The sequence below is a fragment of the Corynebacterium halotolerans YIM 70093 = DSM 44683 genome, assembly GCF_000341345.1.
Lineage (GTDB): Bacteria > Actinomycetota > Actinomycetes > Mycobacteriales > Mycobacteriaceae > Corynebacterium > Corynebacterium halotolerans.
In genome coordinates this window covers 399,349-511,657 of the sequence record NC_020302.1, presented here as the reverse complement: position 1 = coordinate 511,657, position 112,309 = coordinate 399,349, and the positions used below count along the sequence as shown (strand labels likewise).

The window sequence follows — 112,309 nt, the reverse complement described above, 5'->3', positions numbered from 1 at the left end:
ATCATCGTGATGCTCGGCCGACTGACCTTCTACCCCACCATGCTCATCTGCGACCGCCTCATCGGCACCGCCCACGTCCGGACGGAAGAGGAGGAGTGGCCACCGGCCGAGGAACCCTCCCCGTTCCCGGCCACGGAGGAGGAGATCTACTGACCGGTCAGCCGGCGAAATCCACCTCGAACTCGGCGGTCACCGCCGCCGTCAGCTCGATCCGCTCCGGCTCCAGGTCCAGCTCCAGGGTCCGTTCGGGCAGATTTCCCGCCGCCCCGTCCGGGAGGAGGCCGGCCGCCGCCGTCTGTTCGATGCGCCAGTCCCCCGCATCATCCCGGTCGGTCACGTAGAGCAGACGGCCGACGGTACCGCCGAGAGCGTCGGCAAGCACCTCCGCCTCGGCGCGGGCGGTGCGCGCGGCGTCGGCCAGCAGTTCCCGCCGCACCTGCGCCCGCAACGCCGGGGAGAGCTGCCAGTCGGGTCCGTCGACGCCGATGTCCTCCACGGCGGCCAGGCGGGCGATGACCTCTCGCAGTTCCCCGCGGTCCCCGGCGGCACCCGTCACGGTCACGCCCCAGGAGGCGACGGTGGCCCCCTCGCGGTGGGAGGTGGATTCGTCGAGGCGTTCGCCCTCCACGCGGAGGCTGCCGAGGGTGCCGAGCACCTGCCGGACGACGTCGACGCCCTCCTTCCGGAGCCGGTAGGCGCGATCGGCGAGCCGGTGCTCGCTGCGCACCCGCAGCCGGATGGAGCACATGTCGGCGGGCACGTACCGCCCGGCTTCGCCGCGGACCTCGACGATCGGTTGCTGCGGGCCGGGAAGCGAGCGGGGCATGATGCCTCCTTCGGTGGGGCGGGACCTGCCAGCCCCATCATGCCGCAATCCCCGGTCCGGCGGCAGGTCGTGCCCGACCCGCGGTCAGGCGGTGCGCACGTCCTTCAGTGCGGCCCGTGCCGCCCAGGCTCCGGGCATGCCGTGCACGCCGGCGCCGGGCGGGGTCGCCCCGGAGCACAGGTACAGCCCGCTGTCGCGCAGCCGGTAGGGGTCGGTGGTCAGTCCGGGGCGCAGCAGTGACTGCAGGCCGGTCATCCCTCCCCCGGCGACGTCGCCGCCGATGAGGTTCGGGTTCCAGGCCTCCAGGTCGTCCGGGCTGTGCTGCTCGCGGTGGACGATGCGGTCGCGGAAGCCCGGGGCGAAGCGCTCGATCTGGGACTCGATGCGCTCGGCGATGAAACCGGGGCGCGGCTCCCGGTAGCCGTGGGGGACGTGCGCGTAGGTCCACAGCACCTGCCCGCCCTCGGCCGGGCCGGTGGCCCGCGAGGGGTCGGCGGCCTGCTGCTGGCAGACCATGACGAAGGGGCGGTCGGGCAGACGACCGCGGGCGGCCTCGGCCTCGGCGTGCTGGATCTCGGCGACCTCGCCGGCGACGTGGACGGTGGTGGACTCCTGCACGCGCTCATCGGTCCAGGGCACCGGCCCGTCGAGCAGGTAGTCGACCTTGAACACGCCCGAGCCGTAGGTCCAGCCGGCCAGCCGGCGGCGCACCCGGGAGGGCATGTCGACGTGCTTGAGCCGCAACACCTGCGCCGGGGTGAGGTTGAGGATCGTGGCGTCGGTCTCCGGCAGGGCCCGCAGGTCCGTGACCTCCGCGCCGGTGTGGATGCGCCCGCCGTGGCTGGTGACGGCGGAGACCAGGGCCTCGATGACCGCCTGGGATCCGCCCCGGGCCACCGGCCAGCCGCGCGTCATCCCCAGGGAGCCGAAGAGCATCCCGAAGGCGGCGGTGAAGGGGCGGGCCGGTGGGGTGATCGCGTGCACCGCCGAGCCGGCGAACAGCGCCCGGGTGGACTCCTGCTCGAAGAACGTCCTGGCCACCAGGGCGGCCGGCAGGCCCGCGAGGGCACCGAAGCGGGCCATGCGCACCGGGTGCTTCGGCCAGCGCAGCATGGGGCCCAGCAGGTTCTCCAGGTGCTCATCGATGTGGTCGACGACGTAACCGTGCACCCGTCGCCACGCGGCGCCGTCCTCCCCGAGCTCCGTGGCGGTCGCCTCCAGGCTGCGGTGCAGCAGCGCGGCCGGCCGGCCCTCCAGCGGATGGGCCGTCGGGTAACGCGAGTGCAGCCACTCCAGGCCGTGCTTCTCCAGCTCGAGCTCGCGGAAGGCCGGGCTGGCGGCGCCGAAGGGGTGGGCGGCGGCCCCCAGGTCGACGATCGTCCCCTCGCCGAGGACCGCGGCGGAGGCGGCCGCCCCGCCAGGGTGGTCATTGCGCTCGTACACGTCGACCTCCCAGCCCGCGCGGGCCAGGTAGGCGGCCGCGGTCAGGCCGTTGGGCCCCGAGCCGACGATGACGGCGCGGGGCGGGCGGGAGCCGGCGGGCGGGGTGGGGGTCATGGCGGCACACTCCTTCGGGCGGGGCGGGGAACAGAAACGGGCTCACCCACCATGATGCGCATTCCCCCGCGTTTGCGCAGAAAGCCCGGCCCCGACCCGGAAATGCGGAACACCCCGCCTTCCGGAAAGGAAGGCGGGGCGTCGTCAAGCAGCTGTCAAGCGGCGTGGGAGGTCTACTCCTCGCCGGCGTAGTTCTTCTGCACCGACGGGTCGACCGGGATGCCCGGGCCGGTGGTGGAGGAGATGGTGATCTTCTTCAGGTAGATGCCCTTGGAGGAGGACGGCTTGATGCGGTTCAGCTCGTCGATGAGGGCGCCGTAGTTCTCGGCGAGGGCCTTCGGCTCGAAGGACGCCTTGCCGATGTTGGCGTGGAGGTTGGAGGCCTTGTCCACGCGGAAGGAGATCTTGCCGCCCTTGACCTCGGTGATGGCCTTGGCGACGTCGGTGGTGACGGTGCCGGTCTTCGGGTTCGGCATCAGGCCACGGGGGCCCAGGACACGCGCGACGCGGCCGACCTTGGCCATCTGGTCCGGGGTGGCGATGGCGACGTCGAAGTTGATGTTGCCGGCGGTGATCTGCTCGATCAGCTCGTCGGTGCCCACGATGTCGGCGCCGGCCTGCTCGGCCTCGGTGGCCTTCTCGCCGGCGGCGAAGACGGCGACGCGGACGGTCTTGCCGGTGCCGTTCGGCAGGTTGACGGTGCCGCGGACCAGCTGGTCGGCCTTGCGCGGGTCGACGCCGAGGCGGATGGCGACATCCACGGTGGCGTCGTAGTTCTTGGAGGAGGTGTCCTTGACCAGGGACGTGGCCTCGATCGGGGAGTACAGGCGGTTCTGGTCGACCAGCTCAGCGGCTGCCCGGAAAGCCTTGGACTTCTTGCTCATGATGTGAATCCTTCACTGGGGATTGTGTGGTGAACGGGCCGAGCCGGCCCTCCCACGGTGTGTACGGTGCCTTGCGGCGGGGAAGACTAGTCCTCGACGGTGATGCCCATGGAGCGGGCGGTGCCGGCGATGACCTTCACGGCGGCGTCGATGTCGCGCGCGTTGAGGTCTTCCTTCTTGGTCTCGGCGATCTCCCGGAGCTGGTCGAGGGAGACCTTGCCCACCTTGTCGGTGTGCGGGACGCCGGAGCCCTTCTGCAGGCCGGCGGCCTTGAGCAGGAGCTTCGCGGCCGGCGGGGTCTTCAGCTTGAAGTCGAAGCTGCGGTCCTCGTAGACGGTGATCTCGACCGGGATGACATTGCCGCGCTGGGACTCGGTGGCGGCGTTGTAGGCCTTGCAGAACTCCATGATGTTGACACCATGGGCACCCAGGGCCGGGCCGACCGGGGGAGCCGGGTTGGCGGCGCCCGCCTCGATCTGCAGCTTGATGAAGCCGGTGACCTTCTTCTTCGGAGCCATCGAATTACCTCGTTCCTTGGTACCGGGGCACCCGTCACGATGATGACGGCCCCGTCCGGATGCCGGGCCCCGCTGCCAACGCAGATGCTGATCACGCTGGGTCTGCACGTATCCCGGCCACCGGGGATGAATAAGTTGTCTCGCGCGCGACCGGGCCCTGAACGGCATGCCGGACACGCGGGGGTCAATCCTACGGCACAGCCCGCCACCAGCCCAAATCGCGTCTCGCGCGCTCGGGCCGGGGCGGGCTGCCTCGACAGGATGCGGGGTTTCCCGCTGATCGTGCTAGCTGATCTTCTCGACCTGGTCGGCGGTGAGCTCGACCGGGGTCTCACGACCGAAGATGGAGACCAGGGCCTGGATCTTGCCGGTCTCGTGGTCGATCTCGGAGATCGTGGCGGAGACGGAGGCCAGGGCGCCGGTGAGGATGGTGACGGCCTCGCCGACCTCGAAGTCGACGGAGACCTTCGGCTTGTCCTGCTCCTCCGGCATGGCGATGACCTGCTCGCCCTCGGCGGTGGTCTTCGCGGCCTCGCCCTCGGCCGGGGCCTCCTTCGGCAGCAGGAACTTGGCGACCTCGCGGTGCTTGACCGGGGTGGCGTTGCCCTCGTTGCCGACGAAGCTGGTGACACCCGGGGTGTCGCGCACGACGGACCAGGCCTTGTCGTTGATGTCCATGCGCACCAGGACGTAGCCCGGCAGCAGCTTGCGCTTGACCGGCTTGCGCTTGCCGTCCTTGATCTCGATGGCCTGCTCGATCGGGACCACGACGTCGTAGATGGCGTCCTCGACCTCGAGGGTCTGGATGCGCATGTCCAGGTTGGTCTTCACCTTGTTCTCGTAGCCCGAGTAGCACTGGATGATGTACCACTGGCCCGGCTGCTTCTTCAGCTCGCGGGTGTAGTCGCGCAGACGCTTGCGGTAGGCGGCCTCGGAGTCCTCCTCCTGGGTGTCGCCCAGGGCCGCGGCAGCGGCGGCGAAGGGGTCCTGCTCGGTGGCGGGGGCGTCGTCGGCCGGGGCGTCCCCATCGGCCTCGGCGGGGTTCGCGACACCCGTGTCAACGTCCTCCAGGGCGGCGTCGGCGGTGGGATCCTCGAAGGCGTCGGTGACGGCGTCCGGGGTCTCGGCGGCGGTGGGGCTGGCCGCGCCGGCGGCGTCCTCGGCGACACCTCCCTGGATGTCCTGGTCGAAGGTGTTCTCGTCGTTCATGGTGTGCTCCAAAACGTGATCGTCGGTCATGCTTCCCTCCCGACCACGGGAAGGCGTCGGCCTGCTGTCCGGGTCAATCCTACCTGCGGGGAAGGCAATAAATTATCCCGCCGGCCCTGCGGGCCCGACGGGATGAAATCTGATGGTGGTGATTCTAGCTAAGGCGTGAGGACCTTCTCAACTCCGAGGCCCACGACGAAGTCCACGCCGGAAACGAGGGCGGTGACGATGATGAGGAAGGCGAAGACCACCACGGTGTAGGTGACCATCTGGCGCGCGGTGGGCCAGATGACCTTGCGCATCTCGGAGACGACCTCCGGAACGAAGGCCACCGGTCCGCCGCCGGGCTTCTCGTCCCCGGGCGTGGGCCTGGTGACCTTCTTGGCCTCGTAGGAGGCGGTGGAGGTGGTGCTGACTCCGGCCAGCTGACGCTTACCGGTCGGGCGAGCTCCGCCGGACTGGTTCGGCTGATCTTCGCTCACAGCACTCCTCGCGATAGAAAACTTTGCAGGGGCGACAGGACTCGAACCTGCAACCTACGGTTTTGGAGACCGTTGCTCTACCAATTGAACTACGCCCCTTGGTGTGCAGTCGTGATGACAGCACGCACTACCTTATCAGAACGTCGCCTCCCGTGGGGAACCGACTTCCTGCGGAGTTCGGGAACAGGCACCGCGTGCGGTGCCCTCACCCGGTAGCGATGGCGGGAATTGAACCCGCGACACAGCGATTATGAGTCGCTTGCTCTACCACTGAGCTACACCGCCTGATGGCCGTTCACCCCCACGGTCACCCCAGTGACTGCGGGAGAAAAACAACAGAGCCCCCTGTCAGAATCGAACTGACGACCTTTTCCTTACCATGGAAACGCTCTGCCGACTGAGCTAAGGGGGCACAGCCTCTTGGACGGGGCCTGATCTCTCTGACCCGCTCCGTTGAAGCCTCACAAAGATTAACCCGATGCTCCCAAAGAACACAAATCAGCAGTTCAGTACATCTTTTCCCACCTCTGCGAGAGGTCGATTCCCGAGGGTGCGCACCAAGGCGCGCGAAAGGAGCCGACGGACTGCCGGCGGACCACCTGCGGGCGGCCGGGGGCAGTGGCCGCGCAGCGACCGGTCCGGTGGGTGGGGACGGCCGCCGCTACCCCACACGGGAGTTCGTCGGTGCCAGTCCCGTGAGGTCGGGGCGCCCACCCAGACGCTGGACGGCGGAGTCCCGGCATGCCGCCGCGAGTTCCCCGGCCTCCCCCGGCGCACAGCCCGCCCGCAGCCCGACCACCAGCCCGGCGAGGAAGGCGTCCCCGCCTCCCGTCACGTCGGCCTTCCCCTGCCCGAAGGGGAAGAACCGGTGTCCGCCGTCCCAGGCCACGATGTCCCCGACCCCCTCGACACCGAAGGCGACGACCTCGACGCCCCCGTCGATGAGGCTCCGGGCCGTATTCACGGCGGCCCCGGAGTCCCTCATGGCGACGCCCGTGAGCAGCTGCGCCTCGTGCGCGTCCGCCCGGACGACCGAGGCGGCGGACAACAGCCCCTGTTTCTCCGGATCGGTCACCGCGCCGTCGAGGACGACCCGCGCGCCGGCGTCCACGGCGAGGCGGGCCGCCTCGAGCAGAGTGGCGGCTGGCTGCTGCAGCTGCAGGCAGACGGTGTCGGCCGCGCGGAAGGCCTCCTCCGCACCGCGCACGTCGTCGACGCCCAGCAGCGACTCATCCGGCACGTGCTCGAGCAGTCGGCGCTCCCCGTCGGCGTCGACCACATCGAGGAGAAGTGCGCTGACGCCGCGGCGGACCACCCACTCCGCGCCGATGCCGTCGTCTCGGAGGGACCGGAGGAGCCCCTCGCCCGCCGGGTCCGCGCCCGTGACCCCCAGGAGTGTCACCGGGGCCCCCAGCTGCACCATGCCGACCGCCTGATTGACACCCTTGCCACCCAGGATCTCGTGGCGCGTGCCGACGTCCACGCTGCCGCCCGCGCCCGGGAACTGTTCGACGGTGAGGATGAGATCGCGACCGATCTGCCCCATGACGAGGATAGTGCTGTCGACCATGACCCCGGTCTATCACAGCTTTCGGGCGACGGCCCGTCGTCCCGGAACCGAAAAACCCACCTGCGGGATTTCTCCCGCAGGTGGGTCTCAGATGGTGCCAGGTAGAAGATTCGAACTTCTGAAGGCAATGCCGGCGGATTTACAGTCCGCTCCCTTTGGCCGCTCGGGCAACCTGGCGTGCACCGTTGCGGTGCGTTGAACACTCTACTACGCACTCCCCGATCAACTGCAAACTAGCTGGTCAAAGCCCCCGAAAAAGCTATCCGACGCGTCGGACGGTGTAGCCGGCGAGCTGACCCAGGGCACGGGTGACCTCGTTGTCGGGCAACCGGCTGACCTGTTCCTCGGCCTCGGCGAGGTAACGGTGGACGTCGGCGAGCGCCTTCTCCCGCCCCGTGGAACGTGCCAGCAGCTCGAGGGCGCGTTCGACGGACGCGTCGTCGGTGAGCGGGCCGGTGAGCAGGCCGCGCAGCTCCTCGCCCACCTCGGTGTCCTCCTGCAGCGCGTGGAGGACCGGCAGGGTGAACACACCCTCCCGCAGGTCGGTGCCCGGCGTCTTCCCGGATTCATCGGGGTCGGAGTAGATGTCGATGATGTCGTCGACGATCTGGAAGACGATGCCGATGGCCTCACCCAGGCGCTTCAGCGCGTCGATGTGCTCGTCGCTGGCACCGCCGTGCAGCGCTCCGAGATAGCCGGCGGAGGCGATGAGCACGCCGGTCTTCTCCCGGATGACCTTGGTGTAGTGCTCGATCGGATCCGAGTCGCCGGGTCCGACGGTTTCGCGCATCTGGCCCGTGACCAGGTCACCGAAGGTCTCGGCGAAGTGGAAGACGGTCTCCCTGCCCAGCCCACTCATCAGCCGCGAGGCGTGGGCCAGCAGGATGTCGCCGGCGAGGATGGCGACGGAGTTGTCCCAGCGCGAATTCGCGGATTCAACCCCCCGGCGCAGCTCGGCCTCGTCCATGACGTCGTCGTGGTAGAGGGTGGCGAGGTGGGTGATCTCGACGACCGCGGCGGCCCTGATGACCTCATCCGACCCGGCCTTCGGTCCGTATTCGGAGGCCAGCAGCGCCATCATCGGGCGGAATCGTTTCCCGCCGGCCCGGATGAGGTGAAGGACCTTGTCGACGAGGAAGTCCTCGCCCTTGGACAGCTCGTCGTGCAGCAGCTTCTCGACGGCCGCGAGACCGTCGGCGATGCGCGCATTGAGATCGGCGTCCCCCAGATCCACGTACCCGGCGGAACGGGGCGGTTGGGTCGGGCCGTGGGTCATGGTGGGAAGTCCTTGCAACAATCAGTCCCCCACGCCAGGCGAGGGAAATTTGGGTCGAAAGCTCGCACTTAACCGTAGTCCAAACCCGCCTCCCGCCACACCCCGGGGTATGCGGTGCCGGCCCGCTCTGCCACAATGGGCGACGTGAGCGAGAAGTTGGAGCATGTCGACGTCCTCGTGGTCGGGGCGGGCCCCGCGGGCAGCGCCGCAGCGGTCCACTCCGCGGAGGCGGGGCACTCCGTGCTGCTCGTCGACGCCGCCTCCTTCCCCCGCGACAAGACCTGCGGCGACGGCCTGACCCCGCGGGCCATCCACCAGCTGCGCCGGCTCGGCGTGGCGGAGAAGGTCACCGACGGCTACGTCAACCGCGGCCTCAAGTTGCACGGCTTCGGCGGCTCCGTCACCGCCCCCTGGCCCGACGGCCACTTCGGTACCGTCGGCTCCGCCATGCCGCGTATGCGTTTCGACGCCCTCCTGGCCGAGACCGCCGTCGAGCGCGGGGCCGTTCTCTGGGAGGACGCCCCGGCCGTCGGGGCCGAATTCGACGGTTCCCGCCTGTCGCGGGTGACGGTGCGTCACGCGGGCGTCGACAGGCAGGTCGCCCCGAAGTGGGTCATCGTGGCCGACGGCGTGCGCTCCCCCTTCGGCAAGCTGCTGGGACGCACCTGGCACCGCGGCGAGGTCTACGGCATCGCGGCACGGTCCTACTGTGATTCCCCATTCGCGGACGAGCCGTGGATCCATTCTCACGTGGAGCTCAAGGACAGCGACGGGGTGGTCCAGCCCGGCTACGGCTGGATCTTCCCGCTCGGCGACGGCACCGTGAACCTCGGCTGCGGTGCGCTGTCCACCGACGCGCGGCCGGCGAAGGTCAACACCAAGAAGCTCCTCGACTTCTACGCCTCGCAGCAGCGTGAAGAATGGGGTCTCGGGGTACCGCGGGACGTGGCCTCGGCGATGCTGCCGATGGGCGGGGCGGTGTCCAATGTCGCCGGCCGCAACTGGATGCTCATCGGCGACGCCGCCGCCTGCGTGAACCCGCTGAACGGCGAGGGCATCGACTACGGGCTGGAGACCGCCGAGATGGCCGTCGAACTGCTCGGCGCGGAGGGCAGGGATCTGACCCTGGTGTGGCCGCACGTGCTGCGCGGACACTACGGCGAGGCCTTCCTCCTGGCCCGCACCGCCGCCCGCCTGCTGACCTACCCGCAGTTCCTGCCCGTGGTCGGGCCGCTGGGCCTGCGCGGGCCGGTCGGCGCGGTGCTCATGCCCGCCGCCGCCCGGCTGATGGGCAACCTCGTGGTTGATGAGGACCGGGACCTGCTGGCCCGGGTGTGGCGCACGGCGGGGCGCGGGGTGTCGATGGCCCGGTCCGGTTCCCCGCTGTGGTCCACGGAGGCCGCGTAGAGGCACTGCTCTCCTCCCGGAGACTGCGGGCGAGATGCGCTGTCACCAGCGTGTGGTGGAAGGAACGCATCTTCCGACCTGTGCACGTTTCTCCACACGGTGGACGGACCGGACGCCCCCGCCGCCTCCGAGCGTGCGGTGGAAGGAGCACGTCTGCGGCCAGGGCCCTTTCCTCCACACAGTCGGCGGGTCTGATGCATGCACTGCCACCAGCGTGTGATGGAAGGAACGCATCTGCCGACCTATGCACGTTTCTCCACACGGTGGACGGACCGGACGCCCCCGCCGCCTCCGAGCGTGTGGGGGAAGGAGCACCCCGCCCCTCAGCGCACGTTCCTCCACACGCCCCAGGACCCCAGCGCCCTCAGCGACCCCAGGCGTGTGGAGAAACAGCCCACCGTGGAAATGAGCGGAGGGAGTGCGTGCCCACGCACTCCCCGACCAGAGCCCCCCCCGAAGTCCTCTACCCCGGCTTGACCGCCGAGTGCATCGCCACGATGCCGAAGGTGAGGTTCTGCCAGCCGCACCCGGTCCACCCGTTGGCGTTGATCACGCTGGCCAGTCCCTCCTGGTCCGGCCAGGCGCGGATGGACTCTGCCAGGTACTCGTAGGCCGCCGGGTTCGAGGACACGAGGCGCGCGATCGCCGGCAGCAGGCGCATGAGGTACTCCTTGTACACCGTGCCGAAGACCGGGACGACCGGGGTGGAGAACTCGTTGACAGTCAGGCGTCCGCCGGGCCGGGTCACGCGCGCCATCTCACGCAGGGCGGCCTCGTGGTCGTGGATGTTGCGCAGCCCGTAGGAGATGGTCACGGCGTCGAAGGTGTCGTCCGCGAACGGCAGGTGCATGCCGTCGCCGACCACCTTGGGCACGTCGCGGTCGCGGCCGGCCGCCAGCATGCCCTGGGAGAAGTCGCAGGCCACGGACCAGGCGCCGGATTTGGCCAGCTCGACGGTGGACACCGCGGTTCCGGCGGCCAGATCGAGGACCTTCTCGCCGGGCTGCAGGTTGAGTCGCTCCCGGGTCCGCCTGCGCCAGTACCGGTCCTGCCCGAAGGACAGGATGGTGTTGGTCAGGTCGTATTTCTCTCCCACGTCGTCGAACATCGTCGCGACGTCGAAGGGTTTCTTCTCCAGGGATGCCTTAGCCACACCCCGAGTCTAGGTGATGGTGCCCCGTGCTCAGGCCACGCGGGCGCCGAGGGCCTTCGCGGCCCATAACGGCAGCTGCGGGCGCGGACCGAAGAAGGTCAGCGGTACACGGCGGGACTCCTCGAGCACCTCCGTGTAGTAGTCCATGAGCTGCCCGCAGAGGGCCTCCCAGGTCTTGTCCTGTACCGAGGCGCGGGCGTTGTGGCGCAGCAGTTCGTGACGCTCGTCGTCGAGCAGCCACTCGGCGGCGCCGGGCAGGTCGTCGGCGAACGTGTCGACGTCGAGGAGCAGGCCGTTGCAGCGCTCCTCGATGAGGTCGACGGGGCCGCCGGCGCGGGGGCCGATGGTCGGCACGCCGGAGGCTTGGGCCTCCTGAATCGCCTGGCAGAAGGTCTCGAACTCACCGGCGTGGACGAACAGGTCGAGCGAGGCGTAGGCCCGTGCCAGTTCATCGCCGTCGAGGGCGCCGGTGAACACCGCGTCGGGCATCCGCGCCTCGAGTTCCGCGCGGGAGGGGCCGTCGCCGACGATGACCAGCTGGATGTCGCGGCGGCCGTGCAGGGAGACCAGGCGGTGCACGCCCTTCTCCGCGGCGAGCCGGCCGACGAAGCCGACGATCTTCTTCCGCCCCGTCGGATCCCAGCTGCGGCGCAGGGCCGTCGATCGCTTCTCCGGGGTGAAGCGGACCGTGTCGACGCCGCGGCCCCAGTGGCGGACGTTGTGGATGCCGCGGGACTCGAGCTCGGAGATGGTCAGCGAGGACGGGGCCAGCGTCAGCTGGCACATGTTGTGGATGGTGCGGGTCCACTCCCACGCGGCGGTCGCCAGCGGGGTGAGGTGGTACTTCGTGGCGAAACCGGCGACGTCGGTCTGGTAGAGGGCGACGGCCGGGATGCGCAGCTGGCGGGCGGCGAAGGCGCCGGCGGCCCCGAGGACGAAGGGGCTGGCGAGGTGGATGAGGTCGGGCCGGAACCCGCGCAGTTCCTCGGCGACGGTGCGGTTGGGCACGCCGACCGGCAGGGAGTCGATCAGCGGGACGCGAACCGTGGGAACCCGGACGATGCCGTAGCCCAGGTACTCGGGGATCTCCTCCTGGAAGTCGCGGGCGCCCGGCGCGATCACCCGGGCCTCGTGTCCCTCACGGTGCAGGTGCTCCAGAATGCGGAGCACCGAATTGGTCACCCCGTTGACATTCGGAAGAAAGGATTCTGCAACGATCGCTACTCGCATGCGTGACATCATCTCCTAGAAAGACTAAGCGACCCTGAGCACCGGATTTACGCCCGGCGAACTGTCGGTTAACTTCCCTCGTCCCGCCTTTCCGCTCGTCGGGTGAAGAAGCTGACTAACCACCAGGATAGTCCCCCGACCACGGCGACCGCGGCGGCCACGCTGAGCGCGGGGATGATCGACAGGGTCCAGGCGCGGTTCTCCACCTTGACCAGGTCCGGGTCCTCCTTGGCGTAGGTGACCCACACGCGCTGGCCCTCCCCCACCCCGGTGGGATAGAGCAGGCCGGTCGGCGGGGAGTGGTAGATGCCCTCCTCGTCCTGGTAGACCACGGTCGTGCGGAACGTGTCGACGGCCGTGACGGTGGCCAGGGTGCGGCCGGGATCGGCGGCGATGGTGCGGTCGTTGATCATGGGGCCGGCCACCATGGCCACGCAGCCGAGGAGGCCGGCGGCGGCCAGCGCCATGATCAGCTGGTGCAGCCGCCGACGCAGGATCGCCGCCGTGTAGTTCGGCACCATGGCGCGTTCGGTCACAGGACGACCCTGCCCCGCAGCTGTTCGTGCAGGGCCCGGCGGGTGACGCGGGTGGTGCGGGCCTCGATGACGGTCAGCCCGGCGGGTACCTCGGTGGTGTCGAGCAGGGCGTCGAGCAGTTCGCGCAGGGTGGTCGCCTCGCGGTGGTTGACGCCGTAGCCGGCGCACAGGGAGGCGATGTCGGCCTCGTGGGGGGTGGCGAAGACGCGCTCGAAGGACGGGCGCAGGCCCTCGGCGCCGATCTCGAGGGTCTCGAAGATGCCGCCGCCGTCGTCGTTGGCCACGACGATGGTGAGGTTCTCCGGGTGGGGCTCGTCCGGGCCGATGAGCAGGCCGCCGATGTCGTGGAGGAAGGTGACGTCGCCGATGAGCGCGACGGTGCGCGGGGCGCGCGGCTCGGCGGCGTGGGCGGCCTGGGTGGCCAGGGCGACACCGATGGCCTGGGAGACCGTGCCGTCGATGCCGGCGGCCCCGCGCGGGGAGTACGTGGCGACGCCGTCGTAGGGCAGGCCGATCAGCGAGGCGTCGCGCACCGGGTTGGAGGCGCCGAGGAACAGGGTGTCACCGGTGCCGAGGGTGTCGGCGACGGCCGCGGCGGCGTGCAGTCCGGTGAAACCGTGGGCGTCGTCGCCCAGGGTCTCGCGCACGGCCTCGGCGGCCAGCTCGGAGGCGGCGTCGCAGATCTTGAGCCATTCGCGGGTCGGCTCGCCGGTGGTCTTCACCCGGCTGGCGCGGACGGTGTCGCGGGCCAGGTCGGTGAAGTCGTCGGTGCGGGACAGGGTGATGACCTTAAGATCCGGGTCCACCAGCAGCGCGAGGACGTCGCGGTGCAGGGTCGGGTGGCCGACGACCACGACCTGCTCGGGGCGGGTGTTGACCACGTAGTCGTTGGCGCTGACCTGCTCGCGACGGAAGATGCCGGCGGCCAGGGGGTGCACCGGGCGGTAGGCGGCCGGGGCGGAGGGTTCGGCGATCGTCGGCACGTCCTCCAGCCCGTCGACGGCCCAGGCCTCGTCGCCGGCGATGACGATGGTGTTCTTCCCCAGGTCGAGGGCGACCTCGCCGTGGTCGGCTGCCCGGGGTCCCGGCGCGGGTGCCCGGTGGGTGGTGGTCGACTGCGGCGGTTCGGGCAGCCGGTCGCCGACGAGCGGGGCGTCGAGGGCGACGTTGACGTGCACCTGGCGCCGGGAGGTGAACTCCTCACCGAGGGCGGCGACGTCATCCAGCGTCTCGATCTGCAGGGTGCGGGCGTAGGTGCCGAAGATGCCCTGCTGGTGGATGGTCTGGCTGGCACCGGTGCCGATCAGCCGGGTCGGCCGGTCGGCGGAGATCACGGCCAGCGGGGTGTGCGAGTGACAGGCCTCGACCATGGCCGGCAGGCAGTTGGCCACCGCGGAACCGGAGGTCATCACCACGCCGACGTGGCGGCGCTGCACACGGGCGAGACCGAGGGCGAGGAAGGCGGCGGAGCGCTCGTCGAGGCGGACGTGGACGCGGATGTCGCCGCGGGCGAGCAGGGCCAGGGACAGCGGGGAGTTCCGGGAACCGGGGCAGATCACGACGTCGCTGAGGTGACGGGAGAGTTGTTCGGCGACGGCGGCGGCCAGGTTCATGGACTCGGGGTACGACATGTCCACCAAGTCTACGGGCGTGCGCCCACCGCGCCTATTGTGCCTACTGGGCCGGTGCGGGCTCCCCGGCCGGGGCCTCGCCGCCGCGGAACTGGTCGAGGAAGCCGTCGATGTCGAACTCCGGCAGTTCCGAGGGAAGTTCCGAGGGCAGCTCGGTCGGCAGGTTGTCCAGCGGGCCGGACTCCTCGGTCACCGTCCCCGTGGCGGTCTGCGTGACCGTCTGGGTCGCGGTCTGCGTCTCGGTGACCGGCGGCGGCGGTTCCTGTTCGGCCTCGCCCGCGGCGGACCGCCACAGCAGGAAGAACACGACCGCGGCGATCGCCGCCAGGCCCAGGAGGATGCCCAGCAGCATGGGTGCGCGGCCGCCCTTCCCGGGTTCCGGTTCCGGTTCGGCGTAGGCGGCCGGGTCGTAGCCGGGCGGCCGGTGCTGCGGCGCCTCGTACCGCGGTTCCTGGTACGGCTGCTGGTCGCGGGTCTCGTAACTCGGGCCGTTCTCGCCCGGGAAGTACTGCCGTGGCCGCTGCGGTTCCTCCTGCCGGCCGATGAAACGGGTCTCGTCGTTGTCGTCGTTGCGTGGGTTCATCGGTGGGGTCCTCCTCATTGAACCGGGATGACTCTAGACGGCGGAGCTGTGGAGAACCCGGCAATCAGATGGCACGTGCCTTCAACGCCCGCCCGGTCGCCGATCCCTCGGTCTCCGCCACCTCGGCCGGGGTTCCGTCGGCGATGATACGCCCGCCGTCGGCGCCCGCCCCCGGCCCGAGGTCGATGACGCGGTCGGCGCGCGCGACCATCGCGAGGTCGTGTTCGACGACGACCACCGTGTCGCCGCCGTCGACGAGGCGCTCCAGCTCCGTCAGCAGCTTATCGACGTCCGCGGGGTGCAGGCCCGTGGTCGGCTCGTCGAGCAGGTGGACGGTGTGGCCGCGCCGGGTGCGCTGCAGCTCGGTGGCCAGTTTGATGCGCTGGGCCTCCCCGCCCGAGAGCTCCGGGGCGCCCTGGCCCAGCCGCAGGTAGCCCAGGCCGACGGCCCGCAGGGCGCGGATGGCGCGGGCGATGGCCGACACGTCGTCGAATACCTCGGCGGCCTCGTCGACGGTCAGGCCCAGCACGTCAGCGACCGTCAGGCCGTGCCAGGTCACCTCGAGGGTCTCGGCGTTGTAGCGGGCGCCGTGGCAGTCGGGGCAGGTGGTGTAGGAACCGGGCAGGAACACCAGCTCCACCTCGATCTGGCCCTCGCCGTTGCAGGTGGGGCACTGGCCCTGTTTGACGTTGTAGGAGAAGCGCGAGACGGTCCACTTCCGCTTTCTCGCCTCGTCGGTCTCGGCGAAGAGCTTGCGGACCTTGTCGAACAGGCCGGTGTAGGTGGCCAGGCAGGACCTCGGCGTACGTCCGATGGGTTTCTGGGTGATCTGCACCAGGCGGGTGATCTGCTCCGCACCCGTGACCTCCCCGACGCGCCAGGAACCCCCGGTGTGGTCGTGGTCGTCGGACCCGTCACCGGCGTCCCCGGCGGTCGTCGTCACGCGCTCGCGCAGCGTCTCGGCGAGCACGTGGCTGATCAGCGTGGACTTGCCGGAGCCGGAGACGCCCGTGACGGCGGTCAGCTGCCCCAGGCCCAGGTCGAGGTCGAGGCCGTCGAGGGTGCGGGCGTGGATGCCGTGCAGGGACAGCGTGCCGGAGGCGACACGGGCGTCGTCACGCGTTGTGGGGGTGAGTGGGCCGACGTTGAGCGCACGGGCGGTGGGCGAATCCTCATCGGCCAGGCCGTCGACGGGGCCCGAGTAGAGGACCTCTCCCCCGCCCTCGCCGGCGGCCGGGCCGACGTCGACTATCCAGTCGGCCCCGGCGACCAGCGACATGTCGTGTTCCACGAGCAGGACGGAGTTGCCGGCGTCGAGAAAGCGGCGCATCAGCCCGGAGACGGCGCGGCGTTCCTCGGGGTGCAGGCCGGCGGACGGCTCATCGAGGACGTAGGCCACCCCGAACAGTCCCGAGCGCAGCTGTGAGGCGAGGCGCAGGCGCTGCAGCTCGCCGGCCGACAGCGTGCGGGCGCCCCGGCCCAGCGAGAGGTGGCCGAGGCCGAGCTCGGTGGTGGACTCCAGAATCGGTGCGACCTGTTCGAGCAGCAGGACCTCGGCGTCGGTGCCGGATCCGAGCTCGTGCAGCCGGGTGGTGAACATCTCGTGGACGCGGGCCAACGGGAGGGCGTTGAGCTCGTCGATGGGCAGCCCGAGGTAGGTCACGGCCAGGGCCTCGGGCATGAGACGACGCCCGCCGCAGGTCGGGCAGGGGGTGGACTCCATGAACGACAACGTGCGCCGGCGGAGGGTGTCCGACTGCGTCTCGGCGAGGGTCTTGCGCAGGTAGGAGGCCACGGAGCGCCACGTGCCCTCGTAAGTCTTCTGCACCTGCTCCGCGCTGCGCACGGGATGGATCGTGACCACGGGGCGTTCCTCGGTGAACAGGATCCAGTCCCGGTCCCGACGCGGAATGTCCCGCCAGGGCGTGTCCATCGGGTAACCGAGTGACTCCAGGATGTCGTGGAAGTTCTTGCCCGCCCACGCGCCCGGCCAGGCGGCGATGGCGCCCCCGTTGATGGTCAGCGCCGGATCCGGGACCATGCTGGCCTCGGTGGGGAGATGCCTGACACCGGTGCCGTGGCAGTCCGGGCACATGCCGGCGGTGGTGTTCGGGGAGAAGGCGTCCGAGTCGAGGCGGTCCGGGAAATTGGGCGGGTAGGTGCCCGAGCGCGAGTACAGCAGGCGCACCGTGTTCGAGATGGTGGAGACGGTGCCCACCGACGAACGCGCCCCGCCCGCCGAGCGGTTCTGCTCCAGGGCGACCGTCGGCGGCAGCCCCTCGACCGATTCGACCTGCGGATCCGTGGCGCTGCCGATGAGCCTCCGGGCGAAGGGGGCGATCGACTCGAGGTAGCGCCGCTGGGCCTCCCCGTGCAGAGTGCCGAAGGCCAGCGAGGACTTCCCCGACCCCGAGACACCGGTGAAGGCGACGAGTCTGTTGCGCGGCAGCTCGACGTCCACGTGCTTCAGGTTGTGCAGGTGCGCTCCGTGGACCCGGATCATTCCGTCATCGGTGAAAGTCATATGGGTCGAGTGTAGGAGCCGGACGGCGGGTTGCAGTGGCGGGGCTTCGGCCCGGTGAAGGAGATGCCGGGCCGGACCGCGGGGTTCCTGACGACCTCGGTGGCACAGTTCCGTCCGGTCCGTGCTCCCTGTGACGAACCCATACCGCCTGCAGCGAAACCATCGACAAAATCCCCCGGGCCGGTAGGTGTTCACCACCATTCCGGGGTGACGAACCCACCGAGGTGACAAACCCATACCGCCTGCAGCGAAACCATCGACAAAATCCCCCACCCCGGTAGATGTTCATCACCATTCCAGGGATCTGATGGCACCCGATGGCAGTCCAATCCAGGTGACCGCACCAGGAAACCGGAAGGCCGCCATGACCAAGCGATGGACGACAAAAGAACTCCACGAACAGGGACTGACGTGGCGCGACATCAACGCGCAACTCGATGAGGGCAAGCTCTACCGCCTCAGCCGCGGGATCTACACCACCGAGAAACCAGACCCGGAGGAAGCGCTGCGCGCACTGCAGCACCGCCATCCGGGAGTTGTCTTCTCCAGCGTCACCGCCGCGGGTGTTTACGGGCTCACCGAGATCACCGCCCCTGCGCTCGGGCTGCTGCCTCACGGCTCCCAGCCGATCACCAACGCCGCCCTGCGCGCCCGTTCCTCCCGTCGACGACGCAGGAGGAGGCTGCGCGGGATCAACGTGGACACGCCGGTGGCCACCGTGGCCGCCTGCCGTGAGCAGCTCGGCTTCTGGAAGGCCGTCCGCTTCCTGGAGACCAGCTACAGCGGCTTACGCGCCTCCGGGGAGTTCGACCGGGACGTCGGCGAACTCGGCCGGGCCGACAGGAAGAGACTCGTTCCGGTCCTCCGGCACACAGTCATCGGGGCATCCTCCCGAATGGAGCGGCTGTTCATCAATGACCTGCACCGGTACGGGCTTGAGCCGATCCCGAACTTCCGGCTCGGCCCCTACCACTGGGACGTGGGGCTGCGGCGCGGGACGACGGTCGTGGATCTCGACAGCCGGAAGTTCCACGCCCCCGATGACGCCGGGCGTCGATACCGGGAGTTCATCGTCGACCGGTGGAAGACCAACCACGCCATCCAGTCGGGGTGGGCGGGACTGCGCTACACCGACGACTGTCTGCGTCTGGTCCGTGACCAGGCCATCGAGCAGATACGGCGCACCGTCGAACACCGCAGCCGACGACCTGGGTTGCGCCGCTCCCCTGCCCCGGTGCCGGGGATGCACGAGAGCGGGATCTGGAGGTTTCATCCGGAGCTCTTCGACTGATCCGCCCCGGGAAATGCGGAACGGGCGTGGCCCCGATTGGAGGCCACGCCCGTCAGATAGAAGCGCTAGAGCGTCTCGACGACCTCATCGAAGGAGAGGCGGGGCAGGCGGTCGTAGAAGGCGCCCTCCGCGGCGGGCTTGCCCATGTTGATGGCGACCAGCACACGGTGACGACCGTCCGGGAAGAACTCCTTGGACAGACCCTCGGCGTCGAGACCGGTCATGGGTCCGGCGGCGAGACCGGCGGCGCGGATGCCGATGATCGCGTAGCCGACCTGCAGGCCGGCGTTGAGCTCGGCCATGCCGACGCGGGAGGCCTCGTCGGCGGCGAACATCTCGCGCATGCCGGCGACGTGCGGGAAGACCTTCGGCAGCTCGTCGTGGAAGTCGATGTCGGCGGCGAGCAGGACGGTGGCCGGCGCGGCGGCGGTCTTCTCCCGGTTGCCCTCGGCCATGTGCGGCAGCAGGCGGGCCTTGGCCTCCTCGGAGCGGATGACCACGACGCGCAGGGGCTGGGCGTTCATGGCGGTCGGGGCCCACTTGACCAGGTCGAAGATCGCGTTGATCTGCTCGTCGGTCACGGGCTCGTCGGTGAAGGCGTTGGCGGTGCGGGCCTCCCGGAACAGGAGGTTCTGGGCCTGCCCGTCGAGGAGCAGCGGGTTCTGGTTCTCAGCGTTGCTAGTCATAATTACTACAACCTTAAACTAAGTCGACCCGTTCCCCAAGCTCCCGTGAGCCCGATCACCCCAGGTAACCGTACGCCTCGCGCACGCGCTCGAACCACCAGTCGCGGCGGTCGGCGGGCGCCGCGAGCGTCGACAGGCGCGCCGGGCCCGGGACCACGGGGGAAACAGACATGCGCCCGTCGACGATCTCGCGGGGTTCGGCGACATCCTCCAGGAACAGGCGCTGCGTGGCCAGTCCGGCGGCGGCCGGGGGCACGTCCATCTCGTCGTCGTCATTCAGTTTCGGCAGCGCCGCGACGGCCGCGAGTCCGGCGTTCATGCCGACGGCCGTGTCGAGCGCGCTGGCCACCGTGACGTCCATGTGCCGCTGCCGCAGGTGCCGCGCGATCTCCAGCAGTCGGCGCACCCCGCCCAGCGGGGCGACCTTGACCACGGCGACGTCGGCGGCCCGCTTCTCGGCGACCAGGTAGGGGTCGTCGGAACGGCGGATGGACTCGTCGGCGGCCACGCGCACGAACAGCCCGGCGCGCATCAGCCGCGTGCGCACCTCGGCGAGTTCGTCGACGGAGTGGCAGGGCTGCTCCAGATAGTCCAGCGGACCGAGGGAGCGGGCGGCCTCCAGCGCCTGGTCGACCGTCCAGCCGCGGTTGGCGTCGACGCGGATCACCGCGCCGGGCCGGGCCTCGCGCACGGCCTGCACCCGCGCGATGTCGTCGGAAAGCGTCTGGCCGGCCTCGGCGACCTTGACCTTGACGGTGCGGCAGCCGGGGTAGCGGGCGAGCACCTCGGGCACCTGCGCGGCGTCGACGGCCGGGATGGTGGCGTTGACCTCCACGGTCTCGCGCAGCGGCTCCGGGAAACCGGTCCACGCGGCCTCGACGCCGGCGGCGAGCCAGGCGGCGGATTCCTGCGCGTCGTACTCGAGGAAGGGGGCGAACTCGCCCCAGCCGGCGGGGCCGTCGATGAGCAGGGCCTCACGCGTGTCGACGCCGCGGAAGCGCACCGCCATCGGCAGGGAGACCACGTGGGCGCGGTCGAGGATGTCGTCCAGGGAAGGGATCATGCCCCAACCCTAGATAAGGCGGGTCCCGGACCCGTCGACGAGCAGGGCCTGGCCGTCACGCAGGAGGAGCAGCGGGAAGTTCTCCCCGTAGCGTTTCACGGTCTCGGCGTAGACGTCGATGGGGAATTCCGGGGCGGTGCCGGAGGCGTGCGGGAGAATCACATGTTCCGTGAGGCGCAGGCCGGTGTAGTCGGTCAGCCCCGGGGCGACGGTGGGCGAATCCAGCAGGGAGACCGGTTCGATGCTGGGGCCGGCGATCACGGATCCGGCGCTGGTGCCGATATAGGGCAGCCCGGCGCGCACGTGCCGGGTGAGGATCTCGTCGGCGCCGGTGGAACGGAGAACATGCAGCAGATCGAAGGTCTCCCCGCCGGCGACGTAGACCCCGTCGACCTCACCGAGGATCCGGTCGATCTCCTCGGGTGGGGTGGAATTCACTGGCAGTTCGACCAGGTTCAGGCCCTGGTCGCGGAGCATGACACGTTCCGTGTCGGCCCAGGGCCGGTCGGCGAAGGAGCGGGCGGCGTCAGGGACGTAGGCGAGCGTGCCGGAGACGAACTCGGGGACGCGGTCATGACCGAAGGAGGTCAGCAGAAGCCTCATGCCCCCCAGCGTAAGGGGAGAATTCCTCCGGCGGGGGTGTTATTCACGGCCATTGTGGCGGAGGATGGGGCCATGAGTGATCCGAAGCAGAAACTGACGCCCCAGCAGATCGAGGACGCCGCGCTGACCGGCTGGCGCCAGGCCGACCAGACCATCCGCGCCGAATTCGACACCGGTGACTTCGCCACCGGCCTGCGGCTGGTCAACCTCATCGGTGAATCCGCGGAGACCGCCAACCACCACCCCGACCTCACCCTGACCTACCCGTCCGTCGCCGTCACCCTGTCGAGCCACGACGTGAACGGCCTGACCAGCCGGGACGTCGACCTGGCGCGCACGATCAACCGGCATGCCGCGGAACTGGGCGTGGAGGCGAAGGAGGGCTGAGACCCGCCGCCCTAAGCTGGTGGCCATGGCATACAGCACAGACAACCCCTTCGACGCCTCTCAGTGGAGGACGGTCGAGGGTTTCGAGGACCTCACCGACATCACCTACCACCGGCACGTGGGCGACGAGCGCGCCGACGGCATGGTGCGCATCGCCTTCGACCGCCCCGAGGTGCGCAACGCGTTCCGCCCGCACACCGTGGACGAGCTCTACCGCACGCTCGACCACGCGCGCCGCACCCCGGACGTCGGCGTGGTGTTGCTGACCGGCAACGGGCCGAGCGGGAAGGACGGCGGCTGGGCGTTCTGCTCCGGTGGCGACCAGCGCATCCGCGGCCGCTCCGGCTACCGCTACGCCGAGGGTGAGACCGCCGAGACCGTCGACGCCGCGCGGGAGAAGGCCGAGGGCGGGCGCCTGCACATCCTCGAGGTCCAGCGCCTGATCCGCACCATGCCGAAAGTAGTCGTCGCGGTGGTCAACGGCTGGGCCGCCGGCGGCGGGCACTCACTGCACGTGGTCTGCGACCTGACGATCGCCTCGCGCCAGGAGGCCCGCTTCAAGCAGACCGACGCCGACGTCGGATCCTTCGACGCCGGCTACGGCTCCGCGTACCTGGCGAAGATGGTCGGCCAGAAGTTCGCCCGCGAGATCTTCTTCCTGGGCCGGACCTACTCCGCCGAGGACATGCACCGCATGGGCGCGGTCAACATCGTCGCCGACCACGGGGAACTCGAAGCCGAGGCCATCCAGGTCGCCCGCGAGATCAACGGCAAGTCCCCGACCGCCCAGCGCATGCTGAAATTCGCGTTCAACCTGACTGACGACGGGCTGATGGGCCAGCAGGTCTTCGCCGGCGAGGCCACCCGCCTGGCCTACATGACCGACGAGGCCGTGGAGGGCAAGGACGCCTTCCTGGAGAAGCGCGACCCGGACTGGTCGCAGTTCCCCTTCTACTACTAGAGCTGCCTGATGAGCTCGCGGGGCGACCACTCCCCCGCCCAGGGTGCGGCGGCGATCCGCCGGATCGCGTGATCGGGAGCTGGGCCGGAGCCCCGGAACGAGGTCCGCACCCCCATCTTCCCCGCCCCCACGCGGATCTCGAGGGAGCCGTCGACCGCGGAGAAGATGTCCTGGTCGATCGCCTCCAGCAGGTCCTCGGAACCGAAGTCGCAGCCGTCGCAGGCGCAGTCGGGATGTCCCGTGAGTTCCACCGGTGGCCGCCCCGCGGAGATCCGCAGGAACGTCGTCCCCTCGTTGTCGAGGACGTCGAAGACCAACGGCACCGCGCCAGGCCGGTGCGGGGTGAGTGTGCGCCGCTCACCCGCCGCCTCGAGTCGCGCCCACCCGCGGTCCAGGAGCACCTTCTCCCAGGCCGCCTCCCGGACGGCGACGATCGCATAGCGCCGGGTATCCGTCAACCGGCCGTAGGCCTCCTCGGGCAGGGGCCCGCCGTCGTGCGGATCCGGCCACCCGGGGGTGTGCGCGCCAGTGACGGCGAATGCCGTCTCGACGTCGTCGAGCAGGGCCACGGCGGCGTCGAGAAGCGGTGTGCCCGCCCCGCGCTCCCGCACCGAGGCGTTGTGCTCTGCCCACCAGGTCGTCATGGTCCGAGACTATCCGGGCGCGCTCATCGACGCCCCCGTCGCGGGCCCCGCGTTCACCCCCGACCAATTACTTTAATCTTTAAATTTTGACGCGTCACCAACCATAAGTTAGTGTTGCTCGCTATGACCGTATTCAACGACATCGCGAAGCTCATTGTCCGCATCATCCTGGGCGTCATCCTCATCGCCCACGGCTGGGACAAGTTCGGCATCACCGGCCTCGAGGGCATCACCGGATTCTTCGACAGCATCGGTGTCCCGGCCGCCGGCCTCGCCGCACCGGTCGTCGCCGTCGTCGAGATCCTCGGCGGCGTCCTGCTCATCCTGGGCGCCGCCACCCGGATCACCGGTGTCGTCGTCGCCCTGCTGATGCTCGGCGCCGCCCTCTTCGCCCACATGGGCGCCGGCATCTTCGTCGCCAACGGTGGCTGGGAGCTCGTCGGTGCGATCGGCGCCGGTTTCCTGGCGCTGGCCGCCGCCGGGGCCGGCCGCTACAGCGTCGACGCCCTCATCGCCCGTCGTCGCGAGCAGCCGCAGACCGCGCGCGAGCCGCAGACCGTTTAACCCCACCCCGGGGCGCCACCTCCCCGTTGAGGTGGCGCCCTTCGTCGTGTCCGCGGCCGCACTACGATCACAGCCATGAGCCGCACCCTCGATCCCCTCGTCGTCGACCCCCACAACCCCGCCGCCATCCTCCCCGACCTCGAGGCCGCCATCGCCGGCCAGCGCACGCTGCTGCCCGTCCCTGCGCAGGATCGGACCCGCACCACACTGCTCGTCAACTCGCAGCGCGCGGGCGGGCCCATCGCCGGGGACGTCGCCCTGGTGGTGGCCACCTCCGGCTCGACCGGCACCCCGAAGGGCGCGCAGCTGACCGCTGCCAACCTCGTCTCGAGCGCCGACGCCACCCACCAGTTCCTCGGCGGCGAGGGACAGTGGCTGCTGGCCATGCCCGCCCACCACATCGCCGGCCTCCAGGTGCTCGTCCGCTCACTGATCGCGGGCATCGAGCCGCTGTGCCTGGATCTCTCCGACGGCTTCGGTGTCCCGGACTTCGCCCGCGCCGCCGGAGAGCTCGCCGGCACCGGCGACCGCCTCTACACCTCCCTGGCCCCCCTGCAGCTGGCCAAGGCCATGGACACCCTCGAGGGCATCGAGGGCCTGCGACTTTTCGACGCCGTGCTGGTCGGCGGCGCCGCGCTCAACCCGCAGGTGCGCCGCGCCGCCGACGAACTCGGCATCCACGTCGTGACCACCTACGGCTCCTCGGAGACCGCCGGCGGCTGCGTCTACGACGCCCGCCCCATCCCCGGCGCGCAGGTCGAGGTCCGCGACGGCCGCATCCACCTCGGCGGGCCGATGATCGCGGCCGGCTACCGCAACCACCCCGACCACGAGGCCTTCGCCGAGCCCGGCTGGTTCGCCACCTCGGACGTCGGTGAGCTGGTCGACGGCCGTCTGACCGTCACCGGCCGGCTCGACGCGGTGATCGACTCCGGCGGGCTCAAGCTCCACCCGGAGGTCCTCGAGCAGGCGATGCTCGGCGTCGAGGGGGTCACCGGCGCCTGTGTGGTCGGGGTCCCCCACCCCCGCCTGGGGCAGGCGATCGTCGCCGCCTACTCGGGCACCGCCAGCCCGAGCGAGGTCATCGAGGGGCTCGACGACCTGCCGCGCTGGCAGCTGCCCAAGGAGCTGCGCCAGGTCGACACCCTGCCGCTCATCGGCCCCGGCAAGGTCGACCGGCAGGCCGTCATGACGATGTTCCGCTGATCAGGCCCCGGCATCGACGGAGACGGTTCCGCGGGCGAACGCCGCGATGATCTTCTGGTGTGTCTGCCGCGGCAGCTGGCGGAAGCCCGGCTCCCCGAAGGGGGTGCCGGGCCGCGCCGGCGCGCGGTCCAGCAGCTCGTCCAGCCCCTCCCGGGTCACCACCAGCAGACCGTGGGTAGCCCGGGTGCAGGCGACGGCCAGGCGGCCGAAGGCGGAGTTGAATTCGTCCAGCCGGGTGGCACCGCTGAGCGGGTGGAAGGCGACGGTGATCGCGTTCGTCTGCCCCTGCCACGAATCGACCGTTGAGGCCAGCAGGTCGCGCTCCCGCAGGCCGTGCCTCTCCCGCAGTCGTGCCACCATGTCGGTGGCGTCGTCGACGGCCTGGTTCCGGGTGGCCAGGATGACCACCAGCGGGTCGCCGTCGTCGGAGCGGTCGGGACCGTCGACAAGCATCTCCCCGGTGGGTGCGCCCGTGCCGTCGTAGTCGCGCGACTCCACCGTGAAACCCGCGGTGAACAGCTCGTCCAGCCATTCCTCCAGCCGGGCCATCAGCGGCAGATCCACGTCGGGGGCCTCGGAATCCGGCAGGCCGGTCACCTCGAGCAGCGTGGGTTGCCCGGTGCCCACCTGCTCCCACAGCGACGCGGACGCCGCACCGGATCCCACACGCACCACGCGGTCCCCCGGCGCCGCCACCGAGTTGAGCTCGCGCCAGTCCGGGTAGAACGCCCGCCACAGCGCCAGCGCCTCCCCCGGCGGGCGCCACACCGTCGGCAGCTCCTCCTCCCGGGTACCCGGCAGACCCGCGTACGCGGTGGGCCACGCCCGGTAGGGGTTGTGCCGCGGATCCCCGCGCCACGGGTTCTCGCCGATCTCCAGCGGCGGCAGCTGGCCGACGTCGCCGACCCCGACCGCCAGCGGCGCCAGCGGGTGGATGGCGTCGAACAGGTGGTGGGGCAGCTGCCACGCCTCGTCGATGAACAGCGCGTCAAACAGCGTGGCGTCCTCCTCCCCCTCGCGCAGCGCGTCGAGCAGGCGGTGCCGCTCACCCGGTGCCTTGAACTTGTGGGCGGTGGCGACGATGACCCGGGCGGTGTCCGGGATGTCCGCGGCGGAGGTCGTCACGGTGACCTGCTCCTCGACGCCGTCCGGCAGCCCGGCGGCGGCCGTCTTCGCCAGGTGCAGGCACACGCGTTCGCGCCCCAGCTGCCTGGCCAACCCCAGCGCCAGCGGCCGGATCTGGTTGTTGGTGAAGGCGGCCACCCCGATGAGGCGGTCCGGGTCCTGCTCCACCGCGGCGGTGATCAGACGCCGCAGGATGAACGACTTGCCGGCGCCGGCCGCGGCCTTGAGCAGCAGGTGGGTGGTGGCGCCGTCGGCATCGGGGGCGTCGGCCAGCGCCTGCAGGAGGGTGGCCTCCGCGGTGTCGGCCACCCGGGCGTTGCCGGCCGCCGCCTCCGTATGGTGCCGGGCCGCCACCGCGGTGTCCACCGGCAGAAATCGGATCTCACTCCAGCTCATCGACGGTCAGTCCTTCCGGGGCGGGGGTGACGGTCACGGTGACGGTGGCCGCCGTGGGTTTGTCGGCCGGGGCGACCTCGAAGCCGTCGGCGTCGCGGAGCGGGGGCCAGGCCTGCGGGTTCAGCTCGTTGCGCCCGCGGCGCAGGGCGAGCTCGTCCGCGAACTCCGCCTCGGCCACCTCGTGGGGCCGGCAGCACCACTGGTGCTCCTCCGGGTTCCCGGCGTAGGACTCCGGTTCACAGTCGGGCTTCGGCGCACCCAGCTCATCCCGGGCGGGACGGGGGATGTTGAACCACTTCTTCTTCGCGTCGAAGAAGTCCAGGTTCACGAGCACCAGCCGGTCGCCGACTGCAAGCTGCGGATCGGTCGCCGGGGACCAGACGAAGACGCGTGACGACGCCGCGTCGCCCACCGCGCTCAGCCCACCCTGCGGGAAGTTCTTCAGCTTCACCGCCCCCTTCATCAGCTCGATCTCCGCGGTGTCCCCCTCCACCCAGGCGGCACCATTGCGGCTGACCATGACCACCCCGGTGCCGTCGGTGAAGCGGCGGGAGGCGACCCGCAGTGTCAGCGGCTCCAGACCGGTGACCTCGGCGCTGGTCACCTGGCGGTTGCCGGCGTCGTTGGCCGCGTCCTGGGCCTGCAGCGGGCTGGTGAGGATGTCCACCTGCGCGGTACAGGTCGTGTCGGACTGGATGACGTCCACCAGCCGGTTGCGCCAGTACGGGTGGGTGCGGCCGAAGCGCACCAGGTCGGAGGCGCGGAAATCGCGGCGACGACGCCACACGGCCTGCGCGTCGCCCTCGAAGCTGCGCACCGCGGCGGCGAAGCGGGAGACCCCCACCCGCTCCAGCGCCCGGACCGCCTGATCCAGGGTCTTGGCCCGGTAGCGCAGCTCCGCCTCCACGAGCGAGGTGTACTCCGGTGCCGTCCCGTCAGTACGGCGCCGGTCGAGCGCCGCGTGGAGCTCATCGGAGGCCTGGTTGGACAGTCGCGCGCCGGGGGTGTGCACGGACCCCTCGATCTCCCGGGCCACCTGGCGGTGGTCGAGCACCTCCTCCGCGAGCGCCCACCGGACGACGTAGTCGAGGCGGCGTGCCAGCATGGCGGCCCCACCCGGAATGAAGTGCCGGTTGAGCACGCGAGTGGCGTCGACCACCGGCTGGCGGGTCTGCAGCATCCGGGCACGGTCCTGCTCGAGGAGGAAGGAGACGGCCGTGCGCGCCTGCGGGTCCAGCTCCCGCGGCATGACCGCCGGGTCGCCGTTGTAGGTGAGCGCCTCCCGTCCCATCTCCTCGTCCCGCCGCCACCGCAGGCGGCTCAGTTCCACGCCGGCGAGCAGGTCCGCCGTACTGGCCAGCAGATCCGAGGTCGCCTGATCCGGCACGACCACGTGCACCGGATCCGGGTCCGCCCCGGCGCGTGCCCGCTCCGCCATCGCCAACTCCAGCTCGTGGCCGATCATCGCCATGACCTTACGGCGGGTCGCGTCGTTCTGCGGTTCGGTGAACACCCGGAACTCCCACGGCGTCGGCCCGTCCGCGGTGTGCCGCCGGACGCCGAGTCCGTGGTAGCCGAGTGCCGCGGCGTCGCTTTTCACCGCCACCACACTGACGGTCCCCGCCGCCCCGAGCGGGTCGAGCCGCCGCTGATCCGAGTTGGCCACGCGGCCGTCGAGAGTGGCGCGCAGCCGCTTCACGGTGCTGGCCTTCGCGCCCGCGGGCGGCTGGTCACCGCGGAGGACGGGTGCCACCGACGCGCGTTCGGTCTCCGGCACGCCGATCTCCACCAGCAGCGCCTCCGGGTCCGCGGCGACCTGTAATTCCTGGCGGCAGTAGTTGAACAGCGAACACGACGGGCAGGTGTCCGGATCGAATGCGCCATGCAGGTGTTCCACCAGCTGCCGTGCGGAACCGGCCCCGGCCCCCTCCGCGTCCTCGGCGGCGGCGCGGCGGGAGTCGATCTGCAGCTGTACCTCGGTCAGGTAGTCACGCAGGTCCTCCACCTCGACGGCCGGCTGCAGGAACACGCTGCGGGGCACGGCGAGAAAGCCGTGCCGGCTGACGGTGAGCCCGGTCGGGAGGCCGTCCCACCGGTCGAAGGCGAGCGCGCCCATGGCCACCTGGAGGAAGCCCTTCATCAGGCGGGCGTCGTCGATGCGGGAGCGGATGCGTTCGTAGTCCTTCACGTCGCCGACGATCAGCGCCGCCCCCGTGCCGCGCGCGGCCACCACCACGAGATCGGGGTGCACGCCGGTCGCGTCGGCACCGCCCGGAACCCCCGGAAAGGGCACGGCCGGCTGGTACAGCAGCGTGGCCTCACCCTGCGCCGCCCGCTCCACGGCGGCCTCGAGCTGCCTCGCGGTGGTGTCCACGGACCCGCGGCAGTCGGCGGTGGCCACGGCCTCCGGTTCGGCGAAGCCCTCCCCGGCCCATCCGGTGGCCCGCGCGACCAGCTCCCCGGCGAAGGCCTCGTCGTGGCAGACGCGCTCGAAGGTCAGGGCCCGGGTCCACCGCGCCTGCGGGATACCCGAGGAGACGTCCGGGTGCCCCAGCTCGGCGGCCAGGGCGCGGCGCGTCGTGCCGGTGATGACGGGGTCGGTACCGCGGAATCGCCCGCAGTGGGAGTGGGCGGCCCAGGTGGCCGTCCCCGAACCGCCCCCGGTGATGATCGTGTCTGCCATGTGTCCCTCGTGCTCAGATACTGGTTCCTCCGAGAACACTACGGGCCGGGCCGACACGGCTGGGACCTGCCGCCGGGAGGACCAAACACCTGTTCGTAAAGGGCCCCTGACGCACCGCCGTCTTGACCGTGGCTTGAGCGTGGGCGGATGGCGCAGCTGTGTCAGTAGGTCTGCACCGGGAACGGCCGGTCCTGCGGCGCGGACGACAACTGCTGCCCGTCCACCGTGAACAGCAGACCCGCGTCATGGAGTTCGGTACACAACTGCCAGAGGATCGTCCCGGTGGCCCACATCGTGGGACTGGCGAACTCCTCATTCGACGACGTGAACCACAACGCGCACCCGGCGACCTGGCGGGCGTTCTCCGGGCCCACCCGGTACCCGAAGTCGAAGGCGGGCAGTGACGACGCCGAGGCCTGGGCCGGGGCCACTGCGAGGGCCGCCGCCACCATGACCGTGGACAGGACACGGGTGGTTCTTCTCATGGGCACATCGTAGACCGGTGCCCGGGAAATTACTTGATATTGAAAATCAATGATCCATGGAGCCGACCTGACGTGACCGTTACCGGACGGCCCGGGCGCACGGACCGCAGCGCGGATTCAGCCGGCCCGTCGACGACACGGCGGGCAGCGTCCCGCCCTTCGCGCCCTTGCCCCGCAAGGAACGTCGAACGGCGCGAGGGCTTCGTCGACAAGAACGCCCCGACCGCCCGACGATCACCATCAGCACCGGAACAGGGCCCGGCACATCACCCCGCTACCGGTCGATGAAACCCAGGTGCCTGTCCGTGTAGCGTTCCCCCGCCACCCCGACCTCGTCGAGCAGCCGGTCGAGGTGGGCCAGCTCGTCCGCGCTCAGCCCCACACTTGTCGACGCCGCGTTCTCACGCACACGCTCCAGGCGCCGGGTGCCGGGGATCGGGACGATCCAGGGCCGTTTGGCCAGCAACCACGCCAGGGCAATCTGTCCCGGGGCGGCGCCGTGATCGCGGGCGAGGTCGACGACGGCGTCGTAGAGCGCCCGGTTGGCCTCGAGGTTGCCGGGGTGCAGGCGCGGGCTGGAGGCACCGGGGTCCGCCCGTGTGCGGGAGCCGGCGAAGAAGCCCTTGCCGAGCGGGCTGAAGGCGACGAAGCCGATGCCCAGTTCCGCGCAGGTGGGCAGCACCTCGGACTCGGGGTCGCGGGTCCACAGGGAGTACTCGCTCTGCACAGCCGTGACCGGGAATTCCGCGTGCGCGCGGCGGATGGTCGCGGCAGAGGCCTCGGAGAGCCCGAAACCGGCCACCTTGCCCTCGGCGACGAGTTCGCCGACGGTACCGGCGACGTCCTCGATGGGCACGTCCGGGTCGACGCGGTGCTGATAGAACAGGTCGATCTGGTCCGTGCGCAGGCGGCGCAGGGACTCGTCGGCGACCTTCCGGATGTGCCCGGGTCGGGAGTTGAGGCCGTCGCTGCCACCGTCGACGATGTTCCAGCCGAATTTCGTGGCGATCTGCACCCGGTCGCCCACCGGCTCAAGCGCCTCCCCGACCAGGGCCTCGGTGGTGTAGGGGCCGAGGACCTCGGCGGTGTCGAAGAAGGTCACGCCCTCGTCGACCGCCGCGCGCAGCACGGCGATCATCTCCGCGCGGTCGGGCGCGCCCGGCGCGGCGGCCGCGGTCATGCCCGTGGTGCCCAGACCGAGGGCGGAAACCTCCAGATTTCCGAGCGTTCTGGTGTGCATGTGAGCTCCTTCCGGATGGTGGCGTCCGCTCCCCATTGTCCCCGAGCGTGCCGGGCAGGCAGGCAACCGGAACACCGGGCACACGCCACACCGCTCAGGCGTCCAGTCATGCTGAATGTTCAACATTGCCGCACACCAACCACTTCTAGACAGCTTGGTCTAGAGGTGTTACCGTTGGAGTCGCCGGCGCGCCGGCACACCTCCTGACACCAGATAGGGAGGCCCCTCGTCACCCACCCCTGTCTGAGATCCCAGGAGGATTCCTCATGTCCACATCCGTTTTCGACTTGCCCGCCCCTCGTCTGCTGGCCGCCCGCGACCAGTCCGAGCGCAGGCGTCTCGAGTGGTTCTACACCGAGGTCGTGGTGCACCTGGTCACCTTCCCGGTCGACCACGCGCTGGCGATCGCCGAGCACCACATCACCCACCACGGCGTGCCGGAGGCCGCGAGCCTGTCGGAGATGCGGCAGGTCGCGTGCACCGTCAACGCCGACACCGGGGAGGGCTGGCTGGCCCGCGGCTTCCGGCTCACGGAGGACGCCGTCCCCCTCCGGCTTCCGCTGCCGGAGATCGGCGGCCGCATGCCCGTCGCCGCCCTCCGCAACGTCTACCTCCGGGCCGACGTCACCACCGATCTCGGGGAAACCGTCACAGAGTACGAGGCAGCGCTCGCCGGGGAGCTGGCGGCCCGACGCCGCCAGGTCACCTCGGTCACCCGGGAATCCACGGAGCACTACCGTCGCCTGACCGCCGAGCTGCCGCTCGAGCACCCCGAACTGCTCGGAAACCTCTGGCGGATCGGCCTGGTCGCCGACCTCGTCGACGACGACGCACCACTGGAGGATCTCCTCGTGAGCGCCCACAACCGCCGGCCGTTCATCACTCCGGTCTCGCCGGGGATGACGCTCGACGAGGCCTGGTACACCCTGCCCCTGCAGCGCAGCCTCGGAGACCGGGCGATGACGACGATCTGCGACACCCTGATCTACGCGTTGTCGCGGCCGGTCTGGCGCTGGACCTCCCCGGACCACATCCACCGGATCGGCGGCAAACACCCCTGGGCCCACGACTGCGCCGCCTACGTCCTGTGCGGTCGGCTCGGCATTGCGCACCGCCCCACCGGCCACGGCCGGAAGTGGTGGGGCCACTACGAGGATCCGGCCAGCAGCTTCGACCCCTCCCCCGGTGGCGACCGGTCCCTTGAGCGGCTCAAGCTGGACTGGGACGTCGCTTTCCGGCGGACAGGCCAGGCAGAAGTTGTGCTCCGCGGCGAGGCCGGCGTCGCCGCCGCCGGTCAGGGCAGATAGGACGCAGACAGGACTCAGTCCTCCCGCTGGCTGGCCTCCCGCAGCTTGGCGATGTCGTCCTCCGTGTAGACCCGGCGGATCTGTTCGTCGTTGCCGCCCATGAGTGTGTTGCCGATGACCAGCGCCCCGCCCTGTGTGGTGGGCACGACCGCGAAGTGGCGGGGGCTGGCGTAGACCTGGCGCACGGGATGCCCGGAGCGCAGGGCGCACACGTGCAGCCACACGTCGTCGGCACGCGGCGAGAGCTCCATGAACCCGTCTCCCTGGGAGACGACGTGGTCGATGAAGCTCGAGGGGTACAACACCCCGGAGACCCCGGTGGCGAAGTGGAGGTAGGAGGCGGTGCAGGTGTCCGCGGCGCTCCACTTGATGTAGGGCAGGATCCGTCCGTCGCGCAGTTCGATGCGGTGGGCGCGGTAGGCGATCACGGCGTCGTCACGCAGGTCGCCGACGAACAGTAGCCGCTGGAGGAACCATTCGGGGTAGATCATGTCGTCGTCGACGGTGGCCACCCGCTTGCCCGTGCCCGTGAACTCGCGGAACTGCCCCCAGTACTTGGTGTGCGGCCCGTAGTCGCCGTCGGAGCAGCGCACCTGCAGGCCACGGGAGACCAGCCGCCGCAGCGAGGCCGGCCACTCCCGCTCGTAGTCCGGCTTGTCCAGCCACAGAATGACCGGGGCCTTGACGTGGCCGCGGGCGATCGACTCCAGCGTGAAGTGCACCCGGCTGAGCCGGTCGCCGTGGGAGGTCAACGAGATGACCACGTCCCCCTCGGTGGGGATGCGGGTGCGGGAGAACCGGTTGTTGAACGCCAACGGCAGCATCCGGAACAGGGTGAAGAAGAAACTGACCGCCTGCCCGGCCACATACCCGATCCACATGTGAGGTGAACACCTTCCTGTTGGTCAACAGGGACCACTGTAACGTCGGATCGGTCGAATCAACTGTCCCCGCGCAGGATGACGCCGTGCTGGGCCACCAACCGGTGCCCGCTGAAGGTGGCCGTCACCCGTTCGGGGCCACAGACGCGCGCACCGAGGCCGAAGGCCGCCAGTTTCACATGGCCCGGTAGATGGACGACCGATTCCAGCACGGGCCGGGCGGCACCGGCGGCGGGGCCGGCGGGCCAGTCCCCGGCCTCCGGAGTTCCCGCCCGCCGGGGAGACTCGACCTCGGCCAACATTTCCTCGAGCTCATCCCAGTCGTTGAACCGGCTGTGGCCCGCGACGTGCCCGAGCAGGTCGTCGAGAGCCAGGGCGACGGCCACGGCCCCGGTCCTCCGGGCGATGGTCCACCCCCTGGCCACCGGCCGGACGGTGAGATTGCGGCACAGGCGCGTGAGATGGTCGGCGACGTCCCGGCGACGGAGTGGGCCGGAGACCAGTGGGCCGGCCCAGTCCAAGGTCATGCCCGCGCACGCCCCGCACACCGGGCTACGCCCCGCCCCGGGGGTTGCGCTGCTTGAACTCTGCCGCGATGGTGTCGAAGGTCTCGAAGCGCACCCCCTCATGGGACCGGAAGTGCTCGATGAGGCGCTCGAGCATGAGCAGCACCTGCGGACGGCCGGAGACGTCCGGGTGGATGGTGATCGGGAAGACCGCCTGCCCGTACTCCCGGTACACCCAGTCGAACTGGTCGCGCCACATCTCCTCGATGTCCCGCGGGTTGACGAAGCCGTGGCTGTTGGGACTGGACTTGATGAACATCATCGGCGGCAGATCGTCGAGGTACCAGTTGGCGGGGATCTCGACCAGATCGGTCTCCTCGCCGCGCTCCAGCGGCTTCATCCACTCGGAGGCGGGCTTGTCGTAGTCGATCTTCGTCCAGCTGTCGCCCACCCGGACGTAGTAGGGCTCGAAGTCGCGGTGCATCAGGGAGTGGTCGTAGGTGATGCCGCGGTCGAGCAGCAGCTCGTTGGTGATGTGGGAGAACTCCCACCACGGGGCCACGTAGCCGGTCGGGCGGCCACCGGTGCGCCGCTCGATCAGGCCGATGCAGTAGTCGAGGATCTCAGTCTCCTGCTCCCGGGTCATCGCCAGCGGGTTCTCATGGCTGTAGCCGTGGATGCCGATCTCGAAGCCGGCCTCGACGGTCTCATCGAACTGCCGGGGGAAGGTCTCGATCGAGTGCCCCGGCCAGAAGAAGGTCGCCGGCAGGTCATACTTCTGCAGCAGGTTCTTCAGGCGGGGAACGCCGACCTCCCCGGCGAACACGCCGCGGGAGATGTCCCCGGGAGAGTCTTCACCGCCGTAGGAGCCCAGCCAGCCGCCGACCGCGTCGACGTCGATTCCGAATGCGATCGTGATGTCCTTGGACATGAGAATCTTTTCCTCTCAGTGGATCAGATATAGGGCAGGACCAGTTCGTCCGTGGGGAAACGGTCGGTGGAGAGCAGGTAGGAGGCGAGGATCCGCGCCTGCGGAAGCGGCAGGGAGCCGTACGGCACGACCCCGGCGGCCACCAGGTCGTGGCCGCCGCCGTTGCCGTAGACCGGGGTGACGGGACCTTCGGCGACCCGGGTGGACAGGCCGACCGACACTCCCTGCGCCACCGCCCGGCGGGCCCACTCCAGCAGGGCCCGGTTGGCGTTGCCGGTGCCCGTCCCGGCGAGAATCACCCCGACCGCGCCCGCGTCGACCGCCGCCTCCGCGAGCGCGGCGTCCGCACCCGGGTGGGAGACGACGACGTCGACCCGGGTGGTGTCGAAGCGGATGGTCACCGGCGGCTGCCTCGGCCCCCGCCGCGGTGCCGCCCAGATGTTGACCCGGTCGCCGGTGGTGCTCCCGATGGCGCCCCCGTCGGTGTGCCGGAAGGCGGCGCTGTTGATGGTGTGGGCCTTACGCGTTCCACGGGCGGGGTACAGGTATCCGGCGAAGCCGACCAGCACCCCGAGTCCCCGTGTGTCGGGCGAGGCCGCCGCCGCGATCGCCTGCCGCAGGTTTCCCGGGCCGTCCGGGGCCGGGTCGTCGGCGGCCCGCTGCGCGCCGGTGAAGACCACGGGTTTGTCCCCGTGGTGGAGGAGATCGACGAGGAAGGCCGTCTCCTCGAGGGTGTCGGTGCCGTGCGTGACGACGATCCCGTCGACGTCGCCGCGGGCATTTTCCTCGACGACGGCCTCGGCGATGGCGCGCAGATCCCGGTGGGTCAGGAGAAAGGAGTTGGTGTGGAGGACGTCCCTTCCCTCCACCGTGACGTCCGTGGCGTCCGTGGCGTCCCCGGTCCGGCCCCCGCCGAGCAGGGAATCGATGGTCCGGGTGGCGACGGACCCGCCCGAGGCGTCCGCGGTGGAGGCGATCGTCCCGCCGGTGGCCAGGACAACGACGTGGGCCATGAGGCATCCCTTCCGGTTGGCGGTCGGCCGGACCGGACCACGGGTGGCGCCGGTCACACTCCAGTGTGGCCCCCGGATCCGGGGTTTTCAAGGGCGATGCCCCCGCGACGGGCCCGGTGGCCGGTACCCGGTTCCCTCCGGCTCGCCGGGAAGCCCGTACCCCCTCCGTGCCCGTCGGGTCCCGTGATGGAGCACAATGTGTCCATGGCCATTGACCGTTCCCACCCCGCCACCGCCCGCGACTGGCTGGAGGGTGCCCGTCCGCACACCTGGGCCAACGCCTTCTCGCCGGTCATCGTCGGCTCCGGAGCCGCCGCACTCGCCGGTGGCTTCTCCTGGTGGCGGGCCCTGCTCGCCCTGGTGGTGGCGTGGGCGCTGATCATCGGCGTGAACTACGCCAACGACTACTCCGACGGAGTGCGCGGCACCGACGAGGACCGTACCGGCCCGACGCGCCTGACCGGCGGTGGGCTGGCCGCCCCCGCCCACGTGAAGGCGGCGGCGTTCACTTCCTTCGGCGTCGCGGGGGTCGCGGGCATCGCCCTGGCCCTGGCCAGTGCCTGGTGGTTCATCCTCGTCGGCGCGGTGTGCATCGCCGGCGCCTGGTTCTACACCGGCGGGAAGAACCCCTACGGTTACCGGGGCCTGGGCGAGGTCGCCGTGTTCGTCTTCTTCGGGCTCGTCGCCGTGCTCGGCACGGAGTTCACCCAGGCGGAGGCCGTCAGCTGGGTCGGCCTGGGCGGGGCCGTGGCGATCGGTTCGATGTCGGCCGGGGTGAATCTGGTCAACAACCTGCGCGACATCCCCACCGACTCCGCCACCGGCAAGATCACGCTGGCGGTGCGTCTCGGCGACGCCTGGACCCGTCGCCTCTACGTGGGCCTGGTGTCGGTCCCGTTCGTGGTTTCCCTGCTGCTGGCGGCCGTGTTCCTGCCGACCGTCCTGGCCGTGGTGGCCCTGCCGTTGGCGATCTCGGGCGTCCTCACCGTCACCCGCGGTGCGACCGGCCGGGACCTGATCCCGGTGCTCGGCTCGACGGGGCGCGCCATGCTGCTGTGGGCCGTGATCACCGCCGTGACCCTGTTCTGGGGCGGGCAGGCCCTGGCATGAGTGGGGTCGTCACCGGCTTCGCCATTATCTTGGCGGTAATCGCGGTCGGTTATCTCCTGGCCCGGCGCGGGGTGATCGGCGGCGGTTCGGAACGTCTGATGTTCAACCGGGTGGCCTTCTTCGCCGCTACCCCGGCACTGCTGTTCTCCTCGGTGGCGGAGTCCGATCCGGGGCACTTCCTCTCCCCGGTGGTCCTGGTCATCTTCCTGGCGACGGCCGCGACGGCGGCCGTCTACTGCGTCATCTCGGCGTTCGCCTTCCGGCAGGACGTGGCGACGACGGCGATGGGCGCGGCGTCGTCAAGCTACTTCAACTCCGTGAACATCGGCCTGCCGGTGAGCATCTACGTCATCGGCGACGCCACCCACGTCGTGCCGGTGCTGGTGCTGCAGATGGTCGTGTTCACCCCGATGATTCTCGCGGCTATCGGCACCGACAACACCGCCGGTGCCGGTGGCCGCTCGACGGGCGCGAAGGTCGCCGAGGCGGTGAAGAACGCGCTGCTGAGCCCGGTGGTGCTGGCGTCCTTCGCGGGCCTGGCGGTCTCGCTGGCCGACATCACGATCCCGGAGCCGGTCATGGCGCCGATCGAGATTCTCGGCGGGGCGTCCATCCCCATGATCCTGATGAGCTTCGGTGCCTCCCTGGTCTCCGGCGGCGCGCTGTCCTCGGCCGAGGACCGGCCCGGGGCGATCACGGCGACGCTGCTCAAGGTCGTGGGCATGCCGCTGATCGCCTGGCTCCTCGGCCTGGCACTCGGTCTCGACGGCGACATGCTCTATGTCGCGGTGATTCTGGCGGCGCTGCCGACCGCGCAGAACGTCTACAACTACGCGGCGACCTACGAGCGCGGCATGACCGTCGCCCGGGACTCGGTGTTCCTCACGACGTTCGCGTCCCTGCCGGCGATGCTGGTCATCGCGCTGCTGTTCGGGCGGTAGGGACCGGCGGCCACTTCCTGGCGGATCCACGAACTGGCCGGCGTTCCGGTACCGGGCAACCCCACCGAGGAGCTGCGGCGCCCAGCCTCCCGGGCTTCCGAATCGGGTGGGGCAGCCCCTGCGGTCAATTCCACGCACCCACCCCTCCAAGTCCCGCCCAGGGGCCCGCTCAGCCACTCCCCGCGTGGATTTGATCGCGGCTCACGGCGGCGCAAGCGGTCGGCCCCGCCGAGCCGTCCCCGAGCCGTCCGGGTCAGCGTCCCGCCAGCTCCTGCTTGACCCAGTCCTTGCGCGCCCGGCGCTGAGCGGACCACGCACCGACGGACCGGGTGGCCTCGAGGCGCAGCTTCTTGAACACCAGCATCGACAGCGGGAACGCCACGAGCAGCGCGAGCAGCGCGGACATCACCAGGGGCACGGGGGCGCCGATGAGCGTGGCGACGCCCTGGATGACCACCGTGAGCACGATGAACAGCAGGATCCGTGCTCCGCCGTACTTGAGCAGGGCGGCATTCGCCCTCTTCCGGAGCTCGGGATCCAGCTGGGGAGGTTCATTCTGGTTGTTCGGGGCCGTGGGTTCAGGTGCAGTCACGCCCCTGAGCCTACTCAACCGTTTTGGCCATTTGCCAAGCACCGTAAAGTGGGGGTCAGAAGGAGGATCTCATGGGACGTCTGCTGCTCATTCTGCTCATCATCGTCGCCGTCGTGCTGGTGTGGAAGGCCTTCGGACCGGGCACGTGGAAGCGCAACCGGGTCGAACCGGCCCAGCAGCAACAGCCCCGCGCCATCAAGGGACCGGATGACGACGAGGAGTTCCTGTGGACCATCGAGAAGAACCGGTTCAAGGAACGCCGCGCCCGGGAGGAGGCGGAACGGATGCGGCGGGCCCAGAAGCGGCACGAATCCCCCGAGCCACCGGCCGCGCCGGGCAACCCCTCCGAACGCAACGGCCGTGGTGCCGCCTCCGCCGAGGAGCCTGAGGGCGAGCCGGAGGCCGGCTCCGACCACGACCCGCGCCAGTGACCTCCTACCCGCGCATCTCCCGCTCGCGGCCGAGGATGCCCAGCAGATAGTCCCCGTAGCCGGAGTTGCGCAGCTCCCGGGCGAGCTCGCCGAGCTGTGCGTCGTCGATGTAGCCCATCCGCCACGCCACCTCCTCCGGCGCCCCGATCTTCAGACCCTGGCGCTGCTCGATGGTGCGCACGAAGTCGCCCGCGGCCATGAGCGTGTCGAAGGTGCCGGTGTCCAACCACGCCGTGCCGCGCGGCAGAACCTCCACCTTCAGCTTCCCGCGGCGCAGGTACTCGTTGTTGATGTCGGTGATCTCGAGTTCGCCCCGGTCGGAGGGGCGCAGTCCGTGGGCGATGTCGATGACGTCGTTGTCGTAGAAGTACAGGCCGGGCACCGCGAAACTGGACTTCGGTGCCTCGGGCTTCTCCTCCAGGGACAGGGCCGTGCCCCCCGCGTCGAACTCGACGACCCCGTAGGACTGCGGGTGCGCCACCCAGTAGGCGAAGATCGCCCCGCCCGCGGGCTCGGTGAAGCGCCGCAGCCGGGTGCCCAGGCCCGCGCCGTAGAAGATGTTGTCGCCGAGCACCAGCGCCACGGAGTCGGTGCCGATGTGTTCCGCGCCGATGAGGAAGGCCTCGGCCAGGCCGCGCGGGGTGTCCTGGGTGGCGAAGCTGAGCCGGATGCCGAACTGCGAGCCGTCGCCCAGCAGGCGCTCGAACTGGGCCCGGTCCTCACCCGTGGTGATGATCAGGATGTCCGTGATGCCGGCCAGCATGAGGGTGGTCAGCGGGTAGTAGATCATCGGTTTGTCGTAGACGGGCACCAGCTGCTTGGACACCCCCAGGGTGATGGGGCGCAGGCGGGAGCCGGTGCCGCCGGCGAGGATGATGCCCTTCACCACTGCCCCGCCTGCTCGTTGGCCAGCACCCAGCCGTCCCGCAGCTCGTTCTCGTGGGCCCGGCACTCGTCGACGTCGGGCAGCACGCCGGCCGCGCGGGCGTCGTCGAGCGTCATGGCGTCGCGGTCCTTGTCCGAGAGCAGGAAATCCATCTCCGGCCAGTCGATGCCCGCGGAGAACGGCGAGACGCCGTGCTCGACGCCGGGGGCGTATTCGGAGGTGGTCAGGTACGCCACGGTCGAGTCCTCGAGGGCGAGGAAGGCGTGGGCGAAGCCGACGGGGAGGTAGACGCCGTGGCGGTTGTCGGCGCTGAGCTCCAGGGCCACGTGGCGGCCGAAGGTCTCCGAGCCGACGCGCACGTCCACGACGACGTCGAGGATGCGCCCCGCGACACAGGCCACGAACTTCGCCTGGCCGGGCGGCACGTCCGCGAAGTGCAGGCCGCGCAGCACCCCTGCCCGTGAGGTGGACATGTTCGCCTGCTGCAGGTCGAAGGGGTGCCCGGTGGCGGCCTCGAACTCGGAGGCCTTGAACCACTCGTGGAAGGTGCCCCGCTCATCGGGGTGGATGGTCGGTTCGGACCGGAAGACGCCCGGCAGTTCGTCGAGTTCGTGCAGCATGTCCCCGAGCTTAGCGGTCGCTGCCCCGTACGGCGGCCCGGGACGGCGGATCTCGCTTACAATCACTCCGGACCCGGCAAAGCCCCCGGAGGCGACCATGGCCGGGCCCATCCGCACCGCGGACCCCGCCGAGATCTCCGCCGTGGCCGCGGCCGCCCGCGCCGTCCCGCCGGAGAACTTCGGCAGCTGGCGCGGCGGCTGGCCGGGTGAGATCGTCACCGCGCTTCTCGACGCCGTGTTCTCCATGCGCGCGGTCTCCGACTCCGGCTCCGACGGCCGCGGGGTGCTCGGCCGGGTGCGGATGTTCCGGGGCCGCCATGAGGACGTGGTCAACGACCTCGCCGCCCTGGTCGCACTCGGTGAGGAGCCTGTCCGGGAGATCATGGGCGGGACGAAGACCGCGCAGCGGCGCAAGAGCGTCCGCGGTGGAGACGGCCGCCAAGCTCGCCGACGCCGGGGTGGTCACCGCCGACGACTTCCTCGTCCGTGACGCCTCCCCCGCCGAGGCGCGGGAACTCATCGCCGCCGCCCATGAGCAGCTCAGCACGGAACCGGAGCAGGGTTTCGGCGAGACGCTCACGCACTTCGAGCACGGCCTGTGGCGGGCCGGCAGCGAGACCGCCCGCGCGGAGACCGGGAACTACAGCTCGCGCTCGCTGGCGCGGTAGATCTCCTCGGCGGCCTCACGGGCACGCTCCCACCACCGCGGATGCTCCCGGTACCAGTCGACGGTCGCGCGCAGCCCCGCGGCGAAGTCCGCGTGCCGGGGCTCCCAGCCCAGCGAGCGTATCGACGCCGCGTCGATGGCGTAGCGGCGGTCGTGGCCCGGCCGGTCGGTGACGTGGACGAAGTCCCCGCGCCCGCGGCCGAAGATCTCGTTGAGATCGCCGACCACCTGCAGGTTGCTGCGTTCCCCGTCCGCGCCGATGAGATAGGTCGCCCCGATCTCCCCGCGTTCGATGACGGCCCAGACGGCGTCATTGTGGTCGTCGACGTGGATCCAGTCACGCACGTTCTCGCCGGTGCCGTAGACCCGCGGGGCCTGACCGTGCAGCAGGTTGATGATCTGGCGGGGGATGAACTTCTCCGGGTGCTGACGGGGGCCGTAGTTGTTGGAGCAGTTGGAGATGGTCGCCCGCAACCCCTTGGAGCGCACGTAGGCCCGGACGAAGTGGTCGCTGGCGGCCTTGGACGCCGAGTACGGACTCGACGGCGCGTAGGGGGTCTCGGGCGTGAACTTCGCCGGGTCGTCGAGGGCCAGGTCGCCGAAGACCTCGTCGGTGGAGATGTGGTGGAGGCGCACGTCGTGGGCCACGGCGGCGTCGAGCAGCGCCACGGTGCCCTCGACGTTGCTGCGCACGAAACTCATGGGATCGCGCAGGGATTTGTCGTTGTGACTCTCGGCGGCGAAGTGCACGACCAGATCCGTCTCCCGGACAAGCCGGTCGACGAGCGCGGTGTCGCAGATGTCGCCCTCGACCAGCTCGACGTCGAAACCACCGAGGCCGGCGAGGTTGTCCGGGTTGGCGGCATACGTCATCTTGTCGAGCACCGTGATCCGCGTCTCCGGACGCCGGGCGAGGGTGCGGTGGACGAAATTGGAGCCGATGAACCCGGCGCCGCCGGTGACCAGGATGCGCATGGGCACAACCTTAGCGGGCGTCCTTCCGGTGTCCCGGACAGACGGAGACCCCCGTCCCGGGCGGGACGGGGGTCGGGGAAGGTCGGGCGGGGTTTAGCGGGACAGGGAGATCGGCCCGGAGACGACCAGGTAGACATGGCCGTTGTCGCTGGAAACGGCGTAGCCGAGACGGTCGTCGGACGGATCCTTGTCCACCAGCAGATCCTCGAGCAGCTCATCCATGCGCGGGAGGTACGCGAGCGCCTCAGCGTTGGTCAGACGGGTGATCTCGGCGGCGTACCGGCCGTCCTCGGACTCGACCCAGGTCAGGGTGTAGCCGTAGCCGTTGTCGTACTCGAGCTCACCGGAGGCGAGGCGGTCGGCGACGTCCTCGGCGAAGGCGTTGAGCTCCTCATCCTGCTTGAGACCCTGCTTCTTCAGGGCCTTGGCGTAGGCGGCCTCGTACTGGCCCTTGATGGTGTGGGCGGGCCAGCGCCCCTGGAAATCGTCGTTGTTGCCCGGCTTGTCGGCGGTGCTGCTGGAGGAGGAGCCGGCGAAGAGGTTGGAGGACTGGGCGGTGGCGACGCCGGTGCCGGAAACGGCCAGGCCAGCGGCGATGGTCAGGGACAGAAGTGAACGCTTGAAGTTGGGCATGGACCTGAATGTAAGTTAAGAATCAATGCCCAGCAACCAGCAGAAGCAAAGGAGTACCTTAACTAAAACTCAGATTATTGCCAGTTTAATGACAGTGTTCTGGTGACGGGTTCGCATGAACGAGCAGCTCAGTAGCGAAAGTAGTTTTCAACTGAGGCATTTACGCAACACTCCGGGCCCCTCCGCCCCCACCCTCACCGGGGGCGGTGACCGGGGGTATGAACGTCCCGGCGCGCCCCCCGCCGCCCCCAGGCGGACGTCGGTTCCTCAGGCGCGGTGCAGCACCGGGTAATCCGTGTAGCCGCGCGCGCCACCGCCGTAGAAGGTGGTCTTGTCCGGATCGTTGAGCGCGGTGCCCTCCCGCCAGCGTTCCACCAGGTCCGGGTTCGCCAGCGCCAGCCGGCCCACCGCCACGGCGTCGGCCGTGCCCTCCCCGACCGCCTCGAGAGCGGCGTCGCGGTCGGTGAAGCGGTCGAACCCGGTGTTGACGATCAGCGGCGCGCCGGAGGCCGCCCGAACACCCTGGACGAGTTCACCCTCCGGTGCGGGGTGGACCATCTCGATGTGCGCCAGCCCCAGCTCCGCCACTCCTTCCGCGATGGCGCGGTAGGTATCCAGCGCGTCGTCGGGATCATGCTCCTCCACGCCCTGGATGTCGCGGGCCGGGGACAGCCGCAGACCGGTGTGCTCCGCCCCGATGGCCTCCGCCACGGCGGTGACGACCTCGACGGCGAACCGGGCCCGGTTCTCCGGGCTGCCCCCGTAGGCGTCGGTGCGGGTGTTCGAGCTCGGCGCCAGGAACTGGTGGATCAGGTAACCGTTGGCGCCGTGCACCTGCACCCCGTCCATGCCCGCGGCCATGGCGTTGCGTGCGCCGACGACGTACTGCTCGATGACCTCCGGGATCTCCTCGAGAGTGAGGGCGTGCGGCACGGGGGCATCCGCCTTGCCGCTGGGCAGGTACTGCGGGGTCGGGGTGGCCAGCGCACTGGGGGCGACGACGCGGCCGGTGCCGGTGATCTCGTCGTGGGAGACGCGCCCGCCGTGCATGACCTGCATGATGATCTTCCCACCACGCTCGTGCACCGCGTCGGTGATCTCCCGCCACGCCTCAATGTGAACGTCGTTCGCGATGCCGGGCTGACCGATCCAGGTCTTGCCCTCCTGCACGGGCCAGGTGCCCTCGGCGATGATCAGTCCGAAGGAAGCGCGCTGGGCGTAGTACTCCTTCATCAGCCCGTTCGGTGTGCCGTCCTCCCCGGCGCGGAGCCGGGTCAGCGGGGCCATCGCCACGCGGTTGCCCAGACGGAGTTCGCCGAGGTCGACCGGGGTGAACAAGGGATGAAGGTCGGGGTGGGTCATGGGTTCAGCCACGCTCTCTCAGGGTCGGAAATGTGCGGTCCACCCTTTCACAACACATCCGCGGCCGGTTTTCCTCCCCGCAGGTCACGTTTACCGGCGGTTTCCACGGGAAACCAGCCCATCAGTTGTCGAACTCCCCGGCAGCGTCCCCCACATCTCCCTCCGTGGCATCGAGCGGCTCGAAACTCATCCGCAGCCCCAGGCTTTTGGCCACTGCAGCGACCTTCTCCCAGCGCACCCCCGCACCACCGTGTTCGATGGTGTGCAGCGTGGAGCGGGAGACCCCGGCCGCGGTGGCGACGTCCTGCTGCAGTCGCCCCAGGGTCCGACGCCGCGCGCCGAGTTCCGCGCCGAGCTCCAGCAGCTCGGGGACGTCGCCGGCCGGCTTGCCCGCCTTATTCCGTGGACTCGACATCACTATCTCCCCTGTTCGACGGTCCGCACCCCGAATTCTACAGGGCCGGAGGACCAGCGTAGCCGCATCCCGGACAACGCAGAAGACCCTTTTTCCCGACGCCGGGGCACCTGCCGGACGGCCGAGTGCACAGAGGGGCGCACAGGGCCGGTCAGCGACGGCTCGGGCGTTCCGGGTTCCCCGCGTGCGCCGACGCCCTGCCCCAGCCACGCCCGGCACGGACGGTGACCGCCCCCGCCACGTTGGCCAGGGGAAACGCTGCTCGACGAACCGCGGGCATCGGTACTGCACCGCCCTTCGGCGCCGTCTCCACGGCCGGACTTTCTGTAGCATCGACGCCACAATCGCACGTGCATCACCTGACGTCGGCCATGGCGCGCGGGTTCGAGGTGGAGGACCCGGGAATCATCGCAGTCCTCCCCCGCCGCGTCCCGTAACCGACCATCCGCCGGACACCACCGGCCGCAAGGAGGTAACCAGTGTCTCTCCCGCATCTTCCCACCGAGCACGGCCCGATCCTCTCGGCGGTCATCTTCGACATGGACGGGGTGGTCACCAACACCGCCCGCATCCACGCCACGGCCTGGAAGTCCCTCTTCGATGAGGTCATCGCCTCCGCCGCGCCCGATCAGGAGCCCTTCGACCCGGAGGAGGACTACCGGGCCCACGTCGACGGCCGGGCACGGGAGGCCGGGATCCAGGCGTTCCTCGCCGCCCGCGACATCGCCGTCCCCGAGGGAAGCCCGGAGGACGCGCCGGGAGAGTTCACCGTCCACGGACTGGCGAAACGGAAGCAGGGTTTCTTCGATGAGGCACTCCGGAACCAGGACGTCGAGGTTTTTCCGGACGCCCTGCGTCTGCTGGACCGGCTGCGGGACGCCGGTGTGCCCACCGCCCTCGCCACCTCCAGCCGTAACAGCGGCCCGGTCCTGGACAACGCGGGACTCACCGACCTGTTCACGGTCCGGCTCGACGGCAATGATGTCCACGAGCTGGACCTGCCCGGCAAGCCTGATCCCGACCTCTTCCTCGAGACGGCCCGCCGGCTCGGCGTCGCCCCCGAGCAGTGCGCCGTCCTCGAGGACGCCCGCTCCGGGGTGCAGGCTGCGCACGCCGGTGGCTTCGGGCTGGTGGTGGGCGTGGACCGCGGGAACGCCGGGGAACAGCTGTGGGAGGGCGGGGCCGACCGCGTGCTCAGCGACGTCGGCGAGCTGGACCTCCACACCGGCTGGCACGTGGGCAAGAACACCCGCCCCCACGCCTGGCTGCTGACCTACGACGGCTTCGATCCGGACTCCGAGGGCACCCGGGAGGCGCTGTGCACCCTGTCCAACGGCTACTGGGGCACCCGCGGCGCCGTCCCCGGCACCCGGGCGGGCGACGTGCACTATCCCGGCACGTACCTGGCGGGCATCTTCAACCGTGTGACCTCGGAGGTCGACGGGACGTCGATGGAGACCGAGCACCTCGTGAAGGCCCCGGACTGGACGTTCCTGCGCGTCGAGACCATCGACGGGCGGATCCTGCACCCCGCGGAGGACGAGCTGCTCGACCTCCGGCAGGAGCTGGACCTGCGTAAGGGCGTGCTCCGGCGGGTGGTCCGCCAACGCGACGGGCAGGGACGGATCACCCGGATCAGTACCGAGCAGTTCCAGTCCATGGCCGATCAGCACCTGGCCGCCCTGCGGATGACGGTGGAGCCGGAGAACTGGGAGGGCGCGGTCCGGGTGGTCTCCCGGATCGACGGCGACGTCGGCAATGACAACGTCAAGGAGGACGCCGAACTCGTCAGCCGGCACCTGGGCCCGCCGGTGGTCCATCACCCGGACGGGCACACCGCCGTGCTCGAGACGGAGACCACGCAGTCGGAGGTCACCATCGCCCTGGCCACCCGGACCTCGGTGGCCGCCCCGGAGGCGGAACCCGTCGAGGGCCGCCCCTCCGATGCCGAACGGGCCGTCGGCCACGCCTTCGACACCGAGGTGACGCCGGGACGTCCGCTGACCATCGAGAAGACCGCCGCCGCGGCCAGCTCCCGCGACCGTGCGCTGTCGACGCCGGTGCTCGACGTCGGCAAGCGCATCCGGCGGGCGGCCGATTACGGCGAGCTCTACGCCGAGCACGTGCAGCGTTGGAGCCGCTGGTGGGAGCTGTTCGACGTGGGCCTGGAGACCACCCGCCGGAACTCACTGGCCCTCAACCTCCACACCTTCCATGTGCTGCAGTGCATCGCCTCCGCGAATCCGGATCTCGACGCCGGCGTGCCCGCCCGTGGCCTCCACGGCGAGGGCTACCGCGGCCAGCACTTCTGGGACGAGCTCTTCGTCTACCCGATGCTCACGCTGCGCCAGCCCGCGCTGACCCGGGCGCTGCTGCTCTACCGTCACCGCCGACTCGGGGAGGCGCGCGCCGCGGCCCGCGAGGCCGGCCTGCGCGGCGCTCTCTTCCCCTGGCGCAGCGGCAGCGACGGCCGCGAGGAGACCGCGCCCATGCTGCTCAACCCGCTCAGCGGGGAGTGGATACCGGACAACTCCCAGAACCAGCACCACATCGGTCTCGCCATCGCCTACAGCGTCTGGCAGTATTTCCAGGCCACCGAGGACCTGGCCTTCCTCACCGACGTCGGCGCCGAGCTCATCATCGAGGTCGCCCGGCTCTTCGCCAGCAACGCCGAGCACGACTCGGAGGAGGACCGTTTCAGCATCAGCGGCGTCATGGGTCCCGACGAGTTCCACGACGGCTACCCCGACGCCCCCGGCGAGGGCCTGCGCGACAACACCTACACCAATGTGCTCGCCTCCTGGACGCTGACGCGCGCCGCCGAGGTGCTCACCCTCCTCGACCCCCACGACGTCTCGGTGCTGCGCGACCGCCTGTGCATCACCGACGAGGAGCTGGAGCGGTGGGAGCATGTCAGCCGACGTTTGCGGGTGGCCTTCCACGCCGATGGTGTCATCAGTCAGTTCGACGGCTACGAGGACCTGAAGGAGTTCCCCTGGGAGGAGTACGAGCGCCGCTACGGCGACCTCGGACGACTCGACCTCATCCTCGCGAACGAGGGCGACAGCCCGAACAACTACCAGCTGTCGAAGCAGCCGGACCTGCTCATGCTCTTCTACCTGTTCTCCACCGAAGAGGTACGGATCCTGTTCGCCCGTCTGGGCTACGACGTGTCGCGGGAGACCATCGAGCGCACCATCGAGTTCTACCTCGGGCACACCAGCAACGGCTCCACGCTCAGCCAGCTCGTCCACGCCCGGGTCGTGGCGGATCTGGACCCGACGCAGTCATGGGAGTTCTTCGAGGGTTCACTGCGGGCGGATCTGTCCGACTCCCAGGGCAGCTCCACCGAGGAGGGGATCCACCTCGGCGCGATGGCGGGCACGGTCGACATGATTCTGCGCTGCTACAGCGGCGTGAAGACCCGTGCGGGCATCCTCATGCTCGACCCCCGCCTGCCCCGGGAGCTGCCGGAGGCGACCTTCCAGCTGCACTACCGCCGTCAGCCCGTCGACGTCCGCATCACCCACGACGTCGTGCGGCTGCGGCTCGACGCCCACGCCGTCGACCCCCTCAACGTCGCGGTCCGGGGCATCCACCACCGGCTGCAGCCGGGTGACTCGTGGGAGCTCCCGCTGGCCTCGCGCCACGGGTGATTCCCCTCGCGCGCGGCGGCCCGGGGTCCGGGAGGGTGCCTTCCGGGGCCGGTTCGGGACCAGATTCTGCGGGAGGTGTATTTCCTTCAGAACCAGGATGCATTATCCCTGGTCAAACTTACGTGACGCGTCACCCAATGCAGGATAATGCACCCCGTCGACAGAGCCCGGGAAAATCACGGGAAACAGGAGAGCCGGGCCATGCGATTCGCATGACCCGGCTCATTCTGCCCTACCCCGCAGGGCGGTTTAATTCAGTCCCGCGTAGGAGTGCAGACCGCTCACGACCATGTTGATGAAGAACAGGTTGAAGATCATCGTGGCCAGGGCCAGGATGTTGATCCACGCGGCCTTGTGGTCACGCCAGCCGGCGGTCGCGCGGGCGTGGAGATAGGCGGCGTAGAGGATCCAGGTGATGAAGGAGACGGTCTCCTTCGGATCCCAGCCCCAGTACCGGCCCCACGCGGCCTCCGCCCAGATAGCACCGAGGACGATGCCCAGGCCCAGGGTCGGCAGGGTGACGATGGCGGACTTGTACGCCAGTCCGTCGAGCTTCTTCGCACTCGGCAGCGGCTTGGCCACGGCACCGAAGAAGCCACGCTCCTTGCCCTTCGGCTGCCAGATGCGCAGCAGATAGAGCAGGGAGGCGATACCGGAGAGGATGCCGATGGCGCCGCCGAAGGAGACGGTGGAGACGTGGATGGGCAGCCAGTTGGACTGCAGGGCGGGCACGACCGGGGCGGACTCCGCGTAGAGCTCAGTGCCACCGAAGAACAGCAGCGCGAGGATCGGGGTGAGCAGCCACGGCCAGACCACGCGCCATTCCCTGCGCTGGATGACCACCGTGGTGGCGGCCATCGTGAAAGCCGTGATGACGAGGACGTACTCATAGAGGTTGCCGAAAGGGAACCGCTCCGTGGCCAGGCCACGCAGGACGACGGAGACCACGTGGACGAGCACACCCAGCCACACCAGCGACTGGGTCATCCCGCCCCACTTGTTCGCGGAGGCCTCCTTGTCGGCGAACTCCTCGTCCGTGAGCGCGGTATCCTCCGCGTCCTCTGCGTCCTCCACGGCACCGTCCGTGCCGCCCCCGCCGCCGCGGCCGTCGGGGTCGTCGGCGCCCGCGCCGACAGTGACGAGCTCCTTCTCCCCCACCCGCTCGCGGGTCCGGCGGGCGTCGATGACACCCTGCATCTTCCCGTAGTAGACGAGCGAGAGCACCAGGGCGAGCAGGTAGATCACGAACGCCGTCTGGAAGGCGGTGTCGGAGAAGTTGGAGAGAGTCTGATTGACAGGCATGAGCGCGGGGACACCCTCACTTGAAGTCGTGGTGGATTCATCAGGGACCCCGCACGCGGCGGGGTTCTACTCCAGTGACGCTACCCCACCTGAGCAGGCAGGTCCAAGCGCGCGACCTCAAAGCCTCAAACTTTAGGTGGACAGCCTGCCCCGTCGAAGGGTTCAGGCTCGGGCGGCAGGGAACCTCACTCCCGCCCTGTGCCCACGGACATGAGCTCATCCTCCTCGACGTCGTCCGGATCGGGCAGGCCGAACAGCTCGCGGTGGATGTCCTCGAACTCGCCACCCCAGCCGGCGCGGTCGGTGCGCGCGAGGCCACCGAGCTCCACGTGGGTCGACGTGCCGTCCGGGGACGGGATGAGGCGCACCCAGATGCGGCGGCGCTTGATCGTCACCGATCCCACCAGGGCGACGAGCATGACGATGGTGAACGCCAGCACCCACGGCTGGAACGGGTCGCGCGAGATCTGGTAGTTCGCGAACTCGTTGGCGCCCTCGAAGGTGACGGTGGTGCCGTCGTCGAGGGTCACGGACTCACCCTGCTCCAGGTTCACGCGCTCGATCTTCTGCAGCTGCCCGGAGTGGATCAGCGCGGAGTCGAGACTGAAGATGGACTGGGCCCGGCCGGTGTCCAGGCCCGCGTCGCCGCGGTAGATGTCGATGGCCACGGCCGGGTCGAGCATCGCGGGGAACCGGGAGGTCAGCAGCTCACCGTTCTCGCCGGACCACTCGGCCGTCGGGGCGAACAGGCCCTGGATGGCGATCTGGTTCTGGCGCCGCTCGTAGAGGTCGGGGTACATGCCGGCCGGCGGGTCGAAGCGCATCGCGCCGGAGGACAGGAAGTAGGTCAGGTCGTCCGGGCGGAACTGGATGGTCTGGGTGCGGGACTCGCCGTTGGGCCAGGTGACGGTGAAGGTCGGGGCGAAGCCGTGGCCCTGCAGGTAGACGCGGTCACCGGCGATTCGCAGCGGGTGGTTGACCTGCAGCTGGTAGTCGGTCCACTCCTCCTTGGGCTGGAGGATGTCCTCGCCGACCGCGTAGGAGATGTTCGAGGTGAACATCTCGGCCTGGCCGTTGGGCAGGTAGTCCGCGGAGAAGTCGTGGGCCTCGAAGCAGAAGGTGGTCAGGCCGGTGCCGTCGAACATCGGCCCGGCGCGGAAGGAGTCGAAGTTGGCGGTCGAGGTGTTGCAGAACTCGGTGCTCTGCTCGATGTCGACGGCGTTCTGGCTGCCGGACTCGGTGACCACGATGACCTGTCCCTCGTAGTAGACCATCCGGCCGGCGGCGATGGTGATGAGCATGCCGACGAGTGCGAGGTGGAAGATCAGGTTGGCCAGTTCACGGATGTGGCCGCGCTCGGCGCTGATCGAGAACGCCCCCGCCCGGTCCTGGTCCGGCCGGTACTCCGCGACCTTCCACCGCTTGAGCAGTCGGCGGGCGTGGTCGGTGACCTCGGCCATCGGCTTGTCGACGGTGCCCGAGGCGTGCAGCGGCAGCCGCTCCAGCCGCTTCGGGGCGCGCGTCGGCGGGGTCTTCATCGCCTTGTAGTGGTCCCAGGAACGCGGCAGGATGCAGCCGACCAGGGAGATCGTCAGCAGCACGAAGATCGCGGCGAACCAGGTGGACTGGAAGACGTCGAAGAGCTGGAGCCGGTCGTAGATCTCGGCGATCGTGCCGTTGTTGGCGATGTAGTCGTTGACGTTGCTCTCGTTGAGGCTGCGCTGCGGCAGCAGCGCGCCCGGGATGGCGGCGATCGCCAGCAGGAACAGCAGGACCAGCGCGGTGCGCATGCTGGTCAGCCAGTGCCAGGCCTTCTTCAGGTACGTCCACACTGTGCGCATGGTGTTTGGGTTCCACTCCTGTTCCTGCTCACACGGGCCGCTTCACGACGCCCGCGGGGACTGTACGGTACTTCCGGCGGCATCCACCGAAAGTACTAGATCAAGGTTGCACCGTACTCCACGGTCCACTGGCGCACCCAATTGATGAAGTGCGCCCAGGCACCGCTCAGCAGGGCGATGCCGACGGCGACCATCAGTGCGCCACCGATCATCTGGATCTTGCGCGAATGCTTCCGCAGCCAGCCGACGGTGCGCATCGCCCGGGCGGAGCCGAGGGCCACGAGCAGGAACGGCAGTCCCAGACCCAGGCAGTAGCCGACGATGAGGATGGTGCCGCGCACGGCGGTCATGCCCTCGGTGCCGGCGGAGACGGAGATGATCGCCGCCAGGGTCGGCCCCAGGCAGGGGGTCCAGCCCAGGGCGAACACGCCCCCGAGCAGCGGGGCACCCAACCAGGTGGTCCATCTCTTCGGGCTCATGCGGGTGTCCGCCTGCAGGGCCGGGACCAGGCCCATGAACACCAGGCCCATGATGATGGTGATCACTCCGCCGATGCGCATGAGGGTGTCGGAGTTGAGCGTCAGCATGCTGATCGCCCCGAAGACGGTGACGGTGGCCAGCACGAAGATCACGGTGAAGCCGAGGATGAACAACGCGGCGGCGCCGGCCACGGCCCACTGGCGCTTCCTCGCCACGACGGGCCCGTGCTGCGGGTCGTACCTCACCTCCCCACCGACGATGCCGGCCAGGTAGGACATGTAGCCGGGCACGAGCGGGACCACGCACGGGGAGGCGAAGGACACCAGGCCGGCGAACGCGGCGGCGAGGATGCCGATCAGCAGCGGGCCGGTCGCCGCGGCGTCGGCGAACTGCTGGCCGAGGGAGGCCTGCGCCATGACGTCGAGGGTCATGCCTCCTCCGTCAGCGGCAGGGCCACATCGAGGACGTCCTCGGCGGTGACCTCCCGCAGGAACACGGCGGCCGGCCGGTGCTCCCTGTCCAGGACGATGGTGGTCGGGATGACCGAGGTCGGCACGCCGCCGAGGCCCGCGGCGGTGCGGAACGGCGGGTCGTAGATCGACGGGTAGGTCACGTCGTTGTCGGTCACGAAGTCCTGGGCGATGGTCTGGTTGTAGTCGCGGACGTTGATGCCGAGGACGGTGCCGCCGAGTGGCTCGAGTTCGTTCTGCACGGTCTGCAGGTCATCGACCTCGGCGCGGCAGGGTGCGCACCACTGGCCCCAGGCGTTGAGGACGACGACCTCGCCCTCGTAGTCGGAGAGGCTGATCGTCTCGCCCTCCTCCATCAGGGAGGGCCCGGAGAAGCCGCCGAGCGGGGCGCGCTGGTCCTCCTCGTAGAGGATTTCGGTCTGCCCGCCGGGCGAGTGGAACTGGAACGTGCCGCCGACGGCGACCGCGTTCTGGGCGTTCTCGCCCGAGGCGCAGGCGGTCAGGGTCAGCGCCGTCAGCGTCGCGGCGACCGCGCCGACGGTCCTGCGGAGGGTGCTCGGCATGGATCAGATCTCCTTTGCCGGGGTGGTGTAGAAGATGTCGGTGATCTGGTCGTCCCGGAAGACCAGGGAGGTCACCGAGGCGAGGTCGCACTCGCGGCCGGCGTGCGCCAGCGGCAGGCCCCGGGCGGTGCGCTGGACCATGACGATCGGCAGCTGGTGGCTGACCAGGATGGCCTCGTGGCCCTCGGCCACCCGGCGGGCGCGCTCGACGGCGTCCATCATGCGCCCGGCGATGTCGGTGTAGGCCTCGCCCCAGCTGGGCAGCATGGGATTGACCATCAGCCGCCAGCGCACCGGGTTCCACAGCTGGGAGCGCCAGCCCTTGGTGCGCAGGCCCTCGAACTGGTTCTCGGCCTCGTTGATCAGTTCATCGGTTTCCACCTCGAGGCCGGTGACCTCCGCGAAGGGCCGGGCGGTCTCCTGGGCGCGCTGCATCGGGGACACACCCAGGTAGGCCACGTCGTGGCCCGCGAAGGACTTCGCGGTGCGTGCGGCCTGGCTGACGCCGCGGGAGGACAGGTGGTAGCCCGGCATCCGTCCGTAGAGGATGCGGGTGGGGTTGTGGACCTCGCCGTGGCGGACGAGGTGGACGATCGTGGTGCTCATGAGTGCTTTCTGCCGGCTGAAGCTTCGACGACGACTACTGCTCGGGGGTGGCGGCTGCGGCGGCCCTGGCGGCCGGGGCGAGCGCGGCCTCGATCCTCGAGAAATCATCGTCCGAAAGCGCGCCGGAGACAAACCAGGTCTCGAACACGCTCGGCGGGGCGTAGACGCCGTTGTCGAGCAGGGCGTGGAAGAACGGCGGAAAACGGAAGGTGTCGGCGGCCTTCATCTCGGCGAAGTTGTGGCCCTCCCCCTCGGCGAACCGCACCGACAGCATGGTGGCCGCGCGCTGGATGTGGTGGGCCACGCCCTCGCGGGTCAGCGCCTCGGAGATCAGGTTGGCCAGCCGGTCGGCGTGCCCGTGGAGCACCGGGTAGATGTCCTCGGAGGCGATGCGCAGGCTCGCCATGCCCGCGGCCACCGCGACCGGGTTACCGGACAGGGTGCCCGCCTGGTAGACGGGGCCCTGCGGGGCGAGGTGGTTCATGATGTCGGCGCGGCCGCCGAAGGCGGCGGCCGGCAGGCCACCGGAGACGACCTTGCCGAAGGTGGTGATATCCGCGGCCACGCCGTCGACGCCGTACCAGCCGGACCAGGAGGTGCGGAAGCCCGTCATGACCTCGTCGAGGATGAGCAGCGCGCCGTCGGCGTGCGCGATCTCCTTGAGCGCGGCGTTGAAGCCCTCCTGCGGGGCGACGGTGCCCATGTTGCCGACGGCGGCCTCGGCGATGACGCAGGCGATCTCGCCCGGGTGCTCGGCGAACGCCTGCTTCACGGCGTCGAGGTCGTTGTAGGGCACGACGATGGTGTCGGCGGCGGACGCGCCGGTCACGCCCGGGGAGTCGGGCAGCGCGAACGTCGCCACGCCGGAACCGGCGGAGGCCAGCAGGGCGTCGACATGCCCGTGGTAGCAGCCCTCGAACTTGATGACCTTGGCGCGGCCGGTGAAGCCGCGGGCCAGGCGGACGGCCGACATGGTGGCCTCGGTGCCGGAGTTGACCAGGCGGACCTCGTCCACGGAGGTGCGGTCCACGATCATCTGGGCCAGCTCCACCTCCCCCATCGAGGGTGCGCCGAAGGACAGGCCCTTGAGCGCGGCCTCCCGCACGGCCTCGACGACCTCGGGGTGGGCGTTGCCCATGAGCATGGGACCCCAGGAGTTGACCAGGTCGACGTACTCGTTGCCGTCGACGTCCACCAGGGTGGACCCGTGCGCCGACTCGATGAACCTCGCCTGGCCCCCCACGGAACCGAAGGCGCGGACGGGCGAGTTCACGCCCCCGGGGATCAGGGTGCGGGCACGGTCGAACCACTCCGCCGATTTGGAGGTGTGGGCGGAGGTCACATCAGCTGAAGTCATGGTTCTTCATTGTAGGGGGTGAACCGGGGTTAACCATATGGTGCAGTTCACGGCCCCTGCCGCAGGTGGCCACCCAGGGAGGAGTTCCCGTCCCCGGGGGTGACCAGGTGGTCCCGCACCTGCCCGGTGGGGACTGCGGCAGTGCCGGGGCGGGCACCGGTCAGCTCACGGACTTCAGCCCGATGATGCCACCGATGATCATCAGCAGGAACAGGATCTTCCAGGCGGTGACCGCCTCCTGGCCGGTGGCGAAGGAGTAGAGGATGGTGATGGCCGCGCCGACGCCGACCCACACCGCGTAGGCGGTGCCCAGCGGCAGCGTCCTCATCGCCCAGGCCAGTCCGCCCATCGAGATCACCAGCGCCGCCACGAACACCAGGGACGGGCCGAGGCGGGTGAAGCCGGCGGACCGGTCGAGGGCGATGGCCCACACCGCCTCGAACATGCCGGAGAGAATGAGAACAGTCCATGCCATGGATGGTCCTTCCGTGGCCGTCTTGTCGCGACTCCGGGTACGGCTCCCTCGTCCGGGGCCCGGGGATTCGTGGCCCGGGGCCTGCCTGAAACTTCTAGCACGTGGGCAGAACCGGCATAAATCGGACCCGGACGAGCGGGGTGGGCGACACGGCCGCCGCGGCCATGCCGGTCGCCTCCCTCAGTCCCGGGCGGTGCCGGCGCGTCTCCCCCGCCTGACCAGGCGCAGCTGCAACAGGAGCCGGCGCACGAGCAGCGAGAGACCGGCGAGGAGCGTGGCCCGTCCCGACAACGCGATCAGTCCCAGCCCGATCTCCACGCCGGTGCCCCAGTACCGGAAGTACACACCGACGGCGAAGGCGAACACGGTGTAGCCGAGCAGGATGATCTCCGGGGCGTAGGTGTTCGCGGGGAACACCGCCGCGGTCGCGGAGAGCATCACCGCGATGAGGGCGCACCCCAGCCAGATCCCCAGGTAGGAGGAGTGGTCGGCCGGCACCGTCGCCGCGGGGTCCACCGGGTGCTCGGCGAGGTGGTCACGCCTGACGAGCCAGAGCCCGCCGGCGGCCAGCACCTCCGGGAGCGGGAAGGCCCACAGCGGGTACCACCAGAACGGTTTTCCCGTCGGGGCGGAGCGGGGCAGGGCGGTTTTCATGGCGCGTTCCCGTCTCTTCCCGGGGCCGGCAGTCGGATACCGCCGACAGTAGCGGTTCGGCTCCCCGGACACCCGGCGTCATCCCCGGTGCCGCAGGAGGGCACGGGCCCCGTGTCTCAGCCCAGCACGCGCTGCGCCGCGGCCCGCGCGTCGGCGATGACGGCGGGCACGCCCACGCCAGAGGCCCAGGCGCCGGTGACCTCGAGGCCGGGGACGTCGGCGAGCGCCCTGCGCACCGTGGCGACGGTGCCCAGGTGGGTCTCGTCGTAACGGGGCAGGCCACCGAACCAACGCTGGACGTAGATCTCGGACAGGCCGGCGGCGCGGCCGTCGAAACCGGTGATGGCCTGCAGGTCGTCGAGCGCCCAGTCGACGAGGTCGTCCTCCTCGGCCCGGACCACCGAGTTCAGGCCGTCGTCGCCGAAGCGGCCGAAGCTGGCGCGCACCAGGGCACCGCCGCGCTCGGCCAGGTGGGGCCACTTCTTCGAGGAGAAGGTGAAGGCCTTGGTGCGCACGTCCGGCTCGTCGGCGGCGATGAGCACCCCGGAGTTGTCGGGTAGCCCCTCGGCGGAGTCGAACTTCATGCCCACCAGCGCGGAGGAGGCCAGCTTGACCGACCTGAGGGCGGTGGATGCCTCCGGGGCGAGCTCCCTGAGCAGCACCGCGGTGGTCGGGGCCGGGGTGGCCAGGATGAGCCTGTCATAGGCGAGGTCGGTGCCGCCCTGGATGTGGAAGCCCTTGAGGTTGCGGGTGATTCCGGAGACGAACGCGTCCAGGTGGATGTCCGCCCCCGACCGCTCGGCGAGTGTCTCGTAGAGCTGGGCGTAGCCGCCGCGGAAGGCCCCGAAGACCGGCCGGCGCTCCGCCCCCGGCTCCGGCTGCGGGCGGGAGTCCTCCACGCGCCTGACGGCCGCCGAGAGCGTGACCTTCCGGCCCTCCTCGGCCAGGGCGTCGAGCGCCTCGGCCAACTGCGGGATGGTCGCCCGGACGCCGAGGTCGTCGGCGGTGCAGGAGTACACCCCACCCAGCAGCGCGGAGACCACCCGGTCGACCACCTCGTCGCCGTAGCGCTCGCGTACCAGCGTTCCGACGTTCGCGTCGCCGCCGACCCGCCAGTCGATGGGCTCGGCGGAGCCCTCGGCGTCGATACGCGCGACCGTCTCCCCGCTGACGAGATGGGCGACCGGCTCCGGGGACGAGGGGATGCCCATCACGCCGCCGCGCGGCAGGGGTCTGACCTGCGCGCCGGTGTAGACCAGGGAGTTCATCCCGGAGGGGGCGACGATGTCCTCGCCCAGGCCGAGGTCGGTGAAGAAGTCCACCGCGTCCTGCCGACGGGCGAGGAAGGCCTCGGCGCCCATGTCGGTCGGCCCGGAGGAAAACGGCACGGTGAACAGTTTGCCGCCGATGCGGTCGTCGGCCTCGAAGACGTGGATGGTGGCCTCCGGATCCGCCCGGCGGATCTCGTGGGCGCTGGTCAGGCCGGCGAGCCCGGCCCCGATGATGGCGTACTTCATCTAGTCCTCCCCGTGGATGATCGCGACGGCCTCGGTGATGGCCTCGGCCGGGGTGTCCGGCAGCACGCCGTGGCCGAGGTTGAAGATGTGGCCGGTGGCGTCGCCGTTATCGATCGCGCGGGCGGCCTCGGCCTTGATGCGGGCGACCTCGCGGGTGACGGCGTCGCGGCCGGCGAACAGCATCGCCGGGTCCAGGTTGCCCTGCAGCACCTTCGGCCCGCTGGCCGCGTGAATGCGCTCGGCGGCGCGATCCAGCGGCACGCGCCAGTCCACGCCCATGACCTCGGATCCGGCCTCGCTCATGGCGCCGAGCAGCTCGCCGGTGCCCACACCGAAGTGGATGCGCGGGATACCAACGCCGTTGATCTCCTGCAGAATCCGGATGGAGTACGGCAGGACGAACTCGCGGTAGTCGGCCTCGGTGAGGAAGCCGGCCCAGGAGTCGAAGAGCTGCATGGCGTCGATGCCCGCGTCGATCTGGGTCCTCAGGAAGGTGATGATGGTGGGCACCAGGCGCTCCATCAGCGCGTGCCAGGTCTCCGGCTCGGCGTGCATCATCGCCTTGGTGGTCTGGTGGTTCTTGCTGGGGCCGCCCTCGACGAGGTAGCTGGCCAGGGTGAACGGCGCGCCCACGAAACCGATCAGGGCCTGGCGGTCGGTGAGCTCACCGAGGATGAGGCGGATGCCCTCGGCCACCTCGTCGACCTCGTGGTCCAGGATTGGCAGGGCATCGATGTCCGCGCGGGTCCGGATCGCCCGGTCCATCACGGGACCGCGGCCGGGGACGATCTCCACCCCCACGCCTGCGGCCTTGAGCGGGACGACGATGTCGGAGAACAGGATCGCGGCGTCCACGTCGTGGCGGCGCACCGGCTGCATCGTGATCTCGGCGAGCAGCTCCGGCATGAAGCAGGAATCCAGCATGGAGATGCCCTCGCGGACCTTGCGGTACTCGGGCAGGGAGCGGCCGGCCTGGCGCATGAACCACACGGGAGTGCGGTCCGGGGTGCGGCCGGCTGCGGCGTCGAGGAGCGGGGCGTCGGAAAGCGTACGGCGAGTCATGGCCTCCATTGTGGTCCAAAAGTTGGAGGAAGACGAAAACAGTGGGTCCCGGGGCTCTCCGACCACACACTCGATTGTGGCCGCGTCGGTGCCCCGTCCGGGTGTGTGGAGAACGGTCCCCCTCTGTCATTTCAACCGCATCCCACCGGACGGGGCAGGCGCCACGTGACGCTCGCCGTGGGGTCGCCGGCGCTGGCCGACGCTCCGGGGTGGGCGGTTTCTCCACACGATCCCGGCGGAACAGGGGCCCACCGGGCGTGAGCGTGTGGAGAAACCGCCCCTCGACGCCCGTGCCGACGCTGGGGGCGCCTCCGACCACACGCTCCCGGCCGAGCGCGATCCCACCGGGCGACGCCGTGTGGATGAACCGCCCGACTTTCGGAGGGAGGACGACGGGACGCCTGCTAGACGTCGTCCCAGCGGAACAACAGCGTGCCGAGCAGCCCGAACACCACCGTCATTCCGACGAGGACTGCGGCGGGCACCAGCAGTTCCGACCAGGCCCCTCCCAACCAGAGACCCTCGATGAGCCGCACGAAGTACCGGACGGGAGAGAACTCCATGACCGTGCGCACCCCTTCAGGCATCACGGCGAGCGGAACGAAGGCCCCGGAGGTGAGCATCAGGAGGATCATCAGCACGTTTCCGACACCGGTGGCCGCCCCAGAGGACGGGTAGAGCCCGGAGAGGGCGTACCCCAGGGAGAGGAAGGCGACCAGGCCCAGGGCCGCCGCCAACAGCACTCCGATGGTGCTGCCCTGCAGCGTCACGCCGAAGATCAGGATCCCCACCGCCAGGGCCGCTGCGATGCCGATCAGCCCGACGACGAAGTTCACGGTGAGATCAGCCGCGAGGAAGACCGCCGGCCTGAGCGGGGTGAGACGGAGCCGGCGCAGCGCCCCGCTCTCCCGCAGGATCAGTTGGTTCACCGGCAGGATGAGCACGCCGGTGAGGGTGACGACCACGGAAGCGAACGCGGGGAGGGTGGCGTCGATGTAGCCGAGCCCGCCGAAGTTGGGGTTCGGCTCGTTGCCGAAGATCAGGCCCAGGATGAGCACGAGGGACGGGGCGAAGATGAACGAGAAGAACAGCCCCACCGGCTCGCGCAACCGGGTGCGGAACAGCGTCGAGGTCAGTGTCGCGTAGGTGGTCATGATTCCCCCTTCACCCGCATCTCCCGGCCCGTCAGGTTCAGGAACACATCCTCCAGCCCGGGGGAGGTGGCACGCAGATCGGTCAGCCGGAGGCCGCGTGTGGTCAGTACGGCCAGGACGTCTTGGAGAAACCCGCCGTATCCCTGCACCACGAGGTGTTCGCCATCCACCCGCGAGACCGTCACCGACTCGATGAGTCCGAGGTCGAGGTCAATGCCCTCCGGTGGTTTCTCCGCGAGATGCAGGCGCGCTCTCGAGTCTCCGGCGTGGTCGCGGATGAGCGCGGGAACGGTGTCGAGGGCGATCATCTTCCCCTGGTCGACGATGCCCACACGGTCGCACAGGCGCTCGGCCTCCTCCATGTAGTGGGTGGTCAGGACGACCGTGGTCCCCTGCTCCCGGATGGTCTCCACCACATCCCACATCGCCCTCCGGGCCTGAGGGTCCAGCGCGGTGGTCAACTCGTCGAAGAAGACCAGCTCAGGCTGATGCAGAAGGGCCAGGGCGATGAAGACCCGTTGCCGTTCCCCTCCCGAGAGCCGGGCGACCCGGGCGTTTTTCCTGTCCGCGATGCCCAGCGTCCGCAGGAGGTCCTCCCAGGGAACAGGATCATCGTAGAGCGCGGAGAACAGACGCATGGCCTCGGAAACCGTGATGTGGGGAGGCAGAGAGGCGCTCTGCAGCTGCACGCCGATCCGCCGGGTCAGCTCATGACCGTCCTTCACGGGGTGGCGATCAAGCACGCTGATGCTTCCGGAGGTCGGTTCGTCGAGCCCCTCGATGCAGTTGAGCAGGGTGGTCTTGCCCGCGCCGTTGGGTCCGACGAGGCCGAAGATCTCCCCTTCCGAAATGCTGAGGGAGACGTCGTCGACCGCAGTGACCTCGCCGAACCGTCTCATCACGTTTTCACACACGACAACGTTCACGGCCCGTCACCACCCTCCCCGGCGTCCTGCGGGGGATCGGCCTTCGTCGGCGGGGTGGGCATCGCCTCGGAGACGAAGCGGTCGAACAGATCCTGCCGGACAATGCCGATCCCCTGCTCGACGTCAGCCAGCAACAGAAGCGTGTCGCCGGGTTTGATATCGAACAGGTCCCTCGCCCCCTTGGGGATCACGATCTGCCCCTTCTCACCGACCTTGACGGTGGCGGCGAACTTGCCCGGGGCGGGCGGTAGAGCTTCCGGATTCACGAGTTACCTCCTTGAGTTGCATTTTTCCTACAAGTATAACTTCTGGGAGATGTTGAACTCAACGGAATGGAGAACTCCGGCCTTTCGAAAGGCGAGCGTTCTTCCGACCTTCCCCCCGAACTCGACGGCGGTGCCCGACTTCGTTCAGACCCCCTCTCCTGCAGTGAGCGGGGACGACAAGTCACGGATCCGACGGCCCTCCGCGACTATCCCGCGCAGGGATCGGGGCAGGCGCCGAGTGGCGCTTGTCGGGGAGTCGGCAGCGCTTGCCGGCACCTCACGGGGTTCTCCGATCACACGCTCCCGGCCGAATCGACCCCGCCCGGGCCCCGTGTGTGGAGAAACCGTCCCTCCGCCCTTGCCGACGCCCCCGGGGCATCTCCGACCACACGCACCCGGCACAACAGCGCCATTGCCCCACCCACCGTGTGGAGAAACCGTCCCCTCGCCGTCAGAACGTCGGCCTCCCGGGGAATGCCCGCGTCCTACCGCGGGAACACCCGCGCACTGTTGGAGCGGGCCTCGATGAACAACGAGGAACCCAGCATCAGCACCGTGGCCGCCATCGGGTGCAGCACGCCGGCCACGGAGGCGAGCACCGCCAGCCCGTTGTAGGTCCAGGCGAAGATGATGTTGCGGTCGATGATGCGGCAGATCCGGCGGCTGAGCGTGATCAGCTGCGGGATGGCGGAGACGTCCCGGCGCAGGATGATCACGTCGACGTCCGGCTGCTCGGCCCGACCGATGCGGTCGCGGGTCTCCGCGCCGCCCATGAGGATGCCGACGTCCGCGACCCGCAGGGTCTCCATGACCGAGGCGTCACCGACCATCGCCACCGACGCGCCGCGGGCGTGGACCGCGCGCACCGTCCGCGGCTTGCGGCCGGGCTCGATACCGGCGAGGACGCGGAAGATGCCGAGCCGGTCGGCGAAGCGCCGGGCCACGGGGTAGGCGTCGCGGGAGAGCATCATCGTCTCCACGCCCATGCCCTCCAGCTGCCCGACCGCCTCCTCCGCGTCGTTTTTGACGGTGTCGTGCAGGGTGATCACCCCGCGGTCGCGGCCCTTCCAACGGACCACCAGCGGGGTTCCCCCGGACACCGCGGCCGCGGCCAGCCGCCCCCGCAGCTCCGACATGTTGTTCGGCCGCCACAGCACCGCCTCGACCTGCCGGTTGTGGACGGTGCCGTCGCTGTCCACCACCGGCAGCTCGATCAGGCCGGTGAAGTCGCCGTCGTCGTTGATCTCGGAGTGGGTGACGTTGATCCAGTGCGGCACCTCCTCGCCCCCGGCACCGGCGTCGCGGGCCTCCCGGGCGGCGCGCACCAGTGCCTGGGAGACCGGGTGGTCCGACTCCAGGGCCAGGGCACCGGCGACACGCAGCACCAGGTCGGCGTTCTCCCCGCGGTCGGCGGTGACGGTCTCGACGGACATGACCGGCTCCGCCAGGGTACCCACCCGGTTGAAGATCACGGTGTCGACCATCTCGAGGCGGCGGATCGTCACCCCGTCGCGGACGAGAATACCGTTGCGCGCCGAGGCCTCGATGCCGTGGCGGATGGCCAGCGCCGGGGACAGCGCAATCGCCACCGGCGCCACGCACGCCAGGACCGCCAGGGCGGTGGCGAAGGCGGCGTTGAAGTTGCCCGCGATCAGCGCCCAGAGGGCGAAATCGACGGCCGCGAGCCCCAGGGCCACCGGGATGAGGACCGCCGCGGTGCGCGTCGACAGCAGGGCTGAACGGTTCTGCTGCCGGATGGCCTCGGTGACCCAGCGGTGGATGGCCGCCATGCGGGTGCGGTGGCCCGTGCGCACCACCCGCACCTTGATGCGACCGTCGAGGGTCTCCGTGCCCGCGTAGACGAAGGAATTGACCTTGACCTCCTCGACGCCCGCCGCGGCATCCCCTGCGGTGCCGATCAACCCCTGCGTGATCCGACAGGAACCGCCGACGACGCGGCCGTCGACGGGGACGACCTCGCCCGCCTCGATGATGATGTCGTCGCCGACGTTGACCTCCTGCAGCGGAATGCGCTCCGTAGAGGTCCGGCCCGTGGCCCGGTTACGGAAGCTGATGAGCACCGGGTGGTTGGGCGCGGGGCGGCGGGCGTCCATCTCCTCGAGCAGACCCGCCCGGTTGCGCATCGTCAGCAGCCGGCCCGCGAGCAGCAGGACCGTCATGCCGCAGGCGACGTCGAGGAAGAGTTCACCCTGGCTGATCCGCACGTGGTTGAACGCGAACCACTGCGGACTGGAGTCCCAGCCGAGCTCCCCCGCCGGGGTGAACAGGAGCATCACCAGCGACCACAGCACCGCGGAGATGATCGCCATGGCACTGGCGGCGTCGAGGGCGGTCAGGCCACGGCGGATCCCGCCGACCAGGGCGCGGTGGAACGGCCACGCGCCCCACGTGACCACCGGGGCGGACAGGGCGAGGGTGAGCCACTGCCAGCCGTCGAACTGCCACGCCTGGACGTAGGAGAGCACCAGCACCGGGATGCTCAGCAGCGCGCTGACGATCAACCGGCGCGTGGTGAGCAGATCCCGGGCGGTGAAGAGCACATCCCGGGGCCCGGCCTGCTCGACGTCACGGGCGCGTTCGGCGGGGGCGTCGAGGAACCCGGCGCGCCGGGCCTTCTCCAGATTGCGGGCCTCGTCCGCCAGGTGGCGGCGGAACTTCCACGGCAGGCCGCGGTAGCGCGGGTGCCGGCGCCGCTCGGCGCGCAGATTCACCGTCTCGTTCAGGTGCGGACGGAGGGCGCGGCGTCGCAGGGATGAGTCGGTGAGCACCGCGGTGACCCCGAAGCCGGCGATGATCCCGGCGAGGGCGTCGGGATCCACGGTGTCGGGGGCGGTGACCCAGGCGGTGGCCGAGGGGTAGACGATGCGGGCGCGCACGCCCGGCACGGCCTCGAGGGAGGCCTCGATGTCGACGACCTCGGGGGCGTTGTGCAGCCCCTCCAGGTCGAAGGCGTAGGAGACCTTGGGCCGCTCGGTCAGCTCGGCCTCAGGGTCCTCCTCGGTGGTGTCGGCGCGGGAGTCGTTGAATCCCGCGGCGCGCGCGGCGGTGCGGGCCTCGGTGATGGCCGAGGTGACCTCGTCATCGAGCCCACGGACCGCCGGTTCCTCGTCGTGTGCCATGCCGATCCGCTCCCCTCTGGCCGCGTTCCGCCCGTTCTAGCTGTTCATCCGTCTGATGAATTCGTTGGCCGACGGCCGGAAGATGAACAGTGCGCTGAGTGCCAACAATACGACAATCAGGACGAGTCCGAGACCGCCCACCTGGATGGCGAAGGAGGCGACGTTGAAGAACAGCGACAGCCCGATCACACCGGCCAGCCAGCGGCGGGAGAGCTTGCCCCCGCCCTTCAGCTGGGCGGCCAGCACGGCGATCATCAACCCTGCGACGATGTTGAAGAAGCCGAGGAAGCGCACGTTGCGCAGGAAGGCCGCGATGAGTTCCCGGTCGGCGTCCGGGTCTCCCCGGTACCCGTCGGTGAGCATGACCAGCCCGGAGAGAACCATGACGATCGCGGAGGCCACGCACAGGTAGTAGCCCCAGCGCAGGGCGTCGGGCCAGGTGTCGGAGTCCCCGCTCCCGCTTGAGCGCCGGTGGGGATCGTCGGGGGAACGGTACAGCGAGGGGAACATGCTCGGCATGGCACTACTTCCTGTCATTCGGCGGGCGACCGGGGCGGGCGGACCCGTCGGGGTCGTTGAGCTCCCCGGTCCACTGCAGGGTCTCCCTCCGTGCCCCGAAGATCAGGGCGAGGACCGCCGCGACGCCGATCAGGATCTGCAGGCTGCCGTCGAACAGGTACAGCGCCAACGGGACGTCGGAGGCGCCGGGCGAGACCATGAACAGCATCAGGGTGCGGATGCCGAAGTAGAAGCCGAAGATCAGCAGCAGCCGCCGGGCCATGGGCGCGTGTCTCGACCGCTTGCGGATCAGCGTGAGCATCCAGGCCAGCAGACCCACGATGGCCACCGCGATCACCGCGGCGACGACCACGGCGCTGTAGGCGCTGGTGGTGATCAGCGCGTCCGCCACCTCCGGGGCCTGCTCCGTGTCGACGGTCTCCCGGGCGGCGGCCAGCAGCGCGGAGGGGTCGATCAGGGACATGACCACGTTGAGGATCTGGTGGAGGGCCTCACCGGCGAGTGCGCCGGCCCACAGCAGGATCAGCAGGCGGACGCTCTCGGGCAGGCCCGTTAGCCGTCCGCGCTTCTTACCGGTCTTACCGGTCTCGTCGCTGGCGCTGGCGGCGGTGCTGCCAGTGCTGCCGGTTCTGTCGGTGTGGTCCGGCGCGGGTGGGTTCGGGGTGGGTGGTGTGGGAGGGGTCGGCTCTGTCACGGTGACGGATTCAGTCCTTGGGGTTTGACTACCGGGCGGAGAGCGCCCTGGCGGCGTCGGTGGCGAAGTAGGTGAGGATCTGGTCGGCGCCGGCGCGCTTGATGGAGACCAGCGACTCCATCATCACGGCGTCCAGGTCGACCCAGCCGTTACGGCCGGCGGCCTGGATCATCGCGTACTCGCCGGAGACCTGGTAGGCGGCGACCGGCACCGGCGAGAGGTCAGCGACGGCGCGCAGCACGTCGAGGTACGGCAGGGCGGGCTTGACCATGACGAAGTCGGCGCCTTCGTCGATGTCGAGCTCGGTCTCGAGCAGCGACTCCCGCAGGTTGGCCGGGTCCTGCTGGTAGGTGCGGCGGTCGCCCTGCAGGGAGGAGCCGACGGCCTCACGGAAGGGGCCGAAGAAGGCGGAGGCGTACTTGGCGGAGTAGGCCATGATGGACACGTCCTGGTGGCCGGCCTCATCGAGGGCGTCGCGGATGGCGAGCACCTGGCCGTCCATCATGCCGGACGGGGAGACGATGTGCGCCCCGGCCTCCGCCTGGGCGACGGCCATCTGCTGGTACAACACCAGTGTGGCGTCATTGTCGACGACCGCGTTGCCGTGACGGTCGGTGCGCACCACGCCGCAGTGGCCGTGGTCGGTGAACTCGTCCAGGCAGGTGTCGGCCATGACGAGCAGGTCGTCGCCGAACTCCTCGCGGAGCGCGGCCAGGCCGCGGTTGAGCACACCGTCGGGGTTCCAGGCCTGGGTGCCCTCGGCGTCCTTGTCCTCGTCCCGCGGGACGCCGAACAGGTCCACGCAGCGGACCCCGGCGTCGAGGGCGTCGTGGGCGGCGCGCTTCAGGGAGTCGAGGGTGTGCTGGTGGACGCCCGGCATGGAGACGATCTCGCGGGGCTCGGCGATACCGTCGGCGTAGAACATGGGCAGGATCAGATCCGCGGGGCGCAGCGCGGTCTCGGCGACGAGCTCGCGCATCGCCGGGTTCTGGCGCAGCCGCCGGGGGCGGCGGGACGGGGCCGGGAGCGGGAGATGGGAGTTACGGGGAGTCGACACGGCGGATGCGGATCCTTCCTGGACGTACTGGGGTGACGTGCTGAGGTGACGTGCTGAGGCGTGAAACCTGTGCGTCCCATTCTAGGGAGGATCCCGACACGGTCACGGACCAGCCTGCACCGGACCCGCCTCGCCCGGTTCCCGCGGCCGCGGGCCTCCGGTTTCCGCCGGTCAGCGAAAAGCGGTGCCGGGTTCCGCGGGTCTCCCCCCGCGGAATCCGGCACCGCTTCCCCGCCCGGGCAGCTGAAACACCCGGCTAGGACGCCTCCTGCTGCACGCCTCCGTCAGCACCGTCCGCCCCGGCGGCCGTCTTACGGCGGGTACGGCGCTTCTTGCGCGGCGGGGGCAGCTGGCCGGCCGCACGCAGCGTGGCCACGTGCTCGGCGAGTGCGTCGACCAGTTCGGGCACCTCCGCGATCTCCGGCATGACGTCGACGCGCAGGCCCATCTCCCTCGCCGTGGCCGCGGTCATGGGGCCGATGCAGGCGATGATGGTGCGCTGGTGCGGCTTGCCCGCGATGCCGACGAGGTTCTTCACCGTCGAGGAGGAGGTGAAGCACACTGCGTCGAAGCCGCCGGACTTGATCATGTCGCGGATCTCGGCGGACGGCGGAGCGGCGCGGACGGTGCGGTAGGCGACGATGTCGTCGACCTCCCAACCCAGCTCGCGCACGCCGTCGACGAGGACGTCGGTCGCGATGTCGGCACGCGGCAGCAGCACCCGGCCGACGGGGTCGAGCCCCTCGACGTACTCCGGGAAGACCTCCACCAGGCCGGCGGCGTTCTGCTTCTTCGGGTCCGGCAGCAGCTCGGGCGTGATGCCGAGGTCGCGGATCGCCTGCGCGGTCTTGGAGCCGACGGCGGCGATGTGGACACCGGCGAAGGCGCGGGAGTCGAGGCCGATCTCGGTGATCTTCTCCCACACCGCGTTGACGGCATTGACGGAGGTGAACACGACCCACTGGTAGCGGCCCTCGACGATGCCCTTGACGGCGCGCTCCATCTGGGCCGGGTTGCGCGGCGGCTCCACGGAGATCGTGGGCACGGACTGCGGGATCGCGCCGAAGGAGGACAGGCGGGCGCTCATGGAGGCGGCCTGCTCCTTGGTGCGCGGGACCAGCACGCGCCAGCCGTAGAGTGGGCGGTTCTCCCACCAGGAGTACTTGGTGCGGTCGTCGACCCCCTTGCCCAGGGTGACCACGAGGTGGCCGGGCAGCTCGGCGTCGAGCTTGCCCAGGGTGCCCAGGGTGGCGTCGTGGGTGCGCTGGAGGCGGGTGGTGCCGTTGACCGTGACGGAGACCGGGGTGTCGGCGCCCATGCCGCGGGTCTTGAGCTCCTCGGCGACCGTCGGCAGATCAGCCTCGGTGGCCTGCAGAACCAGGGGCTGCGGGGCGCTGGCGAGCTGATCCCAGTCCACTCCGCCGCCGGTGACGTCGGTCTCGGTGAAGGTCGAACCCAGCGCGATACCGGCGAACGACGGCACCGTCGACGGCAGGGACATGCCCGGCACAACCTGGAACTCCAGGCCGGCCGCCGCCACCGCGGAGATCTCCGCCATGGCGGACTCACGGGTCAGCGGATTGCCGGTGACCAGACGGATCACGTCCCCGCCCTCGTTCAGCGCCTCGGTCAGCTGTCCGACGATCGCCTCGGGGGCGGGATCGGTGACCGGACGGATGTCGGCGGCGGTGGGGGCCGGCGGGCGTGGGGGCTTGCGGCGGGCGCCGGACTCCTTCGCCTCGGCGCACAGGCGCTCGTACTCCGCCTCGGCGGCGGCGAGTTTCTCCTCCGGGACCGGCAGGGCGGAGCCGACGATCTCGTGGACTCCGGTGAGCACCTCCGGGTCGGTGACGGCGATAGCGGTGTTCGCGAGCACCTCACGGGCACGAACGGTCAGCAGGTCGGGGTTGCCGGGCCCGGCGCCGACGAAGACGACCTTTCCCGGCTGGGAGGTCTGGGGGGCCATGCTCATACGGATCTTTTCTAGTGTCGGGCCCGAGGGGCGGCCCCGGGAGATGATCGGGGGACGCGGTACCTCGGGCCGTGCGGGTGTCACAACAGGTCAGGACACAAATGTACGCCCAACTGAGCGGGGCCGACCGGGTATCCGGCGGCGGCGAATGCGGCTAAGGGGGGCCAGTTCGCTCGGGGGCGTTCACCGTGTGGTATCTACACCATAATTTAGGAAGCCCAGAATAGAAAAACGCCTGACCGTCGTCCGGCGCGGAAGCCCGCCTCCGGAACCCTCCCCGGACACGCTCAGGCGTCGACCGGACACAGCTCCTCGGCATAGCGCCGGGCCCGGGCCGTGGAGATGACGATCCGGTCGACGGTGACGTCGGCCAGCTCGATCACCAGCCCCGGCTGGCGGCCGTGGCAGACCGCGAAGGTCCGCTGACGGGTGCCGTCCTCGGCACCCACGGTCCCGGTGTAGGTCAGACCGCGGATGCGGGTGGCCGATTCGCGGCGCCCCTCGCCGGCGGCGGAGCAGGCGTCGTCGACGACGGTCACCCGGCGGATGGCACGTCTCGGGACGGTGAGATGGGACCGTCGGGCGGCGAGTTTCTCCCACCAGTCCAATTCGACGGTCACTTTCCCGTCCGTGATATTCAGGGCAGCCATGATCTTTTCAGATTAGCGGAGTCAGGGCCATGGGGGCCATGGTTCCGCACTGTGAGCTACCTGGGCTTCTTCTGGACGCGTTACTCGGCGGCCATCAGGTCCGCCGCACCGTCGTGCAGCAGCTCATCGGCGAGGTCGCGTCCCAGGGCGGTGACCACCGCGGTCGCGTCGGCCAGCCCGGAGTCCGGGACCTGCACGGCCTCGTTGGTCACCAGCTGGCGGGAGCCGTCGAGGGCGAACACTCCGGCGGTCAGGGTCAGCTGGTTGTCGAAGAGCTCCGCATGGGCCGCCACTGGGGCGGTGCAGCCGGCCTCGAGGCGATTGAGCAGGGCACGCTCGGCCATGGCCGCGACAGTGGTGTCGGGGTCCACCAGACGCTCCAGGGCGGCGACGGCCCGCTCGTCGTCGGCCCGGCACTCTACGGCCAGGGCACCCTGGGCCGGGGCCGGCAGGACCTCGGAGGGCTCGAAGACCTGGGTCGCGCGGTCACCGAGATCGGTGCGGCGCAGGCCCGCGTAGGCCAGCACGACGGCGTCGAGCTCACCGGAGGTGACCTTGCCCATCCGCGTCTCGATGTTGCCGCGCAGCGGGCGGATGTCCAGGTCGGGGCGCTTCGCCTTCAGCTGTGAGATGCGCCGTGGCGCGGAGGTGCCCACTTTCGCACCCTCCGGGAGGGTCTCCAGGGTCAGTCCGTCGCGGGCGATGAGCGCCTCACGGGCGTCGGCACGCGGCGGCACGACCAGGACGAAACGCTCGTCCCAGGCGGTGGGCAGATCCTTGAAGGAGTGGACGGCGATGTCGCACTCCCCCGCCTCCAGTGCCTCACGCAGGGCCTGGGTGAACACGCCGACGCCGATGCGCTCGACCGGGGCCATGTTGACGTCACCCTGGGTGGTGACGATGTGCAGTTCGGAGTCGAACCCGGCGGCGATGAGCGCGTCGCGCACGTGGCCGGCCTGGGTGGTGGCCAGCTTCGAGCCGCGGGTTCCGATCTTGAAGGTCATGGGTGTGCTCCTTAGTGTGTGCCGGGTTCCGTACCGACGGCCTTGATGTCGCCCTCCGGGAGGTCCGAGACGTCGACGGCGACCGCGGGTTGGACGGCCTTGAGGCCGAACAGCTCCTGCAGGGCGGACTCGTAGGAGACCACGCCCGATTCGGCGGCGAGCTCCTTGACCCGGATGGTGGGCTGGTGGAGGAGCTTGTCGACGACGCGGCGCACCGTGCGCGACACCTCCTGGAAGTCTGCCCCATCCATCGACGGCGTGCGGCCCTGCAGCCGCGTTAGCTCGGCCTCGACCAGCTCGGAGGCGTGGCGGCGCAGCGCGGACACGGCCGGGGCGACGTCGCGCACCCGCTGGTCGGAGGAGTAGGCGTCGAGTTCCTCGGAGACGATGTCGAGGGCGTCCCGGTGCCCCTCGGCGCCGGAATCGCGACTGTTCAGCGACTTGTGCAGGCGCTCGATGTTGACGAGGTGGACGCCGTCCCGCTCGACGACGTCATCGGAGATGTCGCGCGGCATGGACAGGTCGATGAGCATGAGCCCACCCTCGCGGTTGGCGGGCAGGTTCGCGGCGGTGATGGTGAAGTCGTCGGCGCCGGTGGCGGAGACCGCCAGGTCGACGTGCTCCAGCGCGGCCGCCCGGTCCTCGTAGTCGACGACGTCGGCGGCGACGCCGGCCTCGTGCGCGTGCCCGGCCAGCCGCTCGGCCCGCTCGCGCGTGCGGTTGGCGATCACGAGCCTGTCGACGCCGAGCCGACCCAGGTGGGTCGCCGCCAGCGAGGCCATCGCCCCCGCCCCGAGCACGAGCGCGGTGCGCCCGCCCAGGTCGGTGGCGTCCAGCTGGCGCAGCGCCTCGTCGATGGCGAAGGAGACCATGGAGGCGCCGGCGTCGTCGATGTCGGTCTCGGAGTGCACCCGCTTGCCGGCGTGCAGCGCCGACTGCGCCAGCGAGTGCAGGGCCGGGCCGACGGTCCCCTTGTCGCTGGCCTCCTGGTACGCGGTGCGCACCTGGCCGATGATCTGCTGCTCACCGACGACCATGGAATCCAGGCCGGAGGCGACGACCATCATGTGCTCGGCGGCGGCGTCGGCGTAGCGGACGTAGAGGTAACCACGCAGCGTCTCGACATCGACGTCGGAGACCTCGTGGAGGACCTCCACGATGTCCTGCACCCCGCGGTGGAAGCTGTTGGTCACCGAGTAGACCTCGAGCCGGTTGCAGGTGGAGATGATCATCGCCTCGGACAGGGACGGGCGCTGAACCAGATTGGTGGTGGTGTCATGGCGCACCGTCTCGTCCATGCTCAGTCGTTCAAGGAGGGCGACCGGCGCCGACCTGTGCGACATTCCCACGACGAGCACACTCACGATTTCCTTCACCGTTCTTTCACTGCACGACAGTCCCGGGGGACTGGGGGTTGGGGGCATATCATACAAAAGGATACCCCCACTCTCCCCGGAACCTGTATCCGCCCTGGGAGCACCCCCATAAAAGCTACCGGGAGAGCTCGTCCGCCAGCTCGTCATCGTCGACCTCCCAGCAGGCGAACTCCTCGTCATCGATGACGACGACCGGGACCCGGTCACCGTACTCCACCGCCAGCTCGGGATCATGGTCGACGTTGCGGACCTCGAGCGAGCACCCGGCCGCCTCGACGACCGGGGTGATCTGCTCGGCCACCCGCGCGCAGGACCCGCAGGTGGTGCGCACCATCAGTTCTACCGTGTGCCGGGATCCGGACTCCATCCCCGCCACCGTCCTTTCTCCCTCTCCGGGACATCCGACGCGGAACCCCCCACCGTTGCGGCCGCATCCTCATTCGAGCGGCGGGGCTGCGTCGGACCTACGATGGACACGATACCGAGCCGGGGGCACATCCACGTATCCCGGCCGCCGAGAGGAAGGCATGAACACCGCCGTGAACCCCGAGCAGCCCTCGTTCCCCGGTTCCCCGCAGGAGTTCCTGGCCAGCTGGAGCGCCACCCGGGGCAACCTCCGGCGATTCGTCGAGGACCGCGCCCTGCCCCCCATCGACGAGCACACGCAGCGCACCGCCGGTGAGGCCGCGGCCGCCGCCGCCGTGCAGGAGACCTTCGGCATCGAGCTGGACGCATTCTCCTCGGGCGTGGAGTCCGTCTCCGGGTCGATCGAGGCGGCCGGCGGATTCCGGATCTCCACCCCGGATCCGGACATTCCGGAGGATGTCGGCGCCGCCGCGTTCTTCGACGTGGACAACACCCTCATCCAGGGGTCCTCGCTGATCGTCTTCGCCATGGGACTGGCCCGCAGACGCTACTTCCGGCTCTCCGAGATCCTTCCGATCGCCTGGAAGCAGCTCAAGTTCCGTTTCACCGGCTCCGAGAACGCCACGGACGTGGCGGAGGGCCGCACCCAGGCGCTTGAGTTCATTCAGGGACGCACCGTCGCGGAGCTGGTCGAATTGTGCGAGGAGATCGTCGACTCGCACATGGTGGGCAAGGCGTGGCCGGGCACCCGGGAGCTGGCCCAGATGCACCTGCAGGCCGGCCACCAGGTGTGGCTGGTCACCGCCACCCCGGTGCAGCTGGCCCAGATCCTCGCCCGCCGCTTCGGCTTCACGGGCGCGCTCGGCACCGTCGCCGAGGTCGACGAGGAGGGGCGCTTCACCGGCCGGCTGGTCGGCGACATCCTCCACGGCCCGGGCAAGAAGCACGCCGTGGCCGCGCTCTCCGCGATTGAGCAGCTGGACATGTCGCGCTGCACCGCCTACTCCGACTCCATCAACGACATTCCCATGCTGTCGATGGTGGGCACCGCCGTGGCCATCAACCCCGACAAGAAGCTGCGCAGGGAGGCCGCCCTGCGCGGGTGGGCGATCCGCGACTACCGCAGCATCCGCCGCGCCGTGCGCACCTGGGGGGTGCCGGCACTGGCCACCGCGGCCTTCTCCGTCTGCGGCTGGCGCCTCTTCCGCCGCAGTCCCGGCGCCACCCCCGGTCCACAGCCGCACCAGGCGGCGTGACGGGGTCCGGGCCACGGGCCCCGGACACACGAACGCCGCGCTCCCCCGGAACAGGACCGGGAAGGCGCGGCGCGTGGATCGGCGAACCGAAGCGGCTTACTTGCCGAGCTTACGACGCTGAACGCGGGTGCGGCGCAGCATCTTGCGGTGCTTCTTCTTGGACATACGCTTGCGGCGCTTCTTGATGACAGAACCCATAGAGGTTTCCTCGCTTCATGAATGGTTGTACGTACAGACCTGCCGGCCCAGCCACGGACCCGTGAGGATCTCCGCCGTCGAGGTGCACGCTCGACGGTTGGCCGCCGGGGTGGAAGGCGGCCAGCGCGGATGGATCACCGGCACGAATGCGTTACAGCATACCGGGCCGCACTCCGCGGTCCAAAAACCCGGCGGTGGAAAGGGCCCGGAAACAGCTGCGGCGCCCGCCGCTCCCCGAAGGAAGTCGCGGGCGCCGCGGAAACACACCGGTGGTACGTGGCCCCTCCGGTGGCTGTCCGACGGCTATCCGGCCTCGAAGTACGAGGAGTCCAGGTAATCGCTGACCGCCTTCTCATGGACACGGAAGGACCTGCCCACACGCACCGCCGGCAGCTCACCGGCATGGACGAGCCGGTAAACGGTCATCTTCGACACGCGCATGATGTCGGCGACCTCTGCGACCGTCAGGAAGGTTCCCTTATCTTCATTAGCCATAATATTCATCTACCCTTCAGCAAATGGCGCGCTGTAGGCTTCCCCTCCCACAGAACGGACACGCACGTGCTTGGACCAGCTTAGCGTGAACGGTGTGACTCTTGCGACCTAAGTGCAAATAATCACGGGGTGTGTCGGAGGAGAAATGGCGCGCACCGTTCAACTCCGGCCAGGCCGACCGTGTCGGCCCCGGCCGTCCCGCGCTTCCCGCCGTCCGGACTACTTCTCCGGGGTGGCGGGGGCACCCAGCTCAGCGGAGCGGGTGGCGCAGGCCTCGGCGGCGCGGAAGAAGGCACCACGGATACCGGACTCCTCCAGCTCCCGCAGGGCCGCCACCGTCGTCCCCGCCGGGGATGAGACGTTCGCGCGCAGCGTGGTCGGGTCGATCCCGGACTCGGCGAGCATCGCACCCGCGCCCGCCGCGGAGCTCGTGACCAGCTTCTGCGCGACATCGCGGGTGAGGCCGAGGGAGACTCCGGCGTCGATCAGCGCCTCAGCGACGAGGAAGAAGTAGGCCGGCGAGGAGCCCGACATCGCGGTGACCGCGTCAAGGTCGGATTCCGCCACGTTGACAACGTCGCCGACGCTGCCCAGCAGTCGCGCGACGACGTCGAGCTGTTCCTCATTGACGAACCGTCCCGGTGCCACCGCGTTCATGCCCTTGCCGACGAGCATCGGGGTGTTGGGCATGACGCGTACGACCGGAGTGCCGGCGACCAGGGCGTCCTCCATCGCCGCCAGGGGAATTCCCGCGGCCATGGACACCACGACCGTGGAGACGTCATTACCGTCGATGGTGTCGGCGATCTCCGTCAACAGGGCGGGAATGCCCTTCGGTTTGACGCAGAGGAACACGACGTCGGCCCCCTCGACCGCCTGCCGGTTGTCCGTGAGGTCGTGAATTCCGTAGGTCTCGCGCAGCTCCTGGCCGCGTTCGGCGCGCCGGTTGGTCACGTTGATGGATTGCGGAGCGGTGCCCGCGGCGATGAGGCCCGAGATCAGCGCTTCGCCGATCTTGCCGCCTCCGAGTACAGCGATAGTGGTCATGGCTTCCACCCTGCCACGACAACGGCCCCCGCGGCACCACGCGGGGTGCCGCGGGGGCCCTTTCGGCCGGGTGGGGCGTCCTACAGCACGATGATGGCGAGCGGGCCGAAGGTCATCACCAGGCCGACGACGCCCGCGAGGACCATCGACAGCTGGTCGCGGGCGGGGCGCAGGGCGTGGACGACGGCGACCATCACGCCGGTGACCGCGAGCGCCAGCAGGGCGACGATGATGCGGTTGAACCGTCCCCACAGCAGATCGAAGCCCAGGAACACCAGGACACCGACCACAATGCCGATCAGAGCCATCAGTAGAACCGCGCCCATGGAGATCTGCTCGTCGCCGTCGCCGGCGTCGACACCCTCCTCATCCCACTTGTCGACATCCGCGTCGGCGTCGGCAGGGCCATCTGACCCGACGGCCGGCATCTGCCCGGTCTCCTCCGCGTCCCGGGCACCGCCCAGAACGGCGGCCGAGGCAGCCGCGGACTTGGCGGCCGGAGCGGTGGGCTGCCTGCGGACCGGCTCGTCCGCGTGGACCTTCCCGAGCACCGTCGTGTCGTGGGCCGCCGGTGCGGCGGAATCCTGCGCTTTGCCGCTCTTGTCGGCCTTTTCGGTCTTGTCGGTCTTGTCGGTCTTATCCGCCGCCGGCTTCTTGCCTTCGTCGGTCTTCCCGTCTTCGGACTTCTTGGCTGCGGCCTTCTTATCGACGGACTTGCCGGCGTCCGCAGCCTTCGCCACCGAGGTCGCCGCAACCGAGGCGCCCGGAGTTGTCCCGGCGGGCGCCTTCACCGTCGGGGCCTTAGCGGCGGGCGCCGTGGTGCCGGTCGCCTTCCTGGTGCCCTTCTCAGCTGGCTTGTCGACCGACTTCTCCGGGGCCTTCGTCTTTTCGGTGGGTTTGTCCGCTGCCTTCTCGGCCGCCTTGCCAGTGGTCTTCGGTGCCGGAGTCGGGGACGGGGCTGCCCCCGCAGGCTTTCCGTCCGCAGGCTTCGCCTCGGCGGGTTTCCCGGCAGCCTTAGGGGCATCCGGTTTTGCCGCGGGCTTTTCTGCCGCCTTCCCGGCCATCTTCTCGGCCGATTTCGCCCCTGCCGGGCGACTGCCGACCTTCTCGCTGATCTGCTTTTCGGCGGGTTTGGCCGCCGACTTCTCGGTGGCCTTCTCTGCCGGCTTGGCAGGCGTACCCGGCTTGGCCGCCGACTTCTCGGTGGCCTTCTCTGTCGGCTTGGCGGACTCACCGGCCTTGGCCGCAGGCTTGTCAGCAGCCTTCTCTGCCGGCTTGGCAGGCGTATCGGGCTTGGCCGCAGGCTTGTCAGCAGGGGTGCCGGTAGTTTTTCTCTCGCCCTTGCCCTCACTCTTCCCGCCGGCCTTCGGCTCGTCCGCCTTCGTCTCCGCCGGGGCGTCGATGGGCACGGAGGAGTGCCGGGACTCGGCCGGCGCTTCCTTGACCTTCGGGATGGAACCGGTGAGCTCGGCGACGGAGATGCCGCCCTCCTCGAGGCTGCGGCGACGTCGGCGTTTCGGCTTCTCCTCCGACGCGGAGTCCTTGTCCTTCCCCGCGCGAGCGAGCAGCTCGGCAACGGTCAGTTGCTTGTCGTCGCTCATGATTGCGTCCTTTCCTGAGGCAGTCCCGTGTCGATCCGCCGGAGAATGACACCCTCGCGGAGAGCCCACGGACAAATCTCGAGCTTCTCCAGTCCGAGGGCGCGCATACTGGCCTCGGCGACGAGGGCGCCGGCGACGATCTGGTGCGAACGGTCGGAGCTGATGCCCTCGAGCTCGGCCCGGTCGGCCGCGGTCATGCGGGTGATGAAGGCGATCAGCTGGCGCAGACCTGGTGCGGTCAGGGTGCGCTTGACATAGGGGCCCTCGGAGCTCGGTGCGGCACCAGTCAGGCGGGCGAGGGTGCGGAAGGTCTTGGAGGTGCCCACCGCCAGGCCGGCGGGGCCGAAAGCCCGCATCTGACGCGTGGCATCGGCGAGCTCGGCGTCGATGTAGTCGCGCAGCAGATTGACCTTCTTGCGCGCAGGCGGATCGGTGTCGAACCACCGGTGGGTCAGGCGGCCGGCCCCGAGGTCGAGGGAGACGGCGACGTCGGGTTCCTCGTCGGAGCCGGTGGACAGCTCCAGGGAGCCGCCGCCGATGTCGAGATTGGTGATGCGTCCGGCGGACCAGCCGTACCAGCGGCGCACCGCGAGGAACGTCAGGCGGGCCTCGTCCGCGCCGGAGAGGATCCGCAGGCGCACACCGGTCTCCTCCTCCACCCGGTCGAGGACCTCGTCGGAGTTGGCCGCGGAGCGGACCGCTGAGGTGGCGAAGGGCATGATCTCGGAGCAACCGAGCGTCCCGGCGAGTTCGGCCGCCTCCCCGACGGCCTTCGACAGCTTCTTGACGCCCCGTTCGTCGATGGCGCCGTCATCGTTGATCAGCTCGACGAGTCGTAGACTGGTCTTCCAGTCGCTCATCGGAGTCGGATGACCGCCGTTGCGGGCATCCACCGCCACCAGATGGACAGTGTTGCTGCCCACGTCCAATACACCTAATCGCACATGGTACAGGGTAGACGGTCTACCGTTGGGAAGTGTGAATCACCCACAGTCGTCCAAGGTTCTTCTCGGTTTCCCAGCCTCCTCCCCCGCCGGAAGATCGATCGCGGCGGGACGCGAAGTGGCCCCGGACTTTCCCCGGGAGTGGTTCGAGTTCGTCAATCCGGAGGATCCGCTCCACACGTTCTCCATTGATCTGACCTGGGTGGAATCCCACTGGAACTGCATGTTCGGCACCACCGCCTGCCACGGTATCGACGCCACGCAGTCCGATGTCGGCTGCTGCGTCCACGGCGCCTACCTCGCTGACGAGGAGGACCGGGACCAGCTCTACGACGCCGTCGCGGAGATGCCCCCGAAGTTCTGGCAGAACCGCCCGGACGGGGTGGACGCGTACATCGAGGCCGCCGACCCCGCCGTGCTGGAGCCCTGGCTGGAGTGGGACGAGCTCGACGGTGACGACGGCGAGCCCGAGCCCGCCCTGAAGACGATCACCACCGGCGGGGCCTGCATCTTCGCCAACCGTGCGGGCTGGCCGACGGGCACGGGCTGTGCCCTGCACCAGTGGGCCGTGTCCGAGGGCCGCGACCTGACGGTGGCCAAGCCGGAGGTGTGCTGGCAGGTTCCCCTGCGCCGCCACGAGGCCTACGAGGACCGTTCCGACGGCGTCGAAATCCTGCGCACCACGATCGGCGAGTACGAGCGCCGCTCCTGGGGCAACGGCGGCGAGGACTTCGACTGGTGGTGCACCGGTGACGCCGGTTGCCACACCAACGCCAACCCGGTCTGGCTCTCCCAGAAGGTTGAGCTCATCGCCCTGATGGGCGAGGCGTCCTACGAGGTGCTCGCCGAGCACTGCCGCAGGCGCGCGAGCGTGAACCTGCAGGCGTCCCCGCACCCGGCCACGGTCAAGGCGGGCGTCGGCGGCCACGACGTATCATGAGGCCTTCACCGGTAACATCGGCGGACAACCTCCGATAGACCAGGGGATGGCACCAATGGTTCAGCGGGAAGACCGGGGCAGGGGCGGTCGGCACCGCCCGCCCCGGGGTCGCGGCACCCTCGCATCCTTCCTGGCCTCCCCCATGCGGGTGGTCACGTGGCGCTCCGTGCTGGCCAGCCGCGCCCGCATGCTGCTGACCGTCCTCTCGGTCGCCCTCGGCACGGCGTTCATCTCGGGCTCCCTGATGCTCACCCACTCCCTGGAGCGCTCCTTCGACTCCATCATTGACGCCGGTGTGGAGGGCGTGGATCTGGGCGTCGTCGGCAGCCAGTCCTCCCCGCAGGGTGTGCCCTTCGAGGTCATTGAGGAGATCGAGTCCTGGCCGAACGTACGGGCCGCGAACGTCATCGGCGACGGCCCGGGTCTGCCCAGCGGCACCCGTATGGCCGGCGAGTCCGGGATCATCGTCATCGGTCCCGACGGCACTCCCCTGCAGGTCGGCTCCTCCGGCGCCCACCCGGCCGCCGCTTATCCCCCGGACCGCTTCGTCGGGTCACCGCCGCTGCTGCGCCAGGGCGAGATGCCCGAGACACCCGACGAGGTGATGATCAACACCTCCGCCGCCACCCGCGCCGGCCTGGCTGTCGGCGACCGGATCCAGGTGATCACCCCCTACGAACGGGTGCCGGTGAGTGTGTCCGGCATCTACGACACCGCCGGGGACACCGCCGGCTGGGTGGGGGTGATGTTCACCCCGGAGCGCTACCTCGAGCTGTTCACCGCCAACGAGCACGCCTCCCAGATCGTCATCGCCACCATGCCGGGCACGGACCCCATGGAGGTGCGCAACCGGATCGGGCGGACCTGGCCCGGCCTGACCCCGCTGCTGCCTGAGCAAATCGCCGAGCGGATGAGCGGCTCCTTCGCCCAGCAGCTGGAGTTCGTCCGCTACATCCTCGTCATCTTCGGGGTGATCGCCCTGCTGGTGGGCGCGTTCAACATCGCCAACACCTTCGCGATGGTCGTGGGTCAGCGCACCCGGGAGTTCGCGCTGCTGCGCTCCATCGGGGTGTCCACCCTGCAGATCGCGTTCTCCGTCATCATGGAGGCCGCCGTCGTCGGCCTCCTCGGCTCCGTGCTCGGCATCGCCGCGGCCGGCGCCCTGCTCGCGGTGCTCGCCGCCTGGTTCAACTACACCGGCGGTGACCTGTCCAGCATCGATTTCGCCTGGACCCCGGAGGCCGTCGTCGTCCCGCTGCTGTTCGGGGTGCTCGTGACCATCGCCTCCGCGATGGCCCCGGCCCGGCGCGCCGGCATGCTGCCTCCCGTGCAGGCCTTCGACCTGTCCGACGCCCGCTCCGACCGGCCCCCGCGGCTGCGCCTGTTCATCGCCGGGGCGGTCGCCGCCTTCGGTGCCGTGTTCATCGCCGGCGCGGCAATCATCTATGGCATCAACGACGTCGCACTGTCAGTCAACCTGCGGCTGGTGGCCGTCGGCATCGGCGTCGGGGCGATGTTCCTGTCTCTGGTGGTCTCCGGCCCGACGCTGGTCTCGCTGGCGGGCAGGACCCTGGGATTCGTGCTCACCGCCCCGATGGGGGCGGTCGGCCGGCTGGCCCGCCGCAACGCAGTGCGCAACCCGCGCCGCTCGGCCTCGTCGGCACTGGCCCTGGCGCTCGGCGTCGGGTTGGTCGCGTGTGTGGGCACGATCGGCGCGACGACGCGCGCGAGCGTGTTCGGGATGGTGGAGTCCACGATCACCGCGCCGTTCGTCCTCGACGGCCTGGGCGGTTCCTCCGTCCAGGGCCAGCCCGGCATGGGCGGACCGGGCATGTCGCTGCCTGTGGAGACGGTGCAGCGGGCGGAGTGGACCACGGGTGTCGACGAGGTGGGCACCCTGATGGCCGCGCCGCTGAAGGCGAACAACTGGGACAACCCGCAGACGACGGTCGTCGACGGGGACTTCACCGACTTCATGTCACTCGGCCTGCACGAGGGCACCCCCTCCGACGGTTCCGTGCCGGGGGCGCTGATCTCCGCCACCTACGCCTCCGAGACGGGGCTGCAGGTCGGGGACACCATCCCGCTGACCTCCTACGAGGGGGATCCGGCCGCCGCGGTGCACATCCCGGTGGAGGCGATCTACACGGAGACCGCGATCCTCGGCCACCTGACGGTCACGTGGGGCGCGGCGCAGCAGGTGCTGGAGAATCCGGAGTCGACGGTGACCCGCCAGTCCGTGTTCGTCTCCTCGGACGGCTCCGTTCCTCCGGACCAGCTGCGGCAGAACCTGACCAGCGTGATGGACCCGCTGCTGGTGGTGCAGGTCAAGTCGAAAAACGAGTACGGTAGTTCCCTGGGCACCCAGATCAACCAGCTGCTGACCATCGTCTACGCGCTGCTGGCGCTGGCGGTGATCATCGCCGGCCTCGGCATCATCAACACGCTGCTGCTGTCCGTGGCCGAGCGGACCCGGGAGCTGGGTACGCTGCGGGCGACCGGTCTGCAACGCGGGCAGATCCGGCGGATGATCGAGGTGGAGTCGCTGATCCTGTCCGTGCACGGCGCGGTCGTCGGCATCGCGCTGGGCACCTTCGCCGGCTGGGCGGCCGTGGAGGTGCTCGGCTCCAAGGGTATGGCCTCACCCGAGATCCCCTGGCCCCAGATCGGGCTGATGGTCCTCGGTGCGGTCGGCGTCGGCGTGGTGGCGTCGATCATCCCGGCCGTGCGGGCGGGACGGATCCCGCCGCTCGAGGCGATCGAGCGGTAAGGCCGCCATGGCGCGGGGCGTCGGCGAGCGGGCGTCGACAAGCTGCGGACACGGCAGGGGCCCGGGAAGATTCGGCGTTCTTCCCGGGCCCTGAGGTGGTGGCGGACCGCTCAGGCCTCGAACTTGTACCCCAGTCCGCGGACGGTGACCAGGTGCTTCGGGCGGGAGGGTTCCTCCTCGATCTTGGAGCGCAGGCGCTTGACGTGGACGTCGAGGGTCTTGGTGTCACCCACGTAGTCGGCGCCCCAGATGCGGTCGATGAGCTGGCCGCGGGTGAGCACCCGGCCGGCGTTGCGCAGCAGGTACTCCAGCAGGTCGAACTCCTTGAGCGGCATGGGCACCGATTCACCGTCGACGGTGACGGTGTGGCGCTCGACGTCCATGCGGACCCGGCCGCCCTCGAGGACCTGTTCATCGATGTCCTCGCCGGTGGTGGCGTCCGGATCGACGCCGCGGCGCAGCACCGCCCGGATGCGGGCGATGAGCTCGCGGGAGGAGTAGGGCTTGGTCACGTAGTCGTCGGCGCCGAGCTCGAGGCCGACGACCTTGTCGATCTCCGAGTCACGGGCGGTGACCATGATCACCGGGACCTGCGAGGTGGCGCGCAGCTGCTTGCACACGTCGGTGCCGGACATCCCCGGCAGCATGAGATCCAGCAGCACGATGTCGACGTCATTCTTCCCGAACTCCACCAGTGCGGTCGGGCCGTCACCGGCGACGATGACGTCGAATCCCTCCTTGCGCAGGAGGAAAGCCAGCGGATCGGCCAGGGATTCCTCATCTTCGACGATGAGAATGGTCGTCATGATGCTTTGTCCTTTCGACGTGTGGCCACCCGCGACACTGCATCCCGCAGCGGCCGGGCGGACGGGGCCTCAGTCTCCGGGGCCGGCGACGGCGGTTCCGTCGTCGGCTCGGGCTGATGGACCGGAAGTTCGATCGTGAAGGTGGAACCGGTGCCGGGCCGGGACCATAGTTTGATGTTACCCCCGTGGTTCGCCACGACATGCTTGACTATGGCCAGTCCCAGTCCCGTGCCACCCGTCGAACGGGAACGCGCCTTGTCCACGCGGAAGAAACGCTCGAACACGCGTTTCTGGTCCTCCGGGGCGATGCCGATGCCACGGTCGGTGACACGGATGAGCACGACGTCGCCCACCACCTTCTGCGACACCGACACGGGGACCGAGTGCGGAGAGTAGTTGATGGCGTTGGAGATCAGGTTGGAGATCGCCGTGACCAGCAGAGACTTGTCGCCGAGGACGAGCACCCCGGAATCGTCGCCCTTGGTCAGGGTGATGTCCGCGTTGTCGGCGGCGAGCTGATTGCGGGTGAATGCCTCGTCGATGGCGTCGTCGACGCTGACAGGTTCCATCTCCGGCAGGGCCTCGGCGCCCTGGAGCTTGGACAGCGAGATCAGCTCATTGATCATGTCCGCCATCCGGTGGGACTCCTTGCGCAGCCGGTTGCCGAAGTACTCGACCTGCTCGGGGTCATCGACGGCTTCCATGAGCGCCTCGGCGAGCAGCGCCATGCCACCGACCGGGGTCTTCAGCTCATGTGAGACGTTGGCGACGAAGTCGCGGCGGGCGGACTCCATGCGCACGTTCTCGCTCTCGTCGGTGCCGTAGACGATGACGAAGCGGTCGTCGACAAGCGTCAGCGGCTTGACCAGCGCGCGGACCGAGGAGACCCGGTTGCCGGTCCGCCGCTTGGGCATGGAGAGGTTGAGGGTCCGGGTCTCCTTGTCGCCGTAGACCTCCTGGGCCACACGCCACACCTCGGGGTTGATGGTGCGGTCGTGGACCAGGGCCATGACATGCGCCCGGGAGTTGGAGAGCACGACCTCCCCGCCCCGGTCGAGGACGGTGATGCCCGTGGGCGAACCCTGTATCGCGAGGTGGAGCACCTGGCTGACGGTGGTGACCTGGTTCGCCTCGAGGGTGGAGGAGGCGCGGAAGCGCAGCGCCCGTTTGCGGAGCCAGTTCACCGCCGGGATGGCGGCGCCGGCGACGGCGACGCCGAGTAGGAAGGCAAGGACAGCGGACACGGTGGAAGGTTACTTGCCGCCCTGGGCTGCGACGGCGGCGGCACCGGCTTCGGCGGCCGCCGGGTCGAGGTAGGTGCCGCCCGGGTTGACGACGGTGCCCTCGGAGTCGAGCTCGTAGACCAGCGGGATGCCGGTGGGGATGTTCAGGCCGGCGATCTCGTCGTCGGAGATGTTGTCGAGGTGCTTGACCAGGGCGCGCAGGGAGTTGCCGTGGGCGGCGACGATGACGGTCTCGCCGTTCTTCACGCGCGGGTAGATGACGTCCTCGTAGTACGGGATGAAGCGCATGACGACATCCTTGAGGCACTCGGTCTTCGGGACCGACGGCAGATCGGCGTAACGGGCGTCGTGGGCCTGCGAGTACTCGGCGTCGTCGGCCAGCTCCGGCGGCGGGGTGTCGTAGGAACGGCGCCAGGTCATGAACTGCTCCTCGCCGAACTCATCGCGGATCTCCGCCTTGTTCAGGCCCTGCAGCTTGCCGTAGTGGCGCTCGTTGAGACGCCAGTTGCGCACGACCGGAATCCAGAGCCGGTCGGCGTGGTCGAGGGCGATGTTGGCGGTGCGGATGGCGCGGCGCAGCAGGGAGGTGTAGGCGATGGACGGCAGCAGTTCCGCCTCCTTCAGCAGCTCGCCGGCGCGCTTGGCCTCGGCCTCCCCCTTCTCGGTGAGGTCGACGTCGACCCAGCCGGTGAACTGGTTCGACTCGTTCCACTTGCTCTGGCCATGGCGCAGGAGAATCAGTTTTCCGTTACTCATGTCTCCAATATGCCACTTCGGCCCCTCTCCCGCTGCCCCAACCAGCGGAAGTCCCCCACCCGGGGCGTCACCTCCCGCTGGCCCGCCGACCGTGGCAGTCGGGGATCTCGATGGACAGCGCCTCCGAGTACACCGAGGCCAGCTGGGTCGCGGAGGCGGACCAGGAGAAGCTGGCGGCGTGCCCCACGGCGTCCTCCCCCATCCGGATCCGGGTGTCGTCATCATCGAGCAGCTGCGCGATGGCGTCGGCCCAGTCGCCGACGCCGTGGCCGTCGACGAGCAGGCCTGTCTCCCCCTCCGCGACGGCGATCGGCAGCCCGCCGACGCGCGCGGCGATCACCGGCGTGCCGGTGGACTGCGCCTCCATCGCGACCAGCCCGAAGGATTCGTTGTAGCTGGGCACCGCGATGATGTCCGCGGCGCGGTAGACCGAGACGAGTTCCTCCGGCGGACGCGGCTCGAGGAAGCGGATGCGTCGTTCCACCCCCAGATCGCGGGCCAGGTCGAGGTACTGCTCGGGGGTGGCGTGGGCCCCCGAGGGGCCGCCGCAGATGAGCACCCGCAGATTGCGGTCCGGTTCCCGGGCCAGCAGCTCGGCGACGGCCCGGATGAGCACCTGCGGGCCCTTGAACTCCTGGAGCCGGCCGATGAAGGCGACGACCTTGGCGTGCAACGGCACCCCCAGCTCGCGCCGCGAACGCTCGGTGGCCCGGTCGTTGCCGGGGGTGAACAGCTCGGTGTCGGCGCCCGGCGAGACGACGACCACGTGCTCAGGGTCGGCGTCGTAGTGCTGGACCAGGTCGTTGGTCTCCTCGTGCGTGTTGACGACCAGCAGATCGGCGTTGTCGACCAGCTGCTGCTCGCAGATACGGCGGGCCTCGGACTCGGGTGAGTCGTCGGCACTCCGGTAGGCGTTCTTCACCGCCGCCAGGGTGTGCGCGGTGTGGACCAGGGGGGCCTCCCACAGATCGCGCAACAGCCAACCCACCTGACCGGAGAGCCAGTAGTGGGAGTGGATGAGGTCGTAATCCAGGTCGTGACACTTCCCGAAGAGGACGATCCCGCCGGCGAAGGCCGCCAGCTGGGTGGGCAGCGCCTCCTTCGCCAGCCCCTCGTAGGGGCCGGCGACGATGTTGATCACGCGCAGATTCTCCTCCACCTCGACGACCTCTCCCTGACTGGGCCGGGTGGCGCGGGTGTAGATGTCCACCTCCACCCCCTGGCGTGCCAGATGGGTGGCGGTGTTGAGGACGTAGACATTCATGCCACCGGCGTCGCCGCTGCCAGGTTGTTCGAGCGGCGAGGTGTGCATGGAGATCATCGCGATGCGCATGAGACCATCGTAAGTGTGCGCCGTTCCTCAGCAGCCTCTCGGCACCTCCGCCCCGTCGTTATACTGGCAGGCAGCCAAGAACCTACGAACGCGTAAGCGAGCACGCGTGGAAGGACGTTTCATGTCGGCATTCGAGAACAAGTCCTGGCTTCAGCACTACGGTGAATGGACGCCCCACTCCCTCGACTACGAAGACACGACGCTGCTCGACGTCTACGACAACAACCTGGCGATCAACGCCGAGAAGTCCGCCACCTGGTTCTTCGGTCGCTCCCAGACCTACGCCGAACTCGACCGCCAGGTCCGCCGCGCCGCCGCCGGACTGCGGGCCTTCGGGGTGCGGCCGGGCGACAAGGTGGCCATCGTGCTGCCGAACTGCCCGCAGCACATCGCCGCGTTCTACGCGGTGCTGAAGCTGGGTGCGACCGTCGTCGAGCACAACCCGCTCTACACCGCCCACGAGCTGCAGGCGCCCTTCGCCGACCACGGCGCCCGGGTGGTCATCGCCTGGGACAAGGCGGCCCCGACCCTGGAGAAGCTGCGTGGGACGACCTCCCTGGAGACGATCATCTCGGTCAACATGATCGAGGCGATGCCGAAGCTGCAGCAGTTCGCCCTGAAGCTGCCGCTCAAGAAGGCCCGCGAGTCCCGCGAGGCGCTGTCCGCCCCGGCCCCGAACACGGTTCCCTGGGAGGCGCTCATAGGTTCCGCCATCGGCGGGGACGGCGGGGACGTCGTCTCCGAGCCGTCGGTGACCAAGGACTCCATCGCGCTGATCCTCTACACCTCCGGCACCACCGGCGCCCCGAAGGGCGCCCAGCTCTCCCACGGCAACCTGTTCGCGAACATGCTGCAGGGCAAGGCGTGGGTGCCGGGACTGGGCGAGCAGGATGAACGGATGCTCGCCGCACTGCCGATGTTCCACGCCTACGGTCTGACCATGGTCGGCACCCTGTCGGTCTACATCGGCGGCGAGATGGTCCTGCTGCCGGCGCCGCGCATCCCGCTGATCATGGACGTGATGAAGAAGCACACGCCCACCTGGCTGCCGGGAGTTCCCACCCTCTACGAGAAGATCGTGGAGGCCGCCGAGAAGGACAACATCGACATCTCCGGCATCCGCAACTCCTTCTCCGGCGCCTCCACACTGCCGGTGTCCACCGTCGAGCGCTGGGAGAAGTTCACGGGTGGCCTGCTCGTGGAGGGCTACGGCCTGACCGAATGCTCCCCGATCATCGTGGGCAACCCCATGAGCACCAAGCGACGCCCCGGTTATGTGGGTGTCCCCTTCCCCGACACCGAGATCCGCATTGTCGACCCGGAGAACCTCGATGTGGCCGTACCCGACGGCGAGGAGGGTGAGATCCTGGTGCGGGGCCCGCAGGTGTTCCAGGGTTACCTCAACCAGCCGGAGGCCACGGAGGCCAGCTTCCATGACGGCTGGTACCGCACGGGCGATGTCGGCGTGATGGAGGAGGACGGCTTCATCCGTCTGGTGGCCCGCATCAAGGAGGTCATCATCACCGGTGGCTTCAATGTCTACCCAGCGGAGGTCGAGGAGGCGCTGCGCGAGCACCCCGACGTCGAGGACGTCGCGGTCGTCGGTACCCCGCGCGAGGACGGCTCCGAGAACGTCGTCGCCTGCATCACCCTGGCGGAGGGGGCGGTCCTGGACCCGGAGGGGCTCAAGGAGTTCGCCCGCGAACGCCTGACCCGCTACAAGGTCCCGCGCACCTTCTACCACTTCGAGGAACTCGCCCGGGACCAGATGGGCAAGATCCGCCGCCGCGAGGTCAAGGATGACCTGATGAAGCTGCTGGAGAGGCAGAGCTAGCCGCCGCCCGGTTGTTTCCGGCGAATTGACCGCCGGCCTGATTCCCCCCTCGGAGTGTGGACCGAGGGGAATTTTTGTTGTTTGGGGCGGGAGGTTCTGGGGGCGCGCTTTCGTCCACACGGTGAGCTCTCGTCGGCAGGGTTTCCGACTGAAACGTGTGGAAGAACGCACGCTATTCACCAGCCCAGGGACCACGTGCGCTTTTCTCCACACGCCGAGCTCCCGCCGGCAGGGTTTCCGACTGAAACGTGTGGAAGAACGCACGGTATTCACCAGCCCAGGGACCACGTGCGCTTTTCTCCACACGCCGAGCTCCCGCCAGCAGGGTTTCTGACTGGAGCGTGCGGAAGAACGCACGCTATTCACCGGCTCGGCGACCAGGCGCACCTTTCTCCACACGGTGAGACCCGTCGGCAGGGTTTCTGACTGGAGCGTGTGGAAGAACGCACGGTATTCACCAGCCCAGAGACCACGTGCGCTTTTCTCCACACGCTGAGCTCCCGCTGGCAGGGTTTCCGACTGAAACGTGTGGAAGAACGCACGCTATTCACCAGCCCAGGGACCACGCGCACCTTTCTCCACACGCTGAGCTCCCGCTGGCCGCCTTCCGGAAAGAAACGTGTGGAGGAACAGACCCCAACCGGCCCCACCCCACCACCCACTCCAGAGGCATGGTGTTCCCCAGCGATCCGCCCTATAGTCCACCTCAAGTGAGTCGTAGGACAGGAAGAGCACGTCATGCACATCCCGGATCCGCGCGCCCCCGACCCTGATAATCCCTATAACCCCACCCCTCGCACCGAGGGTCCGACCAACGCCACGCCCTTCGCCAATCGGACCTTCATGGGCAGTGGCGACCGGGTTGTCGACGGGATGGTGCCTGCCGGCCCCTGGTCCCGCCTGGCGGCCTGGATCATCGACGCCAGCCTGGTCGCCATCGTCATGTCCGGGATCATCAGCCTGTTCGTCGGCAGCATCGACGTCGCCTCCCCCGCGGCGAACGCCATCACCGCCCCCGTCCTGTGGCTCTACCTGTCGCTTCTCCAGTTGACGGGTATGCAGACCGTGGGCAAACGTCTGCTGGGCATCCGGGTGGTCAGACGCGACGGTTCTGCGGTGGCCGCGCCGCAGACGCTGCTGCGCAACGCGTGGGTCCTGTTCACCGCGGTCCCCTACGTGGGCTGGGCCACCACTGTCCTAGGAATTGTCATCTTCATCAGCATCTTCGCCGCCCCGCAGATGCAGGGTCTCCACGACCGGCTGGTCCAGACGGCGGTCATCCGGCGCTGAGGTCGATTCCCGGCCTCAGTCGATCGACACGCCCACCCACACCGGCTCGGGCACCAGGGTCACGTCGAAGGCTGAGCGCACCCCGTCGCGCACGGTGCGCGCCAGCTCCACGAGATCGTCGGTCACCGCCGTCCCCCGGTTCGTCAGCGCCAGCGTGTGCTTGGTGGACAGCCGGACCGCGGCGTCCTCGGACGGGAAGCCGCGCGGGAAGCCCGCGCGCTCGATCAGCCAGGCCGCGGAGAGCTTCTCGCGGCCCTCGCCGGCGTCGAAACGCGGCATCCGCTCGGCGTCCTCCTCCCCGCGCGAGACGCGCACCTTGTCCTGCACGGCGTCGACCAGCGTCGAGTCGACCACCGGGTTGGTGAAGAAGGAGCCGGCCGACCAGGTGTCGTGGTCATCCGGTTCGAGGACCATGCCCTTGCCGCGGCGCAGCTCGAGGACCTGCTCACGGACCTCGGCGACGGGCCGGCGCTCGCCGTCCCCGGTCGCCCCGAGCCGGCGGGCCAGCTGGCCGAAGCGCAGGGGTGCGCTCCGCCCGTCGGTCCGCAGCTGCAGCTCGACCTCGAGCACCACGGCCCTCCCCGTGAACTTCAGGTTGGACCAGCGGTAGGCCAGCTCCAGCGAGTCGGCGGACACCCACTCCACCACGCCGGTGCCGCGCTCGAACAGGCGCACGCGGGTGAGCACGTCCGAGATTTCCGCGCCGTAGGCGCCGACGTTCTGCACCGGGGTGGCGCCGGCCGAACCGGGGATGCCGGACAGGCACTCGATGCCGCCCAGCCCGGCGTCGACGGCCGCGGCGACCACGTCGTCCCACACCGCCCCGGCACCGGCGCGCACCAGACCCGTCGTGGTGTCCACGTCCAGGGAGTCGTTCTCGACGATGACGGCGGCCAGGTCCAGATTGCCGTCGGCGACCACCAGGTTGGAGCCGCCGCCGGTGACCAGCAGCGGGATGCCCGCGGCGTCGAGAAGCGCCACCGTCTCGACGACCGCCTCCGCGGTGGCGCAGCGTACAGCGGCGCGGGGCCGTCCGCCCAGGCGGAGTGTGGTCAGCTCGGAGAACGTGACGGTGTCGTCGAGGGTGGTGCCGTCGATGGCGGCGAGGCGCTCGAGAACGTGCGGGGTCAGAGATGAGTCGATCACACCATTAACGGTAGTCTGTTAGCCATGGCAACCCGCAGTGAGAACACCGTAACCATCAACCAGCCGGCCGAGAAGGTCCACGCTGCCCTGACCAACGCCGACTACTGGGCGTACAACGTCGCGAACCTCTCCCCCGAGGCCGGCGAGGTCGCCGAATTCTCCGCCACCGACGGCGGCGCCGTCGTCACCCTCTTCGAGGTGCTGCCGCTGGAGATCCTCCCCGAGGCCGTGCGCGCCATGATCTCCCAGGCGCTGAAGGTCAAGCGCGTGGTCACCGTCGGCCCGCTGACCGACGGTAACGCCCACATCACCTACAACGCCGACGTCAAGGGCACCCCGGTCGATTTCTCCGGCGACATCACCCTGACCGGCGAGGGCGAGACCACCACCCTGGCCTACGCCAACGAGGTCTCCGTGAACATCCCGTTCATGGGCCCGGCCATCGAGCCGAAGGTCGCCGACGCCCTCGGCGAGCTGTTCAACCAGGAGGGTGAGCTCACCGACACCTGGATCTCCGAAAACCCGGCGAACGCCTGATTTCTCCACTGCTGTCCCCATGGCCGATCACGCCCACAATCTGCGCGCAGAATTCGGGCGTGGTCGGCCATTCGGCGTCATCACCCGTGGCACCACCGGCTACAACCGCCTGCGCCGCTCCGACCGCTGGATGGTGCACCACCCGCGCGTGATCGCCCTGCTTCGCGACGCCCGCGCCCCGCTCGCCGTCGACGTCGGCTACGGCGCCTCGCACACCACGACCGTCGAGTGGGCCAGGCGCCTGCGCGCAGTGCGTGACGACGTCGCCGTGGTCGGCCTCGAGATCGACCCGGCCCGGGTGCTGCCGCCCCGGGACGGGGTCCGCTTCGAGCTCGGCGGCTTCGAGCTGGCCGGCCACCGCCCGCACCTGGTCCGCGCCTTCAACGTGCTGCGCCAGTACGACGTGGAGCAGGTGCGGCAGGCCTGGTCGACGGTGCAGGCCCGGCTGGCCCCCGGCGGACTACTGGTCGAGGGGACCTGCGATGAGCTGGGCAGACGCGCTGCATGGGTGCTGCTGGACCAGCGCGGCCCGGTCTCCCTGACCCTGGCGTGGGATCCCTTCGACGTCACCCGCCCCTCCCAGCTGGCCGAGCGCCTGCCGAAGGTCCTCATCCACCGCAACACCCCCGGCGAGCGCATCCACACCCTGCTCCTCCGCGCCGACGAGGCCTGGGACCGGTCCGTGGCCTTCGGTGCCTACGGCCCGCGCATCCGCTGGCGCCAGGCCCGGATGCTGCTGCGCGCGGAAGGCGTGCCGCTGGCCCCCATCCGCCGGCGCGTGCGCGACAACCTGCTGACGGTGCCCTGGTCGGCCGTCGACCCTGAGCTGTGAGAATGCTGTCGGTATCCCGGGAGGCTGGCGGCGGGTGACCCGGATGGGGGACACTGGGGCCGTGGCTAGATCATCGACCTCCGTACTCTGGAAGATCCTCCTCGGCGTCCTCGTGGCGATCCTCCTGATCGTCCTCGTCGCCGAGTTCGGCCTGCGCTGGTTCATCGGCCAACAGCTGCGCGACAGCTTCAACCAGCAGGCGGAGGAATCCGGGGTCACCGTCGAGGAGGAACCGACCATCTCCTTCGGTCCCACCCCGCTGGTGTTCTCCATTCTGGGCGGCTCGATCAACGAGGTGAACGTGACCACCCCGTCGACCCTCGAGATCACCTACCCCGGCGGCGACTCCGCGCTGCCCGAGATCACCGGCCAGCCCGCGGCGGTCATCGACATCGACGACCTCTCCATCTCGGACCCCGACAACCCGGTCGCCGGCACGCTCACGACCACCACCGAGGTGCCCGAGGAGTTCCTGCTGGCCATCATTCAGCGTCAGATGGCCGAGCAGCAGGGCGACGCCTCCGGCGCGGCCGGTTTCCTGCAGGAGCTCGTCACGATCACCGACATCACGGCCAACGTGGAGGAATCCGCCCTCGACGTCGAGTTCACCGGCGGTGCCGCGGTGCTCACGCTCCAGCCGGTCCCCGTCGACGGGCAGCTGACCTTCGAGGCGACCAACGCCTCCCTCTTCGGCTTCGACCTGCCCGCCCAGGTGGCCGACGGCATCACCCAGGCCCTGCAGGATGGCGTGAGCGAGCAGGTCGGTCAGCTCGGCGTCGAGCAGTTCGAGGTCATCGACGGCGGCGTGCGCATCCGCGTGGTGGGCGAGAACGTCAACCTCAACAATCTGACCGGCCAGGGCGGGCAGATTCCGGCGTCCTGACCGTTCCGCCCGACAGCTGAAACGCGTGAGGGTCCGGAGTGCGCGGCCGCGCACTCCGGACCCTCCGGTCTTCTACTCCCCGGCCCGGGACAGCAGCGCCCCGACACCCGCGAGCGCCAGCCGGTCCGCGCCGGAGTCGAGCCAGTCCACGGCCTCGGCCAGGGAGGGTGCGGCACCCACCGCCGTGACAGGGAGAAAACCGGCGCAGCTGCCCACGGTGACCGCCATGTCCGTGCCCGTTGTTCCCGCGGGGTGCCAGCCGGTGGCGGTGACCAGACGCTCCGCCCCCGCCAGCTGCGCCGCCCGGCACACGGGGGTGACGTCCGCGCGGGCGGGGGCCTCGACGATCACGCCCAGGTTCACGGGGGGCGGCACCGCCTCACGCACTGCGACGATCTCCGCGAGCAGCGCATTCGGATCCTCGACGGCGGCGTCGACAGTCAACCAGATCTCTGTGGCGCCTGTCTCGACGGCCAACCGCGCCTCAGCGGCCTTGACCAGGGTGTGGTGACGGCCGGTGGGAAATCCCACCACGGCGACCGCGGTCACGTCCGCCGGGATCAGCGGCAGGTGGGAGGGGGCGACGACCAGACCGTGGAGCCCCTGCTCACGCACCGTGGCAACGCCGCCGCGCACCCGGTCCGCGGTGGCGTCGGGCGTGAGGAGCGTCAGGTCGACCGTGCCCGCCAGCCAGGTCAGGTCGTCCATCTACCAGCCGTAGTTGCCGCTGAGCAGGGACCGCAGGTGGGGGCGCACGTCGAACCAGTAGATGCCGATGGCCACCATGCCGGCCCAGGAGAGGAACGGTATTCCCGTGATCACCGCGAACGCGGAGGCCACGAGGATGGCCACCCAGATCCACTTCGACTGCCGGTCGCCGGCCTCGTAGGCGTCGTCCCGGGTGGTGCCCGCCATGAGCGCGCCCACCACGCCGGCGAGGCCGACGGCCAGGTAGAGGAACGTTTCGAAGAAGCCGTAGGTGGTGAGCAGAGTGTTGCTGAGCATGTCGGGGGTCAGTTGTCCTTGTCGGGTTTGTCGGTGCTGTCGTCAGAGATGACCTCTCCCTCAATGATATCCGGGTCGGCCGACGGTCCCGTAGTCGACGCCTTGGTCTCGCCACCCCCGATGGTGCTGGCCCGGTCGATGAGGTCATCGAGACGCTGGCGCAGATCGGCGATCAGTCCGTCGGCGTCGTCACCGGTGTCGCCGGAGCCGCCGGAGCCGGACTCGGCACGGCGGGCACGCACGGCCTCGACGGTCTCGTCGAAGGACTCCCGCACGGAGCCGACGGCGCGGGAGAAGGCGTCCTTGGCCTCGTCGACCGAGGAGGAGTGGCGCGTCTCGTCGGCGGCACGGCGAGCGCTGCCCGCGACGTCACGGATGATGTCCTCGGCGTGGCCCGCGAAGGAGGAGGTGGCCGACTTCAGTTCCTCGGTGGACCGGGCACCGGACAGCTTCTCGCGGGCCTCCCGGGATGCGGCGCGGAACCGGCCCAGGGTGGTTTCCTCCCCGTCGACGGCGCTGCGCCGGGCGTGCGCGCCGGAACCGTTGTCGCTGGTCTCCCGGTCGTCGCGGAAGCGGTCGGCGAAGTCTGAGACCACGTCCCCGAGCCGCGAGCCGGCGTTCAGCCAGGCCTGGAAGGGCTCCCGCAGGTTGTCCAGCAGGGAGTCCTTGTCGCCGTGGTCGCCGGTGGCATTCTGATTCGGGTTCTCGGTGGTCATCGTCATCGCTCCTTAACGAGGGTCAGGCGCCGAACAACAGCTGATTCACAGTGTAAATGGCCAATCCCGCCAGTGCACCGACGAGTGTTCCGTTCAGCCGGATGAACTGCAGATCCTTGCCCACCATCAGCTCGATCTTCTCACTGGCCTCCTCGGCGTCCCAGCGCTCCACGGTCTCGGAGATGATGGCGGTGACCTCGCCGGCGTAGTTCTCGGCCAGGAAGGCGGCGGCACCGGTGATCCGCTTGTCGAGGCTGGCCCGCAGCTCAGGGTCGGTCTGGATGTTCGTCCCCCACGTCAGGCACAGCTCGGTGATCTTGGTGCGCAGCAGGGAATTCCCGTCCCCCGCGGCCTCCACGAGTGAGGCGGAGGCCGACGCCCAGATCGCGGCCGCGGCCCCCTGCACCGGGGTGGAGCCCATGACGTCGCGCTTGATGCCCTCCACCCGCTCGATCATCGCGGGATCGTGTTGGAGGTCCCCGGCCAGCTGGTGGAGGAAACGGCGGATGGCGTGGCGGCCCTCATGATCCGGGTCCTCGTTGAGCGCCGCGGTCCAGGACACGAGCTCCCGGTAGACCCGCTCGCCGACGAGGTTCTTGGCGAACTTCGGGGCCCAGTTCGGCATGCGCTCATCAATGAGGCGGACCACGGAGTCCTCGGAGGCGAGGACCTTTTTGTGGGCCCAGGAGATGACCTCCTCGACGACGGGCTCGGCCTTGCCGTCCTCGATGAGCTGCTCCAGCAGGCGGCCGGCGGGCGGACCCCACTCCGGTTCGGAGAGTCGGCCGATCAGCTGGGAGTTGATGATCGCCTCGGCGTCCTTCGGGTCGAGCGCGCGCACCCCGTTCGCGGTGAGACGCCCCGCCTCCCGGGAGACCTTGGCGGCGTTGTCCGGTTGGGACAGCCACCCGCCGATCCGCTCCGGAATATTGGCCGAGCTCACCTTCTCCGTAATCAGTTCCGCGTTGAGGAAGTTCTCCCCGACGAATCCGGACAGCGCCTGCCCCAGCTGGTCCTTCTTCTTCGGGATCAGCGCGGTGTGGGGGATCGGGATCCGCAGCGGGTGGCGGAACAGGGCGGTGACGGCGAACCAGTCGGCCAGGCCGCCGATCATGCCCGCCTCCGCGGCGGCGCGGACGTAACCGACCCAGGCCGGGGTGTCCCCCGGCTGCGACTGCCACCAGCTGCAGGCCAGGAAGATGGCCGCGGCGACGACCAGCAGGCCGGTGACGAACGCCTTGTGGTTGCGCAGCGCCCGACGGCGCTCCGCCTCCACCTCCGGGGTGGGGCCGGGGACCGAGCGTCTCGGCCGTGTCTCCACCGCCGCACCGGCGCTGGCGCCGACTTCGTAGGCGTCGGCGGCGTCATAACCGGGACGGCCGTCGTGGTCGTCGGCGTCATCGGTGTCGTCGGTGACCAAGCTGTGTCTACCCATGGGAACCATTATGGCCGCTTGCCCCGGCTCGGTGGGGGCGGGCGGAATCAGAGCAGTTCAAGAGCGTACTGCAGGATGTTCCAGCTGGTGATCAACGTGATGAGCGCGATCAGGACGATGATGAGGTTGCGGCGCACGCGCCCCAGACTAACCGAGGACCCTGGGGCGGATCGCGAAAACTCCGCCGCCCCTTCCGGGGTGGCGGAGTCGGCGCGGAGACGCGAGTGGAATCGGTCGCCTAGTGCGTGCGGCCGGTCTCTTCCTTGTACTGACGGTAGTAACGGCGTCCGTAGCGGATGAGACCGAAGCCGACGGCGAGCCCGCCGAAGCCACCGACGAGGCCGATGATCAGGTAGAGGTCCGGATTACCACCGGAGATACCCTGCCCGAACAGGTTGAGGCCAAGCGCCCAGATGGCGAAGCCGAAGCCGGCGAGCGAGATCAGGACCAGACCCATGCCCACCCAGGTGGAGGTGCGCTCGAGGGAGGAGTGGGGGGCGCCGAGGCTGACCGGCTCATAGCCCTCGATGTAGTGGTCGTGGATCTTGGTGCTGTAATCCGGGAAGCTCTCGGATGCCTGGTCGGCCATCGCAAAGTTGTTAGCGCTCATTGCCTTACTCGCTTTCGTCTCTCGTACTCAGTTCCGCTACCAAGTCTAGTCATCCTTGCCACGGAAGGCCGCGCGGGCGCGCTCCTTCGTGACCGCGGACACGGCGGTGAGCGGGATACCGGCCGGGCAGACGTCGGCGCACTCGCCGTACAGCGAGCAGTGGCCGAAGTTGGTCTCGAGCTCGTCGACCATCTGACGGGCACGCTTGCCACGCTCCTCCTTGCCCAACGGCATGAGGGAGAGGTGGACCAGCTTCGAACCCGTGAACAGGTGGGCGGCACCATTCGGGCAGGCCGCCACGCAGGCGCCGCAGCCGATGCAGGCGGCGTGGTCGAGGGCGAGCTCGGCGGTCTCGTGGTTCATGTGGAGGGTGTCGGCGTCCGGGGCGGTGCCGGCGTTGATGGAGACGTAGCCGCCCTTCTCCATGACGCGCTCCAGGGCGGAACGGTCCACGACCATGTCCTTGATGACCGGGTAGGCGGCGGAGCGCATCGGCTCCAGCTTGATGTGGTCGCCGTCGTTGTAGCCGACGAGGCGCTGCTGACAGGCCGGCTTGTTCTGCTCGGCGCCGTGGGGGCGGCCGTTGACCATCAGACCACAGGTGCCGCAGATGCCCTCGCGGCAGTCGGAGGCGAAGGCGAAGGGCTCCTTGTTCTCCTCGATGAGACGGTTGTTGACGTGATCGAGCAGCTCCAGGATCGACATCTGCGGGACGGCGTCCGGGACCTCCACGGTCTCGAAGGCGCCCTCGTGGGTCGGTCCGGCCTGCCGCCAGATCTCAAGAGTCAGCTTCATTACTTGTAGTTCCTTGTCTGCAGCGGGATCGATTCGAAGTACAGGGGCTCGGCGTGGCGGACGAACTTGTCCTCGCCCGCCGGCTCCCATGCGGAGACGAAGCACCAGTTCTCATCGTCGCGCTCGGCCTCGCCGTCCTCGGACAGGTGGTCGTCGCGGTAGTGGGCGCCGCAGGACTCATCGCGGTCCAGGGCGTCGATGCACATGAGCTCGCCGAGGTCGATGTAGTCGGCCACGCGGGCGGCGTACTCGAGGGCCTGGTTCATGTAGTTCTGCTCGCCCGGGACCTGGACGTTGGTCCAGAAGTCCTCGCGCAGGGCCCGGATCTTCCCGATGGCCTCGGTGAGGTCCTTCACGTTGCGGGACACGCCGCAGGCGAAGTAGAGGATCTCGCCCAGCTGACGGTGGTAGTAGTCCGCACCGTGCGGGTTCGGGCCCGTGATGTTGAGCAGGCGGTCGATGCGGGCCTGGGCACGTTCGACGGCTGCGAGGGCCTCCGGGGAATCCTCGGCCAGCTTCTCGGTGCCGAGCAGCGGGGCCAGGTAGTTCGGGATGGTGAACGGCAGGGTGAACCAGCCGTCAACCGAGCCCGAGAGCAGGGAGTTCGCGCCCAGGCGGTTCGCGCCGTGGTAGGTCCAGGAGGCCTCACCGGCGCAGAACAGACCCGGGACCGAGGTCATCTCGTTAAAGTCGGTCCACAGACCACCCATGGTGAAGTGGCAGGTCGGGGCGATGCGCATCGGCGTGGTGTACGGATCCTCGCCGATGGCCTCCTCGTACATCTGGAAGAGGTTGGAGTAGCGCTCGCGCACGGTGTCCTTGCCGAGGCGCTCGATGGCGTCGCGGAAGTCCAGGTAGGCGGAGTTGTGCATCGGTCCGACGCCGAGACCCGCGTTGATCTGCTGGGAGATCGCACGGGAGGCGACGTCACGCGGGACCAGGTTACCGAAGGCCGGGTAGCGGCGCTCCAGGAAGTAGTCGCGCTCCTCATCCGGGATGGTGTTCGGGTCGCGGTCGTCGTTCGGCTCCTTCGGCGACCAGATGCGGCCGTCGTTACGCAGCGACTCGGACATCAGGATCGTCTTGGACTGCCAGGTCGAGTTGACCGGCAGGCCCGTCGGGTGGAACTGGATGAACGACGGGGAGGCGAAGTACGCACCCTGCTCGTAGGCCCGCATGAGGGCCGAGGCGTTGGAGTTCTTGGCCAGCGTGGACATGTGGTACACGTTGCCGTAACCGCCGGTGGCCAGGATGACGGCGTGGCCGGTGTAGGGGGTCAGCTCGCCGGTGATCAGGTTGCGGGTGACGATGCCCTCGCAGCGCTTCTCGCCGTCCCGTTCGGTGACGATGACGTCGACCATGTCGGTGTGGGAGAACAGCTCGACGTTGCCGAGACCGATCTGGCGGGTCAGCGCGGACGCCGTCGACAGCTGCAGCTGCTGGCCCGTCTGGCCGCGGGTGTAGTAGGTGCGGGAGACCTGCACGCCACCGAAGGAACGGGTGGCCAGGGTGCCGCCGTACTCGCGGGCGAAGGGGGCGCCGATGGCGTTCATGTGGTCGATCACGCGGGCGGACTCGATGGCCAGCCGCCAGCAGTCGGACTCGCGGGAGCGGTAGTCGCCGCCCTTCACGGTGTCCTTGACGTGGCGGTATGCACTGTCGTTGTCGACCTTCTTGCCGCGGGCGGAGTTGACGCCACCCTGGGCGGCGATGGAGTGCGCACGACGCTGGGCGTCGTGGTACGTGAAGACCTTCACGTTGTAGCCGAGCTCACCGAGGGCTGCTGCGGCGGCGCCGCCGGACAGGCCGGTGCCGACCACGAGCACGGTGAACTTGCGGCGGTTGAGCGGGGAGACCAGCTCCATGTGGTCCTTCTGGTAGGACCACATGTCCTTGGTCGGCACGCCCTTGGGCTCCGCGGAGTCCAGGATGGAACCCGGAGTGACGCCCTCGACGGCGGAGGCCGGCTGGACGAACTCTGCGCGGGTCGCGGTTTCAGTGTTGCTCATGTTCTTCTTTCTCTCCCTGACCTAGCTGATCTAGCTGACCCAGCCGACTGCGACAGACAGCGGCATGACGATGTTGCCGATCACGACGATCGCCGGCACCAGGTAGGCGACGACGAGCAGGATCTGGCGCCAACGACGGCCGGTGATACCGAGGTCGGAGACGGCGAGCCAGATACCGTGCGACAGGTGCAGGAACAGCACCAGGTTGGCGAGGATGTAGAAGATCGCCACCGGCCAACGGCTGAAGGACGCGATCATGTTGGCGTGGACCGCGCCGTGCTCGAAGGCCTCCGAGGCCGCCGGGGCGACACCCAGCGTCATGTCCAGAATGTGGAAGATGATGAACAGCAACAGGATCAGGCCCGAGATGAGCATGGTCCGGGCGCTGAGAGCGCCGAGGCCACCAACGAGGTTGGTGCGGCGGAACTTGCCGCGGGACTGGCGCCCACGGGCGGTCAGCGCGAATGCCCCGTAGACGTGCAGCACCAGTGAAACCAGCAGCACGATGCGGAAGATCCAGAGAACGGTCTCCCCCGGGAAGATCGGCGTACCCAGGCTACGCAGGAACGTACCGTATTCGTCGAGCGCGGGGACCCCGTCGTGGGCCGGCATATAAAGTTTCAGGTTACCGACCATGTGGACGAGAACGTAGAGTCCGAAGATCAGGCCAGTGACCGCCATGGTCAGCTTGATGGCCCAGGTCGGGAAGGAAGGCCGCTGACGCAGCGGCTTCTCAGTGATCTTGCCGTGAACGATTGCGTCACGGTCAGCGTTTTTAACAGTCATGGCACCTCCAGTGTCGCTCATACCTTACGGCGGCACCCCCGGCCGGGACCACTTCCGGCCACCCCGAACGGAGGAGGAAATCGCTTCCGGAAGGCCGACAAAGCCCTGCTTAGGCTAGACTTACCTAGCGCCCGGCAGGAAAAAAGTGGCCGCTGCCACGAGGCTTGAGGGCGAATCAACGTTTCCGTAAAGTTCCCGGTCCCACCTGTGAAGTTGATCACCAGTTCCGCCTCGCGCGCACCCCCTCACCCCGTTAGGTGTCAATCTTTCGGTTGACCTACCCCCGCAACAGTTTTCCCGCCGCAACATTTACCCCTTCAGCGAATGTGCCAACACATTCTTCGCAAAAACATCGCTGCGTGACGATCATCACGCTACTATGTTCGCCATGGGAAAGACCTACGTCGGATCGCGCCTCCGTCAGCTGCGCCGCGAACGTGACCTCAGCCAGGCCTCGCTGGCGGCCACCCTCGGGTTGTCCGCGAGCTACGTGAACCAGATCGAGCACGATGTCCGCCCGCTGACGGTGCCGGTGCTGCTGCGCATCACCGAGGCCTTCGGCGTGGACGCCACATTCTTCTCGCGTGACGACGACTCGCGCCTGCTGGCCGAGATCCAGGACGTCGTGACGGACAAGGAGCTGTGCCCCTCCCCCGTCGACCTGCAGGAGTTGTCCGAGCTGGTCTACAACCACCCGGCCATCGCCCGGTCGATGGTGGACATGCACCGCCGCTACCGCAACGTGCGCGACAAGCTCTCGATAGCCACGGACACCCGCCGGCGCATCGACCTCAACGTCCCCGTGACGAACAACCAGGCCCTGTCGATGCCCCACGACGAGGTGCGCGACTTCTTCTACGCCCGGCAGAACTATCTCGACGCCCTGGACACCACCGCCGAGGAGATCTCCGGCGAGCTGGGCGTCGAGCGCTTCGGAATCCGGGACACCGAGGACGCGCTCGCCCACCGCCTGCGGGACCGGCACGGCGTGGAGATCTCCACCTCCTCCGACCTCGACGGCACCCTGCACCAGTTCGACCGCGACGCCGGGCGCCTCGAGTTGGCCAGCCAGCTGACCACCGGTCAGCGGGCCTTCCGCATGGCCGCGGAGCTGGCCTATCTCGAGGCCGGGACCGGCATCGATGAGCTGGTCGCCGAGGAGCACTTCACCTCCGAGGCCACCATCAACCTCGCCCGGCGCGGTGTGGCCAGCTATTTCGCGGCGGCCGTCGTCCTGCCGTACCGCACCATCCACTCGGAGGCGGAGCGTTCGGGCTATGACGTCGAGTACCTGCGCAGCGTCTTCGGCGTCGGCTATGAGACGGTGGCCAGCCGGTTGTCCACCCTGCAGCGGCCGAACCTGCGGGGCATCCCGTTCACCTTCGTGCGCGTGGACCGGGCGGGCAATATGTCGAAGCGGCAGTCCGCCACCGGCTTCCACCTGGCGCATTCGGGCGGCACGTGCCCGCTGTGGAACCTCTACGAGACCTTCACCAACCCCGGCGCGATCATGCGGCAGCTGGCCCAGATGCCGGACGGGCGCAATTACCTGTGGATCGCGCGCACGGTGCGCCACCACCAGGGCCGCTTCGGGCAGACGGGCAAGCTCTTCGCCATCGGCCTGGGCTGCGAGGCCCGCCACGCCGACCGCACGGTCTACGCCGAGGGGCTGGACCTGGACGACCTGTCGGGCGCGACCCCGATCGGCGCCGGCTGCCGTGTCTGCCCGCGGGAGAAGTGCGCCCAGCGCGCCTTCCCGCCGATCCACGAGGAGATCGAGATCGACGCCCACCGCTCCTCCATCGCGCCGTACTGATCCGCGTGTCGACGCCGCGCGGGGCGGGCGTCGGCACGCGGGCGCCGGTCGCTACTGGTCGTCTTCGTCGTTGTAGTGCCCGGCCTGCATGCGGCGCTGGTACTCACGCAGGTTGTAGGTCGCACTGCGGATCTCGACGTCCCGGTCGAAGTTCGAGCCCAGCGCGCCGGCCATGGTCCCCAGGGAGGCACTCAACCAGGCGATGGCGACATAGGTGAACCAGCCCACCTCGTGCCCCAGCTGATCCTCCAGGTAGGTGCCGGGAATCACGGCGACCGAGGCGACCAGCATCACCCCCAACGCGAGCGCGTAGATGAGCAGGACCGTCATGCCGATGGTGCCCAGGGTCGCCAGGTTGTCGATGCTTTCCCGCCAGCGGGACTCCTGGGTGCCCATACGCTGCCACAGCCGGTTGTGGATGATCAGCCAGGTGCCGAACGCGCCCACCGCGAGCAGGCTGATCATCAGGAGCCGGGGGATCGACAGGGCGTCGGCCATGTTCCAGATGGAGCCGTAGAAGATACCGAACCCGCCCGTGGCGGCCATGGCGGCCAGCGAACTGGACAGCACCGACAGCAGCCGGCTCGGCTCGTTGCAGCGGACCATCCCGGCGATCATCCGCAGGGTACGGCCGCGGTGATCGAGCACCCGGGTGAGCACCTCAGCGGAGTCGTCGGACTCCTCGCCCTCCTCGTCCGGGCCATGACCGGCCACGCCGGCGACGGGGACACCGTGCTCGATGAGACTGACCAGCTCCCGCCGCAACGCGCGGGTGGCGGCCACGACCCCGAGCGCGGGCAGACTGATCAGCACCGCGTCGTCGTGCGCCGCCCGCTGGCTGATCACGGGCCGCTCCCAGGCGGTCAACGGCAGGTCCGTCACATAGATCATCCGGTCCCAGCCCCGGATCTCCAGGATCTTCCCGGCGTACTCGGACAGCATCACGTCACCGTCCGGGGACATGGGGACGGTCTCGGCGCGGAACTCCACCCGACCGATGCCCGGATACTCGCCGACCATGACGTCGATGTCGTCGTCGTTCTCGCTGTCGCGGAAGTCCTCGAGGAGCTTCGAGAGCACCCCCTTGACCTCTCGCTGCGGTTTTCCCTGGTCGGCCAGTATTCCGATGGTGCCCATGAGGGTCCTCCCTGCGCCTTTCCTCGGTGGCCCCGATATCGGGGCCTCAGTGATGAAACAGGGGGTCTCCGGTCGGAGACCCCCTGTCCGGTGATGGAAGGAACGGGGCGGGTCGATGCCCGCCGATGGTGCCTAGAAGTTGATCATCTCACCCATGACGCCCTCGGCGGCCTCCTTCATGGCCTCCGACATCGTCGGGTGGATGTGAACGCTGCGCCCGATCTCCTCGGTGGTCAGGTCGAAGCGCTGGGCCAGGGCCAGCTCCGGCATGAGCTCGGAGACGTTGGCACCGACCATGTGCGCGCCGATGAGCTCGCCGAACTCGCCGTCGGCGACGATCTTGACGAAGCCGGCCGGCTCGGCGAGGCCCTGGGCCTTGCCGTTGGCGGTGAACGGGAAGGTGGAGACCTTGATCTCGCGGTCGGAGAACTTCTCCCGGGCCTGCTCCTCGGTGTAGCCGAAGGAGGCGACCTGCGGGTTGCAGAAGGTCGCGCGCGGCATCATCATGTAGTCGCCCAGCTCCTGGGTCTCGGCGTCCGCGATGGTCTCGGCGGCGACAACGCCCTGCGCCTCGGCGACGTGGGCCAGCTGCAGCTTGGCGGTGACGTCACCGATGGCGTAGATGCCGTCGACGTTGGTGCGCATGCGCTCGTCGATCTCGATGGCGCCCCGCTCGGTGAGCTTGACGCCGGTGTTCTCCAGGCCGAAGCCCTCGACGCGCGGGGCGAAGCCGATGGAGACCATGACGCGGTCGACCTTGAGGGTGTCGTTCTTCTTGCCGTCCTTGGACTCGACCTCGACCTCGACGACATCGCCCTTGTCGTTGACGGAGGTGGTCTTGTAGCCGGTGAGCAGCTTCACGCCGAGCTTCTTGTACTGCTTGGCGATCTCCTTGGAGATGTCCGCGTCCTCGTTCGGCAGAACGCGGTCCATGAACTCCACGATGGTGATGTCCACGCCGTAGTTGGCCAGGACGTAGGCGAATTCCATGCCGATGGCGCCGGCGCCGACGATGACCATCGACTCGGGCAGCTCCTTGTCCAGGATCTGCTCCTCGTAGGAGACGACGTTCCCGCCGATCTCCACACCGGGCAGGGACTTGACGACGGAGCCGGTGGCGATGATGCAGTCGTCGAAGGTGACGGTCTTGCCGGAGTCCTTGCCGTCGGTGATCTCGATGGTCTTTTCGTCCTTGAAGGAGCCGAGGCCGTCGATCTCGGTGATCTTGTTCTTCTTCATCAGGAAGTGAACGCCCTTGACGATGCCGCCGGAGACCTTGCGGGAGCGGTCGTGGGCGACACCGAAGTCGAAGGAGACATCGCCGGAGATGCCGAAGGTCTTCGCCTCGTGGTTGAAGGTGTGGGCAACCTCAGCGTTCTTGAGCAGCGCCTTGGAGGGAATGCAGCCGACATTGAGGCAGACACCGCCCCAGTACTGCTTCTCCACGACGGCGACCTTCTTGCCGAGCTGGGCTGCGCGGATGGCGGCTACGTAGCCGCCGGGGCCCGCGCCGAGTACTACAACGTCATAATGTTCAGTCACAGCTATCAGGATACGTAACTGGCGCCCGTGGTGTGAACGGTTACCGGTCTCCGGAAACGACGCCACCCCGCCGTCCGCGGCCCGGGGGCGAATCCGGGGGCGGGCGACAGGGTGATGTCCTGCGGTGGTGGACCCGCCGGGGCGGGGCCGCCGGTTCCTAGAACGAGCCGAGGGACAACGCGATGTAGGAGGAGGTCGAGGAGCCGACGTGGATCAGCTGGCCGAGGACGGTGTTGATGGCGACGATGATCTGCTCTGCGATGTTCATGGCTGGCTTCTTTCTGTCATAAGGGTGGCTGCCTGGGGCCGGGGAGGACTGCGCCGGGCGCGTCCGGCCCTGCGGCCCACAGTATTTTCAACGGGTCGGCCGCCCCAAACGTTACGGTGTCAGGGCCGGTGACGGAGACCGTACGCCTCGCATTATGACACCTCCCTCCCTTGCCCACCACTTGTCACGGAAGTAATTTCGGCGGCAGATGCAGCGGGGATTTTCCCGCAATGCCCTCCCGCATTAACTTCGGGTGGGAACCCCGCCGCCCCGCCCCGGGACGGGGACCCGACCAGCAGGAAAGACTCCCCCATGACTCTTCGTCGTCGAATCCTCACAACCACGGCCGCGGTGGCGGCAGCCGTCGTCGCCGCGGGCGTCGGCACGCCCGCCCCGCTCGCCCCCGTGGCCGCCGCCGCCGAGCTCGCCCCCGCCGACGTCGCCGGCGACACCCCGCAGGCCACCATCTCGGAGGACGTCCCGCCGCTGACGGACGAGTCCCCGTACTGGCGGCACGCCGTGGCCGGGGCCGGCGACCACGTGAAGGAGCTGGCGGCCTGGTCGCCGTCGATGGAGCGCACCGTGCCGCTGGCGGTGATCCTCGCCGAGCCGGGCGCGCCCACCCTCTACCTGCTCAACGGCGCCGACGGCGGTGAGGGCGGGGCGAACTGGATTCAGCAGTCCAACGTCCTGGACTTCTACGCCGACAAGAACGTCAACGTGGTCATCCCCATGGCCGGGGCCTTCTCCTACTACACCGACTGGCTCGAGGAGATCCCGGAGCTCGGCGGAAAGCAGCGGTGGGAGACCTTCCTGACGAAGGAGCTGCCCGGCCCGGTCGAGGAGTACCTGGGCGCTGGCCCGGAGCGCGGAATCGCCGGCATGTCCATGTCCGCGACGTCGTCGCTGCTGCTGGCCCAGCACAACCCGGGCTTCTACGACGCCGTCGGCTCCTTCTCCGGCTGCGCCTCCACCACCGCCCCCGTGCCACGCCTGTACGCGGCCATCACCGTCGCCCGCGGCGGCGGCACCGTCGACCAGATGTGGGGGCCGGCGGACACCGCCCACGCCCGCCACCACGACGCGCTGCTCAACGCCGGGAAACTGCGCGGCACCGAGCTCTACATCTCCAACGGCTCCGGGCTGGCCGGGCACTGGGACATGCCCTCCTCCCCGCGGCTGGACGACTTCGACGAGGCGCAGATCTCCAACGCCGTGGCGACGACCGTGGGCGTCGGCGGCCTCATCGAGGCGGCGACCAACACCTGCACCCACGATCTGCGGGCCAAGCTGGATTCACTCGACATCCCCGCGGACTACAACTTCACCCCCACCGGCACCCACTCCTGGGGCTACTGGGAGGACGCGCTCGTCGACTCCTGGCCCACCTTCGCCCGCGCCTTCGGGCGGCAGGGGTGACCCTGCGGGCATTGCCGCACACAAACGGGGGTGAACAGTTAACATCATTCCCAGCCGACACGATGTTTCCCTTGAGCGAGCAGCAGTCCGACGGCGACGACCGGTCGGCAGCCGCCGACCCGCCCTGCCCGCCGGGACCATCCACCCCCGGCGGTGATCGACCCCACGACCAGGAAGCCACAGCATGAAGATCCTCCGCAGCCTCGCAGTCCCCCTCGCGGCGCTCTCCCTCGCAGCCGGCGCCATCGCCGCGCCCGTCGCCGGAGCGTCCGAGGTCAGTCCGGCCGACGTCGCCCAGGGCGCCGAACTGGCCACCATCACCCAGCCGGAGTCCCCGAACAGGCAGGTCGCCTCCCGCGACTGGTACCAGAAGACGAAGGACAACGACCGGGTCGTGCACCTGCAGGCGTACTCCCCGTCGATGGGCCGCGAGATCCCGATCGCCGTGATCACCCCGGAGGACAACTCCACGCCGCGCCCCACCCTGTACATGCTCAACGGTGCCGGCGGCGCCGAGCAGAACATGGACTGGATCTCCATGTCGCCGATTCTGGACGTCTACGAGGACAAGAACGTCAACGTGGTCATCCCGATGGAGGGCGCGTTCTCCTACTACACCGACTGGCGCGAGACCCCGGGCACCGGCTACCTCGACAACTCCCAGCTGTGGGAGACCTTCCTCACCAAGGAGCTGCCCGGCCCGCTCGAGGAGTACCTCGGCGCCAGCCACGAGCGCGGCATCGCCGGCATGTCCATGTCCGCGACCTCCGCGCTGCTGCTGGCCGAGCACAACCCCGGCTTCTACGACGCCGTCGGCTCCTACTCCGGCTGCGCCGCCACCTCCGACCCCGTCTCCCGCCTGATGGCCGAGCTGACCGTCAACCGCGGCGGCGGCACCGTGGACCAGATGTGGGGCCCGATGGGGGATCCGAACACCTACCACAACGACGCGCTGATCAACGCCGAGGGCCTGCGTGGCAGCGAGGTCTACGTCTCCAACGCCTCGGGCCTGGCCGGCGCCACCGACCTGCCGGGCTACTACATCGAGCGGGGCATTGACCCGTCCGCCGCCTCCTCCGGCGCCGCCACCCTGATCATTGAGGGCGGCATCATCGAGGCGGCGACCAACACCTGCACCCACAACCTCAAGGCGAAGATGGACTCCCTGGACATCCCGGCGGACTGGAACTTCCGTCCCACCGGCACCCACTCCTGGACCTACTGGAACCAGGACCTCTGGGACTCCTGGCCGACCTTCGACCGCGCCTTCACCACCGACGAGTAGGCGGCGGCAGCGCCTCCCGCGGCGCCCCGGGAAAGTGGCACGGACTGATGATCCGTGCCACTTTCTTTTATCTCCGTTTGATAACGCGGACAGGTTGCGTGACGATGAAAGCTATGCATGTTCCCGGCCGGCGTCCCCGGACCCGCACATGCCCCTGAAGCTCCCCCAGCCAGAGTTAGTTGAGATCATGAAACCTGTTCGTAGCGTCATCCCCACCCTCGCCGCCCTCGCCCTCACCGGCGGGATCCTCGCCGCCCCGGTCGCCGGGGCCGCGGAGCTGACGCCCACCGACGTCAACGGTGGCGTCCCGGTGTCCACCATCTCGCAGATGACCGCGCCGGTCACCGAGAACTCGCCCGAGTGGCGCACCGTCGCCCGCGAGTGGGTGGCGGAGAACCCGGCGGCCCGCGAGGGCCGGATTGAGGAGCTCAACGTCTACTCGCCGTCCATGGGCCGCGACATCCCGGTCGCCGTGATCCACGCGGCCGACAAGTCGACGCTCCGCCCGACGCTCTACATGCTCAACGGCGCCGGCGGCGCCGAGCAGGACAACGACTGGATCACCCTCTCGCCGATCCTGGATCTCTACGAGGACAAGAACGTCAACCTCGTCATCCCGATGGAGGGCGCATTCTCCTACTACACCGACTGGCTGGAGACCCCGGGCACCGGCTACCTGAAGGAACCGCAGATGTGGGAGACCTTCCTGACCAAGGAGCTGCCCGGCCCGATCGAGGAGCACCTCGGCGCCAGCAACGAGCGCGGCATCGCCGGCTTCTCCATGTCGGCGACCTCCTCGCTGCTGCTGGCCGAGCACAACCAGGGCTTCTACGACACCGTCGGCTCCTTCTCCGGCTGCGCGCTGACCTCCTACCCGCTGGAGTACGAGTACCTGCGCCTGACCACCAACCGCGGCGGCGGCGAACCGGAGCAGATGTGGGGACCGCAGGGCAGCCCCTACAACGTCTACAACGACGCCCTGGTCAACGCCGAGAACCTGCGGGGCACCGAGCTCTACATCTCCAACGGCTCCGGCCTGGCCGGCGAGACGGATCTGCCGGGCCACTACACCAGGCAGGGCGCTGACCCGCTCGTCGCCTCCGTCAACTCGGCGATCCTCCAGATCGAGGGCGGGGTCATCGAGGCCGGCACCAACGCCTGCACCCACCACCTGAAGGCGAAGCTGGATTCGCTCGACATCCCGGCCGACTACAACTTCCGCCCCGTGGGCACCCACTCCTGGCCCTACTGGCGCGCGGACCTCGCCCAGTCCTGGGAGACCTTCGACCGGGCCTTCACCACCGACGAGTAACCCCGCCCACTCCCCCGCCAACGGCACCGTCCCCTGTGGCCGGTGCCGTTTTCGCGTGCCCGGCCTCCGCGGATGCGTGCCACGTAGACTTCCGGGGATATGACCTACCACGACAGTAATGACATAGACCCCGCCCTGCTGGAAACCATCGACGACCCGCAGGCCCTGACCTGGGCGGAACGCTGGTCCGACGCCACCGAGGCGGGCGTCGACAAGCACGTGGGGCGCGCCGACCTGCGAGGGCGCATCCTCGCCGCCCTCGACGTCGACGACCGCATCCCCTTCGTCGTCCGCCGCGGCGGCCACCTCTACAACTTCTGGCGCGACGCCGGCCACCCCCGCGGGCTGTGGCGGCGCACGACGCTCGAGTCCTATCTCACGGACGACATCGACTGGGAGGTGCTCCTCGACGTCGACGCCCTCGCGGAGTCGGAGGACGAGAGCTGGGTGTGGAAGGGTGCGCACGTGCGCACCCCGGACAACGACCGCGCACTGGTGCGGCTGTCCCGCGGCGGGGCCGACGCCACCGTGGTGCGCGAGTTCGACCTGGGCAGCGGGACCTTCGTGGCTGAGTCGCCCTTCGAACTGCCGGAGGCGAAGTCCGACGTCAGCTGGCTCGACCTCGACACCGTGCTCGTGGGCACCGACACCGGCGAGGGTTCGCTGACCACCTCCGGCTACCCGGCGCGCGTGCACCGCTGGCACCGCGGCGAGGCCGTCGAGACCTCCGAGGTGTTCACCACCGGCTCGCGTGACGACGTCGCCGTGGGCGCCGGCGCCGACCGCACGCCCGGCTTCGAGCGGATCATCGCCTCCCGGGCGCTGGACTTCTACCGCTCGCGGGTGGCCGTCGACACCGGCGGCGGACTGCAGTCGATCGAGGTGCCCGAGGACTGCGAGGTGGCCCTGCAGCGGCAGTGGCTGTTCGTCCTGCCGCGCACGGAATTCGCCGGCATCCCCGCCGGCGGGCTCGGCGTGATCGAACTCGACCGCTTCCTCGCCGGAGAGCGCGATGTGCGTGCCGTGTTCGAGCCCACGGAGCACACCTCGCTGCAGTCGCTGGCGTTCACCGAGCGGAAGATGGTGCTCACCCTGCTCACCGATGTCGCGACCGAGCTACGGGTCGTGGAGCTGTCGGAGCCGACCGGCGAGCAGCGGGCCATCGAACTGCCCGAGCTGGTCACCGCCGGGGTGGTCGCCACCAGCCCGCTCGACGGTGACGAGGTCTGGTTGACCACCTCCTCCTTCACCGAACCGACGACGCTGTACCGGCTGGACCTCGCCGAGTCCCTGGTACCGTCGCCCGTGAAGCGGGCACGCGCGATGTTCGACGCCGACGGTCTCGAGACCCGGCAGCACTGGGCGACCTCCGCCGACGGCACGAAGATCCCCTACTTCATCACCGGTCGCTTCGAGCTTGGCCCGCGCCCGACGCTGGTCGGCGGCTACGGCGGTTTCGAGGTCTCCCTGACGCCCGGCTACTCCGCGGTCCGCGGCCTGTCCTGGCTGGAGCGCGGCAACTTCTTCGTCCAGCCCAATCTGCGCGGCGGCGGGGAATTCGGCCCCGACTGGCACTCCCAGGTGGTCAAGACCAACCGGCACAAGGTGTGGGAGGACCATCAGGCGGTGCTTGCCGACGTCGTGGAGCGCGGCTACTGCGCACCCGCACAGATCGGCATCCGGGGCGGCTCCAACGGTGGGCTGCTGACCTCAGGGGCGCTGACGAAATACCCCTCGGACTTCGGCGCGGCCGTCGTCCAGGTGCCGCTGACCGACATGCTGCGCTACCACACCTGGTCGGCCGGGGCCTCCTGGATGGCCGAGTACGGCGACCCCTCCGTGGCGGAGGAGCGCGCGGCCATCGAGACCTGGTCGCCGCTGCACAACGTGGTCGACCATGGGGTGCGGCCCTACCCGCCGGCCCTGGTCACCACCTCGACCCGCGACGACCGGGTCCACCCCGCGCACGCCCGGCTGTTCGCCCTGGCGCTGGCGAAGGTCGGGCAGCCGGTCGACTACTTCGAGAACACCGAGGGCGGCCACGCCGGCGCGGCCGACAACAAGCAGGTGGCGCGTGTTGAGTCGCTGATCTACACCTGGCTGATCGAGCAGCTGGAGCGGTAGGCGGGGTAAGGGTCTGCGGTTTATTTCGGGGGTTCGGGGGTTCGGGGGTTCCTTCGAGCACACGGCCGGGGTTTCGCCGGGCTGAATTCCGGGTGAGTGTGTGGAGAAGCAGACACCTGCGCTCCCCACCGCACCTTTCTCCACACACCCACGCCGACCCCGCGCCGAAACCCTCCCGACCGTGTGGAGAAGCAGACACCTGCGCTCCCCACCGCACCTTTCTCCACACGCCCACGCCGACCCCGCGCCGAAACCCTCCCGACCGTGTGGAGAAGCAGGCCCCACTTCCGGAACCACTGGTCGGCGCCCTCGCCACCGGCTCCACCCGCCAACGCGGGTAACATCAGTTCCCGATGTTTAGAAGGCTGCGTTCCACCCCGATCCCCGGCACCCGTGACGAGTACACCGGCGTCGACTTCAATCTCGGTTTCCACGTCCGGAGCTACACCCTGGATCTGGCCTACCGCGTCGGCCCCAACCACCTGTCCGGCACGGCGGTCCTGCAGCTGGACAACTGGAAGTCGCTGAAGGCCATGACCCTCGACCTGGCGGGGTCGCTGAAGGTCAGCAAGGTCACCGCCGCGGGTTCCGGCGGGTTCACTCCCCGGGTAGCCAGGTTCCGGCAGTCCGACAACAAGCTGCGACTGACCTTCGCCGAGGAGATTCCGGTCGACAGCGAGTTCCAGCTGCAGATCCGTTACGCCGGCTCACCCCGTCCGCTCCGCACGGCCTGGGGCGAGATCGGCTGGGAGGAACTCGAGAATGGCGCACTCGTGGCCTCGCAGCCGAATGGGGCGCCCAGCTGGTTCCCCTGCGACGACACCCCGGACGAGAAGGCCCGCTACGAGATCAGCGTGTCCGCGGACAACCCCTACGTGGTCATCGCCAACGGTGAACTCGTCGGCAGGCAGGCCGCCGGCTCCCGCACCACCTGGCACTACCGGGCCGATTTCCCCATGGCCAGCTATCTCGCCACGGTGCAGGTCGGCGAGTACCAGCAGCTCGACCTGAGCGGCGAGGGCCAGGTCCCGGTCCGCGCCTGGGCGCCGCCGGAGCTGAAGGACCTGGTTCGCGACGAGTTCGCCGATCAGTCGGCCATGCTCGAGCTGTACTCGCGGCTGTTCGGCCCCTACCCCTTCCCCGCCTACACGGTCGTGGTCACCGAGGACGAGCTGGAGATCCCCCTCGAGGCCCAGGGGCTGTCCATCTTCGGGTCCAACCACGCCGAGGGAGACCACGCCTGGGAGCGGCTGATCGCCCATGAGCTGTCGCACCAGTGGTTCGGTAACTCGCTGGGCCTGGCCCAGTGGAACGACATCTGGCTGAACGAGGGGTTCGCCTGCTACGCGGAGTGGCTGTGGTTCGAGCACTCCGCCGACCGCCCCGCCGCCGACTCCGCCCGCGAGTTCTACGACGAGCTCGCCGAGAAGCCCGAGGACCTGCTGCTGGGTGACCCGGGCCCGGAGGACATGTTCGACGACCGCGTGTACAAGCGCGGGGCGCTCACGGTGCACGCGCTGCGCTGCCTGCTTGGCGACGCCGCGTTCTTCGCGGTGCTGCGCCGCTACGTCGCCGCCGGGCGGCACGCCGTCGTGGAGCCGCGGGACCTCAAGCGCGAGGTCCTCGCCGAGGCGAACGCGCAGTCCGTCCCGCAGGAGGTCGTCGAGAAGCTCTGGGACGACTGGCTGTTCCAGCGCGAGCTGCCGGAGTTCCCGGAACCCCGGCGATGAGGTCCCTTTCCCTGGCGACGGTCTTCGCCGCACTGTCCGGCTTCGTCGTCATCTACATCGCCACCTGGGCGCTCGACGTCGAGCAGGCCGAGGAGTTCCAGGCCTATTGGGGCCTTTTCTTCGCCTGCACCGGATTCCTCGACGGCCTGATGCAGGAGACCACCCGCGGGGTCTCCGCCGCCCGCGAATCCGGCCGGCGGGGTGAGGGCAGGCCGTGGCGCCTGGGCGTCGTCCTGGCGTTCGGGGCGCTGCTCATCGTGGCGCTCACGGGCTTCTGGTGGATGCCGTTGCTGGTTACCGGCATCACCGGCTCCGCCACCGCGTTCATGGCGGTCGGGCTGGTCTCCTACACCTTCCAGGCGGTGCTCTCCGGAATCCTCTCCGGCTTGGGGCTGTGGACCCGCTACGCAGGGCTGATCGCCCTGGATTCGGGCGTGCGGCTCGCGCTGGCCGTCATCGCGTGGGCCGCCGGATGGGGCATGCCCGCCTTCATCCTCATCACGGTGATCGGGGCCGCCAGTTGGCTGGTCGTCCTCGCCTCCTCGGCGGAGGCCCGTCAGGCGGTGCGGGCCGGGGTCGACGTCGACCGCGCCCCCCTGGCCCGACGGGTGGGTTCCGCGATGCTGGCCACCGGCGCCTCGGCGGTGCTGATCACCGGTTTCCCCGTGTTCATCACGGCCACCACCGGCCCCGACGTGGACACCAACGTCACCGTCGCCGGCATCATCCTGGCGGTCACCCTGACCCGCGCCCCCATCCTCGTGCCGCTGCAACGCTTCCAGTCCGCGCTCATCGTCCGCTTCGTGGAGAAGCGCAGCAATCTGTACTCCGCCCTGGCCACTCCGGTGGCCGCGGTGCTCGGCCTCGGTGTGGTGGGTGGAGCCGCCGCCTGGCTGGTGGGCCCCTGGATCCTCGAAATCTTCTTCGATGAAGGCTACGAGGTCCCCGGTCTCATCCTCGCGGTGCTCACCTTCGCTTCTGCGTGCACGGGATCGCTGATGATCACCGGCATCGCCGCCCTGTCTGTCGAACGGCACCGCTCCTACGTCATCGGATGGATCATGGCCTCGGCGGTCGCGCTCGCTGTCCTGCTGCTTCCGCTACCTCTCGAGGGCCGCGTGTGCGTCGCGCTCATCATCGGCCCGCTGGCCGGGGGACTCGTCCATCTCGCCGCGCTGCGGGGAGCCGCCCGGGCCCAACTGACCCACTAGAATCTGGAGATCATGACCACGCTGGCCGCCCTCGTCACCGTCTACCACCGCATCGTCCCGGAAGAGCTGTCCGAGGCCCTCGAGTCGCTGGCAGCGCAGA

The 112,309-nt window shown here is 69.4% G+C and carries 105 protein-coding genes, 4 tRNA genes and 1 riboswitch (1 of these 110 cut by a window edge); of the genes, 30 read left to right on the top strand and 79 right to left on the bottom strand.

Annotated elements, in window-relative coordinates; all coding sequences use genetic code 11:
* Positions 1–6 precede the first annotated feature (6 nt).
* Positions 7–153 (top strand): hypothetical protein, encoded by a 147-nt coding sequence (locus tag A605_RS15460; protein ID WP_211208980.1) that lies wholly within the window; start codon positions 7–9, stop codon positions 151–153.
* A gap of 4 nt (positions 154–157) precedes the next feature.
* Here the strand turns inward: A605_RS15460 and A605_RS02405 are convergent, their stop codons facing one another.
* The 12 genes from A605_RS02405 to A605_RS02350 form a co-directional block, all read right to left on the bottom strand.
* Entirely contained in the window at positions 158–826 is a 669-nt protein-coding gene (locus A605_RS02405) for an SIMPL domain-containing protein (RefSeq protein ID WP_015399910.1), read from the bottom strand.
* A gap of 84 nt (positions 827–910) precedes the next feature.
* Entirely contained in the window at positions 911–2,383 is a 1,473-nt protein-coding gene (locus A605_RS02400; protein ID WP_015399909.1) for a phytoene desaturase family protein, read from the bottom strand.
* Between the two features lie 173 nt (positions 2,384–2,556).
* Entirely contained in the window at positions 2,557–3,267 is a 711-nt protein-coding gene (rplA, locus tag A605_RS02395) for a 50S ribosomal protein L1 (RefSeq protein WP_015399908.1), read from the bottom strand.
* 86 nt (positions 3,268–3,353) lie between these two features.
* Complete coding sequence (gene rplK / locus A605_RS02390) at positions 3,354–3,785, bottom strand: 50S ribosomal protein L11 (protein ID WP_015399907.1); 432 nt, start codon at positions 3,783–3,785, stop codon at positions 3,354–3,356.
* 285 nt (positions 3,786–4,070) lie between these two features.
* On the bottom strand, positions 4,071–4,994 hold the full coding sequence (gene nusG, locus A605_RS02385; RefSeq protein ID WP_081602155.1) for a transcription termination/antitermination protein NusG: 924 nt from the start codon (positions 4,992–4,994) through the stop codon (positions 4,071–4,073).
* Positions 4,995–5,152: 158 nt separating this feature from the next.
* Complete coding sequence (gene secE, locus A605_RS02380) at positions 5,153–5,476, bottom strand: preprotein translocase subunit SecE (RefSeq protein WP_015399905.1); 324 nt, start codon at positions 5,474–5,476, stop codon at positions 5,153–5,155.
* A gap of 26 nt (positions 5,477–5,502) precedes the next feature.
* A tRNA-Trp gene (locus tag A605_RS02375) sits at positions 5,503–5,575 on the bottom strand.
* Between the two features lie 114 nt (positions 5,576–5,689).
* Positions 5,690–5,761: transfer RNA gene (locus A605_RS02370), tRNA-Met, on the bottom strand.
* Between the two features lie 54 nt (positions 5,762–5,815).
* Positions 5,816–5,888: transfer RNA gene (locus tag A605_RS02365), tRNA-Thr, on the bottom strand.
* A 249-nt stretch (positions 5,889–6,137) separates the two neighbouring features.
* Complete coding sequence (locus tag A605_RS02360; protein WP_015399904.1) at positions 6,138–7,046, bottom strand: PfkB family carbohydrate kinase; 909 nt, start codon at positions 7,044–7,046, stop codon at positions 6,138–6,140.
* 92 nt (positions 7,047–7,138) lie between these two features.
* Positions 7,139–7,223: transfer RNA gene (locus A605_RS02355), tRNA-Tyr, on the bottom strand.
* Positions 7,224–7,305: 82 nt separating this feature from the next.
* Positions 7,306–8,322, bottom strand: a complete 1,017-nt coding sequence (locus A605_RS02350; RefSeq protein WP_015399903.1) for a polyprenyl synthetase family protein — start codon at positions 8,320–8,322, stop codon at positions 7,306–7,308.
* Between the two features lie 135 nt (positions 8,323–8,457).
* On the opposite strand from A605_RS02350, the gene A605_RS02345 reads away from it, so the two are divergent.
* Positions 8,458–9,729, top strand: a complete 1,272-nt coding sequence (locus A605_RS02345) for a geranylgeranyl reductase family protein (protein WP_015399902.1) — start codon at positions 8,458–8,460, stop codon at positions 9,727–9,729.
* 463 nt (positions 9,730–10,192) lie between these two features.
* On the opposite strand, the gene A605_RS02340 is transcribed toward A605_RS02345, so the two are convergent.
* From A605_RS02340 to A605_RS02315, 6 genes are all read right to left on the bottom strand, one after another.
* Positions 10,193–10,882: a demethylmenaquinone methyltransferase gene (locus A605_RS02340; RefSeq protein WP_015399901.1), complete on the bottom strand. Its 690-nt coding sequence runs from the start codon at positions 10,880–10,882 to the stop codon at positions 10,193–10,195.
* 30 nt (positions 10,883–10,912) lie between these two features.
* Complete coding sequence (locus A605_RS02335) at positions 10,913–12,112, bottom strand: glycosyltransferase family 4 protein (RefSeq protein WP_027004226.1); 1,200 nt, start codon at positions 12,110–12,112, stop codon at positions 10,913–10,915.
* A 68-nt stretch (positions 12,113–12,180) separates the two neighbouring features.
* The gene (locus A605_RS02330) at positions 12,181–12,633 is read right to left on the bottom strand and encodes a DUF3592 domain-containing protein (RefSeq protein WP_027004225.1); all 453 of its coding nucleotides are present in this window, start codon (positions 12,631–12,633) and stop codon (positions 12,181–12,183) included.
* A gap of 11 nt (positions 12,634–12,644) precedes the next feature.
* Positions 12,645–14,279 carry a 2-succinyl-5-enolpyruvyl-6-hydroxy-3-cyclohexene-1-carboxylic-acid synthase gene (gene menD, locus A605_RS02325; protein WP_015399898.1) on the bottom strand — a complete coding sequence of 545 codons (1,635 nt, stop codon included), beginning with the start codon at positions 14,277–14,279 and terminating at the stop codon, positions 12,645–12,647.
* A gap of 43 nt (positions 14,280–14,322) precedes the next feature.
* On the bottom strand, positions 14,323–14,862 hold the full coding sequence (locus A605_RS02320; protein WP_015399897.1) for a hypothetical protein: 540 nt from the start codon (positions 14,860–14,862) through the stop codon (positions 14,323–14,325).
* A 64-nt stretch (positions 14,863–14,926) separates the two neighbouring features.
* Positions 14,927–17,365, bottom strand: coding sequence for an excinuclease ABC subunit UvrA (locus A605_RS02315; RefSeq protein WP_015399896.1), 2,439 nt, complete (start codon positions 17,363–17,365; stop codon positions 14,927–14,929).
* A 385-nt stretch (positions 17,366–17,750) separates the two neighbouring features.
* Here A605_RS02315 and A605_RS14730 point away from each other — a divergent pair, with 385 nt between their 5' ends.
* The gene (locus A605_RS14730) at positions 17,751–18,677 is read left to right on the top strand and encodes a type IV toxin-antitoxin system AbiEi family antitoxin domain-containing protein (protein WP_015399895.1); all 927 of its coding nucleotides are present in this window, start codon (positions 17,751–17,753) and stop codon (positions 18,675–18,677) included.
* A gap of 65 nt (positions 18,678–18,742) precedes the next feature.
* Here A605_RS14730 and A605_RS02305 read toward each other — a convergent pair whose 3' ends face one another.
* From A605_RS02305 to A605_RS02295, 3 genes are read right to left on the bottom strand one after another with little or no spacing between them, the layout of a single operon-like run.
* The gene (locus A605_RS02305) at positions 18,743–19,363 is read right to left on the bottom strand and encodes a malonic semialdehyde reductase (RefSeq protein ID WP_015399894.1); all 621 of its coding nucleotides are present in this window, start codon (positions 19,361–19,363) and stop codon (positions 18,743–18,745) included.
* A 55-nt stretch (positions 19,364–19,418) separates the two neighbouring features.
* Positions 19,419–20,426, bottom strand: coding sequence for an o-succinylbenzoate synthase (locus A605_RS02300; RefSeq protein ID WP_015399893.1), 1,008 nt, complete (start codon positions 20,424–20,426; stop codon positions 19,419–19,421).
* 9 nt (positions 20,427–20,435) lie between these two features.
* On the bottom strand, positions 20,436–21,029 hold the full coding sequence (locus tag A605_RS02295; protein WP_015399892.1) for a peptidase E: 594 nt from the start codon (positions 21,027–21,029) through the stop codon (positions 20,436–20,438).
* A gap of 72 nt (positions 21,030–21,101) precedes the next feature.
* On the opposite strand from A605_RS02295, the gene A605_RS02290 reads away from it, so the two are divergent.
* Both A605_RS02290 and A605_RS02285 read left to right on the top strand, forming a co-directional pair.
* Positions 21,102–21,416 (top strand): 4a-hydroxytetrahydrobiopterin dehydratase, encoded by a 315-nt coding sequence (locus A605_RS02290; RefSeq protein WP_015399891.1) that lies wholly within the window; start codon positions 21,102–21,104, stop codon positions 21,414–21,416.
* Between the two features lie 25 nt (positions 21,417–21,441).
* Positions 21,442–22,377, top strand: coding sequence for a 1,4-dihydroxy-2-naphthoyl-CoA synthase (locus A605_RS02285; RefSeq protein ID WP_015399890.1), 936 nt, complete (start codon positions 21,442–21,444; stop codon positions 22,375–22,377).
* Here A605_RS02285 and A605_RS02280 read toward each other — a convergent pair.
* Positions 22,374–23,021 (bottom strand): DUF6226 family protein, encoded by a 648-nt coding sequence (locus A605_RS02280; protein WP_015399889.1) that lies wholly within the window; start codon positions 23,019–23,021, stop codon positions 22,374–22,376. The two genes, A605_RS02285 and A605_RS02280, sit on opposite strands and share 4 nt — an antisense overlap.
* 123 nt (positions 23,022–23,144) lie before the next feature.
* On the opposite strand from A605_RS02280, the gene A605_RS02275 reads away from it, so the two are divergent.
* Both A605_RS02275 and menE read left to right on the top strand, forming a co-directional pair.
* Positions 23,145–23,585 carry a DoxX family protein gene (locus A605_RS02275; RefSeq protein WP_015399888.1) on the top strand — a complete coding sequence of 147 codons (441 nt, stop codon included), beginning with the start codon at positions 23,145–23,147 and terminating at the stop codon, positions 23,583–23,585.
* Positions 23,586–23,660: 75 nt separating this feature from the next.
* Positions 23,661–24,791 (top strand): o-succinylbenzoate--CoA ligase, encoded by a 1,131-nt coding sequence (gene menE / locus A605_RS02270; RefSeq protein WP_015399887.1) that lies wholly within the window; start codon positions 23,661–23,663, stop codon positions 24,789–24,791.
* On the opposite strand, the gene A605_RS02265 is transcribed toward menE, so the two are convergent.
* From A605_RS02265 to A605_RS02250, 4 genes are all read right to left on the bottom strand, one after another.
* On the bottom strand, positions 24,792–26,312 hold the full coding sequence (locus A605_RS02265) for a DEAD/DEAH box helicase family protein (protein ID WP_015399886.1): 1,521 nt from the start codon (positions 26,310–26,312) through the stop codon (positions 24,792–24,794).
* Positions 26,299–28,995, bottom strand: a complete 2,697-nt coding sequence (locus tag A605_RS02260; protein ID WP_015399885.1) for a hypothetical protein — start codon at positions 28,993–28,995, stop codon at positions 26,299–26,301. Before A605_RS02260 ends, A605_RS02265 begins: the two co-directional genes overlap by 14 nt.
* Positions 28,996–29,156: 161 nt before the next feature.
* On the bottom strand, positions 29,157–29,480 hold the full coding sequence (locus A605_RS02255; RefSeq protein WP_015399884.1) for a hypothetical protein: 324 nt from the start codon (positions 29,478–29,480) through the stop codon (positions 29,157–29,159).
* Positions 29,481–29,754: 274 nt separating this feature from the next.
* Positions 29,755–30,720: an aldo/keto reductase gene (locus A605_RS02250; RefSeq protein WP_015399883.1), complete on the bottom strand. Its 966-nt coding sequence runs from the start codon at positions 30,718–30,720 to the stop codon at positions 29,755–29,757.
* Positions 30,721–30,986: 266 nt separating this feature from the next.
* Between A605_RS02250 and A605_RS02245 the strand changes: the two genes are divergently transcribed.
* Positions 30,987–32,027: a hypothetical protein gene (locus A605_RS02245; RefSeq protein WP_015399882.1), complete on the top strand. Its 1,041-nt coding sequence runs from the start codon at positions 30,987–30,989 to the stop codon at positions 32,025–32,027.
* Between the two features lie 14 nt (positions 32,028–32,041).
* Here A605_RS02245 and A605_RS02240 read toward each other — a convergent pair whose 3' ends face one another.
* The 4 genes from A605_RS02240 to A605_RS02225 are packed head-to-tail and all read right to left on the bottom strand — an operon-like array spanning position 32,042 to position 35,358.
* On the bottom strand, positions 32,042–32,908 hold the full coding sequence (locus A605_RS02240; RefSeq protein WP_015399881.1) for a hypothetical protein: 867 nt from the start codon (positions 32,906–32,908) through the stop codon (positions 32,042–32,044).
* A 59-nt stretch (positions 32,909–32,967) separates the two neighbouring features.
* Positions 32,968–33,435: a hypothetical protein gene (locus tag A605_RS02235; protein WP_015399880.1), complete on the bottom strand. Its 468-nt coding sequence runs from the start codon at positions 33,433–33,435 to the stop codon at positions 32,968–32,970.
* 25 nt (positions 33,436–33,460) lie between these two features.
* Positions 33,461–34,345 carry a polysaccharide deacetylase family protein gene (locus A605_RS02230; RefSeq protein ID WP_015399879.1) on the bottom strand — a complete coding sequence of 295 codons (885 nt, stop codon included), beginning with the start codon at positions 34,343–34,345 and terminating at the stop codon, positions 33,461–33,463.
* A gap of 23 nt (positions 34,346–34,368) precedes the next feature.
* On the bottom strand, positions 34,369–35,358 hold the full coding sequence (locus tag A605_RS02225; RefSeq protein WP_015399878.1) for an asparaginase: 990 nt from the start codon (positions 35,356–35,358) through the stop codon (positions 34,369–34,371).
* Between the two features lie 204 nt (positions 35,359–35,562).
* Here A605_RS02225 and A605_RS02220 point away from each other — a divergent pair, with 204 nt between their 5' ends.
* Together A605_RS02220 and A605_RS02215 are read left to right on the top strand one after the other, a co-directional pair.
* Entirely contained in the window at positions 35,563–36,468 is a 906-nt protein-coding gene (locus tag A605_RS02220) for a 1,4-dihydroxy-2-naphthoate polyprenyltransferase (RefSeq protein ID WP_034990498.1), read from the top strand.
* Positions 36,465–37,409 carry an AEC family transporter gene (locus A605_RS02215; protein ID WP_015399876.1) on the top strand — a complete coding sequence of 315 codons (945 nt, stop codon included), beginning with the start codon at positions 36,465–36,467 and terminating at the stop codon, positions 37,407–37,409. The genes A605_RS02220 and A605_RS02215 overlap by 4 nt, the downstream gene beginning before the upstream one ends.
* A gap of 253 nt (positions 37,410–37,662) precedes the next feature.
* On the opposite strand, the gene A605_RS02210 is transcribed toward A605_RS02215, so the two are convergent.
* Positions 37,663–38,001, bottom strand: a complete 339-nt coding sequence (locus tag A605_RS02210) for a DUF4229 domain-containing protein (RefSeq protein ID WP_015399875.1) — start codon at positions 37,999–38,001, stop codon at positions 37,663–37,665.
* 71 nt (positions 38,002–38,072) lie between these two features.
* On the opposite strand from A605_RS02210, the gene A605_RS02205 reads away from it, so the two are divergent.
* Entirely contained in the window at positions 38,073–38,432 is a 360-nt protein-coding gene (locus A605_RS02205; RefSeq protein WP_015399874.1) for a hypothetical protein, read from the top strand.
* Positions 38,433–38,436: 4 nt separating this feature from the next.
* Here the strand turns inward: A605_RS02205 and rfbA are convergent, their stop codons facing one another.
* Positions 38,437–39,318: a glucose-1-phosphate thymidylyltransferase RfbA gene (gene rfbA, locus A605_RS02200; protein ID WP_015399873.1), complete on the bottom strand. Its 882-nt coding sequence runs from the start codon at positions 39,316–39,318 to the stop codon at positions 38,437–38,439.
* Positions 39,315–39,938 (bottom strand): dTDP-4-dehydrorhamnose 3,5-epimerase family protein, encoded by a 624-nt coding sequence (locus A605_RS02195; protein ID WP_015399872.1) that lies wholly within the window; start codon positions 39,936–39,938, stop codon positions 39,315–39,317. The genes rfbA and A605_RS02195 overlap by 4 nt, the downstream gene beginning before the upstream one ends.
* A gap of 97 nt (positions 39,939–40,035) precedes the next feature.
* Here A605_RS02195 and A605_RS02190 point away from each other — a divergent pair, with 97 nt between their 5' ends.
* Both A605_RS02190 and A605_RS02185 read left to right on the top strand, forming a co-directional pair.
* Positions 40,036–40,428 (top strand): hypothetical protein, encoded by a 393-nt coding sequence (locus tag A605_RS02190; RefSeq protein ID WP_015399871.1) that lies wholly within the window; start codon positions 40,036–40,038, stop codon positions 40,426–40,428.
* Positions 40,364–40,606 (top strand): hypothetical protein, encoded by a 243-nt coding sequence (locus A605_RS02185; RefSeq protein WP_015399870.1) that lies wholly within the window; start codon positions 40,364–40,366, stop codon positions 40,604–40,606. Before A605_RS02190 ends, A605_RS02185 begins: the two co-directional genes overlap by 65 nt.
* Here the strand turns inward: A605_RS02185 and rfbB are convergent.
* The 4 genes from rfbB to A605_RS02165 form a co-directional block, all read right to left on the bottom strand.
* Positions 40,579–41,580, bottom strand: coding sequence for a dTDP-glucose 4,6-dehydratase (gene rfbB / locus A605_RS02180; RefSeq protein ID WP_015399869.1), 1,002 nt, complete (start codon positions 41,578–41,580; stop codon positions 40,579–40,581). The two genes, A605_RS02185 and rfbB, sit on opposite strands and share 28 nt — an antisense overlap.
* A 93-nt stretch (positions 41,581–41,673) precedes the next feature.
* The gene (locus A605_RS02175) at positions 41,674–42,213 is read right to left on the bottom strand and encodes a hypothetical protein (protein ID WP_015399868.1); all 540 of its coding nucleotides are present in this window, start codon (positions 42,211–42,213) and stop codon (positions 41,674–41,676) included.
* A gap of 267 nt (positions 42,214–42,480) precedes the next feature.
* Positions 42,481–43,575 (bottom strand): alkene reductase, encoded by a 1,095-nt coding sequence (locus tag A605_RS02170; RefSeq protein WP_015399867.1) that lies wholly within the window; start codon positions 43,573–43,575, stop codon positions 42,481–42,483.
* Positions 43,576–43,696: 121 nt separating this feature from the next.
* Positions 43,697–43,990, bottom strand: coding sequence for a helix-turn-helix domain-containing protein (locus A605_RS02165; protein WP_015399866.1), 294 nt, complete (start codon positions 43,988–43,990; stop codon positions 43,697–43,699).
* 479 nt (positions 43,991–44,469) lie between these two features.
* Between A605_RS02165 and A605_RS02160 the strand changes: the two genes are divergently transcribed.
* A complete protein-coding gene (locus A605_RS02160) occupies positions 44,470–47,646 on the top strand; it encodes a beta-phosphoglucomutase family hydrolase (protein WP_015399865.1) in 3,177 nt (1,058 codons plus the stop codon).
* 249 nt (positions 47,647–47,895) lie between these two features.
* On the opposite strand, the gene ccsB is transcribed toward A605_RS02160, so the two are convergent.
* From ccsB to A605_RS02050, 22 genes are all read right to left on the bottom strand, one after another.
* The gene (ccsB, locus tag A605_RS02155; RefSeq protein WP_015399864.1) at positions 47,896–48,948 is read right to left on the bottom strand and encodes a c-type cytochrome biogenesis protein CcsB; all 1,053 of its coding nucleotides are present in this window, start codon (positions 48,946–48,948) and stop codon (positions 47,896–47,898) included.
* A 185-nt stretch (positions 48,949–49,133) separates the two neighbouring features.
* The gene (locus A605_RS02150; protein WP_015399863.1) at positions 49,134–50,789 is read right to left on the bottom strand and encodes a cytochrome c biogenesis protein ResB; all 1,656 of its coding nucleotides are present in this window, start codon (positions 50,787–50,789) and stop codon (positions 49,134–49,136) included.
* Positions 50,790–50,884: 95 nt separating this feature from the next.
* Entirely contained in the window at positions 50,885–51,700 is an 816-nt protein-coding gene (locus A605_RS02145) for a cytochrome c biogenesis CcdA family protein (RefSeq protein WP_015399862.1), read from the bottom strand.
* The gene (locus A605_RS02140) at positions 51,697–52,302 is read right to left on the bottom strand and encodes a TlpA disulfide reductase family protein (RefSeq protein ID WP_015399861.1); all 606 of its coding nucleotides are present in this window, start codon (positions 52,300–52,302) and stop codon (positions 51,697–51,699) included. The genes A605_RS02145 and A605_RS02140 overlap by 4 nt, the downstream gene beginning before the upstream one ends.
* 3 nt (positions 52,303–52,305) lie before the next feature.
* Entirely contained in the window at positions 52,306–52,908 is a 603-nt protein-coding gene (locus tag A605_RS02135) for a histidine phosphatase family protein (protein WP_015399860.1), read from the bottom strand.
* A 34-nt stretch (positions 52,909–52,942) separates the two neighbouring features.
* Positions 52,943–54,265, bottom strand: coding sequence for a glutamate-1-semialdehyde 2,1-aminomutase (gene hemL, locus A605_RS02130; RefSeq protein ID WP_034990420.1), 1,323 nt, complete (start codon positions 54,263–54,265; stop codon positions 52,943–52,945).
* A 160-nt stretch (positions 54,266–54,425) separates the two neighbouring features.
* Positions 54,426–54,740, bottom strand: a complete 315-nt coding sequence (locus A605_RS02125) for a DMT family transporter (RefSeq protein ID WP_015399858.1) — start codon at positions 54,738–54,740, stop codon at positions 54,426–54,428.
* Between the two features lie 10 nt (positions 54,741–54,750).
* Positions 54,751–54,809, bottom strand: a riboswitch (guanidine-III (ykkC-III) riboswitch).
* A gap of 111 nt (positions 54,810–54,920) precedes the next feature.
* Positions 54,921–55,394 (bottom strand): hypothetical protein, encoded by a 474-nt coding sequence (locus tag A605_RS02120; protein WP_015399857.1) that lies wholly within the window; start codon positions 55,392–55,394, stop codon positions 54,921–54,923.
* A 116-nt stretch (positions 55,395–55,510) separates the two neighbouring features.
* Positions 55,511–56,911, bottom strand: a complete 1,401-nt coding sequence (locus tag A605_RS02115; RefSeq protein WP_015399856.1) for a protoporphyrinogen oxidase — start codon at positions 56,909–56,911, stop codon at positions 55,511–55,513.
* Positions 56,912–57,973, bottom strand: coding sequence for a uroporphyrinogen decarboxylase (gene hemE, locus A605_RS02110; RefSeq protein ID WP_015399855.1), 1,062 nt, complete (start codon positions 57,971–57,973; stop codon positions 56,912–56,914). It lies immediately after the preceding gene.
* 404 nt (positions 57,974–58,377) lie between these two features.
* Complete coding sequence (locus tag A605_RS02105; RefSeq protein WP_015399854.1) at positions 58,378–59,127, bottom strand: ABC transporter permease; 750 nt, start codon at positions 59,125–59,127, stop codon at positions 58,378–58,380.
* Positions 59,124–60,053, bottom strand: coding sequence for an ABC transporter ATP-binding protein (locus A605_RS02100; protein ID WP_015399853.1), 930 nt, complete (start codon positions 60,051–60,053; stop codon positions 59,124–59,126). Before A605_RS02100 ends, A605_RS02105 begins: the two co-directional genes overlap by 4 nt.
* Positions 60,050–60,319, bottom strand: coding sequence for an AbrB/MazE/SpoVT family DNA-binding domain-containing protein (locus tag A605_RS02095; protein WP_015399852.1), 270 nt, complete (start codon positions 60,317–60,319; stop codon positions 60,050–60,052). Before A605_RS02095 ends, A605_RS02100 begins: the two co-directional genes overlap by 4 nt.
* Before the next feature lie 485 nt (positions 60,320–60,804).
* Complete coding sequence (locus tag A605_RS02090) at positions 60,805–63,459, bottom strand: heavy metal translocating P-type ATPase (RefSeq protein ID WP_015399851.1); 2,655 nt, start codon at positions 63,457–63,459, stop codon at positions 60,805–60,807.
* A 36-nt stretch (positions 63,460–63,495) separates the two neighbouring features.
* Positions 63,496–63,978: a hypothetical protein gene (locus tag A605_RS02085; protein WP_015399850.1), complete on the bottom strand. Its 483-nt coding sequence runs from the start codon at positions 63,976–63,978 to the stop codon at positions 63,496–63,498.
* A gap of 4 nt (positions 63,979–63,982) precedes the next feature.
* On the bottom strand, positions 63,983–64,672 hold the full coding sequence (locus tag A605_RS02080; protein WP_015399849.1) for a hypothetical protein: 690 nt from the start codon (positions 64,670–64,672) through the stop codon (positions 63,983–63,985).
* A gap of 28 nt (positions 64,673–64,700) precedes the next feature.
* Complete coding sequence (gene hemB / locus A605_RS02075; protein ID WP_015399848.1) at positions 64,701–65,729, bottom strand: porphobilinogen synthase; 1,029 nt, start codon at positions 65,727–65,729, stop codon at positions 64,701–64,703.
* A 256-nt stretch (positions 65,730–65,985) separates the two neighbouring features.
* Positions 65,986–67,701 carry a bifunctional uroporphyrinogen-III C-methyltransferase/uroporphyrinogen-III synthase gene (locus A605_RS02070; protein ID WP_015399847.1) on the bottom strand — a complete coding sequence of 572 codons (1,716 nt, stop codon included), beginning with the start codon at positions 67,699–67,701 and terminating at the stop codon, positions 65,986–65,988.
* Between the two features lie 287 nt (positions 67,702–67,988).
* The gene (locus A605_RS02065) at positions 67,989–68,351 is read right to left on the bottom strand and encodes a hypothetical protein (protein ID WP_015399846.1); all 363 of its coding nucleotides are present in this window, start codon (positions 68,349–68,351) and stop codon (positions 67,989–67,991) included.
* A gap of 80 nt (positions 68,352–68,431) precedes the next feature.
* On the bottom strand, positions 68,432–69,355 hold the full coding sequence (gene hemC, locus A605_RS02060) for a hydroxymethylbilane synthase (RefSeq protein ID WP_015399845.1): 924 nt from the start codon (positions 69,353–69,355) through the stop codon (positions 68,432–68,434).
* 11 nt (positions 69,356–69,366) lie between these two features.
* Entirely contained in the window at positions 69,367–70,719 is a 1,353-nt protein-coding gene (locus A605_RS02055) for a glutamyl-tRNA reductase (RefSeq protein ID WP_027004220.1), read from the bottom strand.
* A gap of 127 nt (positions 70,720–70,846) precedes the next feature.
* Positions 70,847–71,098 carry a glutaredoxin family protein gene (locus A605_RS02050; RefSeq protein ID WP_015399843.1) on the bottom strand — a complete coding sequence of 84 codons (252 nt, stop codon included), beginning with the start codon at positions 71,096–71,098 and terminating at the stop codon, positions 70,847–70,849.
* Between the two features lie 160 nt (positions 71,099–71,258).
* On the opposite strand from A605_RS02050, the gene A605_RS02045 reads away from it, so the two are divergent.
* On the top strand, positions 71,259–72,353 hold the full coding sequence (locus A605_RS02045) for an HAD-IB family hydrolase (protein ID WP_015399842.1): 1,095 nt from the start codon (positions 71,259–71,261) through the stop codon (positions 72,351–72,353).
* 96 nt (positions 72,354–72,449) lie between these two features.
* Here A605_RS02045 and A605_RS14940 read toward each other — a convergent pair whose 3' ends face one another.
* The 5 genes from A605_RS14940 to A605_RS02025 all read right to left on the bottom strand — a co-directional run bounded on the left by A605_RS14940 (position 72,450) and on the right by A605_RS02025 (position 76,638).
* The gene (locus A605_RS14940; protein WP_003855542.1) at positions 72,450–72,551 is read right to left on the bottom strand and encodes a 30S ribosomal protein bS22; all 102 of its coding nucleotides are present in this window, start codon (positions 72,549–72,551) and stop codon (positions 72,450–72,452) included.
* Positions 72,552–72,854: 303 nt separating this feature from the next.
* Positions 72,855–73,046, bottom strand: coding sequence for a helix-turn-helix domain-containing protein (locus A605_RS02040; protein WP_015399841.1), 192 nt, complete (start codon positions 73,044–73,046; stop codon positions 72,855–72,857).
* 219 nt (positions 73,047–73,265) lie between these two features.
* A complete protein-coding gene (gene proC / locus A605_RS02035) occupies positions 73,266–74,093 on the bottom strand; it encodes a pyrroline-5-carboxylate reductase (protein WP_015399840.1) in 828 nt (275 codons plus the stop codon).
* An 80-nt stretch (positions 74,094–74,173) separates the two neighbouring features.
* Entirely contained in the window at positions 74,174–75,694 is a 1,521-nt protein-coding gene (locus A605_RS14725; protein ID WP_015399839.1) for a ZIP family metal transporter, read from the bottom strand.
* A complete protein-coding gene (locus A605_RS02025; RefSeq protein WP_034990417.1) occupies positions 75,691–76,638 on the bottom strand; it encodes a Ppx/GppA family phosphatase in 948 nt (315 codons plus the stop codon). The genes A605_RS14725 and A605_RS02025 overlap by 4 nt, the downstream gene beginning before the upstream one ends.
* Positions 76,639–76,672: 34 nt before the next feature.
* Between A605_RS02025 and A605_RS02020 the strand changes: the two genes are divergently transcribed.
* Together A605_RS02020 and A605_RS02015 are read left to right on the top strand one after the other, a co-directional pair.
* Positions 76,673–77,578 (top strand): DUF3109 family protein, encoded by a 906-nt coding sequence (locus tag A605_RS02020; RefSeq protein WP_027004219.1) that lies wholly within the window; start codon positions 76,673–76,675, stop codon positions 77,576–77,578.
* Between the two features lie 187 nt (positions 77,579–77,765).
* On the top strand, positions 77,766–80,348 hold the full coding sequence (locus A605_RS02015) for an ABC transporter permease (protein WP_027004218.1): 2,583 nt from the start codon (positions 77,766–77,768) through the stop codon (positions 80,346–80,348).
* 110 nt (positions 80,349–80,458) lie between these two features.
* On the opposite strand, the gene A605_RS02010 is transcribed toward A605_RS02015, so the two are convergent.
* The 4 genes from A605_RS02010 to mshA form a co-directional block, all read right to left on the bottom strand.
* Positions 80,459–81,154 carry a response regulator transcription factor gene (locus A605_RS02010; RefSeq protein ID WP_015399835.1) on the bottom strand — a complete coding sequence of 232 codons (696 nt, stop codon included), beginning with the start codon at positions 81,152–81,154 and terminating at the stop codon, positions 80,459–80,461.
* Positions 81,151–82,398 (bottom strand): sensor histidine kinase, encoded by a 1,248-nt coding sequence (locus tag A605_RS02005; RefSeq protein ID WP_015399834.1) that lies wholly within the window; start codon positions 82,396–82,398, stop codon positions 81,151–81,153. Before A605_RS02005 ends, A605_RS02010 begins: the two co-directional genes overlap by 4 nt.
* A 9-nt stretch (positions 82,399–82,407) precedes the next feature.
* Positions 82,408–83,154 (bottom strand): phosphoglyceromutase, encoded by a 747-nt coding sequence (locus A605_RS02000; protein WP_015399833.1) that lies wholly within the window; start codon positions 83,152–83,154, stop codon positions 82,408–82,410.
* Between the two features lie 67 nt (positions 83,155–83,221).
* Complete coding sequence (gene mshA / locus A605_RS01995) at positions 83,222–84,487, bottom strand: D-inositol-3-phosphate glycosyltransferase (RefSeq protein WP_015399832.1); 1,266 nt, start codon at positions 84,485–84,487, stop codon at positions 83,222–83,224.
* Positions 84,488–84,608: 121 nt separating this feature from the next.
* On the opposite strand from mshA, the gene A605_RS01990 reads away from it, so the two are divergent.
* Both A605_RS01990 and A605_RS01985 read left to right on the top strand, forming a co-directional pair.
* Positions 84,609–86,321, top strand: coding sequence for a long-chain-fatty-acid--CoA ligase (locus A605_RS01990; protein WP_015399831.1), 1,713 nt, complete (start codon positions 84,609–84,611; stop codon positions 86,319–86,321).
* 738 nt (positions 86,322–87,059) lie between these two features.
* Positions 87,060–87,611: an RDD family protein gene (locus A605_RS01985; protein WP_015399830.1), complete on the top strand. Its 552-nt coding sequence runs from the start codon at positions 87,060–87,062 to the stop codon at positions 87,609–87,611.
* Between the two features lie 15 nt (positions 87,612–87,626).
* Here the strand turns inward: A605_RS01985 and A605_RS01980 are convergent, their stop codons facing one another.
* On the bottom strand, positions 87,627–88,757 hold the full coding sequence (locus A605_RS01980; RefSeq protein ID WP_015399829.1) for a UDP-N-acetylmuramate dehydrogenase: 1,131 nt from the start codon (positions 88,755–88,757) through the stop codon (positions 87,627–87,629).
* A gap of 24 nt (positions 88,758–88,781) precedes the next feature.
* On the opposite strand from A605_RS01980, the gene A605_RS01975 reads away from it, so the two are divergent.
* The 3 genes from A605_RS01975 (at position 88,782) to A605_RS01965 (ending at position 91,009) form a co-directional block, all read left to right on the top strand.
* Positions 88,782–89,294 carry a DUF2505 domain-containing protein gene (locus A605_RS01975; protein ID WP_015399828.1) on the top strand — a complete coding sequence of 171 codons (513 nt, stop codon included), beginning with the start codon at positions 88,782–88,784 and terminating at the stop codon, positions 89,292–89,294.
* Positions 89,295–89,313: 19 nt separating this feature from the next.
* Positions 89,314–90,126 carry a hypothetical protein gene (locus A605_RS01970; protein ID WP_015399827.1) on the top strand — a complete coding sequence of 271 codons (813 nt, stop codon included), beginning with the start codon at positions 89,314–89,316 and terminating at the stop codon, positions 90,124–90,126.
* A gap of 61 nt (positions 90,127–90,187) precedes the next feature.
* Complete coding sequence (locus tag A605_RS01965; protein WP_027004217.1) at positions 90,188–91,009, top strand: LmeA family phospholipid-binding protein; 822 nt, start codon at positions 90,188–90,190, stop codon at positions 91,007–91,009.
* 72 nt (positions 91,010–91,081) lie between these two features.
* Here A605_RS01965 and A605_RS01960 read toward each other — a convergent pair whose 3' ends face one another.
* The 8 genes from A605_RS01960 to A605_RS01925 all read right to left on the bottom strand — a co-directional run bounded on the left by A605_RS01960 (position 91,082) and on the right by A605_RS01925 (position 98,365).
* Complete coding sequence (locus A605_RS01960) at positions 91,082–91,717, bottom strand: deoxyribose-phosphate aldolase (RefSeq protein ID WP_015399825.1); 636 nt, start codon at positions 91,715–91,717, stop codon at positions 91,082–91,084.
* Positions 91,718–92,014 (bottom strand): DUF2516 family protein, encoded by a 297-nt coding sequence (locus A605_RS01955; protein ID WP_015399824.1) that lies wholly within the window; start codon positions 92,012–92,014, stop codon positions 91,718–91,720. It abuts the gene before it with no gap.
* Positions 92,015–92,022: 8 nt separating this feature from the next.
* A complete protein-coding gene (locus A605_RS01950) occupies positions 92,023–92,736 on the bottom strand; it encodes a CGLAU_01105 family protein (protein WP_015399823.1) in 714 nt (237 codons plus the stop codon).
* 16 nt (positions 92,737–92,752) lie between these two features.
* The gene (locus tag A605_RS01945) at positions 92,753–94,165 is read right to left on the bottom strand and encodes a DUF445 domain-containing protein (RefSeq protein WP_081602067.1); all 1,413 of its coding nucleotides are present in this window, start codon (positions 94,163–94,165) and stop codon (positions 92,753–92,755) included.
* 238 nt (positions 94,166–94,403) lie between these two features.
* Positions 94,404–94,754: a hypothetical protein gene (locus A605_RS01940; RefSeq protein WP_015399821.1), complete on the bottom strand. Its 351-nt coding sequence runs from the start codon at positions 94,752–94,754 to the stop codon at positions 94,404–94,406.
* A gap of 66 nt (positions 94,755–94,820) precedes the next feature.
* Entirely contained in the window at positions 94,821–95,570 is a 750-nt protein-coding gene (locus A605_RS01935; protein ID WP_015399820.1) for a succinate dehydrogenase/fumarate reductase iron-sulfur subunit, read from the bottom strand.
* Entirely contained in the window at positions 95,570–97,579 is a 2,010-nt protein-coding gene (locus tag A605_RS01930) for a fumarate reductase/succinate dehydrogenase flavoprotein subunit (RefSeq protein WP_015399819.1), read from the bottom strand. Before A605_RS01930 ends, A605_RS01935 begins: the two co-directional genes overlap by 1 nt.
* 30 nt (positions 97,580–97,609) lie before the next feature.
* Positions 97,610–98,365, bottom strand: coding sequence for a succinate dehydrogenase cytochrome b subunit (locus tag A605_RS01925; protein ID WP_015399818.1), 756 nt, complete (start codon positions 98,363–98,365; stop codon positions 97,610–97,612).
* Between the two features lie 388 nt (positions 98,366–98,753).
* On the opposite strand from A605_RS01925, the gene ramB reads away from it, so the two are divergent.
* Positions 98,754–100,181, top strand: coding sequence for an acetate metabolism transcriptional regulator RamB (gene ramB / locus A605_RS01920; protein WP_015399817.1), 1,428 nt, complete (start codon positions 98,754–98,756; stop codon positions 100,179–100,181).
* A gap of 51 nt (positions 100,182–100,232) precedes the next feature.
* On the opposite strand, the gene A605_RS01915 is transcribed toward ramB, so the two are convergent.
* Positions 100,233–101,318 (bottom strand): hypothetical protein, encoded by a 1,086-nt coding sequence (locus A605_RS01915; RefSeq protein WP_015399816.1) that lies wholly within the window; start codon positions 101,316–101,318, stop codon positions 100,233–100,235.
* Between the two features lie 132 nt (positions 101,319–101,450).
* Positions 101,451–102,860, bottom strand: coding sequence for a dihydrolipoyl dehydrogenase (lpdA, locus tag A605_RS01910; protein ID WP_015399815.1), 1,410 nt, complete (start codon positions 102,858–102,860; stop codon positions 101,451–101,453).
* A gap of 580 nt (positions 102,861–103,440) precedes the next feature.
* Here lpdA and A605_RS01905 point away from each other — a divergent pair.
* The 7 genes from A605_RS01905 to A605_RS01875 all read left to right on the top strand — a co-directional run.
* Positions 103,441–104,547 carry an alpha/beta hydrolase gene (locus tag A605_RS01905; RefSeq protein ID WP_027004212.1) on the top strand — a complete coding sequence of 369 codons (1,107 nt, stop codon included), beginning with the start codon at positions 103,441–103,443 and terminating at the stop codon, positions 104,545–104,547.
* Positions 104,548–104,731: 184 nt separating this feature from the next.
* A complete protein-coding gene (locus A605_RS01900; protein WP_015399813.1) occupies positions 104,732–105,832 on the top strand; it encodes an alpha/beta hydrolase in 1,101 nt (366 codons plus the stop codon).
* A gap of 187 nt (positions 105,833–106,019) precedes the next feature.
* Complete coding sequence (locus A605_RS01895; protein ID WP_015399812.1) at positions 106,020–107,144, top strand: alpha/beta hydrolase; 1,125 nt, start codon at positions 106,020–106,022, stop codon at positions 107,142–107,144.
* Between the two features lie 99 nt (positions 107,145–107,243).
* A complete protein-coding gene (locus A605_RS01890) occupies positions 107,244–109,268 on the top strand; it encodes a prolyl oligopeptidase family serine peptidase (protein ID WP_015399811.1) in 2,025 nt (674 codons plus the stop codon).
* A gap of 353 nt (positions 109,269–109,621) precedes the next feature.
* On the top strand, positions 109,622–110,998 hold the full coding sequence (locus A605_RS01885; RefSeq protein ID WP_015399810.1) for a M1 family metallopeptidase: 1,377 nt from the start codon (positions 109,622–109,624) through the stop codon (positions 110,996–110,998).
* Positions 110,995–112,209 carry a polysaccharide biosynthesis protein gene (locus A605_RS01880; protein WP_015399809.1) on the top strand — a complete coding sequence of 405 codons (1,215 nt, stop codon included), beginning with the start codon at positions 110,995–110,997 and terminating at the stop codon, positions 112,207–112,209. The genes A605_RS01885 and A605_RS01880 overlap by 4 nt, the downstream gene beginning before the upstream one ends.
* A 12-nt stretch (positions 112,210–112,221) precedes the next feature.
* On the top strand, positions 112,222–112,309 hold the 5' portion of the coding sequence (locus A605_RS01875; protein WP_015399808.1) for a glycosyltransferase. 752 nt of this gene lie beyond the right edge of the window; 88 of the gene's 840 nt are visible here — the first part of the coding sequence; the start codon lies at positions 112,222–112,224; its stop codon lies off the right edge, out of view.

Excerpts from the sequence above, each read along its gene's own strand:
- A605_RS02085 (WP_015399850.1), bottom strand. The coding sequence starts at position 63,978 with ATGCCGAGCATGTTCCCCTCGCTGTACCGTTCCCCCGACGATCCCCAC.
- A605_RS02290 (WP_015399891.1), top strand. The coding sequence starts at position 21,102 with ATGAGTGATCCGAAGCAGAAACTGACGCCCCAGCAGATCGAGGACGCC.
- A605_RS01890 (WP_015399811.1), top strand. The coding sequence starts at position 107,244 with ATGACCTACCACGACAGTAATGACATAGACCCCGCCCTGCTGGAAACC.
- A605_RS02050 (WP_015399843.1), bottom strand. The coding sequence starts at position 71,098 with ATGGAGTCCGGATCCCGGCACACGGTAGAACTGATGGTGCGCACCACC.
- A605_RS02040 (WP_015399841.1), bottom strand. The coding sequence starts at position 73,046 with ATGGCTAATGAAGATAAGGGAACCTTCCTGACGGTCGCAGAGGTCGCC.
- A605_RS01940 (WP_015399821.1), bottom strand. The coding sequence starts at position 94,754 with ATGGCCGACCAGGCATCCGAGAGCTTCCCGGATTACAGCACCAAGATC.
- proC (WP_015399840.1), bottom strand. The coding sequence starts at position 74,093 with ATGACCACTATCGCTGTACTCGGAGGCGGCAAGATCGGCGAAGCGCTG.
- menE (WP_015399887.1), top strand. The coding sequence starts at position 23,661 with ATGAGCCGCACCCTCGATCCCCTCGTCGTCGACCCCCACAACCCCGCC.
- A605_RS02360 (WP_015399904.1), bottom strand. The coding sequence starts at position 7,046 with ATGGTCGACAGCACTATCCTCGTCATGGGGCAGATCGGTCGCGATCTC.
- A605_RS01985 (WP_015399830.1), top strand. The coding sequence starts at position 87,060 with ATGCACATCCCGGATCCGCGCGCCCCCGACCCTGATAATCCCTATAAC.
- A605_RS01885 (WP_015399810.1), top strand. The coding sequence starts at position 109,622 with ATGTTTAGAAGGCTGCGTTCCACCCCGATCCCCGGCACCCGTGACGAG.
- A605_RS02405 (WP_015399910.1), bottom strand. The coding sequence starts at position 826 with ATGCCCCGCTCGCTTCCCGGCCCGCAGCAACCGATCGTCGAGGTCCGC.
- A605_RS02140 (WP_015399861.1), bottom strand. The coding sequence starts at position 52,302 with ATGCCGAGCACCCTCCGCAGGACCGTCGGCGCGGTCGCCGCGACGCTG.
- A605_RS02065 (WP_015399846.1), bottom strand. The coding sequence starts at position 68,351 with ATGGCTGCCCTGAATATCACGGACGGGAAAGTGACCGTCGAATTGGAC.
- A605_RS02220 (WP_034990498.1), top strand. The coding sequence starts at position 35,563 with ATGGCCATTGACCGTTCCCACCCCGCCACCGCCCGCGACTGGCTGGAG.
- A605_RS02135 (WP_015399860.1), bottom strand. The coding sequence starts at position 52,908 with ATGAGCACCACGATCGTCCACCTCGTCCGCCACGGCGAGGTCCACAAC.
- nusG (WP_081602155.1), bottom strand. The coding sequence starts at position 4,994 with ATGAACGACGAGAACACCTTCGACCAGGACATCCAGGGAGGTGTCGCC.
- A605_RS01945 (WP_081602067.1), bottom strand. The coding sequence starts at position 94,165 with ATGGGTAGACACAGCTTGGTCACCGACGACACCGATGACGCCGACGAC.
- A605_RS01930 (WP_015399819.1), bottom strand. The coding sequence starts at position 97,579 with ATGAGCAACACTGAAACCGCGACCCGCGCAGAGTTCGTCCAGCCGGCC.
- A605_RS01895 (WP_015399812.1), top strand. The coding sequence starts at position 106,020 with ATGAAACCTGTTCGTAGCGTCATCCCCACCCTCGCCGCCCTCGCCCTC.
- A605_RS02345 (WP_015399902.1), top strand. The coding sequence starts at position 8,458 with ATGGGCGACGTGAGCGAGAAGTTGGAGCATGTCGACGTCCTCGTGGTC.
- A605_RS02305 (WP_015399894.1), bottom strand. The coding sequence starts at position 19,363 with ATGACTAGCAACGCTGAGAACCAGAACCCGCTGCTCCTCGACGGGCAG.
- A605_RS01970 (WP_015399827.1), top strand. The coding sequence starts at position 89,314 with ATGGCCGATCACGCCCACAATCTGCGCGCAGAATTCGGGCGTGGTCGG.
- A605_RS02280 (WP_015399889.1), bottom strand. The coding sequence starts at position 23,021 with ATGACGACCTGGTGGGCAGAGCACAACGCCTCGGTGCGGGAGCGCGGG.
- hemL (WP_034990420.1), bottom strand. The coding sequence starts at position 54,265 with ATGACTTCAGCTGATGTGACCTCCGCCCACACCTCCAAATCGGCGGAG.
- A605_RS02350 (WP_015399903.1), bottom strand. The coding sequence starts at position 8,322 with ATGACCCACGGCCCGACCCAACCGCCCCGTTCCGCCGGGTACGTGGAT.
- A605_RS02015 (WP_027004218.1), top strand. The coding sequence starts at position 77,766 with ATGCTGCTGACCGTCCTCTCGGTCGCCCTCGGCACGGCGTTCATCTCG.
- A605_RS01915 (WP_015399816.1), bottom strand. The coding sequence starts at position 101,318 with ATGGGCACCATCGGAATACTGGCCGACCAGGGAAAACCGCAGCGAGAG.
- A605_RS02295 (WP_015399892.1), bottom strand. The coding sequence starts at position 21,029 with ATGAGGCTTCTGCTGACCTCCTTCGGTCATGACCGCGTCCCCGAGTTC.
- A605_RS02115 (WP_015399856.1), bottom strand. The coding sequence starts at position 56,911 with ATGAAGTACGCCATCATCGGGGCCGGGCTCGCCGGCCTGACCAGCGCC.
- A605_RS02165 (WP_015399866.1), bottom strand. The coding sequence starts at position 43,990 with ATGTCGAGTCCACGGAATAAGGCGGGCAAGCCGGCCGGCGACGTCCCC.
- A605_RS01880 (WP_015399809.1), top strand. The coding sequence starts at position 110,995 with ATGAGGTCCCTTTCCCTGGCGACGGTCTTCGCCGCACTGTCCGGCTTC.
- menD (WP_015399898.1), bottom strand. The coding sequence starts at position 14,279 with ATGTCGTACCCCGAGTCCATGAACCTGGCCGCCGCCGTCGCCGAACAA.
- A605_RS02255 (WP_015399884.1), bottom strand. The coding sequence starts at position 29,480 with ATGAGAAGAACCACCCGTGTCCTGTCCACGGTCATGGTGGCGGCGGCC.
- A605_RS02120 (WP_015399857.1), bottom strand. The coding sequence starts at position 55,394 with ATGAAAACCGCCCTGCCCCGCTCCGCCCCGACGGGAAAACCGTTCTGG.
- A605_RS02195 (WP_015399872.1), bottom strand. The coding sequence starts at position 39,938 with ATGCTGCACGAACTCGACGAACTGCCGGGCGTCTTCCGGTCCGAACCG.
- A605_RS02250 (WP_015399883.1), bottom strand. The coding sequence starts at position 30,720 with ATGCACACCAGAACGCTCGGAAATCTGGAGGTTTCCGCCCTCGGTCTG.
- A605_RS14940 (WP_003855542.1), bottom strand. The coding sequence starts at position 72,551 with ATGGGTTCTGTCATCAAGAAGCGCCGCAAGCGTATGTCCAAGAAGAAG.
- A605_RS02105 (WP_015399854.1), bottom strand. The coding sequence starts at position 59,127 with ATGACCACCTACGCGACACTGACCTCGACGCTGTTCCGCACCCGGTTG.
- A605_RS02240 (WP_015399881.1), bottom strand. The coding sequence starts at position 32,908 with ATGTGGATCGGGTATGTGGCCGGGCAGGCGGTCAGTTTCTTCTTCACC.
- A605_RS01955 (WP_015399824.1), bottom strand. The coding sequence starts at position 92,014 with ATGCTCAGCAACACTCTGCTCACCACCTACGGCTTCTTCGAAACGTTC.
- ramB (WP_015399817.1), top strand. The coding sequence starts at position 98,754 with ATGGGAAAGACCTACGTCGGATCGCGCCTCCGTCAGCTGCGCCGCGAA.
- A605_RS02275 (WP_015399888.1), top strand. The coding sequence starts at position 23,145 with ATGACCGTATTCAACGACATCGCGAAGCTCATTGTCCGCATCATCCTG.
- A605_RS02045 (WP_015399842.1), top strand. The coding sequence starts at position 71,259 with ATGAACACCGCCGTGAACCCCGAGCAGCCCTCGTTCCCCGGTTCCCCG.
- A605_RS02145 (WP_015399862.1), bottom strand. The coding sequence starts at position 51,700 with ATGACCCTCGACGTCATGGCGCAGGCCTCCCTCGGCCAGCAGTTCGCC.
- A605_RS02190 (WP_015399871.1), top strand. The coding sequence starts at position 40,036 with ATGGCCGGGCCCATCCGCACCGCGGACCCCGCCGAGATCTCCGCCGTG.
- A605_RS02125 (WP_015399858.1), bottom strand. The coding sequence starts at position 54,740 with ATGGCATGGACTGTTCTCATTCTCTCCGGCATGTTCGAGGCGGTGTGG.
- A605_RS14730 (WP_015399895.1), top strand. The coding sequence starts at position 17,751 with ATGACCAAGCGATGGACGACAAAAGAACTCCACGAACAGGGACTGACG.
- A605_RS14725 (WP_015399839.1), bottom strand. The coding sequence starts at position 75,694 with ATGAGCGACGACAAGCAACTGACCGTTGCCGAGCTGCTCGCTCGCGCG.
- A605_RS02245 (WP_015399882.1), top strand. The coding sequence starts at position 30,987 with ATGTCCACATCCGTTTTCGACTTGCCCGCCCCTCGTCTGCTGGCCGCC.
- A605_RS02285 (WP_015399890.1), top strand. The coding sequence starts at position 21,442 with ATGGCATACAGCACAGACAACCCCTTCGACGCCTCTCAGTGGAGGACG.
- hemE (WP_015399855.1), bottom strand. The coding sequence starts at position 57,973 with ATGACTCGCCGTACGCTTTCCGACGCCCCGCTCCTCGACGCCGCAGCC.
- ccsB (WP_015399864.1), bottom strand. The coding sequence starts at position 48,948 with ATGCCTGTCAATCAGACTCTCTCCAACTTCTCCGACACCGCCTTCCAG.
- hemC (WP_015399845.1), bottom strand. The coding sequence starts at position 69,355 with ATGACCTTCAAGATCGGAACCCGCGGCTCGAAGCTGGCCACCACCCAG.
- A605_RS02215 (WP_015399876.1), top strand. The coding sequence starts at position 36,465 with ATGAGTGGGGTCGTCACCGGCTTCGCCATTATCTTGGCGGTAATCGCG.
- mshA (WP_015399832.1), bottom strand. The coding sequence starts at position 84,487 with ATGCGCATCGCGATGATCTCCATGCACACCTCGCCGCTCGAACAACCT.
- A605_RS02090 (WP_015399851.1), bottom strand. The coding sequence starts at position 63,459 with ATGGCACACGACGAGGAACCGGCGGTCCGTGGGCTCGATGACGAGGTC.
- A605_RS02170 (WP_015399867.1), bottom strand. The coding sequence starts at position 43,575 with ATGACCCACCCCGACCTTCATCCCTTGTTCACCCCGGTCGACCTCGGC.
- A605_RS01975 (WP_015399828.1), top strand. The coding sequence starts at position 88,782 with ATGGCAACCCGCAGTGAGAACACCGTAACCATCAACCAGCCGGCCGAG.
- A605_RS02300 (WP_015399893.1), bottom strand. The coding sequence starts at position 20,426 with ATGATCCCTTCCCTGGACGACATCCTCGACCGCGCCCACGTGGTCTCC.
- A605_RS01960 (WP_015399825.1), bottom strand. The coding sequence starts at position 91,717 with ATGGACGACCTGACCTGGCTGGCGGGCACGGTCGACCTGACGCTCCTC.
- A605_RS02335 (WP_027004226.1), bottom strand. The coding sequence starts at position 12,112 with ATGCGAGTAGCGATCGTTGCAGAATCCTTTCTTCCGAATGTCAACGGG.
- A605_RS02400 (WP_015399909.1), bottom strand. The coding sequence starts at position 2,383 with ATGACCCCCACCCCGCCCGCCGGCTCCCGCCCGCCCCGCGCCGTCATC.
- A605_RS01925 (WP_015399818.1), bottom strand. The coding sequence starts at position 98,365 with ATGACTGTTAAAAACGCTGACCGTGACGCAATCGTTCACGGCAAGATC.
- rplK (WP_015399907.1), bottom strand. The coding sequence starts at position 3,785 with ATGGCTCCGAAGAAGAAGGTCACCGGCTTCATCAAGCTGCAGATCGAG.
- A605_RS02230 (WP_015399879.1), bottom strand. The coding sequence starts at position 34,345 with ATGTCCAAGGACATCACGATCGCATTCGGAATCGACGTCGACGCGGTC.
- A605_RS01990 (WP_015399831.1), top strand. The coding sequence starts at position 84,609 with ATGTCGGCATTCGAGAACAAGTCCTGGCTTCAGCACTACGGTGAATGG.
- A605_RS02150 (WP_015399863.1), bottom strand. The coding sequence starts at position 50,789 with ATGCGCACAGTGTGGACGTACCTGAAGAAGGCCTGGCACTGGCTGACC.
- A605_RS01905 (WP_027004212.1), top strand. The coding sequence starts at position 103,441 with ATGACTCTTCGTCGTCGAATCCTCACAACCACGGCCGCGGTGGCGGCA.
- A605_RS02010 (WP_015399835.1), bottom strand. The coding sequence starts at position 81,154 with ATGACGACCATTCTCATCGTCGAAGATGAGGAATCCCTGGCCGATCCG.
- A605_RS02235 (WP_015399880.1), bottom strand. The coding sequence starts at position 33,435 with ATGACCTTGGACTGGGCCGGCCCACTGGTCTCCGGCCCACTCCGTCGC.
- A605_RS02205 (WP_015399874.1), top strand. The coding sequence starts at position 38,073 with ATGGGACGTCTGCTGCTCATTCTGCTCATCATCGTCGCCGTCGTGCTG.
- A605_RS01900 (WP_015399813.1), top strand. The coding sequence starts at position 104,732 with ATGAAGATCCTCCGCAGCCTCGCAGTCCCCCTCGCGGCGCTCTCCCTC.
- rplA (WP_015399908.1), bottom strand. The coding sequence starts at position 3,267 with ATGAGCAAGAAGTCCAAGGCTTTCCGGGCAGCCGCTGAGCTGGTCGAC.
- A605_RS01935 (WP_015399820.1), bottom strand. The coding sequence starts at position 95,570 with ATGAAGCTGACTCTTGAGATCTGGCGGCAGGCCGGACCGACCCACGAG.
- A605_RS02330 (WP_027004225.1), bottom strand. The coding sequence starts at position 12,633 with ATGGTGCCGAACTACACGGCGGCGATCCTGCGTCGGCGGCTGCACCAG.
- A605_RS02315 (WP_015399896.1), bottom strand. The coding sequence starts at position 17,365 with ATGATCCGGGTCCACGGAGCGCACCTGCACAACCTGAAGCACGTGGAC.
- rfbB (WP_015399869.1), bottom strand. The coding sequence starts at position 41,580 with ATGCGCATCCTGGTCACCGGCGGCGCCGGGTTCATCGGCTCCAATTTC.
- A605_RS02070 (WP_015399847.1), bottom strand. The coding sequence starts at position 67,701 with ATGAGCATGGCCCCCCAGACCTCCCAGCCGGGAAAGGTCGTCTTCGTC.
- A605_RS02260 (WP_015399885.1), bottom strand. The coding sequence starts at position 28,995 with ATGGCAGACACGATCATCACCGGGGGCGGTTCGGGGACGGCCACCTGG.
- A605_RS02000 (WP_015399833.1), bottom strand. The coding sequence starts at position 83,154 with ATGAGTAACGGAAAACTGATTCTCCTGCGCCATGGCCAGAGCAAGTGG.
- A605_RS02225 (WP_015399878.1), bottom strand. The coding sequence starts at position 35,358 with ATGGCCCACGTCGTTGTCCTGGCCACCGGCGGGACGATCGCCTCCACC.
- A605_RS02265 (WP_015399886.1), bottom strand. The coding sequence starts at position 26,312 with ATGAGCTGGAGTGAGATCCGATTTCTGCCGGTGGACACCGCGGTGGCG.
- A605_RS01950 (WP_015399823.1), bottom strand. The coding sequence starts at position 92,736 with ATGACGATGACCACCGAGAACCCGAATCAGAATGCCACCGGCGACCAC.
- A605_RS02175 (WP_015399868.1), bottom strand. The coding sequence starts at position 42,213 with ATGCCCAACTTCAAGCGTTCACTTCTGTCCCTGACCATCGCCGCTGGC.
- A605_RS02320 (WP_015399897.1), bottom strand. The coding sequence starts at position 14,862 with ATGAACCCACGCAACGACGACAACGACGAGACCCGTTTCATCGGCCGG.